The sequence below is a fragment of the Dyella kyungheensis genome, assembly GCF_016905005.1.
In the GTDB taxonomy this organism is placed as follows: domain Bacteria; phylum Pseudomonadota; class Gammaproteobacteria; order Xanthomonadales; family Rhodanobacteraceae; genus Dyella; species Dyella kyungheensis.
Map to the genome: position 1 here is coordinate 1 of NZ_JADIKC010000006.1, position 114,591 is coordinate 114,591.

The 114,591-nt window shown below is 65.6% G+C and carries 96 protein-coding genes and 1 riboswitch; of the genes, 52 read left to right on the top strand and 44 right to left on the bottom strand.

Features of this window, described 5'->3' with window-relative positions; genetic code table 11:
* Nucleotides 1–424 precede the first annotated feature (424 nt).
* Both ISP20_RS13565 and ISP20_RS13570 read right to left on the bottom strand, forming a co-directional pair.
* A complete protein-coding gene (locus tag ISP20_RS13565) occupies nucleotides 425–610 on the bottom strand; it encodes a hypothetical protein (protein WP_204636648.1) in 186 nt (61 codons plus the stop codon).
* 116 nt (nucleotides 611–726) lie between these two features.
* Nucleotides 727–924, bottom strand: coding sequence for a rubredoxin (locus ISP20_RS13570; RefSeq protein ID WP_102301013.1), 198 nt, complete (start codon nucleotides 922–924; stop codon nucleotides 727–729).
* A gap of 94 nt (nucleotides 925–1,018) precedes the next feature.
* On the opposite strand from ISP20_RS13570, the gene thiE reads away from it, so the two are divergent.
* Both thiE and hemL read left to right on the top strand, forming a co-directional pair.
* Nucleotides 1,019–1,642 (top strand): thiamine phosphate synthase, encoded by a 624-nt coding sequence (thiE, locus tag ISP20_RS13575; protein ID WP_204636649.1) that lies wholly within the window; start codon nucleotides 1,019–1,021, stop codon nucleotides 1,640–1,642.
* Between the two features lie 10 nt (nucleotides 1,643–1,652).
* Nucleotides 1,653–2,939 carry a glutamate-1-semialdehyde 2,1-aminomutase gene (gene hemL / locus ISP20_RS13580; RefSeq protein ID WP_204636650.1) on the top strand — a complete coding sequence of 429 codons (1,287 nt, stop codon included), beginning with the start codon at nucleotides 1,653–1,655 and terminating at the stop codon, nucleotides 2,937–2,939.
* 52 nt (nucleotides 2,940–2,991) lie between these two features.
* Here the strand turns inward: hemL and ISP20_RS13585 are convergent, their stop codons facing one another.
* The 8 genes from ISP20_RS13585 to ISP20_RS13620 form a co-directional block, all read right to left on the bottom strand.
* The gene (locus ISP20_RS13585) at nucleotides 2,992–4,227 is read right to left on the bottom strand and encodes an acetylornithine transaminase (RefSeq protein ID WP_204636651.1); all 1,236 of its coding nucleotides are present in this window, start codon (nucleotides 4,225–4,227) and stop codon (nucleotides 2,992–2,994) included.
* A gap of 892 nt (nucleotides 4,228–5,119) precedes the next feature.
* The gene (locus ISP20_RS13590) at nucleotides 5,120–6,460 is read right to left on the bottom strand and encodes a sigma-54 dependent transcriptional regulator (RefSeq protein ID WP_204636652.1); all 1,341 of its coding nucleotides are present in this window, start codon (nucleotides 6,458–6,460) and stop codon (nucleotides 5,120–5,122) included.
* 306 nt (nucleotides 6,461–6,766) lie between these two features.
* A complete protein-coding gene (locus ISP20_RS13595; protein ID WP_204636653.1) occupies nucleotides 6,767–7,186 on the bottom strand; it encodes a VOC family protein in 420 nt (139 codons plus the stop codon).
* Nucleotides 7,183–7,638 (bottom strand): HIT family protein, encoded by a 456-nt coding sequence (locus ISP20_RS13600; protein ID WP_204636654.1) that lies wholly within the window; start codon nucleotides 7,636–7,638, stop codon nucleotides 7,183–7,185. Before ISP20_RS13600 ends, ISP20_RS13595 begins: the two co-directional genes overlap by 4 nt.
* 5 nt (nucleotides 7,639–7,643) lie before the next feature.
* A complete protein-coding gene (locus tag ISP20_RS13605; RefSeq protein WP_204636655.1) occupies nucleotides 7,644–8,462 on the bottom strand; it encodes an SDR family oxidoreductase in 819 nt (272 codons plus the stop codon).
* Nucleotides 8,463–8,530: 68 nt separating this feature from the next.
* Nucleotides 8,531–9,133, bottom strand: a complete 603-nt coding sequence (locus ISP20_RS13610; RefSeq protein ID WP_204636656.1) for an LON peptidase substrate-binding domain-containing protein — start codon at nucleotides 9,131–9,133, stop codon at nucleotides 8,531–8,533.
* A gap of 117 nt (nucleotides 9,134–9,250) precedes the next feature.
* Nucleotides 9,251–10,606: a UDP-N-acetylmuramate:L-alanyl-gamma-D-glutamyl-meso-diaminopimelate ligase gene (gene mpl / locus ISP20_RS13615; protein ID WP_204636657.1), complete on the bottom strand. Its 1,356-nt coding sequence runs from the start codon at nucleotides 10,604–10,606 to the stop codon at nucleotides 9,251–9,253.
* Between the two features lie 79 nt (nucleotides 10,607–10,685).
* Entirely contained in the window at nucleotides 10,686–11,270 is a 585-nt protein-coding gene (locus tag ISP20_RS13620; protein ID WP_204636658.1) for an adenylate kinase, read from the bottom strand.
* 223 nt (nucleotides 11,271–11,493) lie between these two features.
* On the opposite strand from ISP20_RS13620, the gene ISP20_RS13625 reads away from it, so the two are divergent.
* Both ISP20_RS13625 and ISP20_RS13630 read left to right on the top strand, forming a co-directional pair.
* Complete coding sequence (locus ISP20_RS13625) at nucleotides 11,494–11,922, top strand: VOC family protein (protein ID WP_204636659.1); 429 nt, start codon at nucleotides 11,494–11,496, stop codon at nucleotides 11,920–11,922.
* Nucleotides 11,923–11,947: 25 nt separating this feature from the next.
* Nucleotides 11,948–13,228 carry a 6-phosphofructokinase gene (locus tag ISP20_RS13630; RefSeq protein ID WP_204636865.1) on the top strand — a complete coding sequence of 427 codons (1,281 nt, stop codon included), beginning with the start codon at nucleotides 11,948–11,950 and terminating at the stop codon, nucleotides 13,226–13,228.
* A 4-nt stretch (nucleotides 13,229–13,232) separates the two neighbouring features.
* On the opposite strand, the gene ISP20_RS13635 is transcribed toward ISP20_RS13630, so the two are convergent.
* Nucleotides 13,233–14,000, bottom strand: coding sequence for an alpha/beta hydrolase (locus ISP20_RS13635; RefSeq protein ID WP_239535878.1), 768 nt, complete (start codon nucleotides 13,998–14,000; stop codon nucleotides 13,233–13,235).
* Nucleotides 14,001–14,168: 168 nt separating this feature from the next.
* On the opposite strand from ISP20_RS13635, the gene ISP20_RS13640 reads away from it, so the two are divergent.
* The 5 genes from ISP20_RS13640 to ppa all read left to right on the top strand — a co-directional run bounded on the left by ISP20_RS13640 (nucleotide 14,169) and on the right by ppa (nucleotide 20,795).
* Nucleotides 14,169–14,573, top strand: a complete 405-nt coding sequence (locus ISP20_RS13640) for an RcnB family protein (RefSeq protein ID WP_204636660.1) — start codon at nucleotides 14,169–14,171, stop codon at nucleotides 14,571–14,573.
* Nucleotides 14,574–14,875: 302 nt separating this feature from the next.
* A complete protein-coding gene (locus ISP20_RS13645) occupies nucleotides 14,876–16,924 on the top strand; it encodes a sodium-translocating pyrophosphatase (protein WP_204636661.1) in 2,049 nt (682 codons plus the stop codon).
* A gap of 199 nt (nucleotides 16,925–17,123) precedes the next feature.
* Nucleotides 17,124–19,232 carry a prolyl oligopeptidase family serine peptidase gene (locus ISP20_RS13650; protein ID WP_204636662.1) on the top strand — a complete coding sequence of 703 codons (2,109 nt, stop codon included), beginning with the start codon at nucleotides 17,124–17,126 and terminating at the stop codon, nucleotides 19,230–19,232.
* Between the two features lie 59 nt (nucleotides 19,233–19,291).
* On the top strand, nucleotides 19,292–20,128 hold the full coding sequence (locus ISP20_RS13655) for a 2OG-Fe(II) oxygenase (RefSeq protein WP_204636663.1): 837 nt from the start codon (nucleotides 19,292–19,294) through the stop codon (nucleotides 20,126–20,128).
* A gap of 127 nt (nucleotides 20,129–20,255) precedes the next feature.
* On the top strand, nucleotides 20,256–20,795 hold the full coding sequence (ppa, locus tag ISP20_RS13660; RefSeq protein WP_204636664.1) for an inorganic diphosphatase: 540 nt from the start codon (nucleotides 20,256–20,258) through the stop codon (nucleotides 20,793–20,795).
* Between the two features lie 59 nt (nucleotides 20,796–20,854).
* On the opposite strand, the gene ISP20_RS13665 is transcribed toward ppa, so the two are convergent.
* The 4 genes from ISP20_RS13665 to ISP20_RS13680 form a co-directional block, all read right to left on the bottom strand.
* A complete protein-coding gene (locus ISP20_RS13665) occupies nucleotides 20,855–21,034 on the bottom strand; it encodes a hypothetical protein (RefSeq protein ID WP_204636665.1) in 180 nt (59 codons plus the stop codon).
* 62 nt (nucleotides 21,035–21,096) lie between these two features.
* Complete coding sequence (locus ISP20_RS13670) at nucleotides 21,097–21,690, bottom strand: ferritin-like domain-containing protein (RefSeq protein ID WP_204636666.1); 594 nt, start codon at nucleotides 21,688–21,690, stop codon at nucleotides 21,097–21,099.
* A 242-nt stretch (nucleotides 21,691–21,932) separates the two neighbouring features.
* The gene (gene thiC, locus ISP20_RS13675; protein WP_204636667.1) at nucleotides 21,933–23,810 is read right to left on the bottom strand and encodes a phosphomethylpyrimidine synthase ThiC; all 1,878 of its coding nucleotides are present in this window, start codon (nucleotides 23,808–23,810) and stop codon (nucleotides 21,933–21,935) included.
* Between the two features lie 138 nt (nucleotides 23,811–23,948).
* Nucleotides 23,949–24,044: riboswitch (TPP riboswitch) on the bottom strand.
* 69 nt (nucleotides 24,045–24,113) lie between these two features.
* The gene (locus ISP20_RS13680) at nucleotides 24,114–24,764 is read right to left on the bottom strand and encodes a TetR/AcrR family transcriptional regulator (protein ID WP_204636668.1); all 651 of its coding nucleotides are present in this window, start codon (nucleotides 24,762–24,764) and stop codon (nucleotides 24,114–24,116) included.
* 98 nt (nucleotides 24,765–24,862) lie between these two features.
* On the opposite strand from ISP20_RS13680, the gene ISP20_RS13685 reads away from it, so the two are divergent.
* The 3 genes from ISP20_RS13685 to ISP20_RS13695 all read left to right on the top strand — a co-directional run bounded on the left by ISP20_RS13685 (nucleotide 24,863) and on the right by ISP20_RS13695 (nucleotide 27,403).
* Nucleotides 24,863–25,198: a hypothetical protein gene (locus ISP20_RS13685; protein WP_204636669.1), complete on the top strand. Its 336-nt coding sequence runs from the start codon at nucleotides 24,863–24,865 to the stop codon at nucleotides 25,196–25,198.
* 180 nt (nucleotides 25,199–25,378) lie between these two features.
* Nucleotides 25,379–26,038 (top strand): protein-L-isoaspartate O-methyltransferase family protein, encoded by a 660-nt coding sequence (locus ISP20_RS13690; RefSeq protein WP_204636670.1) that lies wholly within the window; start codon nucleotides 25,379–25,381, stop codon nucleotides 26,036–26,038.
* A gap of 27 nt (nucleotides 26,039–26,065) precedes the next feature.
* Complete coding sequence (locus ISP20_RS13695) at nucleotides 26,066–27,403, top strand: TolC family outer membrane protein (protein ID WP_204636671.1); 1,338 nt, start codon at nucleotides 26,066–26,068, stop codon at nucleotides 27,401–27,403.
* Nucleotides 27,404–27,485: 82 nt separating this feature from the next.
* On the opposite strand, the gene waaA is transcribed toward ISP20_RS13695, so the two are convergent.
* On the bottom strand, nucleotides 27,486–28,751 hold the full coding sequence (gene waaA, locus ISP20_RS13700) for a lipid IV(A) 3-deoxy-D-manno-octulosonic acid transferase (RefSeq protein WP_204636672.1): 1,266 nt from the start codon (nucleotides 28,749–28,751) through the stop codon (nucleotides 27,486–27,488).
* Between the two features lie 103 nt (nucleotides 28,752–28,854).
* On the opposite strand from waaA, the gene lpxL reads away from it, so the two are divergent.
* Together lpxL and ISP20_RS13710 are read left to right on the top strand one after the other, a co-directional pair.
* Entirely contained in the window at nucleotides 28,855–29,781 is a 927-nt protein-coding gene (lpxL, locus tag ISP20_RS13705) for an LpxL/LpxP family Kdo(2)-lipid IV(A) lauroyl/palmitoleoyl acyltransferase (protein ID WP_425490830.1), read from the top strand.
* 94 nt (nucleotides 29,782–29,875) lie between these two features.
* The gene (locus tag ISP20_RS13710) at nucleotides 29,876–30,790 is read left to right on the top strand and encodes a VirK/YbjX family protein (RefSeq protein ID WP_204636674.1); all 915 of its coding nucleotides are present in this window, start codon (nucleotides 29,876–29,878) and stop codon (nucleotides 30,788–30,790) included.
* An 11-nt stretch (nucleotides 30,791–30,801) separates the two neighbouring features.
* Here ISP20_RS13710 and ISP20_RS13715 read toward each other — a convergent pair whose 3' ends face one another.
* From ISP20_RS13715 to ISP20_RS13740, 6 genes are all read right to left on the bottom strand, one after another.
* Nucleotides 30,802–31,581, bottom strand: coding sequence for a glycosyltransferase family 2 protein (locus ISP20_RS13715; RefSeq protein WP_204636675.1), 780 nt, complete (start codon nucleotides 31,579–31,581; stop codon nucleotides 30,802–30,804).
* Entirely contained in the window at nucleotides 31,578–32,846 is a 1,269-nt protein-coding gene (locus ISP20_RS13720) for an O-antigen ligase family protein (protein ID WP_204636676.1), read from the bottom strand. Before ISP20_RS13720 ends, ISP20_RS13715 begins: the two co-directional genes overlap by 4 nt.
* Before the next feature lie 465 nt (nucleotides 32,847–33,311).
* A complete protein-coding gene (locus tag ISP20_RS13725; RefSeq protein WP_204636677.1) occupies nucleotides 33,312–34,439 on the bottom strand; it encodes a glycosyltransferase in 1,128 nt (375 codons plus the stop codon).
* 97 nt (nucleotides 34,440–34,536) lie between these two features.
* A complete protein-coding gene (locus tag ISP20_RS13730) occupies nucleotides 34,537–34,743 on the bottom strand; it encodes a zinc-finger domain-containing protein (RefSeq protein WP_046970205.1) in 207 nt (68 codons plus the stop codon).
* A gap of 174 nt (nucleotides 34,744–34,917) precedes the next feature.
* The gene (locus ISP20_RS13735) at nucleotides 34,918–35,511 is read right to left on the bottom strand and encodes a YceI family protein (protein ID WP_204636678.1); all 594 of its coding nucleotides are present in this window, start codon (nucleotides 35,509–35,511) and stop codon (nucleotides 34,918–34,920) included.
* A gap of 52 nt (nucleotides 35,512–35,563) precedes the next feature.
* The gene (locus tag ISP20_RS13740; protein ID WP_204636679.1) at nucleotides 35,564–36,157 is read right to left on the bottom strand and encodes a malonic semialdehyde reductase; all 594 of its coding nucleotides are present in this window, start codon (nucleotides 36,155–36,157) and stop codon (nucleotides 35,564–35,566) included.
* A gap of 134 nt (nucleotides 36,158–36,291) precedes the next feature.
* Here ISP20_RS13740 and ISP20_RS13745 point away from each other — a divergent pair, with 134 nt between their 5' ends.
* Nucleotides 36,292–37,272, top strand: a complete 981-nt coding sequence (locus tag ISP20_RS13745) for a mitochondrial fission ELM1 family protein (RefSeq protein WP_204636680.1) — start codon at nucleotides 36,292–36,294, stop codon at nucleotides 37,270–37,272.
* Between the two features lie 6 nt (nucleotides 37,273–37,278).
* Here the strand turns inward: ISP20_RS13745 and glnE are convergent, their stop codons facing one another.
* The gene (gene glnE, locus ISP20_RS13750) at nucleotides 37,279–40,131 is read right to left on the bottom strand and encodes a bifunctional [glutamate--ammonia ligase]-adenylyl-L-tyrosine phosphorylase/[glutamate--ammonia-ligase] adenylyltransferase (protein WP_204636681.1); all 2,853 of its coding nucleotides are present in this window, start codon (nucleotides 40,129–40,131) and stop codon (nucleotides 37,279–37,281) included.
* A 272-nt stretch (nucleotides 40,132–40,403) separates the two neighbouring features.
* Here glnE and ISP20_RS13755 point away from each other — a divergent pair, with 272 nt between their 5' ends.
* Nucleotides 40,404–42,260, top strand: coding sequence for an LTA synthase family protein (locus ISP20_RS13755; protein WP_204636682.1), 1,857 nt, complete (start codon nucleotides 40,404–40,406; stop codon nucleotides 42,258–42,260).
* Between the two features lie 244 nt (nucleotides 42,261–42,504).
* Entirely contained in the window at nucleotides 42,505–42,783 is a 279-nt protein-coding gene (locus tag ISP20_RS13760; RefSeq protein ID WP_204636683.1) for a hypothetical protein, read from the top strand.
* Nucleotides 42,784–42,846: 63 nt separating this feature from the next.
* On the opposite strand, the gene ISP20_RS13765 is transcribed toward ISP20_RS13760, so the two are convergent.
* The 6 genes from ISP20_RS13765 to groES all read right to left on the bottom strand — a co-directional run bounded on the left by ISP20_RS13765 (nucleotide 42,847) and on the right by groES (nucleotide 50,172).
* Nucleotides 42,847–45,234 carry a TonB-dependent siderophore receptor gene (locus ISP20_RS13765; protein WP_239535882.1) on the bottom strand — a complete coding sequence of 796 codons (2,388 nt, stop codon included), beginning with the start codon at nucleotides 45,232–45,234 and terminating at the stop codon, nucleotides 42,847–42,849.
* A 106-nt stretch (nucleotides 45,235–45,340) separates the two neighbouring features.
* Nucleotides 45,341–46,333, bottom strand: a complete 993-nt coding sequence (locus ISP20_RS13770; RefSeq protein ID WP_204636684.1) for a FecR family protein — start codon at nucleotides 46,331–46,333, stop codon at nucleotides 45,341–45,343.
* Nucleotides 46,330–46,848, bottom strand: a complete 519-nt coding sequence (locus ISP20_RS13775; RefSeq protein ID WP_338031005.1) for an RNA polymerase sigma factor — start codon at nucleotides 46,846–46,848, stop codon at nucleotides 46,330–46,332. Before ISP20_RS13775 ends, ISP20_RS13770 begins: the two co-directional genes overlap by 4 nt.
* Nucleotides 46,849–46,883: 35 nt before the next feature.
* Nucleotides 46,884–47,885 carry a DUF535 family protein gene (locus ISP20_RS13780; RefSeq protein ID WP_204636685.1) on the bottom strand — a complete coding sequence of 334 codons (1,002 nt, stop codon included), beginning with the start codon at nucleotides 47,883–47,885 and terminating at the stop codon, nucleotides 46,884–46,886.
* Nucleotides 47,886–48,180: 295 nt separating this feature from the next.
* Nucleotides 48,181–49,824 (bottom strand): chaperonin GroEL, encoded by a 1,644-nt coding sequence (gene groL / locus ISP20_RS13785; protein ID WP_204636686.1) that lies wholly within the window; start codon nucleotides 49,822–49,824, stop codon nucleotides 48,181–48,183.
* Between the two features lie 54 nt (nucleotides 49,825–49,878).
* Entirely contained in the window at nucleotides 49,879–50,172 is a 294-nt protein-coding gene (groES, locus tag ISP20_RS13790) for a co-chaperone GroES (protein WP_199042823.1), read from the bottom strand.
* Between the two features lie 279 nt (nucleotides 50,173–50,451).
* Between groES and ISP20_RS13795 the strand changes: the two genes are divergently transcribed.
* From ISP20_RS13795 to ISP20_RS13815, 5 genes are all read left to right on the top strand, one after another.
* A complete protein-coding gene (locus ISP20_RS13795) occupies nucleotides 50,452–51,099 on the top strand; it encodes a class II aldolase/adducin family protein (protein WP_204636687.1) in 648 nt (215 codons plus the stop codon).
* Complete coding sequence (gene cutA, locus ISP20_RS13800) at nucleotides 51,099–51,416, top strand: divalent-cation tolerance protein CutA (RefSeq protein ID WP_204636688.1); 318 nt, start codon at nucleotides 51,099–51,101, stop codon at nucleotides 51,414–51,416. Before ISP20_RS13795 ends, cutA begins: the two co-directional genes overlap by 1 nt.
* Nucleotides 51,417–51,547: 131 nt before the next feature.
* Nucleotides 51,548–52,246, top strand: coding sequence for an HAD family hydrolase (locus ISP20_RS13805; RefSeq protein ID WP_204636689.1), 699 nt, complete (start codon nucleotides 51,548–51,550; stop codon nucleotides 52,244–52,246).
* A 56-nt stretch (nucleotides 52,247–52,302) separates the two neighbouring features.
* Nucleotides 52,303–53,577, top strand: coding sequence for a DUF5690 family protein (locus ISP20_RS13810; RefSeq protein WP_204636690.1), 1,275 nt, complete (start codon nucleotides 52,303–52,305; stop codon nucleotides 53,575–53,577).
* On the top strand, nucleotides 53,574–54,758 hold the full coding sequence (locus ISP20_RS13815) for a TIGR03364 family FAD-dependent oxidoreductase (protein WP_204636691.1): 1,185 nt from the start codon (nucleotides 53,574–53,576) through the stop codon (nucleotides 54,756–54,758). The genes ISP20_RS13810 and ISP20_RS13815 overlap by 4 nt, the downstream gene beginning before the upstream one ends.
* Nucleotides 54,759–54,761: 3 nt before the next feature.
* On the opposite strand, the gene phnF is transcribed toward ISP20_RS13815, so the two are convergent.
* Nucleotides 54,762–55,511 (bottom strand): phosphonate metabolism transcriptional regulator PhnF, encoded by a 750-nt coding sequence (phnF, locus tag ISP20_RS13820; protein WP_204636692.1) that lies wholly within the window; start codon nucleotides 55,509–55,511, stop codon nucleotides 54,762–54,764.
* An 80-nt stretch (nucleotides 55,512–55,591) separates the two neighbouring features.
* Between phnF and ISP20_RS13825 the strand changes: the two genes are divergently transcribed.
* From ISP20_RS13825 to ISP20_RS13835, 3 genes are all read left to right on the top strand, one after another.
* A complete protein-coding gene (locus ISP20_RS13825) occupies nucleotides 55,592–56,749 on the top strand; it encodes an alpha-D-ribose 1-methylphosphonate 5-triphosphate diphosphatase (RefSeq protein ID WP_204636693.1) in 1,158 nt (385 codons plus the stop codon).
* A 188-nt stretch (nucleotides 56,750–56,937) separates the two neighbouring features.
* Nucleotides 56,938–59,622, top strand: coding sequence for a TonB-dependent receptor (locus ISP20_RS13830; RefSeq protein WP_204636694.1), 2,685 nt, complete (start codon nucleotides 56,938–56,940; stop codon nucleotides 59,620–59,622).
* A gap of 73 nt (nucleotides 59,623–59,695) precedes the next feature.
* Entirely contained in the window at nucleotides 59,696–61,714 is a 2,019-nt protein-coding gene (locus ISP20_RS13835; protein WP_239535886.1) for a tetratricopeptide repeat-containing sulfotransferase family protein, read from the top strand.
* Here ISP20_RS13835 and ISP20_RS13840 read toward each other — a convergent pair whose 3' ends face one another.
* The 3 genes from ISP20_RS13840 to pdxR are packed head-to-tail and all read right to left on the bottom strand — an operon-like array spanning nucleotide 61,715 to nucleotide 64,632.
* Nucleotides 61,715–62,089 (bottom strand): cupin domain-containing protein, encoded by a 375-nt coding sequence (locus ISP20_RS13840; RefSeq protein ID WP_204636695.1) that lies wholly within the window; start codon nucleotides 62,087–62,089, stop codon nucleotides 61,715–61,717.
* 2 nt (nucleotides 62,090–62,091) lie between these two features.
* Nucleotides 62,092–63,123: a TlpA family protein disulfide reductase gene (locus ISP20_RS13845; RefSeq protein ID WP_239535888.1), complete on the bottom strand. Its 1,032-nt coding sequence runs from the start codon at nucleotides 63,121–63,123 to the stop codon at nucleotides 62,092–62,094.
* 60 nt (nucleotides 63,124–63,183) lie between these two features.
* On the bottom strand, nucleotides 63,184–64,632 hold the full coding sequence (gene pdxR / locus ISP20_RS13850; protein ID WP_204636696.1) for a MocR-like pyridoxine biosynthesis transcription factor PdxR: 1,449 nt from the start codon (nucleotides 64,630–64,632) through the stop codon (nucleotides 63,184–63,186).
* Nucleotides 64,633–64,741: 109 nt separating this feature from the next.
* Between pdxR and ISP20_RS13855 the strand changes: the two genes are divergently transcribed.
* From ISP20_RS13855 to ISP20_RS13915, 13 genes are all read left to right on the top strand, one after another.
* Nucleotides 64,742–65,440: a glutathione binding-like protein gene (locus ISP20_RS13855; RefSeq protein WP_204636697.1), complete on the top strand. Its 699-nt coding sequence runs from the start codon at nucleotides 64,742–64,744 to the stop codon at nucleotides 65,438–65,440.
* Nucleotides 65,441–65,644: 204 nt separating this feature from the next.
* A complete protein-coding gene (locus ISP20_RS13860; protein ID WP_204636698.1) occupies nucleotides 65,645–66,562 on the top strand; it encodes a DMT family transporter in 918 nt (305 codons plus the stop codon).
* Nucleotides 66,563–66,661: 99 nt separating this feature from the next.
* Complete coding sequence (locus ISP20_RS13865; RefSeq protein ID WP_204636699.1) at nucleotides 66,662–68,866, top strand: protein-disulfide reductase DsbD family protein; 2,205 nt, start codon at nucleotides 66,662–66,664, stop codon at nucleotides 68,864–68,866.
* On the top strand, nucleotides 68,863–69,405 hold the full coding sequence (locus tag ISP20_RS13870; RefSeq protein WP_204636700.1) for a TlpA disulfide reductase family protein: 543 nt from the start codon (nucleotides 68,863–68,865) through the stop codon (nucleotides 69,403–69,405). Before ISP20_RS13865 ends, ISP20_RS13870 begins: the two co-directional genes overlap by 4 nt.
* A gap of 150 nt (nucleotides 69,406–69,555) precedes the next feature.
* Nucleotides 69,556–70,014, top strand: a complete 459-nt coding sequence (gene aroQ, locus ISP20_RS13875) for a type II 3-dehydroquinate dehydratase (RefSeq protein ID WP_204636701.1) — start codon at nucleotides 69,556–69,558, stop codon at nucleotides 70,012–70,014.
* Between the two features lie 71 nt (nucleotides 70,015–70,085).
* A complete protein-coding gene (accB, locus tag ISP20_RS13880) occupies nucleotides 70,086–70,541 on the top strand; it encodes an acetyl-CoA carboxylase biotin carboxyl carrier protein (protein WP_204636702.1) in 456 nt (151 codons plus the stop codon).
* A gap of 16 nt (nucleotides 70,542–70,557) precedes the next feature.
* Entirely contained in the window at nucleotides 70,558–71,925 is a 1,368-nt protein-coding gene (gene accC, locus ISP20_RS13885; protein WP_204636871.1) for an acetyl-CoA carboxylase biotin carboxylase subunit, read from the top strand.
* A gap of 49 nt (nucleotides 71,926–71,974) precedes the next feature.
* Complete coding sequence (locus ISP20_RS13890; RefSeq protein ID WP_204636703.1) at nucleotides 71,975–72,331, top strand: DUF7716 domain-containing protein; 357 nt, start codon at nucleotides 71,975–71,977, stop codon at nucleotides 72,329–72,331.
* 206 nt (nucleotides 72,332–72,537) lie between these two features.
* On the top strand, nucleotides 72,538–73,446 hold the full coding sequence (gene prmA, locus ISP20_RS13895; protein WP_204636704.1) for a 50S ribosomal protein L11 methyltransferase: 909 nt from the start codon (nucleotides 72,538–72,540) through the stop codon (nucleotides 73,444–73,446).
* Nucleotides 73,447–73,575: 129 nt separating this feature from the next.
* Entirely contained in the window at nucleotides 73,576–74,361 is a 786-nt protein-coding gene (locus ISP20_RS13900; RefSeq protein ID WP_204636705.1) for a zinc-ribbon and DUF3426 domain-containing protein, read from the top strand.
* 293 nt (nucleotides 74,362–74,654) lie between these two features.
* Nucleotides 74,655–74,942, top strand: a complete 288-nt coding sequence (locus tag ISP20_RS13905; RefSeq protein ID WP_204636706.1) for a helix-turn-helix domain-containing protein — start codon at nucleotides 74,655–74,657, stop codon at nucleotides 74,940–74,942.
* A 105-nt stretch (nucleotides 74,943–75,047) separates the two neighbouring features.
* Nucleotides 75,048–76,658, top strand: coding sequence for a bifunctional phosphoribosylaminoimidazolecarboxamide formyltransferase/IMP cyclohydrolase (gene purH / locus ISP20_RS13910; protein WP_204636707.1), 1,611 nt, complete (start codon nucleotides 75,048–75,050; stop codon nucleotides 76,656–76,658).
* A gap of 214 nt (nucleotides 76,659–76,872) precedes the next feature.
* On the top strand, nucleotides 76,873–79,950 hold the full coding sequence (locus ISP20_RS13915; RefSeq protein ID WP_204636708.1) for an ESPR-type extended signal peptide-containing protein: 3,078 nt from the start codon (nucleotides 76,873–76,875) through the stop codon (nucleotides 79,948–79,950).
* A 69-nt stretch (nucleotides 79,951–80,019) separates the two neighbouring features.
* Here ISP20_RS13915 and ISP20_RS13920 read toward each other — a convergent pair whose 3' ends face one another.
* On the bottom strand, nucleotides 80,020–81,021 hold the full coding sequence (locus ISP20_RS13920) for a bile acid:sodium symporter family protein (RefSeq protein ID WP_204636709.1): 1,002 nt from the start codon (nucleotides 81,019–81,021) through the stop codon (nucleotides 80,020–80,022).
* 93 nt (nucleotides 81,022–81,114) lie between these two features.
* On the opposite strand from ISP20_RS13920, the gene ISP20_RS13925 reads away from it, so the two are divergent.
* A complete protein-coding gene (locus tag ISP20_RS13925) occupies nucleotides 81,115–82,011 on the top strand; it encodes a LysR family transcriptional regulator (RefSeq protein ID WP_204636710.1) in 897 nt (298 codons plus the stop codon).
* Nucleotides 82,012–82,103: 92 nt separating this feature from the next.
* Nucleotides 82,104–82,814, top strand: a complete 711-nt coding sequence (locus ISP20_RS13930) for a glutathione S-transferase (protein ID WP_204636711.1) — start codon at nucleotides 82,104–82,106, stop codon at nucleotides 82,812–82,814.
* A 161-nt stretch (nucleotides 82,815–82,975) separates the two neighbouring features.
* Here the strand turns inward: ISP20_RS13930 and ISP20_RS13935 are convergent, their stop codons facing one another.
* Nucleotides 82,976–83,407: an EamA family transporter gene (locus ISP20_RS13935; RefSeq protein ID WP_204636712.1), complete on the bottom strand. Its 432-nt coding sequence runs from the start codon at nucleotides 83,405–83,407 to the stop codon at nucleotides 82,976–82,978.
* Nucleotides 83,408–83,437: 30 nt separating this feature from the next.
* Nucleotides 83,438–83,974, bottom strand: coding sequence for a DUF2782 domain-containing protein (locus ISP20_RS13940; protein WP_204636713.1), 537 nt, complete (start codon nucleotides 83,972–83,974; stop codon nucleotides 83,438–83,440).
* 162 nt (nucleotides 83,975–84,136) lie between these two features.
* Here ISP20_RS13940 and polA point away from each other — a divergent pair, with 162 nt between their 5' ends.
* Together polA and ISP20_RS13950 are read left to right on the top strand one after the other, a co-directional pair.
* Nucleotides 84,137–86,920: a DNA polymerase I gene (polA, locus tag ISP20_RS13945; RefSeq protein WP_204636714.1), complete on the top strand. Its 2,784-nt coding sequence runs from the start codon at nucleotides 84,137–84,139 to the stop codon at nucleotides 86,918–86,920.
* A 410-nt stretch (nucleotides 86,921–87,330) separates the two neighbouring features.
* On the top strand, nucleotides 87,331–88,356 hold the full coding sequence (locus ISP20_RS13950; RefSeq protein ID WP_204636872.1) for a substrate-binding domain-containing protein: 1,026 nt from the start codon (nucleotides 87,331–87,333) through the stop codon (nucleotides 88,354–88,356).
* Nucleotides 88,357–88,441: 85 nt separating this feature from the next.
* On the opposite strand, the gene ISP20_RS13955 is transcribed toward ISP20_RS13950, so the two are convergent.
* The 5 genes from ISP20_RS13955 to ISP20_RS13975 form a co-directional block, all read right to left on the bottom strand.
* Entirely contained in the window at nucleotides 88,442–89,914 is a 1,473-nt protein-coding gene (locus tag ISP20_RS13955; protein ID WP_204636715.1) for an MFS transporter, read from the bottom strand.
* Nucleotides 89,911–92,073: an alpha-L-rhamnosidase-related protein gene (locus ISP20_RS13960; RefSeq protein WP_204636873.1), complete on the bottom strand. Its 2,163-nt coding sequence runs from the start codon at nucleotides 92,071–92,073 to the stop codon at nucleotides 89,911–89,913. The genes ISP20_RS13955 and ISP20_RS13960 overlap by 4 nt, the downstream gene beginning before the upstream one ends.
* A 53-nt stretch (nucleotides 92,074–92,126) precedes the next feature.
* Entirely contained in the window at nucleotides 92,127–94,460 is a 2,334-nt protein-coding gene (locus tag ISP20_RS13965; protein WP_204636716.1) for a glycoside hydrolase family 31 protein, read from the bottom strand.
* A complete protein-coding gene (locus tag ISP20_RS13970) occupies nucleotides 94,460–96,031 on the bottom strand; it encodes an alpha-amylase family glycosyl hydrolase (protein ID WP_204636717.1) in 1,572 nt (523 codons plus the stop codon). The genes ISP20_RS13965 and ISP20_RS13970 overlap by 1 nt, the downstream gene beginning before the upstream one ends.
* A gap of 177 nt (nucleotides 96,032–96,208) precedes the next feature.
* Nucleotides 96,209–99,154: a TonB-dependent receptor gene (locus tag ISP20_RS13975; RefSeq protein WP_204636718.1), complete on the bottom strand. Its 2,946-nt coding sequence runs from the start codon at nucleotides 99,152–99,154 to the stop codon at nucleotides 96,209–96,211.
* Nucleotides 99,155–99,654: 500 nt separating this feature from the next.
* Between ISP20_RS13975 and ISP20_RS13980 the strand changes: the two genes are divergently transcribed.
* The 8 genes from ISP20_RS13980 (at nucleotide 99,655) to ISP20_RS14015 (ending at nucleotide 109,757) form a co-directional block, all read left to right on the top strand.
* The gene (locus ISP20_RS13980) at nucleotides 99,655–101,271 is read left to right on the top strand and encodes an alpha-glucosidase family protein (RefSeq protein WP_204636719.1); all 1,617 of its coding nucleotides are present in this window, start codon (nucleotides 99,655–99,657) and stop codon (nucleotides 101,269–101,271) included.
* Between the two features lie 167 nt (nucleotides 101,272–101,438).
* Entirely contained in the window at nucleotides 101,439–101,657 is a 219-nt protein-coding gene (locus ISP20_RS13985) for a hypothetical protein (protein WP_204636720.1), read from the top strand.
* Between the two features lie 182 nt (nucleotides 101,658–101,839).
* Complete coding sequence (locus ISP20_RS13990; RefSeq protein WP_204636721.1) at nucleotides 101,840–103,012, top strand: FAD-dependent oxidoreductase; 1,173 nt, start codon at nucleotides 101,840–101,842, stop codon at nucleotides 103,010–103,012.
* Between the two features lie 118 nt (nucleotides 103,013–103,130).
* A complete protein-coding gene (locus ISP20_RS13995; protein WP_204636722.1) occupies nucleotides 103,131–105,086 on the top strand; it encodes a serine hydrolase domain-containing protein in 1,956 nt (651 codons plus the stop codon).
* Between the two features lie 58 nt (nucleotides 105,087–105,144).
* Nucleotides 105,145–107,340, top strand: coding sequence for a DNA helicase II (gene uvrD / locus ISP20_RS14000; protein ID WP_204636723.1), 2,196 nt, complete (start codon nucleotides 105,145–105,147; stop codon nucleotides 107,338–107,340).
* Between the two features lie 4 nt (nucleotides 107,341–107,344).
* A complete protein-coding gene (locus ISP20_RS14005; RefSeq protein WP_204636724.1) occupies nucleotides 107,345–107,914 on the top strand; it encodes an FUSC family protein in 570 nt (189 codons plus the stop codon).
* A 100-nt stretch (nucleotides 107,915–108,014) separates the two neighbouring features.
* A complete protein-coding gene (locus ISP20_RS14010; protein ID WP_204636725.1) occupies nucleotides 108,015–108,371 on the top strand; it encodes a hypothetical protein in 357 nt (118 codons plus the stop codon).
* 138 nt (nucleotides 108,372–108,509) lie between these two features.
* Nucleotides 108,510–109,757, top strand: a complete 1,248-nt coding sequence (locus ISP20_RS14015) for a J domain-containing protein (protein WP_204636726.1) — start codon at nucleotides 108,510–108,512, stop codon at nucleotides 109,755–109,757.
* Nucleotides 109,758–109,782: 25 nt separating this feature from the next.
* On the opposite strand, the gene ISP20_RS14020 is transcribed toward ISP20_RS14015, so the two are convergent.
* From ISP20_RS14020 to ISP20_RS14030, 3 genes are all read right to left on the bottom strand, one after another.
* On the bottom strand, nucleotides 109,783–111,039 hold the full coding sequence (locus tag ISP20_RS14020) for a heme biosynthesis HemY N-terminal domain-containing protein (protein WP_204636727.1): 1,257 nt from the start codon (nucleotides 111,037–111,039) through the stop codon (nucleotides 109,783–109,785).
* Entirely contained in the window at nucleotides 111,036–112,136 is a 1,101-nt protein-coding gene (locus ISP20_RS14025; protein WP_204636728.1) for a uroporphyrinogen-III C-methyltransferase, read from the bottom strand. Before ISP20_RS14025 ends, ISP20_RS14020 begins: the two co-directional genes overlap by 4 nt.
* A gap of 78 nt (nucleotides 112,137–112,214) precedes the next feature.
* The gene (locus tag ISP20_RS14030; RefSeq protein ID WP_204636729.1) at nucleotides 112,215–112,982 is read right to left on the bottom strand and encodes a uroporphyrinogen-III synthase; all 768 of its coding nucleotides are present in this window, start codon (nucleotides 112,980–112,982) and stop codon (nucleotides 112,215–112,217) included.
* Nucleotides 112,983–113,087: 105 nt separating this feature from the next.
* Between ISP20_RS14030 and ISP20_RS14035 the strand changes: the two genes are divergently transcribed.
* A complete protein-coding gene (locus ISP20_RS14035) occupies nucleotides 113,088–113,570 on the top strand; it encodes a YiiD C-terminal domain-containing protein (protein WP_204636730.1) in 483 nt (160 codons plus the stop codon).
* Nucleotides 113,571–113,621: 51 nt separating this feature from the next.
* A complete protein-coding gene (locus ISP20_RS14040) occupies nucleotides 113,622–114,038 on the top strand; it encodes a hypothetical protein (RefSeq protein ID WP_204636731.1) in 417 nt (138 codons plus the stop codon).
* Nucleotides 114,039–114,591: the final 553 nt, after the last annotated feature.

Consider the following 114,591-nt stretch of genomic DNA (forward strand, 5'->3'; position numbering starts at 1 on the left):
GACGCCCACACAAGTCACCTGCGCACACTGTCAAAGATCTCAATCACTTGCCGAACGTTGCCGTTTCAGCGCTGGAACATTTCGTCCCGAGTGAGCCGCTCATCTTACATCATCTTTCCGGTCCGTCAACACCTTCAGCGTGAATCTTTTTTGCTGTGGGTTTTCAGTGGAACCCCGTTGAAGAGCGTGTCGTCCGGGGAGGAGCGAAACTATAGCGTCCCTCCTCAGGGTTGGGAAGGGGTCTATACGAATTTTTTTCACTGCGATGACAGAGATCCCGTCGTGACGCCGGCATAGAGACCTTTCCGGCGCCTAAGAACCGCCCGTTACAGCGTTTGGACCGTTCCCATGCAAGAAGAGCCGGCCGCGTTGTGGCGCGGCCGGCTCTTTGCGTTCATCTGCTCTTGGTTCGCAGTCCCAGGCGTTATGTCCGGGCCCCTCCCGCCCGTGTCGGGGCGACGGGGCCGGTCGGGGCGTCCTGCCCGGTTCCGTGATCGTTGGCCGCCAGGTCATGCCGGCAGGGAACGCCGACGTGATAGGGGATGAGGGATTCGGGACTGAGCCTTTCCAGGATGTCCCACTCGTCTTCGAACGGAATGAACTGCTGCATGGCGCTGCTCCTGCCTGGGTTGCGCGTTTTCTCCGACGCGCAGGAGCATCTAAGCAAACGGCCCGGTCCGTACGATGACGGATTCGGGCCGTTTGAGGGCAAGGCGGAGCTGGAAATCAGTCGATTTCGATCATCTCGAAGTCTTCCTTGGTCGCGCCGCAGTCGGGGCACGTCCAGGTATCGGGAACGTCGGCCCAACGCGTACCGGGCTCGATACCTTCATCGGGCAGGCCCAGCGCCTCTTCATAGATGAAGCCGCAGACGACACACATCCATTTGCGCAGGGTGCCGGTTTCGTTGGTGCTCTGATTCATCGTCAATGGCTTGCTATGGAGAATAAGTGGGGCATTCTCGCAACTCCCCCGCCGATGCGAAAGCGTATGGCGCAGTTCTCCAGGACAAATTGGCATGCGTGAAAAACTCCAGGGCCGTGGCCTTTACGTGATTACCGATGGCCCCCGCCCCGACCTGATCCCGGTCGTGGCGCAGGCGCTGGCGGGCGGCGCCCGGCTGCTGCAATACCGCGACAAGACCCGCGACCACGAGCGCCGCCTCACCGAAGCCCGCGCGATACGCGCCCTGTGCGCCGCCCGGCAGGTGCCCCTGATCATCAACGATGACGTGGCACTGGCCCAGGCGGCAGGCGCCGCGGGCGTGCATCTGGGCGAGGAGGATGGTGATGTGGCCGCCGCCCGCGCCGTGCTGGGGCAGGACGCCATCATCGGCGTGTCCTGCTACGACTCGCTCGAGCGCGCCCGCCAGCTCGCCGCCGAGGGGACCGACTACATTGCCTTCGGCGCGTTCTTCCCCTCGCCCACCAAGCCACATGCACGGCGTGCGTCGTTCGAGCTGCTGCGACAGTCCGCCGCGCTGGGCATCCCGCGTGTGGCGATCGGGGGCATCACGCCAGACAATGGCGGATCGCTGATCGATGCCGGCGCCGACTATCTCGCCGTGATCTCGGCCGTCTTCGGCGATCGCGATGTCCGCGGTGCGGCTATGCGGTTCGCCCAACTTTTCACTTCGCCTTGAGACACCCACGATGACCACCAACCACGAACTCTTCCAGCGCGCGCAGCAGTTGATGCCCGGCGGCGTGAACTCGCCGGTGCGCGCCTTCAAGTCGGTGGGCGGCGAGCCGTTCTTCACGGCTCGCGCGGATGGCGCCTACCTGTGGGATGTCGAAGGCAAGCGCTATATCGACTACGTCGGTTCCTGGGGACCGATGATCGTGGGCCACAACCATCCGCATGTGCGCGAAGCGGTGGAGCGCGCGGTAAAGAACGGTCTCTCGTATGGCACGCCCTGCCCCGCCGAAGTCACCATGGCGGAAACCATCACGCGGCTGATCCCGTCGATCGACATGGTGCGCATGGTCAATTCCGGCACGGAGGCGACCATGTCGGCGATTCGTCTCGCGCGCGGCGCCACGGGCCGCAACCTGATCGTGAAGTTCGAGGGCTGCTATCACGGCCATGGCGATAGCTTCCTGGTGAAGGCTGGCTCCGGCGCACTCACGTTCGGTGTGCCGACTTCGCCGGGCGTGCCCAAGGCGAATGCCGACCTGACGCTCACGCTCGCCTATAACGACCTCGATGCCGCCGCTCGCTTGTTCGATGAGCACAGCCATGACATCGCCGGCCTGATCATTGAGCCGGTGGCCGGCAACATGAATTGCATTCCGCCGAAGGATGGCTATCTGCAGGGCTTGCGCGAGTTGTGCACGAAGCACGGCGCGCTGCTGATCTTCGACGAAGTGATGACCGGTTTCCGCGTGGCTCTCGGTGGCGCGCAGGCGTATTACGGCGTGACGCCGGATCTGACCACGTTCGGCAAGATCATCGGCGGCGGCATGCCGGTGGGTGCGTACGGCGGCCGTCGTGATCTGATGCAGCAGATCGCGCCGGCGGGGCCGATTTATCAGGCCGGTACGCTTTCCGGCAATCCGGTGGCCATGGCCGCCGGCCTGGCGATGCTGGAATTGATCCAGGCGCCGGGCTTCTACGATCAACTCGCCGCCCGCACGCGTTTGCTCACCGATGGCCTGCAGGCCGTGGCGGACGGTGAAGGCGTGGCCTTCAGCACGAATCGCGTGGGCGGCATGTTCGGCCTGTTCTTCACCCAGGAAAAAGTGGAGAGCTACGCCCAGGCGACGGCGGCGGACGCAGCCATGTTCAACCGCTTCTTCCACGGCATGCTGGAGCGCGGCGTCTACCTCGCACCGTCGGCGTTCGAGGCTGGCTTCGTTTCCAGTGCGCACAGCGAACAGGACCTTGCCGACACGCTGGAAGCCGCGCGCGGAGCGCTGCGCACCGCACAAACAGGCTGAGAGAGCCTCGACATGCGCTCCTGAAGGCAGGAGCGCATGTTTGGCGGGTCGGTTAGCCCTCGGCGAAACCGCGCAATGCGGCTTCGAGGCGTGAGAGGCCTTCGGCGAGGTCTTCGTCGCTGATGTTGAGGGCAGGCACGAAACGCAGCACGTCCGGACCGGCCTGCAGCACCAGCAGGCCGTGGGCAGCGGCGTGATCGAGGATGGTGCCCGCCTTGCCCTTGTTCGCCTCGTTCAGCACCGCGCCAAGCATCAGGCCGCGGCCGCGCACTTCATCGAACAGGGATAGCGACGCATTGATGCGCGCCAGGCCATCGCGCAAGGCCTGCGACTGGCGCGCCACGTTGGCCAGCAACTCCGGTGAGGACAGTTTGCGCAGCGCCACGCGCGCCACGGCGGCCGCCAGCGGATTGCCACCGAAAGTGGTGCCGTGCGCGCCGAACTGCATCACCTCGGCGACCTTCGGGCCGGCCAGCATGGCGCCGATGGGGAAGCCGCAGCCCAGGGCCTTGGCCAGGGTGACGATGTCCGGCTTGGCGCCGTCCTGCACATAGGCGAACAAGGTGCCGGTGCGGCCCATGCCGCTCTGGATTTCATCGAGCACCAGCAGCGCGTTGTATTGATCGCACAGTTCACGCACGCGCTGGACGAAACCGGGGGCGGCCGGCAGCACGCCGCCCTCGCCCTGGACGGGCTCGAGCATCACGGCGGCTACGTCGCCCTGGGCGAACGCTGCCTCCAGCGCGGGCACGTCGTTGAAATCGAGATAACGGAAGCCGCCGGGCAGCGGCTCGTAGCCTTCCTGGTACTTCGGCTGCGCGGTCGCCGTGACGGCGGCCAGCGTGCGGCCGTGGAAGGAGCCGCGGAAGGTGACGATGACGCGCTTATCGGCCGCGCGGCCCTGCGACGACGCCCACTTGCGCACCAGCTTGATCGCCGCTTCGTTCGCTTCGGTGCCGGAGTTGCACAGGAACACGCGTTCGGCAAAACCGGAGGCGGACACCAGTTCCTCGGCCAGGCGCAACGGCGGCTCGCTGTAGAACACGTTGCTGGTGTGCCACAGCTTGTGCGCCTGCGTGGTGAGCGCTTCGAGCAGATCCGGGTCCTGATGGCCGAGCGCATTCACCGCGATGCCTGCGCCGAAATCGACGTAGTCGCGGCCCTGCGTATCCCACACGCGCGCGCCCTTGCCGTGGTCCAGCACCACATCGCGCGGTCGATACACCGGCAACCAGTAGCGCTTGCCAAGATCGATCAGGGACTGGGCGGACGGGTCTTGCGCGTGCATGTGGTACTCCGGGCATCGTCGGCGACGGCACCATGCTCAAGAAGAATTCGGGGATGGGGATACGCCGCAAGCCGCGGCGTTCGCGCATCCTAAGACCTGCGAACCGGCTTTGCACGGCTCCGCGACGCCCAGGACCGGCGCAATCTCCTTGCGCTCCCATCGCTCGACGACGTGCGGGCCCCTGCACCAATCGAGTGTGACATTTCGCCTGTCCGCTGTTACGTCCCTGATACAGGTTGCCGAAACGGCGCAACCGCAGGTGTTAAGCGCCCCCCAGAGCACTGATTTCGGGTCCGGCCTGTAACGCGTTCAGCACGGTTGAAAATGGGCCCGTTCCCCGTAAAGCCGCGAAAACCCGCGTTTTCCAGCCATTGCAGGGGTTTGGCACGACGATTGCACTCTTTACCCCGTACAGGCGGGAAGGGGGATGGGCCAGCTGCGACGACAACGCGCCGAACACCGCGATACGGACTTTCGCGGCGACAGGATGGCGACGCTCCTGGGTGGCCTGGGGGCAATGTCGGCACGCAACTCGCAGCTGGCCATCGGAAACACCCTTCTCCGTTTCTCTCGCGTAGCGCGAGAGGACGCCTAAAGCATTCCGCCGCAAGGCGGTGATGAGGGCGGTAACCCGGCAACCCCTGTGGCCGGGGCACCAATGGAAGCCCCCGACCCGACCCCTGCGGGTCGGGGGCCTTCCTTTCTCGGGCAGGTTTCCACCATCCACATCTTCCCCACGGCCGAACTCGACCGGGGTGAGCGGCGGGTGCTTGCGTTCAAATGATTGGCTAGGCGCCCAACCGATCATGCAAGAGCGAGCATCCGCCGCTCATCCCGGCAAGTAGGCCAGCATGTTTTCGGGGAGCCCCCCCCTAGGGCGTTTGGACGTCCGCTATCGCAGCTCGTCGAGCGCGAGCTGGTGCTTCTTGCACAGGCGATAGATGGTCACGCGCGACACCTTAAGGCGACGCGCGCATTCACTCACGTTGAAACGGCTCTCGCGCAGGCAGGCGATCACGGCATCGCGCTCGGCCGCCACGCGGGTACTGCCCAGGCTCGATCGCGCCGCCTGCTTGGTGAGCACATCGGCCAGGTCGAGATCGTTGACGCTGATCAGCGCATCTTCCGCCACCACGGCAGCGCGCTGCACACGGTTGAGCAATTCGCGCACGTTGCCGGGCCAGCTGAAGTCGAGCATCGCACGTCGCGCACCGGCACTGAACGCGCGGGCACGGCTGGCATGCTGATCGCGGAACGCGTCGAGGAATTTCTGCGCCAGCAGCACCACGTCGTCTTCGCGTTCGCGCAACGGCGGCATGCGAAGGCGAAGCACGTTGAGTCGATAGTAGAGATCTTCGCGGAAGCGGCCCTGTTCCACCGCCTTTTCGAGATCCACGTGGGTGGCGGCCAGCACGCGCACATCCAGCTTGATCAGCTGGCTGCTGCCCACGCGCTCCAGTGTGCCTTCCTGCAGGAAGCGCAACAGGCTGGTCTGCGCGTCGAGCGGGAGATCGCCCACTTCATCGAGGAATACGGTGCCGCCCGCTGCCGTTTCGAAATGGCCGATGCGGCGCGCGTTGGCGCCGGTGAATGCGCCACGTTCGTGACCGAACAATTCAGACTGCACCAGGTTCGGTGGCAAGGCGCCGCAGTTGATCGCCGCGAACGGACGATCGGCGCGCGCAGACAAACTGTGCAGCGCACGCGCAGCCACTTCCTTGCCGGTACCGGTTTCGCCAGTGATCAACACGGGCAACTCGACCGGCGCGTACTTGCGCACGCTGGCCACGACCGCGCCAATGGCGGCACTGCGGCCGGTGACGCCGACGTCGCCCGGATCGGCCGCACGCGGCTGGTCGCCGCCGATGCGGGCGAGCGCTTCGACCAGACGATCCACATCCACCGGCGTGGCGAAGTATTCGATGCTTGCTTCGAGCACGCGATCGATCAGCGGCTCGTGCACCGACATGGCTGGCGGAATGAGCGCCACCCACGGCAACCAGGGATGATCGGCCATCAGCTGAGCCATGGCCTGGGCAGATGCAGTATCGCCGTGCCTAAGGTCGGCCAGCGCCACCACCGTATCGTTGTTACGCATGCCCACGCCGCCCTGAGTGCCGGCGTCGGCCACGCGGATAATCCATCCCGCCTCCGCCAACCCTGCCCGCTCATCGCTAGCCGGTTGACCAAACCAGACGACGCATCGCCTGGCTTCCTCCCTCAATACAGCCATGGTTCCCTCCCCCAACCCCAAGGGGTCACAGGTTTCGGCCGGTCATTGCCATGTCCTATGGCTACCCCCCGGTTACCACGCCCGTCGCGCCAAGCTAACCCGCGACCGCTACAAAAATGTGATATGGGTCACACAATATACAACTCTGCGTCTCACAGTCACCCTACAAATGGATCAGCGGCTTCGGACAGAAGCCGGAGGCACAAAGATGAGGTAGCACCAATGGCCTAGGGACCTTCGACCCAGGCCAGGACCCTGCCAACCGAACCCCGAGGCCACTATGCAAGCCAGGCGACAGCCTTGGGCCTACCAGACCCCGATGTTGGGCATCGATGCCCAGGGTTCCTGCGGCGGGAGATGGCCGTCCTGCAGTAATTCCACCGAGATCAGGTCCGGCGAGCGTACGAAAGCCATGTGTCCGTCGCGTGGCGGTCGGTTGATGGTGTAGCCCATCGCCTGCAGGTGCGCGCAGGTCTGGTAGATGTCGTCCACGCGGAACGCGAGGTGGCCGAAATTGCGGGCGCTGCCGTAATCCTCTGTGGAAGCCCAGTTGTAGGTCAGCTCGACTTCCGCGTCGGGCGAATCGGGCGCGGCAAGAAACACCAGGGTGAACTTGCCGGCGGCATTCTCCATGCGGCGCATTTCCTTCAGGCCCAGGCCTTCGCAGAAGAAACGCAGGCTCGCGTCGATGTCGCGAACGCGGATCATCGTGTGCAGGTATTTCATGAACTACTCCGTGGCGTGGGGACGCCGTGATCGTGGGGAAGAAAACGCTGGATGCGTTGCGCCAGGTCATGGAGCTCGGCGCGCGACGACGGCGGCGGCGCACCGTGCGTATAGACGCGCAACAGACCATCGGCCACACGACGTGGCTGCACATGCAGGTGAAAGTGCGGCACTTCCTGGCCGGCCGCCGCACCGTTGGATTGCCACAGGTTGAGGCCCGCCGGACGAAACGCCTCGCGCAGTGCGTTCGCCACGCGCACGCCCAGCTGCATCACGTCGCCGGCAAGCTCGGGGCCGATCGCGTAGATATCTTCCACGTGACGTTTCGGCACGACGAGTACATGACCGGGCACCGCCTGGCGAATATCGAGAAACGCCAGCGCATGCTCCGTTTGCGCCACCACGCTGGCGTCCAGACGGCCGGCGACGATCTCGCAGAACGGACAGGACACCGCGCTCAGTCCAGGAACAGATCGGGCAAGGGTCGTTGCGAGGCATCCATCGCGTACCAGGTGAAGTCGGTGACACCCGCCTCGTGCAACACGTCTTCATCGATCAGGAAGTTGCCGGCGAAGCCTTTCGCTTCACGCGTGAGCACGGCATGCGCAGCGTCGGCGACGATGGTCGGCTTGCGGCAACGATCCAGCGGTACACCGGGAATCATGTTGAGCGCATCGGTGGCGATGATGGTGCGCGGCCACAACGCGTTGACGGCGATGCCCTGGCTGCCCAGTTCGCCCGCCAGGCCGAGTGTCACGAAGCTCATGCCCATCTTGGCCAGCGTGTAACCGGTGTGCGGCGTCCACCATTTCGGATCGAGCGACGGCGGCGGCGCCAGCGTCAGGATGTGCGGATTCTCGGCCTTGAGAAGATGCGGCAGGCAGACCTGGGCGCACAGGAAACTGCCGCGCGCATTCACTTGCTGCATCAGGTCGAAGCGCTTCATCGGCGTGTCGGCGAGGCCGGCCAGCCAGATGGCGCTCGCGTTGTTGACCAGGATGTCGATGCCGCCGAAGCGCTCCACCGTGGCGGCCACGGCGGCCTTCACTTCATCTTCCTCGCGGATATCGCACTTGATCGGCAAGGCCTTGCCGCCGGCCGCTTCGATCTCCTGCGCCGCGCTGAAAATGGTGCCCGGCAGGCGCGGGTTCGGCACGCTGCTCTTGGCCGCAATGGCGATGTTGGCCCCGTCTTGCGCGGCACGCAGCGCAATGGCCAGGCCGATCCCGCGTGAAGCACCGGTGATGAAGAGGGTCTTGCCGGCCAGGCTGCTCATGGGGTCTCACCTCGATCTTGGAAGCGAGAGTGTAGAAGCGCGCCCCGCGGGCGAAAAGTGAAAGCGTTCTACGCGCGCTGGAAACGCGGAAGAATGTCGCGCAGCTCAGCGAGGCGTTGCACGGGATCGGTGAGCTCGAGCAGGCGCTGTTGTTCGTCCGTCTGCAACGGCAGCAATTCGGCCAAGCGGAAGCCAAGCCAGCTGGCGTCGTCGTACAGGTGACGCGGCGCATGCCGCCACTGCGGCGCCAGATTTTCGATCAGGCGTTCCAGAATCGATTGCAGCAGGGCCAGTTCCACCGGTACTTCGTGGGTGGGTTCGGTGGGCCACATCTCCACATCGCCGCGCACCAGGCCATCCGAACGAACGCGCGTGCGAGTGACGCGGAAACGCTCGCCCCCTTCGGCCAGGATGCCGAGCAGGCCGTCTTCGCGATTATGGAAATCGACGATGCGCGCCAGCGTGCCCACCGCGGCAGGCAGGGCCGGGGCACCGGCTTCCTGGCCTTGCAGGATCAGGCACACGCCGAAGGAGCTGCCCGTGCGTGCGCACTCGCGAACCATGTCCAGATAGCGCGGCTCGAAGATGCGCAGGGACAGCTGCCCGCCGGGATACAGCACGGTGCCGAGCGGGAACAGCGGCAAGTCGAGGGACGGGGTGTTGGCGGCCATGCGCTGAGTTTAGCTGCACACTGAAACGGTCGGAGCGCACTTTGTGCGCGACTGTTCCGCTCTGTCGATACGACTGTCGCGCACAAGTGCGCTCCCACAGGGAGAATTGAGGGAACGCTACGACTTGATGGCTTCGGCGAAGCGGCGCGGCGCGCCTTCGAAGCCGCCGTTGGACATGAAGACCACGTGGTCGCCGGCGCGCACTTCGCGGCGCAAGGCCTCGATCAAGGCGTCCACGGTCGGCACCGCGCTGCCCCGGCCGTTCAAGGCTGCCGTCACGCGACCGGCATCCCAGGCGAGTTCCGGGCGATGCAGGAAGACCACCGCGTCCGCGTCGGCCAGCGAAGGCGCCAGCGCCTCGGCGTGGGCGCCCAGGCGCATCGAATTGGAGCGCGGTTCCAGCGCGACCACGATGCGCGCCTTGCCGACCTTGGCCCGCAAGCCGGCCAGCGTGGTGGCGATGGCGGTCGGGTGATGGGCGAAATCGTCGTACACGCGCACGCCGTTCGCTTCGCCGACGATTTCCATGCGGCGCTTCACGCTCTGGAAACCGGCGAACGCAGGCAGCAGCGCACGTGGATCGGCACCTGCCGCGGTGGCCGCAGCGAGCGCTGCCAGCGCGTTCATGACGCTGTGGTTGCCGAGCAGCGGCCAGCGAATCTCGCCGATCAGTTCGCCGCCGCGGCGCACTGCGAAGGCGGAACCGTCGGCCTCGATCAGCTCGGCCTGCCAGTCGCCCTTCCCGATGCCGAAGGTCTCCACCGGCGTCCAGCAGCCCATCGCCAGCACTTCGGCGAGATGGTGATCGTGCGCGTTGACGATCAGGCGTCCATTGCCCGGCACGGTGCGCACGAGATGATGGAACTGGCGCTGGATCGCCGCGACGTCGGGGAAGATGTCCGCGTGGTCGTATTCGAGGTTGTTGAGGATCGCGATGCGCGGACGGTAGTGCACGAACTTCGAGCGTTTGTCGAAGAACGCGCTGTCGTATTCGTCGGCCTCGATCACGAACGGCTTGCCACCGCCCACGCGTGCCGACACGTCGAAATTGCCGGGCACGCCGCCGATCAGAAAGCCGGGCGACAAGCCGGCGCTTTCCAGCAGGTGCGCCAGCAGGCTGGTGGTGGTGGTCTTGCCGTGCGTGCCCGCCACGGCCAGCACTTCACGGCCCGGCAGCAAGGTCTCGCCCAGCCATTGCGGACCGGAGATGTAACGCAGCTGCGCGTCGAGCATGTATTCCACGGCCGGGTTGCCGCGCGTCATCGCGTTGCCTACCACGACCAGATCGGGCGCGGGCTTGAGATGGTCGGCCTGGTAGCCGTTCATCAGGCCGATGCCCAACGCTTCGAGCTGAGTGCTCATGGGCGGATAGACATTGGCGTCGGAACCCTCGACGGTGAAGCCGAGCTCGCGAGCCAAAGCGGCGACGCCGCCCATGAAGGTGCCGCAGATGCCGAGGATGTGCAGACGCATGGGTAACCTGTTCGATGTGACCGGACGGCACGATGCGCCGGCCCAAAAACATCGGGCCGCCTGACGGCGGCCCGGCGTGTCAGCCGTTGGCGGCGGCCGACTCGGTGGTCAGCGCACGCTTGACGCGAGCGGTGACTTCGTTGAGTTCACCCACGCCATCGACCACCTGCAGCTTGCCGCGGCGGGCGAAGAAGTCGGCGACCGGCGCCGTCTGCTCGGCGTAGACCTTGAGGCGATCGCGCACCACCGCCGGATCGTCGTCCTTGCGGTGCTCGGCGGCGAAACGGATCTCGCAGCGGCCGATGATCACTTCGTTGGGCACGTCGAGCTTCACCACGGCGTCCAGCGGCTGACCGATCTTGGCCAGCAGATGATCGAGCGCGTCGGCCTGGGCCAGGTTGCGCGGATAGCCGTCGAGAATGAAGCCACCCTTCACGTCGTCCTGCGAGAGACGCTCTTCCAGCATGGCCAGCAGGATATCGTCGGAGACGAGGTTGCCCGCATCCATCACCGCTTTCGCCTTCAGACCCGTCGGCGTGCCAGCCGCCACCGCCGCGCGAAGCATGTCGCCGGTCGAGATGTGCGGGACGCCGAGTTCCACCTTCAGACGCGCAGCCTGGGTGCCTTTGCCCGAACCGGGCGGACCGAGTAGGACGAGTCGCATAGTGCTCCAAGGCATCCGCGGACCACGCACGCTGCAGGGCCCGATGGATGCAAGAAAATTGGCGTTCAAGTTAACTTCTGCGGACGGTAACGTCAAACCGAGAAGGCGGCGCAAAAACGGCAAGTAGTTGTTGCGAAAAGAGTTAACTGTGACACGTTAGCGTCACAAGGACGCGGCTCGCGCGCCGGATTAAGCTTTTCAGCTCCATTCGGAGGAAAACGCCATGTCAGTCCCGCGGATCCACATCGTCACCCTGGGCGTCGGCGACCTGTCCCGTTCGCGTCGCTTCTACGAGGCCTGGGGCTGGAAGGCCTCCTCGGTCAGCAACGAGAACATCGTCTTTCTCAAGGGTGGCGCCGGGGTTCTCGCGCTGTACGGGCGCGACGCCCTGGCCGAGGATGCCCTGGCCGAAGACCTGCCTACCGGCTTCTCCGCCATCACGCTGGCCCGCAATGCCAGCTCGAAGGAAGAAGTCGACGCCTGGTTCGCCACCGCGCTCGCCGCCGGCGCCCGCGAACTGAAGACGCCGCAGGAAGCGTTCTGGGGCGGCTACTCCGGCTACCTGGCCGATCCGGACGGTCACCTGTGGGAATTGGCGTTCAATCCGTACTTCGTGTTTGATGACCACGGCAACCTCGCCCTCCCCGATTGAGAAGCCCATGATGTCGAAAAGCATGATGTCGAAGACCAGGACGTCCCAAGCCAAGCCTTCAGGCCGTTTGCTCTACGCCCAATCCGGTGGCGTCACCGCCGTCATCAACGCGACCGCTGCCGGCGTGATCGAGGCCGCGCGTGCCAAGGGCGTGCCGGTGTACGCGGCGCACAACGGCATCCTCGGCGCGCTGCGCGAAGAGCTGATCGATACCGGCAAGGAAACCAAGGCGGCCATCGCCGCGCTGCGCCACACGCCAGGCGGCGCGTTCGGCTCGTGCCGCTACAAGCTCAAGTCGCTGGATGCCAATCGCGCCGAATACGAGCGGCTGATCGATGTGTTCCGCGCGCACGACATCCGCTGGTTCCTCTACAACGGCGGCAACGATTCGGCCGATACGGCGCTGAAGATTTCGCAGCTCGGCAAGGCGATGAACTACGACATCCGCTGCATCGGCGTGCCCAAGACGGTGGACAACGACCTGGCCGTCACCGATTGCTGCCCCGGCTTCGGCTCGGTGGCGAAGTACACCGCCGTGTCGACGCTGGAAGCGAGCCTGGACGTCGCCTCGATGGCCGATACGTCGACCAAGGTGTTCATCCTCGAAGTGATGGGCCGCCACGCCGGCTGGATCGCCGCCGCCGCAGGCCTGGCCGGCGAAGGCGCCGATGCGCCGCCGCACATCATCCTGTTTCCCGAACGTCCCTTCGACGAAGCCGCCTTCCTGGCCAAGGTGAAAGCCACGGTGGAACGCGTCGGCTGGTGCACGGTGGTCGCCTCGGAAGGGCTGCTCAACGCCGAGGGCCAGTTCCTCGCCGAAGCCGGCACGCGCGATGCGTTCGGCCACAGCCAGCTGGGCGGCGTGGCTCCCGTGCTCGCGGCGCTGGTGAAGGAGAAGCTCGGCTACAAGTATCACTGGGCGCTGCCCGACTACCTGCAGCGCTCCGCCCGCCATCTCGCCTCGAAAACCGATGCCGAGCAGGCCTACGCGGTGGGCAAGGCCGCCGTCGATTTCGCGATGGCCGGCATGAACGCGGTGATGCCGGTGATCGTGCGTACCAGCGATGCACCGTACCGCTGGAAGATCGAAGCGGCGCCGCTGTCGAAAATCGCCAACCGCGAAAAGAAGATGCCGGCCAGTTTTCTCACCCGCGACGGCTTCGGCATCACGACGGCCGCCCGCCGCTATCTCGGCCCGCTGATCCAGGGCGAAGCGCCGCCGCCGTACGGCAAGAACGGCCTGCCGCAGTACGCCACGTTGAAGAACAGCATGGTCGCGCGCAAGCTCGAACCGTTCGCCCGCTGATCCGTCATTGAAGGAAACGCTCCAGGCTCACGCGATAGTCCGCGTGATCCTGGACGGTGTTGTGTCCTGCGTCGGCGATCACCTGAACCAGAGGCGTTTGCTTGAATGCCTTGAGCAACGCCAGCGTGCGTTCCGCCGGAATGATTTCGTCCTGTTCCGCCCGGATCACCAGCACGGGGCAGTGGATATCGTTGACGTAGCGCCATGATTCGAAGCGGTCCTGCATCAGCGCGTTCACGGGCAGCCAGGAAAAGTAGCCCGCCGCCACGCGTACCAGGCTATCGAACGGCGTGACTAGCACGAGGCGCTCCACCGGCCGGGTGGCCGCGAGTTGCGTCGCCACTCCGCTGCCCAGGCTGCGCCCCACTACCGCAATCGCGGCGTGGTCGCGCGCCACACGGTCGAACAGTGCCTGGGCATCGCCGACCAAGGCGCGTTCGCTGGGCTTGCCTTCACTGGCCCCGTAGCTGCGGTAGGGCAGCAGATAGATCGTTCGGTCCGGAAACCATTGCGACAGCGCCTGGCGGGAATCCTCGATGCGTTCGCCATTGCCGCCGAAGTAGAGCAAGGCCTTCGCACGCCCCGGGTTCACCACCCATCCGCGCAGGCGCACGCCGTCGTTGACCAGTTCGAAGTCGGGCGCCTGCTGCACGCGCCAGCTGGCTTCGGGGTGATAGATCTGCTGTCGCTGCCCCAGGTACATGGCAAGACAGATGCCGCCGTAGAGCAGCACCGCAAGCGCGGCAAACACAAACACCACTCGCAACACCATCGGCGGACTCCGGTGATTTATGTACGGGGATTCAGATCGATAAGCGCCGGCTGAAAGCTTGCACGACGCTTTCGAAAAAGCACGCTCATCGTTCAGACGTAGATTTTTACGATGAAGCTGCCCGATCGATCCAGCGCCCGTGGCGGTGGCGGGCATCCGGAGGATGCAATGAAGACCCTTTCCAGTGTGTTGGTGGCCTTGGCCTTGCTCGCCGGCAGCAGCGCTGTATCGGCCGATCCCTGGCACGACCACGATCGGGGACACGGCCGCGACGATCGCCACGACCGCGGCAACCATTATGACAACCGGGGTCGCCACGACCGCGATGGCTGGCACGACCGCGATCGCCATGGCGGCTGGGACCGCCGCTACTACAGCGACCGAGGTTATTACGGCCGCCCGCATCGTTGGGAACGCGGCTACCGCTATGACGGCCCGATGTACATCGTGAACGACTATCGCGGCTACCGCCTCGCCCCGCCGCCCTACGGCTACCGCTGGGTGCGCAACGACGGCAACTTCCTCCTGGTCTCCATCGGCGACAGCATGATCCTGGATCTGGTCATCCGTTGATCGGCAGCTAGCGAGGCGTCGCGCTTCCAGGCTGCCAGCCCAAGCTGAAACACGGACGGGCCGCTGCGGTGCACGCAGCGGCCCGTCTGCGTGGGTCCGCTCGAAACCCGAGCTTGATGCAGGCAGCCGAGCGACAGATCGCCGATTCACCGCCGGCAAACCTCAGCCCGTTGCGCCGCACAACACGCCTGTCGTCAACCTCTGTCTATACTCCGGGGGACCGCCCTTCTCAGGGCGGCCGCCGTATCGGGGGTGCCGATGGGTGGTCCCGGTGCATTGTTACCATTCCCGGGGAGGCTCCGATGCTGCAGCAGTATGGCTTGTGGATCGTGCTGGCATGTGCGGTTCTGGCGGTTCTTTATGGCGCAGTCTCTGTGCGCTGGATCTTGGCGCAGTCGCCTGGCAACGCACGCATGCAAGAGATCGCCGCCGCGATCCAGGAAGGTGCGAAGGCTTATCTCAATCGCCAGTACGCCACCATCGGCGCGGTTGGCCTCGTATTGTTCCTGGTGATCGGCTTTGCGTTGAACTGGGGAACCGGCATTGGTTTCGCGGTTGGCGCGATTCTCTCGGGCGCCACCGGCTACATCGGCATGAACGTCTCGGTGCGCGCCAACGTGCGCACTGCCGAGGCCGCACGCCGGGGCCTGGCCGCAGCGCTCAACGTGGCGTTCCGCGGTGGTGCCATCACCGGCATGCTGGTGGTGGGACTGGCCCTGCTGGGCGTCACCGGCTACTACGTGGCCTTGGGCCACATGGGCTACGAGACCATGCAGGCGCTGCATGCGCTGGTAGGCCTGGCGTTCGGCTCCTCGCTCATTTCGATCTTCGCGCGCCTGGGCGGCGGCATCTTCACCAAGGGCGCGGATGTGGGCGCCGACCTGGTGGGCAAGGTGGAGGCGGGCATTCCCGAAGATGATCCGCGCAACCCGGCCGTGATCGCCGACAACGTGGGCGACAACGTGGGCGACTGCGCCGGCATGGCCGCCGACCTGTTCGAAACCTACGCGGTGACGCTGATTGCCACCATGCTGCTGGGCGGCGTGATGGCCGAACAGACCGGCAGCAACGGCGTGCTGTATCCGCTGGTGCTCGGTGGCGCATCGATCGTGGCATCGGTGATCGGCACCTTCTTCGTGAAGGCACGCAGCGCCAAGATCATGAACGCGCTCTACACCGGCGTGGCCGTGTCGGCCGTGCTGGCCGCCATCGCGTTCTGGCCCATCACCAGCCAGCTGATGGGCGAGTCGGCCTACGGCGTGGGCCGTCTGTACGGTTGCGCGCTGATCGGCCTGGTGTTGACGGGCGCCATGGTGGTGATCACCGAGTACTACACGGCCACCGAATACAAGCCCGTGCAACACATCGCGCAATCGTCCACCACGGGTCACGCGACCAACATCATCGCGGGCCTCGGCGTGTCGATGAAATCCACCGCACTGCCGGTGCTGGCCGTGTGCGCGGCGATCTGGGGCGCGTACCAGATGGCCGGGCTCTACGGCATCGCCATCGCGGCGACGGCCATGCTCAGCATGACCGGCATGATCGTGGCATTGGACGCCTACGGTCCGATCACCGACAACGCGGGCGGCATCGCCGAGATGGCCGAGCTTCCGCCGGAAGTGCGTGGTGTGACCGATCCGCTGGATGCGGTAGGCAACACCACCAAGGCCGTCACCAAGGGTTATGCGATCGGCTCGGCCGGCCTGGCCGCACTGGTGCTGTTCGCCGACTACACGCACAACCTCAACCAGCATCTGAACCTCACCGACTTCCGCTTCGACCTCTCCAACCCGTACGTGATCATCGGCCTGCTGATCGGCGGCCTGATCCCGTATCTGTTCGCCGCCATGGCGATGGAAGCGGTGGGTCGCTCGGCCGGCGCGGTGGTGGAGGAAGTGCGCCGCCAGTTCCGCGAGATCAAGGGCATCATGGAAGGCACCACGCGTCCGGACTACTCGCGCGCGGTGGACATGCTCACCCGCTCGGCGATCAAGGAAATGCTGGTGCCTTCGCTGCTGCCGGTGCTGGTACCGGTGGTCGTGGTGTTCGGCTTCAAGTGGCTGGGCGGCGCGGAAGCCGGCGCGCAGGCACTGGGCGGCGTGCTGATCGGCACCATCGTCACCGGCTTGTTCGTGGCCATTTCCATGACCACCGGCGGCGGTGCATGGGACAACGCCAAGAAGTACATCGAAGACGACCATTTCGGCGGCAAAGGCTCGGACGCGCACAAGGCCGCCGTCACCGGCGACACCGTGGGCGATCCGTACAAGGACACTGCGGGTCCCGCGGTGAATCCGCTGATCAAGATCATCAACATCGTGGCTCTTTTATTGATCCCCCTGCTGTAACCGTGCGGCACGCCGCTCGCTCGCCTCAACGGTGATCGAGCGAACCCGCCCGGCACATTCGCCCCTCTCCCCACCGGGGAGAGGGTTCGGGTCAGGGGCCACGCCCGCCTCAGTCCATCGCTCGACACTCCATTCGAGACACGCGCAAACACCCTCTCCTCAGATCACCAGAGGGTTTCGTTCTACAAGGAAGGTACCCATGACAACCAAGACATCACTCTGGCTGACACTCGCACTGAGCCTCACACTAAGCGGCATGACACACGCAGCCAACACCATCACCCCCACCGCCAAGGATCCCAACCTCTGGCTGGAAACCATCGACGGCCCCAAGCAGCTTGACTGGGTCAAGCAGCAGAACGCCGAAACGGTGAAGACCTACGCCGACAACGCCGAGTTCAAGCAACTCGATGCGCGACTGCTGGAAGTGCTCGACTCCAACGCGCGCATCCCGATGGTCAGCAAGATCGGCGACCACTTCTACAACTTCTGGCGCGACAAGGAACACCCCAAGGGCCTGTGGCGCCGCACCACGCTGGATGAGTACCGCAAAGACACGCCCACGTGGGAAACGGTGATCGACCTTGATGCGCTGTCCGCATCGGAAAAGGAAAACTGGGTCTGGCACGGCGCCGATTGCCTGAAGCCGGCGTACCAGCGCTGCCTGGTGGCGCTGTCGCGTGGTGGCGCCGATGCCAGCGTGATGCGCGAATTCGACCTCACCAGCAAGCAGTTCGTGAAAGACGGCTTCGATTTGCCGGAAGCCAAGAGCGTGATGAACTGGAAGGACACCGATCACGTCTATGTCGCCACCGACTTCGGCCCCGGCTCGATGACCAAGTCGAGCTATCCGCGCATCGTCAAGGAATGGAAGCGCGGCACACCGCTGACAAGCGCGACCGTGGTGTATGAAGCCAAGGACGACGACATGTCGGTCTCCGCGGTGCGTGACAACACGCCGGGCTTCGAGCGCGATTTCGTGTTCCTGCAGATCGCCTTCTACGACAGCCAGACCTTCGTGCGCGGCAAGGACGGCAAGCTCACCAAGATCGACGTGCCCGACGATGCCAACGTCGATGCGCATCGCGAATGGCTGCTGATCGAACCCCGCAGTGACTGGAACGTGGGTGGCAAGACTTATAAATCGGGCTCGCTGCTCGCCGCGAAGTTCGACGATTACATGGCGGGCAAGCGCGAGATCACCGTGCTGTTCACGCCTTCCGACACCACCGCGCTGGATGCGTATTCGTGGACGCGCCACCACCTGATCCTCAACGTGATGGACAACGTGGTGAACCGGCTCGAGGTGCTCACGCCGGGACCCGGCGAGTGGACGCGCGCCCCGCTGGGCGGTGCGCCTGCGCTCTCCACCATCGCCGCCGGCGGCGTGGATGACGACAGCAGCGACGCCTACTTCCTCACCGTCACCGGCTTCCTGCAGCCCACCACGTTGTACTACGGCGTGTTGAACCAGGGCGAAGGGCAAGCGATCAAGCACAGCCCCAGCTTCTTCGACGCTTCGAAGTTCGATGTGAGCCAGCACTTCGCCACCTCCAAGGACGGCACCCGCGTGCCCTACTTCGAGATCGCGCCGAAGAACCTCAAGGCCGACGGCAGCAACCCCACCCTGCAATACGGCTACGGCGGCTTCGAGGTCTCCCTGCAGCCCGCCTATAGCGGCAGCGTGGGACGCGCGTGGCTGGAGAAGGGCGGCGTCTATGTGATCGCGAACATCCGCGGCGGCGGCGAATACGGACCGCGCTGGCACAAGGCTGCGCTCAAGGCAGATCGCCTGCGTGCCTACGAGGACTTCGCCGCGGTGTCGCAGGACCTGATCGCCCGCAAGATCACGTCACCCCAACACCTGGGCGCGATGGGCGGCAGCAATGGCGGCCTGTTGATGGGCAACATGCTCACGCTCTATCCGCAGTTCTATGGCGCCATCGTCAGCCAGGTGGCCTTGCTCGACATGCAGCGCTACACCCATCTGTCGGCCGGCGCGTCGTGGATGGCCGAATACGGCGATCCGGACAAGCCGCAGGAATGGGCCTGGATCAAGACGTTTTCGCCGTACTACAACGCCAGGGCGGGCCAGAAATATCCGCCCGTGCTGTTCACCACCTCGACCCGCGACGACCGCGTGGGTCCGGTGCACGCCCGCAAGATGACCGCCAAGCTCGAGTCGCTCGGTTACAACACCAGCTTCTACGAGAACATCGAAGGTGGCCACGGCGCGGCGGCGGACAACAAGCAGGCGGCCTTCATGAGCGCGCTGGGATACACGTACCTGTGGGATCACGTGAAGTAAGCGGCCCGCTTGCGTAACATGGTGCGCCGGCCTGAGCCGGCGCACCTTTTTTCAATCGCATGAACCAGCACACGATTCGTCCCGAACTGCGCGAATGGATTGTTTCCACCAGCCGCTCCGGCTGCAGCCTCAGCGACCTGCTGAAGATGCTGAAGGACGCCGGCTACGGCGGTGAACAGAGCCGCCAGATCGTCGCGCGCGTATTGAATCTGCCGCTTGCCACGGTCATGGCTGCTTCCAAGGCCAAGGTCGTGGGATTGCGCACGCGCCATCCCCAGGCGCCCGTGGAGACCGTCGACGGCCATCCGGTGCGCGTCGCGGTGAGCACCGACCTGCCGGTGGTGCGCGTGCTGGAGAACCTGCTCACCCTGCAGGAATGCGACGACCTGGTCGCCGAAGCGACACCGCGCCTCGCGCGTTCGCTCACCGTGGATGTCGACGGCCGCCACCAGACCGACGAGCGCCGCACCAGCCAGGGCATGTTCTTCACCATCGGCGAAACGCCGCTGGTGCAACGCATCGAACAGCGCATCGCGAATCTGCTCGCCATTCCCGTCAATCATGGTGAGGGCCTGCAGATCCTGCACTACCAGGCGGGCCAGGAGTACGAGCCGCACTTCGACTGGTTCAATCCCGATCAACCCGGCTATTCGGCGGTCACGGCACGCGGTGGGCAGCGCATCGCCAGCGTGGTGATGTATCTCAATACACCCGAGGAAGGCGGCGGCACGGCCTTCCCGCGCATCGGCCTCACCGTCACCGCCATGCGCGGTTCGGCCGTCTATTTCGCCTACGACAGCGGCGACGAGTCCTCGCTGCACGCGGGCCTGCCCGTGCTCAAGGGCGAAAAATGGATCGCCACCAAGTGGTTACGCGAGCGTCCGTACCAGGCTTGAAAGCGCTTTGCTGGCCAGTCTCAGGCTGAACTGCAACCGGGCGCAGCACCGCCTCATGCTGCGATGCACCCATCTTTTGCCGTATCCTTTCAGGCCTTTGCATTTGACTAGCCTCAAGGACACGCTCATGGGTCTGCACCTCGTACCCGCCGGCCGCAAGGTTCCGGACGAAATCAACGTCATCATCGAAATCCCCAAGGATGCCGAGCCCGTCAAGTACGAGGTGGACAAGGCAAGCGGCGCGATCTTCGTGGACCGCATCCTGTCCACGCCGATGCGCTATCCCTGCAACTACGGCTACGTGCCGGGCACGCTGGGCGGCGACGGCGATCCGCTGGACGCGCTGGTGATCCTGCCGCTGCCGCTGGTGCCGGGCTCGGTGATCCGCTGCCATCCGGTCGGCATGCTGAAGATGACCGACGAAGCCGGCAGCGACGAGAAGCTGGTGGTGGTGCCGGTCGACAAGATCTTCGCCGGCTACGCGCACATCAAGGACATCAAGGCGGTGTCCGGCCACTGGCTGGAGCGCATCGGCCACTTCTTCGAGCACTACAAGGATCTGGAGAAGGGCAAGTGGGTGAAGATCGAAGGATGGGTCGGCGCCGACGAGGCCAAGGCCGAGATCGACGCCGGCATCAAGCGCTACCAGGCTGACCAGAAGGCCTGATCGCTGTTCGCAAGAGCCAAGACGCCGCCCTCCGAGGCGGCGTTTTTTTTGCGCGGCTCTCAGCCGTGCGACGCGCCAAGGTCGACGATCTGCGCGGACTGTCCGGTCATCCCGGCGGCATCGGTGCCATGCACCCACCAGCCCATCACGGCGCTGGCCAGCAACACGCCCAAGGCGAGCGTGGCGAGCACGGTACTGAGAATCACATGTCCCTGGCGGGCGTTGTCCGTTGTCGGCATGGCGCGTCTCCTGGTGGCGATATGGGTTTCCAACGCGCAAGCGCCGCCGCGGGATGACGTGATCAATGCTTGGTGGCGCGCCCGCGCTCCGGTCGGGCCTTGGCGGGCTCGCCCTTCTTGCCCAGGTTGTCCAGCAGTGTCGCAAGATCCTCCGCATGCTCTTCTTCCATCGCGAGGATTTCTTCCATCATCCGGCGCGTGGTGGAGTCGGACGCGCCGATGAAGTTGATGATCTCGCGATAGCTGTCGATAGCGATGCGTTCGGCGACGAGGTCTTCCTTGATCATGTCGACCAGATCGTCGCCTTCCACGTAGTCGGCATGACTGCGCGAGGCCAGGCCTTCGGGCGAGAAATTCGGCGTGCCATCGAGCTGGGTGATGCGCTCGGCGATGCGGTCGGCGTGAACCTGTTCCTCGGTGGCGTGCTCGAGGAACTCGGCGGCCACGCTCTTGGCGTGGATGCCCTTGGCCATGTAGTAGTGATACTTGTAGCGCAGCACGCAGACGATCTCGGTGGCGAGCGCTTCATTGAGCAGCTTGATCACCGTCTCGCGATCCGCGCTGTAACCGGCGGTGATCGCGCCCTTGTCGATGTGTTCACGCGCGCGCTTGCGGATGTTTTCGATATCGGTGACGAAAGGCTTGGACGATGCCATTGGCTGCGCTCCCTAGGGCTGGCTGGGCAATGCCTTGCACCGTAGGTCTGCGTGCGCGAAACGCAGGTGAAAAAAGCGCTGCGAGTCGATATCGATCCAGCGCACGAAACCACTGTGGGAGCGCACTTGTGCGCGACCGCGGCGGATCAGCGTTCCGCTCCGTCGGTTTGTCGCGCACAAGTGCGCTCCCACAAGGGGATCGCAAGCGTCCCGTTGGCGGATGCCACCGGGACGCTTAGGCATCAAGCCTTGTGATAAACCTCGGAACCCTGCTGGCGGAACTCGGCCGACTTCTCCGCCATGCCTTCCTGCAGCGCGGATTCTTCCCCGGTGCCGTGCTCGGCGGCGTAATCGCGCACGTCCTGGGTGATCTTCATCGAGCAGAATTTCGGACCGCACATCGAGCAGAAGTGGGCGCTCTTGTGCGCGTCCTTCGGCATCGTCTCGTCGTGGAATTCCTTGGCCTTTTCCGGATCGAGGCCGAGGTTGAACTGATCTTCCCAACGGAACTCGAAGCGCGCCTTCGACAGCGCGTTGTCGCGCACCTGAGCACCGGGATGGCCCTTGGCAAGATCCGCTGCATGGGCGGCAATCTTGTACGCGATGATGCCGTCGCGCACATCCTGCTTGTTCGGCAGGCCGAGGTGTTCCTTCGGCGTGACATAGCAGAGCATGGCGGTGCCGAACCAGCCGATCATCGCCGCGCCGATCGCGCTGGTGATGTGGTCGTAGCCGGGCGCGATGTCGGTGGTCAGTGGCCCCAGCGTGTAGAACGGCGCCTCGTGGCACTTCTCCAGCTGGCGCTCCATGTTCTCCTTGATGAGCTGCATGGGCACGTGGCCGGGGCCTTCGATCATCACCTGCACGTCGTGCTTCCAGGCGATCTGGGTCAGCTCGCCGAGCGTATCGAGCTCACCGAACTGCGCGGCGTCGTTGGCGTCGGCAATGCAGCCCGGACGCAGGCCGTCGCCGAGACTGAAGGACACGTCGTACGCCTTCATGATCTCGCAGATGTCTTCGAAGTGCGTGTAGAGGAAGTTTTCCTTGTGATGCGCCAGGCACCACTTGGCCATGATCGAACCGCCGCGCGAGACGATGCCGGTGACGCGCTTGGCGGTCAGCGGCACGAAGCGCAACAGCACGCCGGCATGGATGGTGAAGTAGTCCACGCCCTGCTCCGCCTGCTCGATCAGCGTGTCGCGGAAGATTTCCCAGGTGAGGTCCTCGGCCACGCCGTTGACCTTCTCCAGCGCCTGGTAGATCGGCACCGTGCCGATCGGCACCGGCGAATTGCGGATGATCCACTCGCGCGTTTCATGGATGTGCTTGCCGGTCGACAGGTCCATCACCGTGTCGCCGCCCCAGCGGATCGACCACACCAGCTTCTCCACTTCTTCGGCGATGCCGGAAGACACGGCGGAGTTGCCGATGTTCGCGTTGATCTTGGTGAGGAAGTTGCGGCCGATGATCATCGGCTCCGCTTCCGGGTGGTTGATGTTCGCCGGGATGATGGCGCGGCCGCGGGCTACTTCGTCGCGCACGAATTCCGGCGTGATCAGCTTGGGCAGCGCGGCACCGAACGACTCGCCCGGATGCTGGGTGCGCAGCGCGCTGCCCTGCAGCGCTTCGATGCGCTGGTTTTCGCGGATCGCGATGTATTCCATTTCCGGCGTCACGATGCCCTGGCGCGCGTAGTGCATCTGGGTGACGTTGGCGCCGGCCTTGGCACGGTGCGGGGCGCGCGTGGCGGTGAAGCGGAAGGCATCGAGCTTGGGATCGGCGGCGCGCTGGCGGCCAAAGGCGGAGCTGAGGCCGGTCAACTGCTCGGTGTCGCCGCGCTCGGCGATCCAGCCCGCGCGCAACGCCGGCAGGCCGGTGGCCAGGTCCACCTTGTAGTCGGGGTCGGTGTACGGGCCCGAGGTGTCGTAGACGGTGATCGGCGGATTCTCTTCGCCACCGAACAGCGTCGGCGTCTGCGCCTGGCAGATTTCGCGCAGCGGCACCTGGATGTCCGGGCGGCTGCCCTGCACATGGATCTTGCGCGAGCCCGGAATCGGACGCGTCACGGCTTCGGAGAGTTCCTGCGCGGCGCGCGCGAGATCGTTGGGGAGGGCATTCATCGGCTTCTGTCCGTCCGGGGTTACAGCGGTCCCCGAGGGGACTGGGCTTTTGTGAGAAGTCCGCACAGAGGGTGCGCGGGTCTTTGCGAAAACAATCGCATATCAACAAAAGCGGACGGCGCCGGACGCAATGCCCTTACGGCATGCGGCGAAGCTCCCTACAGCGGTACTAGCCGCATCAGGTTCGAAGGGACTCTCTCAGCCGACTTGTTGCCGGCACCCCCGCCTCAAGCCGCTATTTGAGCACGAAGCGCGGGAGGCCGCGAGTGCGACGGCCTCCGGGAAGCCCGGAACGGGCGTCAATCAGCGCGGCAGATACGCGCGCAGGAACATGTCCACGCCGTCGCGGGCGGTCTGCTCCAGCTCCGCGGCGTAGGACTGGGCGCACTCTTCGCAGCCGAACATGCGGCGCAAGAGCATCTCGCCCTTGATCAGCGAGATGAACTGGCCAGCGGCGCGGGAGACGTTGGCGATGTCCAGCTTGTGGTCGTCAACCGCCTGTTGCAGCAGGCGTTTCATCAGGCCATTGGTGCGATCGGGACCTTCTTCCCAGAGCAGCTTGCCGTAGCGGGGATTGCCCTGGCGGCAGTCGCTGAGGATGGCGCGGAAGGTGCCCACGTTCTGCACGTCGCAGTCGAGCCGCACATGGTGGAGGGCAATGCGCTCCAGGATGCCGCGGATGTCCTCGGCCGGATCGTAGTGGTAGGTGTCTTCGGGGATCAGGTCCTGGATGCGCGCGCGAATGACCTCGCGGAACAGGTTGTCCTTGTCGCCGAAATGGCTGTAGACGGTGAGCTTGGATACGCCAGCCTCTGCCGCCACCGCATCCATGCTGGTTCCGGCAAAGGCATTGCGGATGAACAGGCCTTTGGCGGCCTCCAGGATCGCCGCGCGCTTTTCCATATCCTTGGGACGGCCGGGCCCCTGAGGCTTGGTCTGCGGGATCGTGCTCATGGCTATACCTTCACAAATGGCTTCACAAATGGATAACGCCCGTTTAGTATACGCGGCGGTTTAGTTATTTTCCATGGCCAAGATACACGGCTTCCCCTATGACCACCACTATCGCAGAACTTTCGCTCAGCCCGGCGTATCGACTCGCCCAGCGGGCGCTCGCCTCCTGGCTCGAGCAGGGCCGCGCAGGCGCCCGCCGGGCGGCGTTCGTCGCCCGCGCCGCCCTATCGGGCCTGGACGCGACGGAACGTAGCCGCATCGCCCGCTGGCTGGCCTGGCTGGAGGTGGCCGCGCAGAGCCGCGGTAGCATGTCGCCGGAGCTGCTTGTCCAGCGCCTTGACGCCACCTTGCATCAGGCCATGCAAGATGCACTCACGCGACTTCCCGGTCAGCCGGTTGTTGCACGCACGGGGAACCATAGGCGCAGTGCCTGAGCATTTTGCAGCGAAGTGTCCGCGGACACCGCGCTGCGCATGACTTCCGTCAACCAAGCGCGATGACTTCCGGCACTTCGTGCCGTTGGTACGAACCCGCAGGCTTTGCACATTGTCGGAAGAAGGCTAAGCGCTTATCCTTTTTAGCCTTTTTCCCGATTCGCATTAGGACCAAGCAAGATGGCGATGAACTTCGAACAGGCGCGACTGAACATGGTGGAAAACCAGGTGCGCCCCTGGGAGGTGCTGGATGCCCGCGTGCTCGACGTGCTGGGCAGCGTGCGCCGCGAGGACTTCGTTGCCCCGGAGCATCGCAAGCTGGCGTTTGCCGACCTGTGCCTGCCACTGGGTCATGGCGAAGTGATGATGAAGCCGGTGGTCGAGGGCCGCGTGCTGCAGGCACTGGAACTCACCCCGACCGACCAGGTGCTGGAAATCGGCACGGGTTCGGGTTTCCTCACCGCCTGCCTGGCCAAGCTGTCGGCACACGTCACCAGCCTGGACATCCACGCTGATTTCGTCGCCGCCGCGGGCGAGCGACTGGCTGGCGCGGGCATCGACAACGTGACGCTGGAAGTCGGCGAAGCGGTGAATGGCTGGCAGCCGAAGGGCTTGTTCGACGCACTGGTTGTCACCGGCGCGGTGTACCAGGTTCCGCAGCGCCTGCTGGGCTGGCTCAAGCCTGGCGGCCGCCTGCTGGTGGTGCGCGGCGAATCGCCGGTGCAGCACGTGCTCCTGCTCACCCACGAGGGCAATGGCCGCTATCGCGAAGAGTCGCTGTTCGAAACCGACCTGCCGTATCTGAAGCACGCCGAGCCGCCGCGCCGCTTCGTTTTCTGACCTATTTCCCCATACATGAGGCAACCCATGCGCTTGAAGCTTCTGACCCTTGCCCTGGCCCTGTCGGCGTTCCCGCTGGCCGGTCACAGCGAGGACTTGCTGGATGCATACCGAGAAGCCCGCGCCAACGACCCGGTGCTGTCGCAGGCGGAAGCTACCCGCCTGGCCACCGGTGAAGGCGTCGCCCAGGCGCGTGCGTTGATGCTGCCTCAGATCAATGGCAGCTATGGCCTGCAACAGCAGTCGACGGGCAGCAATATCGCCAACACCACGGTCAACAATCCGGATCTCGGCCATACGCGCACGCGCTCGTTGTCGGCCACGTTGAACCAGACCGTGCTGGATCTGAGTCAGTGGGCCAATCTGGCCGCTGCACGCTCGGCCGCCCGTTCGCAGGATGCGACCTATGACGCCGCCGCGCAGAACCTCTACGTGCGCGTCACCACGGCGTATTTCGGCGTGCTGACCAGCCAGGACGCGCTGATATTCGCCAAGGCCAGCGAGGACTCCTTCAAGCAGGCCTACGATCAGGCGGACCAGCGCTTCAAGGTGGGCCTGTCCGCCGTGACCGACGTGTACCAGGCCAAGTCCGAGTACGAACTGGCCAAGGCACAGACCGTCGCCGCGCAGAACACGCTCAACGACGCCAAGGAAGCCCTCACGCAGATCACCGGCAAGCCGGTGGGCGATCTGAAGAAGCTGCGCGAAGACCTGCCGCTGACGCCGCCCAACCCGGCCGACCCGGATGCCTGGGTACAGGCCGCGCTGCAGTCCAACGCCAGCATCCACGCCAGCCAGTACAACGTGCAGGCCGCCGAGCACGACATCGACGCCGCCCGCGCCGGCCACCTGCCGACGATCAACGCCTCGGTCACCCGCGGCAAGAGCACGAGCTGGTTCGAACAGGCCAGTGCAGCGCAAATTCGCGGCAACGGCCAGTACGGCACCACGGTGGGCTTGTCGGTCAACGTGCCGATCTTCTCCGGTGGCGCCACGCAGTCCCGCGTGCGCCAGTCGATCTATCAGCGCGATGAAGCCCAGGATTCGCTGGAATCGACGCGCCGCCAGGTGGTTCGCGACACGCTGAACTTCTACCGCTCGGTCGCCGCCGGCATCAGCCAGGTGGAAGCGAACAAGGCCTCGGTAGATTCCGGCCAGAAGGCGCTCGAAGCGACCCGAGCCGGCTTCGACGTGGGTACGCAGACCATGTTGAACGTGCTCAACGCGATTCAGACGCTGACCCAGGCCGAGAGCAGCTACTCGCAATCGCGCCACCAGCTGGTGCTCGATCAGCTGCAGCTGAAGCAGTCGGCGGGCTCGATCGACGTGAAGGACGTTGAAATGGTCAACTCGATGCTGCAGTAACACGCATCGCATACGCCAGAAACGACAAGGCCGGGCATGTCCCGGCCTTGTTGCATTCGGCGCCCCTGTAGCGTTTGGACGGCTATTCCTGCAGCAGGTCGTCGATCATGCCCATCACGCGCTTCACCGCGCCGCGTTCGCTGTCGAACACGATGCGCGCCGCATCGCCCATGCGCCGGCGCTGCGGCAGATCGCGCAACAACTGGAGCACGATGGGGCCGAGCTCCTCAGCACTGTGCACGCGCGAGGCGCCGCCTTCGCGGATCAGGGTGAGCGTGATTTCCTCGAAGTTGAAGGTGTGCGGCCCCACCAGCACGGGCGTGGAGAGCGCCGCCGGTTCCAGCACGTTGTGGCCGCCGATCGGCACCAGGCTGCCGCCCACGAAGGCAAGATCGGAGGCCGCATAGAACGGCATCAACTCGCCCATCGCATCGATCACGAACACCTGATGAGCCGCCGACGGCACCCGGTCGGCACTGCGCGAGCCCACCGTGAAACCCAGGCTTCGCGCTGAATTTTCCACCAGCTTGAAGCGTTCGGGGTGGCGCGGCGCGATCAGCAGCAAGGCATCGGGCCAGCGCGTGAGCACTTCGAGGTGGGCCTCGAGCACGGGCAATTCCTCGCCCTCGTGCGTGCTGCCGGCGATCCACACGGGACGCAGGCGCCCCCATTGCTGGCGCAGCTCTTCACCCTTGCGTTCGGCATCGTAGGGCACCGGCATGTCGAACTTCATGTTGCCGGCGACCACGATCTTGTCGGGATCGGCGCCCAGCGCGCGGTAGCGCGATGCATCGGTCAGCGATTGGGCGGCGATCTGGTAGACGCAGCGCATCGCCTGCGCCACCAGGTTGCCCAGCGGCTTGTAGCCGCGCAACGAGCGCTCGGAAAGGCGGGCGTTGACGATCATCAGCGGAATGCTGCGGCGCCGGCAGGCACGGTAGAGATTCGGCCAGATCTCGGTTTCCACGATGATGGCCAGGCGGGGGCGTACCCGCTTGAGGAAGCGCGACACCGAGAACGGCAGATCGTACGGCAGGTAGACGTGGAAGACGCTGTCGCCGAACAGCTGGCGCACCCGCTCCGAACCCGTCGGCGTCACCGTGGTCACCACCAGCGGGGCGTTCGGATAGTCGGCCTGCAAGGCCTTGATCAGCGGCTCGGCGGCATTGACCTCGCCCACCGATACGGCGTGCACCCAAAGACTGCCGGTGACGCCCGAGGCTTCGAAGAAACCGAACCGCTCGCGCCAGCGCTTGTGGTAATCGCCATAGCGCACGCCACGCGCCATCAGCCGCAGCACGATCAGCGGCGTCACCAGGTACATGGCCAGGGTGTAGAGATAGCGCAACGGGAAACCCTAGGGATTCGGCGCGTCAGTATATCGGCTCGGACACGCAGGCCCCTGCTCTTGCGGCTCGCCTCGTTTTGGCCAGTTCCCTACAATGCGAACGATGCCCGGCATGCCCCGTCCCACCTTCTCCCGCTCCCTGCTCGCTCCCACGCACTGGCCCGCCTGGCTGGGTGCCGGGGTGATCTGGCTGGTCGCCCACCTGCCGCGCAAAGGCCTGATGGCGTTCGGGCGCGGACTGGGCTGGCTGATCCAGCGCGTGCCGTCGCCGCGTCGGCATGTGGCCGAAGTGAATATCGCGCTGTGCTTTCCCGAGCTGTCCAAGCAGGAGCAGGCCAAGCTGGTCGATGCGCACCTGCGCGACATCGGCCTGATGATGGCGGAGTTCGCCCTCGGCTGGATGGGCAGCGAACGCGCCATCGCGAACGTGCCCGTCAGCATCGAAGGTCTCGAGCATCTGGAAGCGGCACGCGCGCAGGGCAAGGGCGTGCTGCTGGTGGGCGGCCACTTCTCGCACCTGGAGTTGTGCGCGCGGCTGGTCTCCCAGCGCATCCGCATTTCCGGCATGTATCGACGCATGGATTCGGCGGTGTTCGAATTCGCCGTGTTGCGCGCGCGCCTGGATTACGCCGAGGCGATGTTCGAGAAGGACGATATCCGCGGCACCGTCAAACACCTGCGCAACGGCGGCACGCTCTGGTATGCGCCCGACCAGGACATGCGCAGCAAGGACAATGTGTTCGTGCCGTTCTTCGGCGTGCCGGCGGCCACCATCACGGCAACGCATCATCTTGCGAGGATGTCCGGAGCACTGGTGATTCCCTTCTACCATCGCCGCCTTCCTGGCGATGCGGGCTATGCGCTGAAGCTCGGCGCGCCGCTCGATTCATTTCCCAGCAAGGATGTGCTGGACGATACGGCCCGCGTCAATGTGTCCATCGAGGACATGGTGCGCGCTGCGCCGGAGCAGTATCTGTGGGTGCACAAGCGTTTTAAGACACGTCCTACAGGCAGCGCGTCGGTCTACTGATAGCTTGCATAAAGCCGTCGTATTGCCTGACAGATAGATGACAGTCTGGGCAGGTAAAACAGCGCTCGCATCCTCCCCCACTTATCCGCCCACAATGACATTCCGGCTGTTTCTGCGCTCGCTGCGCCAACGCCGCGACTGGCGTGGCTCGTCCTCAAAGCGTCTCGCCGCCGCACTGAAGTACATCGCCCGTAGCATCCGCATGGCGCGACGACAGTCCGCGTGGCTGAGCGAGCTGTACGGTTCGCCGCGACTGGTGTCGATCCTGGCGCAGGATCCGCGCTTGCATGAGCGTTGGCATCATCACTACATCAATCGGCGCGTGGGCCGCGCCGAGCGCATGGCCATCGTGAGCGCGCACTACCGCTTCGTGTTCCAGCATTTGCCGGCGGCGATGGTCGATGCGATTTATCTGGACGGCCGCCATGTGCTGGGCGCACTGCCCTTGAAGGACGGCAGCGAACTGCAGCTGGAACTGCGCCGGCCGACGGGTCGCAGCCGCGAAGGCGAACTGGCGCTATGCCTCGCCAACACGCACGGCCAGGTGTTGTCGTCCACCATCTTCAGCATTGCCGACGAAGGACTTACCCTGCTGATCGGCTGCCTGCAGGGCGCCGCGCCCGAGTTGGGACGCGAAGCCGTGCGCGAACTGACCAAGCAGTGCTACGGCCTGCGACCGAAGAACCTGCTGCATTCGCTGCTGCTCGCCTTCGGCTCGTTCACGGGCGCCACGCGCATCCGCGGCGTCAGCAATCTGGCGCATCCGTTTGCCGGCGAGGCCGACAAGATCAAGGCCGACTACGACAGCTTCTGGGAAGAATGCCAGGGCGTGCTGCAGCCGGACGGTTTCTTCGCGCTGCCGGTCCACGAGCCCGAGCGCAGCGAATCGCAGGTCGAGAGCAAGCATCGTTCCGCCTTCCGCCGACGCGAGCTGCTGCGGCGCGAAGCTTGTGCTCGTCTGCTGGCGATGTTGCGCGAACACGCGCTGCCGCTGTCGCAGGCCGCCTGATTGCCGGGCGACTAGTGCCGCTCCGCGCGTGACTCGCGTGCCGCCCGTTCGCGCGCTTCGTGCAACTTGGCGTATTTGAGAAACGCGTAGAACGCACCGGTCACGCTGGCGATGAAACCGGCCCAGCCGTTGAGAAAGTAGCGCTTGCCGATGTACTGGCGCAGAAAGAACACCGGGGGATAGAGCACCATGCGCAGGCCGGTAAAGCGCTGCCGCGTGCGCAGCTTGTAGGCCACCATGCCGGTGGTATAGCGATTGATCTTCTCGACGCGCGTGGCAATGTCGCCGTCGCCATCGTTGACGAAATCCGCACGCCATAGCGTTTTCACCGGGCCGCGCACTTCCACGGCCGAGTGGACCTCGACATCGTTCATGCCGCCGCGACGGCGGTCGAACAGGCGCAGATGGCCGTTGCGCCAGCTCCAACGGTGTTGCACCGTCCAGAACATGCGTTCGCGGCGCGGCAGGCGAAAGCCGGCGTGCGCCGGCTGCTCCAGCGCCTGCTCGATTTCTTCGCGGGTGCCGGGCGAGAGGATTTCGTCGGCGTCGAGGTTGAGGATCCAGTCGTGGCTGGCCATGTCGTAGGCGCGCTGCTTCTGCGGACCGTAGTCGTCGAAGGGGTGCACCGCGATGCGCGCGCCATGCCTGCGCGCGATCTCCACGGTATCGTCGGTGGAACCCGAATCGAGCACTACGATTTCCTCGGCCCAGTCGACCTGGCTGAGGCAGGCATCGAGCGTGTCCGCGTTGTTGAAGGTGATCACTACGACCGACAGCGGCTCGCGCGTCATGCGGCTTCTCCCTGCGAGGGGTACACGTAGAGCGCCGCACACCACAGGCCCAGCAACCAGGCGAACAGCAAACCCCACCAGGCCGAATAGAAGGCCAGATGCGTGTTGAGGGGAAACAGCATCACGCCCAGCGCAAGCGTAGCCGGGAAAGCGCGCTCGCGCGCGCCAGCGCTCACGCGACGCCATGCCCCCAGCGCCAGCACGATGGCGGCCAGCCAGCACAGCAAGCCCAACAGACCGGTTTCGGTCAGCACTTCCAGCACCCATTGATGGGCGTGGCAAGCGCCCTCGCCCACGCCGCAGGCCTCGTCCGACACCACGAAGTGATCGTTGGGCGGAGCAAAACGCGGATAGGCGTAGCGGTAGGCGCGCACGCCGACGCCATTGAGCGGATGCGCTTCGAACATCGTCACGCTGGTACGCCAGATATCCAGCCGTCCGGTCAGGGCGGTATCCAGCGACTGTTGCGGACCGCTCAATGCATGCAGCGTGCGATCCATGCGCAGCTGAAAACGCTCGGAGGTTTTCCAGGCAAGGCCACCCGCCAGCAACAGCGCCACGCCCAGCCCGCCCGCCACGGCGGCGAAACGCAGCGGCGACCGGGCGATGCGCCAGGCGAAGGCGAGCGCCACCAGCGCATAGCAAAGCCACGACGCGCGCGAGCCGGACATCAGCACCGGGCCCAACAGGAACACGAACGCCAGCAGCACCCCCTTGGTGCCCCAGCGACGTTGCGCTGCCCACAACGCGAACGGCGACAGCACGGCAAGACTGGGCCCCAGCTTCGCATTGGTCGCGCCGAAGATGCCCGTGATGCGCTCCGGCTCGGCGTGCCCCGCCAGGCTCCAGCCGGTGAGGATCTGGGCCCACGCATCCAGCGCCCAGAACGCCAGCACCACTGCCATAGCCAGGTACAACGCCTGCAGCTTGTCCTCCCTGCGGATGGCAAAGCAGGCATAGAGACCCAAAGGCACGTAGCGCAGCAGCGACGCTACCGTGCCCCAGCTCTTGCCGGGGGCCATCGAGTCGACCGAGGAGATCAGCGCCGCGCCCGTATAAGCCGCCAGCAGCCAAAGCAGCAGGCGAGCGCCCGGGTGCTCGCGCAGCGCTGAGGGATGACGCATGAACAGCAGCACGGTGCCGATCAGGCACAGCAACGTTCCCAGCTCGGCGCTGCGTCCGAACGGCAACAGCCCGATCACCAGCCAGAACGGCAGCAGTGGGGAACGCAGGGCGGCCTTAAGGGATGCAGCGATAGGGCTCATGCGTCGATCAGCAAGGAGGATGCGCGCATTGTAGTGAGCCGCCGCGATGGGCGGGGTGCTTGAGGTCTGCGCAAAAGCTCGCCCAAGAACCCATTCCCCGTCGCCGTCATTCCGGCGCAGGCCGGAATCCAGTGGCGATCATGTGCGGTTCTCGCGACAAGTAACACCGCTCTTGGCGTCTGCGCGAAAACTTGGCACAGGGTCTCCTGGATTCCGGCCTGCGCCGGAATGACGGTGAGGGAGTCTGGATACCGATGCGAGACTTCGAACCCGCTGGCGTCAGGCGGTGATCAGCTCATCGTACAAGGCCAGGGTGGCCTGCTGCATGTCGCGGTTCTCGCGACAAGTAACACCGCTCTTGGCGTCTGCGCGAAAACTTGGCACAGGGTCTCCTGGATTCCGGCCTGCGCCGGAATGACGGTGAGGGAGTCTGGATACCGATGCGAGACTTCGAACCCGCCGGCGTCAGGCGGTGATCAGCTCGTCGTACAAGGCCAGGGTGGCCTGCTGCATGTCGGTGAGGCGATAGTTCTGCAGCATGGGAATGGGCGGCGCCACGCGCAGCAGCTCGGCCGCACGTTCCACCAGACGCTCCCGATCGGCTGGCGGCACGCGGCCGGCCGGATAGAGCTCGGCCAGCAGTTCGCCCACGCCGCCGTGGGCATAACCCAGCACCGGGCGGCACAGCGACAGCGCTTCGATCACCGTGCGGCCGAACGATTCGGGCTTGTTCGACAACTGCAGCACCAGCGAGGAGATGGCGTAGATGTCGCGCACATCGGAGCGCGGCGGCGTCATCACCACCTGCTGCTCCAGCCCGCGCGTGCGGACCAGATGGCGCAGCTCTTCAAGGTAGGCTTCGCGACCGGGTTCGATCACGCCCAGCAGCAGCAGGCGAACGTCGATGCCGCGACGCTTCAGTTCGGCCACCAGTTCGATGGCGTCGTGATGGCCCTTCAGGCGCGTGCCGCGCCCGGGCAGGGTCAGCAGCGGGGCGCCGGCCAGGGCCGGGAACTCGGCGAAGAATGCCTTCTGCCAGTTGTCGTCCGGGCGATGGCCGTAGGGAAACGCATCCGGGTCGATGCCGCGCGGAATCACCCTCACGCGCCCCGGTTCCAGCCACGAGTAATGGCTGAGCATGAAATCGCGCAGCGTCTGCGAGACCGCAATCACGCGCTCGCCGCGCAGCAGGATGGCGCTGTAGCGGCCGGGCGAATTGAGCCCGTGCACGGTGGTCACGAAATGCGGGGCCGGCTTCATGCCCTTGATGGCCCACCAGCCCAGCCAGGCCGGCAGGCGCGAACGGGCATGCACGATGTCGGGCTTCAGCTCGCGCAGCAGTTTGCGCAGCGCACCCACCTTCATGAAGGTGCCGAGCGACTTGCGGCCGATATCCAGCGTGATGTGGCGGCTACCCTCGGCTTCCAGCTGGGACACCATGCGGCCACCGGCCGAAATCACCACGGACTGGTGGCCGGCTTGAACCAAGGCACGGGCAATCTCCAGCGCAGACCGCTCCGCCCCGCCCGATTGCAGGGCGGGGATCAGCTGAACCACGGTCAGAGACCGCGCTGGTGTGGCGACTGCTGACATGATTTGTTCGAAAGGTGCCTTCATTCCTAGAGGCAAGCAGCAATCGTGCCGAAACCAGCGCGCAAGATAGTTTCAGCTGTAACTTTCGAGGCTCGAATCAGTCACGGAGCACGTAATGCGCGCCGCAATAAGGACATGTGGACTCGCCACCGTCCTCGACGATCGGCAAATAGACCTTCGGATGGGAGTTCCACAGCGCCATGCCGGGCATCGGACAGGACAGCGGAAGGTCCGAGCGCGTCACTTCGTAACGATTTTCGGCATTCGCGGGGATCAGCGGGGCAGCCGCAGGGGAACGCGACATGAGGTCAAACTCCATCAGTACACCGGACCGCAGATGGTAGCAGGCCGACCCGATATCGCGATGCCGCTGGCGCGAAACCCGGGCTTCGAGAACACCGTCGTGGGCCGACGCCGACAGCCAAAGAAAAAGGCCCGCACCGTGAGGCGCGGGCCCTCCTCATGCCCAGCGTTGGGCTTACTTCGCGCCGTCGGCCTTCGGTACCGAGGCCTCGGTGGTGATGCGCACCTTGATCTCGTCGCTCACGTTCGGCACGTAAGCGCCCATGCCGAAGTCGGAACGCTTCAGCGTGGCGGTGGCGTCGAAGCCCACCGTCGGCGTCTTGGTCATCGGATGGTCGCCGCTCTTGTTGAGCGTGGCATCCAGCGTCACCGGCTTGGTCACGCCGTGCACGGTGAGGTCACCCGTGACCTTGTACTTGTTGCCGCCAGCAGCCTGCACCTTGGTGCTCTTGAAGGTGACGGTCGGGTACTTGTCGGCGTCGAAGAAGTCCGGCTTCTTCAGGTGCTCGTCGAGCGCGCTCACGTGCGTGTCGAGGTCGGCCAGCGGCAGGGTGACGTTGACGGACGACTTGGAGGCGTCCTTCTCGTCGAACACCAGGGTGCCTTCGCCCAGGCCGAGGTTGGCGGTGGGGTTGGAGAAGCCGAAGTGGTTCCAGCTGAACAGGACCATGGTGTGACCGGGGTCCAGCTTGTACGTCACCGGGGCGGCCTGGGCGGTCACGGCGGCGCTGACGAGGCCGGCAAGAAGGAGGTAACGAAGTGCACGCATGGGTTGAATCTCCATTGGGTTGGGGGTGGTCGGACCGAAGCCGATGAAGGCCTCAGGCGATCCGGCAAGCTTCTTCGAACGAGAGGCGCGGGCTGCGCGGGAACAGGTCGCGGCTGGCGTCGCCATAGCCGAGGTTGACCAGGAAGTTGGATTTCACCGTGGTGCCCGCGAAGAACGCGTTGTCCACGCCGGCATTGTCGAAGCCGGACATCGGACCGCAATCCAGACCCACGGTACGGGCGGCCAGCATCAGGTAGGCGCCCTGCAGCGAGCTGTTGCGGAAGGCGGTGGTGTCGATCAGCGGCTGATTGCCGACGAACCAGCTGCGTGCATCGGCGTGCGGAAACAGTTGCGGCAGCTTGTCGTAGAACGCGTGGTCGGTGCCCACGATGGCGGTGACCGGCGCGGCGAGCGTCTTGGCGCGGTTGTTGTCCGAGAGGAACGGCGCCAGCGTTTCCTTGGCTTCCTTGGACTTCACGAACACCACGCGCATCGGCGAGGAGTTGGCGCTGGTCGGGCCGAACTTGGCGAGCTCGTAAATCGCATGAAGCTGCTCATCGGTCACTTCTTTCGGCAGCCACGCGTTGTACGTACGTGCCGTGCGAAACAATTGGTCGACGGCGGCCTCGGAAAGCATCTCGCTCATGGGTATCCTGTGGGCATGGCGCGCCAACAGCGGCGCAACGACCTCAAGTGTAAGGGTGGTCGCAGTCAAACAGGACCCAGGCTAATGGAACGAACTGTACCGTCCGGGGAAACAATGCGGCGGGCATCGCACCTATGTTGAAGCCGCGCGGCGACTGCTGGGTGATCACCGACGGCGCCCCCGGCAACCAGCGCCAGGCCCTGGCGCTGGCCGAATTGCTGGGCATGCCGGTGCGCCACCTGCAGCTCGAACCCCGGGCGCCCTGGTGCTGGCTGGCCCCTCGTTTCACGCTGGGCGCGCGGCTGGCCCTGGACCTCACCCAACGCCGGCAGTTCGCCGCACCCTGGCCCGCCGTGGCCATCGGCTGCGGCCGATCTGCCGCGCTCTACACGCGCCTGCTTCGCCGGTTGAGCCGAGGCGCGTGCTACACGGTGCAGATTCTCGACCCACGGGTGAATCCTGCCCACTGGGACACCGTGATCGCGCCACAGCACGACCTGCTGACCGGCCGCAACGTGATCCGCCCGCTGGGCTCGCTCAACCCCGTCGACGAGGCGTGGCTGCAGGATGGCCGTGAGGCCGACCCCGCCTTCGCCGCCCTGCCGCGCCCGCGCGTGGGCGTGCTGCTGGGTGGTCCGCGCAAGGGCGTCACCTTCAACGAAAATTACATCGACCAGTTAATCAGCGGCCTGCACGCAAAGCGCCGCCAGGAAGGCGGCAGCCTGCTGGTGATGGCTTCGCGACGCACGCCACCGGCCCTGGTGGAGCGCATGCGGCAAGGCCTGGGCGACGTACCCGGACTGGTGTGGGCCGGCCACGACGATGGCGGCAATCCCTATCCCGGCGTGCTGGGCTGGGCGGATCGACTGGTGGTCACACCCGATTCGGTCAACATGCTGTCCGAAGCCTGCGCCGTGGGTTGCCCCGTGCATTCCTTCGTGGTGGGTTCGCTGCCCGACAAGCTCGCACGTTTTCACGCTGCGCTTCGTGCGGCCGGATTGCTGCATCCGCTGGACGCCAGCGATACGCCGCCGGTGCCGCCGTTGCGCGTCACGGACACCATCGCCGCCACCTTGCGCGACCTGATCGTACTGCGGCAGAACGAAACGCACTGACCCGCGTCAGAACAGCAAGCCCAGCTCCGCCGTCACGTCCTGTACCTGCCCACTGAGGCGATCAAGTTCGCCATCGCGCGGCGCAATGCGCGAGCGCAGGTCGAGCGTGCAGGCGAGCGCGCGATGCAACAACTCGGCGTGCGCTTCGGCGAATACGCCGGCCTGCCTGCCATCGAGCAGACCGGCGTTGCGGCAGGCTTCGATCAAGCCGGCGTTGGCGGTGATGTTGAGCAGCGCGGGACGTTCGGCCGCATGCGCCAGCACCAGGCCCTGCAACGCGAATTCGATGTCCAGCAAACCGCCGCGACCCTGCTTGAGATCGAACAGCTGCGCATCGGAGCGGTCGCGTTCCGCCCGCCAGCGCTGGCGCATGCTGCTGACCTCCTGCAAGACCGAGGCGCGCTCGCGCGGCACCGCCAGCACCTCGCGGCGCACCGCCGCGAGATCCGCATGGAGCGCCGCATCGCCAGCGATCGGACGGGCGCGCAGCAGGGCCTGATGTTCCCAGGTCCAGGCGCGGCTCTTCTGGTAGGCCTCGAATGCATCGAGGCTGCTTACCAGCAGGCCCTTCGAACCGTCGGGCCGCAGACGCGTATCCACTTCGTACAGGCGTCCGGCGCGCGTGAGCACGGTGAGCCAGTTCATCACGCGCTGGGCCAGGCGCTGATACCAGCGCGAACCTTCGAGCGGGCGCGCGCCATCGCTCATCGCATGCGCGCGCTTGCCGTCGTAGACGAACACCAGATCGAGATCGGAGGCGAAACCCAATTCCTCGCCGCCGAGACTGCCGTAACCCAATACGGCGAAGCCGGTACCGGCACCCGGCAGGCGGCCGTGCTGCGCCGCGAGTTCGCGTTCGGCCAGCGCCATCACCGCCAGCACGATGGATTCGGCCAGCACCGCCAGGCGACGCGCCGTGGCCACGGCATCGGCGCGTCCGTCGCTGAAAGCCAGGCCCAGGCGAAACGCCACGCTCGCCTTGAATTCGTTGAGGCGTTCCAGTTCGGCTTCCGCCTCGCGTTCATCCAGTGTGGCCAGCACGCGGGTGATTTCCGCGCTGATGTCCGCACGCTTGAGCGGCAATTGATCGATGCGCGGATCGAGCACGTCGTCGAGCAGCAGCGGCTGCGCAATCACGCGTTCGGCAAGGAACGCGCTTTCGGCGAACAGCCGCGCCAGGCGCAAGCGCGCGGCGGGCTGCTCTTCCAGCAGGGCGAGATAGGACGATCGCCGCGCCACGGCCTGCACCAACCGGCACAGGCGCAGCAGACAGCCCACCGGGGCGACGCTGTTGCGTGCCACCGCGAGCAACTGCGGCATCAGGCGGTCGAGCTGTTCGCGCGAACGCTGCGACATCGCGCGTACCGAGGCAGCCTGCGAGAGTTTCTGCAGCGTTTCGGCGGCTTCGGCGCCGGGCGTGAAGCCGGAGGATTCCATCACGCCGGCATCCAGCGATTCGGCGCAGGCGCGTTGCCACAAGGCCACATCGGCCACCGGCGCCGTCGCGGTGCGGCCGCCCTGCGGCATCAACACTTCGGCGAACTCCTCGCTGACCTTGGCGCGATGGCCGGCGAGCTGTTCTTCCAGTTCTTCCCACGACCCGTGGCCGAGGCCGAGCGCGATGCGTTCGCGGCTCAGCGCATCGTCGGGAATGTCGTGCGTCTGCGCATCGCGCAGCATCTGCACGCGATTCTCCACCCGGCGCAGGAACACGTACGCTTCGCGCAATTCGCGGGCACGCGCGGCGCTGATGTGGCCACGCGCTTCGCAGGCCGTGAGCGCCGGCAACAGGCCGCGCACGCGCAAGGACGGTTCGCGGCCGCCGCGGATCAACTGCATCAGCTGCACCACGAATTCGATCTCGCGAATGCCGCCGGGGCCGAGCTTGAGATTGTCGGCGAGATCCTTGCGCGCCACTTCGGCGTCGATCAGCGATTTCATCTCGCGCAGGCCGGCGAACGCGGTGTAGTCGAGATATTTCCGATACACGAAGGGCCGCAGCAGATCCTGCAGCTGTTTGCCCTCGTGGCGGTCCCCGGCCACCGGACGCGCCTTGATCCACGCGTAGCGCTCCCAGTCGCGGCCTTCGCTCTGGTAGTACTGCTCCATCGCCGAGAACGGCAACGCCAGGCGGCCGGCGTTGCCGAACGGACGCAGGCGCAGGTCGACGCGCGCACAGATGCCGTCCACGGTCGGCTCGTTGAGCAGGCGCACCAGCTGGCGCGCGAGGCGCACGAAGTATTCGCTGTTGTCGAGCGTGCGCGCACCGTCGCTCTGCCCGCTGTGCGGATAGGCGAGCACCAGGTCGATGTCCGAGGAGAAATTCAGCTCGCTGCCGCCGAGCTTGCCGAAGCCCACCACCACCATCCGCTGCAACTCGCCATCGTGGCTGCGGCTGTGGCCGTAACGCTCGGCCAGCACCCGTTCGGACCACTTCAGCGACGACTCCAGCAACACCTCGTAGAGCACGCTGGTGGCCGAGAGCGTTTCGGGCAGTTCGTCCAGCCCGTTCACATCGCGGAAGACCAGGCGCAGCGCCTCGGCGTGACGGAAGCGTCGCAATTGGGTAAGGCAGGTCGGCTCGTCGTCGGACAGCTTGATCGCCTCGATGCGTGCGCTGGCGTCGCTGCCCGAGCGCAAACGCTCAAGACCTTGCGGCGCAAGCAGCTGCGGCTGGCGAAACCAGGTGTCGAAGGCGAAATCGCTGGCCAGCAGGGTGCGCCGGATGCGTTCGGAGACGCCGGCATCGTCATGCAGGGGCACGCCCTGCTGGCGGCAACGCGCGATCAGCTCGCGGTAGCGGTCGTCGATCAGCGCGCGCAGCGCCGGGGATTCGGTGGGCCTGTTGATGACGGTCATCTAAGCATTCTGCCGCAGTGTCGCGTGCGTTGTTGCGCCTGCGCACGTCAAATCCTTCGCAGTATGACCGGCCCATGACCGGATACCGCACTCTTTACCGCTTGCGTGCACGCCGATGACACGCGAGGCGTTGCCATACAGGCGATCCACGCCCATTCCCCAACGATTGGTTCAGATCCAGGACATTACATTTCCGTTTCCGAGCCATGACAGCCAGCCCCCAGGGTGCCATGACCACCTCAGCGACTCCACCCGCGCGACCCGCGCGCTCCATGCCCCTCCGGCTTGCGCTGGTGTTCGTATTGGGCATCGTATTCACGCTGTTGACCGGGATGGTCGACGGCGGCGTGGGCGTGGGTCCGATGCAGGCGCTCAGCCAGCCTCTGTTCCTGATTGCCAACGCCCTGCCCGGCTTGATGCTGGCGTCGCTGCTGCTGGTGCTGAGCCGCCGGGCGTTCCTCTCGTTCGGGCTCGCCTTTCTGCTGCAGACGGTGGTCTATGCCATCAACGCGCTGAAGGTAAGCAACCTCAACACGCCGCTGATGCCCGCCGATTTCCGCATGCTGGGCCAGCTGCGTCGCGGCGGCCTGAAATTGCTGGGCAGCTACCTGCCCGCCAGTCCGTGGCCCTATCTCGCGTTGCTGGCCGCCGTCGCGATCATCGTGGTCGCCTGGCGCATCGAACCGCCGATGTTCGCCCGGCGTACCCGCGGCAAGCGGCTGGTGACCGGCGTGGCCCTGCTGGCCTTGATCGGCACGCTGTTCGCAGGCATGCCCGGCTGGATGAAGCTCTACGGCGGCCATCACCTGTGGCTGGAACCCTGGTCCGCCACCGCCACGGCCGAGCATTCGGGCCTGGTCAGTTCGCTGATGATGTTTCATCTGCACCAGGGCCACGCCCGCAAGAAGCCGGACCCGGCGGCGGCACAGCAACTGATCTCGCGCGCCGACGTGGCGCTGCGCGAATACCTGCACGGACCGGTGCGCAACAACGGTGAAGCGCCCGATATCGTGGTGGTGCAAAGCGAGTCGTTCTTCGATCCGTCGATCATGAAGGGCTACGAACACAGCGACCTCACGCCGAACCTGCACCGGCTCGCCGCACAAGGCCAAAGCGGGCCGCTGCACGTGCCGACCTATGGCGGCGGCACCATCCGCACGGAGTTCGAAGTGCTGACGGGCCTCTCGCTGCGCTATTTCGACGACATGCAGTTTCCGTATCTGCAGATGAACCACAAGGTGGTGCCGAGCATGGTGCGCGCGCTGCGCTCGCACGGTTACGAAACCATCGCGCTGCATGGCAACGATCCGGGTTTCTGGAATCGCAACACGGCGTTCCAGGCGATCGGCTTCGACCGTTTCGTCTCGCGCAAATCGTTTCCCGCGAATGCCGCGATGGACGGGCAATACATGGCCGACAGCGCGATGACCGATGAGATCATGGCGCAGCTGAAGAATGCCGGCCCGCCGCAGTTCCTGTTTGCCATCAGCATCGAGGCACACGGTCCTTACGACGTGCCGCCGGCGCATACGGCCGAGCGCGACGCGATTCCCGTACCGCAGGGCGTGACGGGCCAGAACAAGCTCGAGCTGCAGAATTACCTTTACCACATGCGTCATGCGGACCAGGAACTGGGCCGGCTGGCCGGGCTGCTCGCCCATCGCGAGCGACCAACCCTGCTGCTGTTCTACGGCGATCACCTGCCTGCGCTGACCGACACCTACAACACCACCGGCTTCGTCGACGGCAAGGACATGCTCAGTCAGGCCGGCACCTGGCTGCTGGTGGACCCGCGCAACCCTGCATCGCCAAAGCACGAAGCGCTGGCCTCATGGATGCTGCCGGGCCGACTGCTGGAGCAGGCCGGCGTGCGCGACGACGCCTACTTCGCCCTCACCCAGGTGATCGCTCCGCAACTCGCCTCGCTGACGCGTGCGCCGGGCGCGCCACCCGAAGCGCAAGACAATTCCGAGCACCAGGAAGACGATGACATGGCGAACGTTGCCTTGTTGCGCATGAAGGGCAAGCTCGATGCCCTGCTGCCCAAGGTGGAACTGCAAACCGCCGGCTTCGTGGAAGACGCGCCGCTGGTACCGAGCGGCGTCGAGCCGGTGGGCACCCATCAATAACGGGATCCTAACGCAGCGATTGGAATGGACGTCCAAACGAAATTGAGCTCGGACGCCGTTTCGCGCGTTTTTCAAGCACTGCGAAAACGATTTCGCGCATGCTTCATAACGTGGATTCATCGATCTGTCTGCGCGCTAAAGGGAGCCCGCCCGGTTCAGGTTTGGTATGGCGATGTGCCTCTAGCGTGGATTCCAGCCACGAAGCAACGCCTTCGCTGGCATCCCCACACTGGAGGTTTACCTGATGCGCAAGACCATGCTCGCCGCTCTCCTCGTCACCGCCGCTTCCGTCCTGACCGTTCCGGCGTTTGCGCAGGACGCCGCCGCGGCGACCAAGACCGAAGCCAGTGCGACCACCACGGGCGCGACGGCGAAGGACGCGGCCAAGGCTACCGATCAGGCCGCCAGCAAGACCGGCGAAACCGCGCACAAGGCGGCCAAGCACAGCACGCACAAGGCCAAGGCCGCCGCCACGGACGCCAGCAAGACCGACGCAGCGGTGCCGGCTGCCACCCAGCAGTAACTCGCTGCGCACCACGTAAAACGAACCCCGGGAGGCGACTCCCGGGGTTTTTCGCAGGCGCGGTCAGAAGTCGTAGGTGCCGGACAACATCACGCTGCGGCGCGTGCGCAGCGGCACGAAGGTTTCGTTGAAGTCGGCCGAGTAAAGGTCACGTCCGAAGAGATTCTTCACGCCCAGCGTCATGCGCCAGCGGTCGGTGCGATAGGACACGTTGGCATCGACTTCCGCCTGGCCCGGTGATGGGTAATAGGTCGAGTAGTCGGCGCTCTGTCCCAGCGATCGGCTACGCGCCTGCACGCCGCCGGCAATGCCCCAGCCCTGCAGGCAGGCGCCCTGGAACCAGTAGCTGGCCCACAGGTTGAAGCGCTGGCGCGGCGCACCGGTGGGCTGCGTGCCATCGTGGTTGGTGATCTGTGCGTTGGTGTAGCTGCTGCTGATATCGAAGCCCGGCGCCACGCGACCGGCGAATTCGATCTCCACGCCACGGTTGGTTTGTCCCGGCCCGAAGCTGGCGAAGTTGGGCATCGCTTCGAGGAACAGGTAACTGTGATCGAGCATGATGCGATACAGCGACACGGTCAGCCATGCCTGCTCGTGGAACAGGTTGAACTTGGCGCCCGTCTCCAGCTGGCGCGACAGTGCCGGCACCAGCGGTCGACCGTTCTGGCCCAGATACGAGAGCGGCTGGAAGCCGTTGCTGGTGAAGCCATAGAACGCCACGTCGGGCGTCAGCTTGTAGACGACGCCGGCATTGGGCACCCATTTGGTGCGCTTGGGCGTCCACGGATTGCCCTGCGCGTCGGTGGTCGACACTTCGTAGGCGGACCGGCGCAAGCCCAGCAGCATGTCCCAGCGTTCGCCCAGCGCCAGCTGATCCTGCAGGAACAAGCCGTTGTCCACCGACCACGGCGTGCCCGACAGCGGGACGTTATCTTCCGGCTGCACCACCTCGGAGACGCGTGGCAATGCGGCGTCGCTGAAAAGGTTGTAGACGCCGCTGTTGTACGAATGCCAGAAGTCGTCGGTGTGGCCCACGCGCGAACGCGAGTAGTCCATGCCGAGCGTTACCGTGTGGGTCACCGGACCGGTGCCGAACACACGGATGAAATCGTTCTGCAGCGAGTAGTACGTATCGCTGTACCGATAGGCCTGCGCGTAGGGCGAGACATCGCCAAGCAGCGTCGGGTTGGTCAGCGTCCAGCTCTGCAGGTCGTTCTCTTGTTCCACGTACTGGCCGCGGCTGCGCCAGGTCCAGGCGTTGCCCAGCTGCTGGTCGAGCAGGTAGTAGAGGCGGTTGGTCTGGTAGTTGGCGTAGTCGTATTCGTTGCCGGTGAGCAGCCCGAAGGGCGTGGCCGTGGACATCGTGTCGCCGAGCAGCACCGCGTGATCGGGCATCGGCAGGCGATTGAGGATGCGCTGCGCGCCCACCACCAGCTGCGTGCTCGGACTGCTCCAGCCGATCGACGGTGCCAGGTAGCCGCTGCGACGGTTGCGATAGCCTTGCGGCGTACGATCGGCGTAGTCGCCCGACATCACCAGTCGATAGGTCAGGCCGGACACATGGCCCAAAGGTCCGGCCATGTCCAGCCCGGCCTGCACCATGCCCTGCTGTCCCAGCGTGTAGCTGACTTCGTGTACCGGCTCGCTTTGCGGTTGCTTGGTGGTGACGTTGACCAGGCCGCCGAAGCTGTTGCCGGTCGAGTCGCCCAGGATGGACTGCGGCCCCTTGATCACTTCCACGCGTTCCAGGCCGATCAATGGCGGGAAATCGCCGGAGCCCGCGTTGCTGTTCGGCATGCCGTCGATCAGGCCGTTGCCGGTGTAGAAGCCGCGGATCTGGAACAGCGGCAGGCCGTCCGAGCCTTCCACGAAGGCCACGCCCGCCACGTTGCGCACGGCGTCTTCCACGGTCAACGATTGCTGCGAATCCATCAGCTCGCGCGTCACCACGCTCACCGATTGCGGCACGTCGATCAGGTCCGCGTCGTTGCGCGAGCCCACGCTGGTGAGCGACGCCTTGAAGCCGATATCGCGCGCGGCCAACGCGTTGGCCTCGACCGCCGTCAGCTGCCTGGCTTCCGGGCGTGGCTTGGAGGATCCGGCTTGGCCCGGCGGCTGGGGCAAGGTCACCACCACGGTGCCCTGGTCGGTGAATTCGTAGACCAGCCCGGTGCCTTCCAGCAATTTCGACAACGCGGCCGGCGCGCTCAGGTTGCCGATCGCACCGAGCGAGCGGAAGCGCGCGATGGTGCAGCCCGCCGTCAGCACTTGCACGTTGGCCTGCTTGCCAAAGGCGATCAAGGCGGTGGCGAGCGGCTGGGCGGGAATCGAGAAGTCGATGCGCGAGGTTTCCTGCATGGCCGACGCAGCCGCCATGCCCATGCCCGGCATGCTCAGCCAAACCGACATCGACAGGCTGCCCGACAGCAGCAGCTTCGCACGCTTCCTCATAGCCCCCGCTTCATGCCAAGCGAAACCACGAGTTTGACATGCGATGCGGCGATTGTGTGCTCACTTCACCGGCATGAATGCTTTCTTTCGGAGGGCTGTCCGGCGCTCAATGCTGTGCGGGTTTGCGCCGCGCGTCGGACAGCACGGTCTGTCCACCGCTGTCGTTCACTTGCAGGGGCAGCACCTGCGGCAGTGCGTGCAGCCAGTCGTCGATGGCGTCGGTCTTGACCGTGCCGGTAAACGTTAGCGCTTTCAGATCGGCGTCGGCGATTTGCAGCGGCTGCGCGCGATAGCGGTTGATATTGGCCACCACCACTGATAGCGGCTCGTTGTCGAATTCCAGCCGCGCCTGACGCCACGCCGCGGCGCTGGCCGGATCGCTGGAGATCAGATTCATGGCTGCACGCGCAGGGTCGTAAACCACCGACTGCCCCGCCACCGCCTCGACGCTGTTGTGCGCGCCGCCGCTGGCGTCGGCCACCCGCACCCGCCCCTCGGCCATGGCGACGGTGACGTACTTGCCCGTGCGGCGGACGTTGAACGCGGTGCCGATGTCCTCGATGGTCACGTCGCCCGCGCGCACTTCGAACGGTCGGCCGGCATCGTGCACGACTTCGAAATAAGCCTCTCCCTCGGTGAGCTCCACCAGGCGGCGTCCGTGGCTGAAGCGGGTGCTCAACTGCGTGGCACCGCCCAGTGTCACGCGGGTGCCGTCTTCCAGCGAGATGCTGCGTTGCGCGGCGACGGCACTGGCATAGGTCTGCGAGCTGGCGGCGCCTTGCATGGCGTACCAGCCCACATAGCCGCCGACGGCCAGCAGCAGCGCGGCGGCGGCAGCGGCCGACACCCACCAGCGGCGTGGCGCCGGCGTCACGGGGGCAAATTCCGCCAGCAGTCGTTCGCGCGAGACTTCGCCGAGCAGTTGCAGGCGCGAGGCCAGCTCGGTCACGCGCTCGAAGGCAACGAGGTGCCCGGCGTCTTCGTCGGTCCAGGCAAGCCACTGCTCGGTGGTCCGTTCCGTCGCAGCGGGGTCGCGCAGTCGCACCCACCAGTCGGCGGCGACACGCAGGGCTTGGTCTTGGGATGTATTGGCCATCATGGCATCTCCGGTTCGTCCACCCGCGCCCGGCAATGCGCCAGGGCGTGGGCGACGTGATAGCGCACCATGCGCTCGCTGATTTTCATGGCCCGCGCGATCGCACTGATCTCGCGGCCATCGATGACGTGCATGACGAACGCGTGCGCGGTCTTGGCCGGCAGTTCGCGCAACGCCTTGTATAGTTCCTGCAATTGCCCGGTAGCCTGCACATGGCGCTCGGGGATCGGGGCCAGGTGCAAGTCCTCGTCGGGCGCAAGCAGCGGATGGTCGGCGCGCACCTGGCGCGCGCGCAGCCGGTCCACGGCCAGGTTCGAGGCGATGCGGAACAGGTACGCGCGCAACGAATCCACTTGCTCGGGCCTCTCCATGGTCACGAGTCGCACATACGCCTCCTGCGCGACTTCCTGGGCGTCCGAGATCGAATGAAGACGGCACTGCAGAAACGCCACGAGCGCTCGGTTGTGGTCGCGAAACAGGTCCGCGATGCGCATCGCGAACGCCGGATCGAGATTCACGGCCGCGTCGGCGGACGTGTTGGCTGGTTTGTGCACTAGGCGGCCCTGGTTACGTCGGGAGGCGTCGGCAGGGATTCCATGCTTGCCGTGGCTTCCATCGCATCGCGCCACCACGGTACCGGGCGCAATGCGTTGTTCAATAGCTTCACCGCTTCCCAGCGCAGCTCCGCTCGGCGCCTGAACAAAGCGCGCCGCTTGCTTTCCCATTCTGCCTCCGTGCGGTGATGCAAGGTGGCCGGCATCAGGAACCAGCCGCCCACCTCGGGCGTGCCGCCCTGCTCCAGCCAGTAGCCATCGTAGTCGGAGAACATCTGCGTGCGGCCCTGGAGCGGATGCGCGCCGTTGCCTACCGCAAGGAGCCGGCGCAGGCCGCACTGGCCCGCGAATGCATAGGCCAGCACCAGCATCAGCTGCTTGGGGCGCATGCCGTGCATGTTGCGCGTCAGTTCGCGCACGGATTCGCGGGCGCGGATACCGGTCGGACCCTGGATGCAGCCAATGGCCAGCGTGTCGTTGTCGATCAGGGTCATGATCAGACGATAGAGCGTGTGGTCCTGCGCATCGGTCAATTCGAGGGTGAGCTCGCCCTCGCAGCTCATCGGTGCGGGCGGGCGCAGGTGCAGCCGCACCTCGCTGCCGTCCTTCAGCTGCAACGAACCGAGCGTGGCGCGACCGCGCACATACACCGCCTCGAACAGATCCGCCGACCAGCGCTCCAGCAACAACCGATAGTGCGCCTGCAGTGCCAGCACGCGATCGATGCGATGCCATTGCCGGTTCACGAAGCGGTGCAGATGGCGTTCCTGCAACCGCGGGTCGCGCCGTACCAAGCCCCGCAATAGCGGGTGCGACGCCAGGAAGACGAGGAACCAGCCGTGCATCAGCGGCATGGAGGCCGCGCGCAGCAGGTATTTGGCCGCTGCCAGCGCGCGCTGGGCGGGAGATCCGTTCCAGTCGGTGCGCTGACGCAACGAGCGCCACCACATCGACCAAGCAGGGTGGCCATCCTTGGCCGCAGGCTCCTTGGGTCCAATCACCCGTGGCTCGGGTAGCCCCGCCCACTGAAGTTCGCGCTCCAGGGAGCGTTGCGCCGCGTAAGCGCAGCCGCTAGCAGCGAACACCAGGTCGGCGTCCAGGGGTTCCTCCCCAGGCTGAAGATTCCGTTCGTTCAAGGCTCCCCGACCCACATGGTGACTGTGACAGGAGCTAAGACGGCCGGGCCCAGCAAAACGGAAATGGCTGGCGCCACTTTTTTGAAATTTTTTTCCATCCAAAAGAAAAACCCCGCACAAGGCGGGGTTTTCTTTTGTTGCGATGCCTGGAGGCGGGGACTTAGAAGTCCATGCCACCCATGCCGCCCATGCCGCCCGGCGCACCGTGCGAATGGCCTTCTTCCTTCTTCGGCACTTCGGTCACGGCCGCTTCGGTCGTGATGATCGAGCCAGCCACCGAGGCGGCGAACTGCAGGGCCGAACGGGTGACCTTGGTCGGGTCCAGGATGCCGAACGCGATCATGTCGCCGAACTCGCCGTTGGCCGCGTTGTAACCGAAGTTGCCGTTGCCTTCCTTCACCTTGTTCAGGACGACGGACGGCTCGTCACCAGCGTTGGAGACGATGGCGCGCAGCGGGGCTTCCAGCGCACGACGGGTGATGGCGATGCCCAGGTCCTGGTCGGTGTTGTTGCCCTTCAGGCCTTCCAGCGCCTTCAGCGAACGGATCAGCGCGACGCCGCCGCCCGGGACCACGCCTTCTTCGACGGCTGCGCGCGTAGCGTGCAGGGCGTCTTCGACGCGGGCCTTCTTTTCCTTCATCTCGACTTCGGTAGCCGCGCCAACCTTGATGACGGCCACGCCGCCAGCCAGCTTGGCCACGCGCTCCTGCAGCTTCTCGCGGTCGTAGTCCGAAGAGGTCTCTTCGATCTGCGCCTTGATCTGGCCGATGCGCGACTGGATGCGCTCAGCTTCGCCGGCGCCGTCGATGATGGTGGTGTTTTCCTTGGTGATCACCACGCGCTTGGCGCGGCCCAGGTCGGTGATGGTGGCCTTCTCGAGGGCCAGACCCACTTCCTCGGAGATCACCACGCCATTGGTGAGGATGGCGATGTCTTCCAGGATGGCCTTGCGACGGTCGCCGAAGCCCGGCGCCTTCACGGCGGCAACCTTGACGATGCCACGGATGGTGTTGACCACGAGGGTGGCGAGGGCTTCGCCTTCCACTTCCTCGGCCACGATCAGCAGCGGCTTGCCAGCCTTGGCAACGGCTTCCAGCACCGGCAGCAGCTCACGGACGTTGGAGACCTTCTTGTCGTGGATCAGGATGAACGGGTCGTCCAGTTCAACCTGCTGCGACTGCTGGTTGTTGATGAAGTACGGCGACAGGTAGCCGCGATCGAACTGCATGCCTTCGACGACGTCGAGCTCGTTCTCGAGACCCGAGCCTTCCTCGACCGTGATCACGCCTTCCTTGCCGACCTTCTTCATCGCGGTGGCGATGATGTCGCCGATGTTGGCGTCGGAGTTGGCGGAGATCGTGCCGACCTGGGCAATCGCCTTGTCGTCGGCGGTCGGGTTGGAGAGCTTCTTCAGCTCGGCCACGGCGGCGTTGACGGCCTGGTCGATACCGCGCTTGAGATCCATCGGGTTCATGCCGGCAGCGACGGCCTTGAGGCCTTCCTGGATGAACGCCTGGGCCAGCACGGTGGCGGTGGTGGTGCCGTCGCCGGCGACGTCGGAGGTCTTGGAAGCGGCTTCCTTGACGATCTGCGCGCCGATGTTCTCGTACTTGTCGGCCAGTTCGATTTCCTTGGCGACGGAGACGCCGTCCTTGGTCACGGTCGGTGCGCCGAAGCTCTTCTCGATCACCACGTTGCGGCCCTTCGGACCCAGGGTGACCTTCACGGCGTTGGCCAGGGTGTTCACACCCTTGAGCATGCGTGCGCGGACGTCTTCGCCGAAGCGGACTTCTTTAGCTGCCATTTTGTAGTTCCTTCAAATGCGTTGAGTAGGTGGGAAGAGGTGCGGGAGAGGCGCTTAGCCTTCGATCACCGCAACGATGTCGTCTTCCTTGAGGAAGACCAGCTCTTCGCCGTCAATCTTGATTTCCTGGCCGGCGTACTTGCCGAACAGCACGGTGTCGCCTTCGTTGACGGACATCGGGCGGACCTTGCCGTCTTCCAGGATGCGGCCGGTGCCGGCAGCGATGACCTTGCCGCGGGTCGGCTTCTCGGTGGCGCTGTCGGGAATGACGATACCGCCAGCGGAGACGCGCTCTTCTTCGAGGCGCTTGACGATGACGCGATCGTGCAGCGGACGCAGTTTGCTCATGGTTGGGCTCCAGCTTCGTTTGGATGGTTGAACAAGATTCGGGACCCCGGAGCGGCGCCTGGGTGGCGCTTGCTAGCACTCCCCGGAGGTGAGTGCCAATTCTAACGACGCAAATTGCCCCCTGCAAAGCAAGAGGCGCCCGTCCGATGGCTGAGTCTTCCAATGGGGGAACCGCGGAGGCCTTTCAAGGCACGGCGGGACGAAAAGTCCTCTTTCCGTGCTATCGACAGAGCCGCCATGACGGCCGACCATGCCGGCCTGCCCCCACGAGGACCACCTGTGAGTGATGAGCTGACACTACGTCGGGAACTGGTGGCCCAGGGAGCCAAGCTGGCCGTTTCCGGCCTCAGCCAGGGCACCTCCGGCAACCTAAGTGCCCGCTGCGGTGAGGGTTTCCTGATCACGCCCAGCGGCACGCCCTATGAGGACATCGCCCCCGAAGGCGTGGTGGTGGTGGATCGCGACGGGCACTGGCCGGCCGGTCAACGACCCTCCAGCGAGTGGCGCTTCCACCGGGATATCTACCTGGCCCGGCCCGACGCCCAGGCCATCGTCCACGTGCACCCGCCCTACGCCACCGCACTGGCCATGTGCCGCCAGGACATTCCACCCGCGCATTACATGATCGCGGTGGGCGGCGGGGATTCGGTCCGCTGCGCCGCGTACCACACCTATGGCACGCAGGCGCTGTCCGATGCCGTCGTGACGGCGCTGGAGGATCGGCTGGCCTGCCTGATGGCCAATCACGGCATGATCGCGCTGGGCAGCTCGCTGGCCCAGGCGATGTGGCGGGCCGTGGAAGTGGAGAACCTCGCGCGGCAGTACGCGCTGGCCCGACAGGTGGGCACGCCGGTGCTGCTCACCGACGACGAAGTAACCGCCGTGCTGGAAAAATTCGCCCACTACGGACTGATGTCGAGGTCGTGATGTCCGATACCGTGCTGCTTTGCTACTGCACCTGCCCCGATGTCGCCAGCGCGCAGAAGCTGGCCGAGGCCCTGGTGGGCGAACGGCTGGCGGCCTGCGTGAACCGCATTCCCGCCATCGCCTCCACCTATCGCTGGCAGGACAAGGTGGTCACCGACCACGAGGAACTGCTGCTGATCAAGACCACGGTCGCTCAGTTCGCCGCGCTCAAGGAGCGTCTGCTCAGCCTGCATCCCTATGAATTGCCGGAACTGATCGCGGTACCGGTGACCGAGGGTCATGGCCCTTACCTTGACTGGGTGCGTAACCCAGGCTGATGTTCCGCGCCGCGCGTGACGCGAGTCCCGTTGCGCCGCATTGACTAGACAGTCGGCAGCCACTGTCGATGCCAGCGTCATGGGCGCGCCATCGCCGCTCGCCAGCATGCGTCTCCATCACGGGAGGCGACATGACGTTCGAACTGGCGGTTTTCGATATGGCCGGCACCACGGTCTACGATCCGGACCTGGTGGCGCAGGCGCTGCAGGACGCGCTGACGCAGGCTGGCTGCCATGCCTCGCTGGCGGATCTGCGAGCCCTGATGGGTTACACCAAGCCGGCCGCCATCCGCAGCATGCTGGTGGCGCACGACCTGTCGGCGGACGACTCGCAGGTGGCACTCGTGCATGCGGATTTCGTGCAGCGCATGCTCGATTGCTATCGGACGCACGACGCCGTGCGACCGATGGCCGGCGCGGGAGAGGTGTTCGCCTGGTTGCGGCAGCGGGGCGTCCGGATCGGGCTCAACACGGCGTTCTCGCAGGACATCGCCGAATGCCTGATCGAACGCTTCGGCTGGCGCCAGCGCGGCCTGATCGATGCCGCGATCTCGGCGGATCGCGTCGCCCAGGGTCGTCCTGCGCCTGACATGATCCGCGCATTGATGGCGGCTTGCGGCGTGGGCGACGCCACGCGTGTCATCAAGATCGGCGATACCGAAGTGGATATCCGCGAAGGTCGCGCGGCCGGATGCGGCCTGGTGGTGGCGGTGACGACGGGCGCCTATCACCGCGACGAGCTGCTGGTTCACCACCCCGACGCGGTGCTCGACAGGCTCGATGAGCTGCCCGCATTGCTCGCTCGTATCGGCCGGCCGAACCCCGCGTGACGCACGCCACGCGCTCGCCTCCTCCGCGCGGAACGTGGTCGCCCTGGTCTTCCTCGATGCTGCCGCTGGTCGCCGGCTTTGCGGCGTTCTGCACGTACTCGTGCATGTATGCCTTCCGCAAACCGTTCAGCGCAGGCAGCTACGAGGGCATGAGCTGGCTGGGCGTCGACTACAAGATCTGGCTGGTGAGCGCCCAGGTGATGGGCTACGCACTCAGCAAGGTGTGGGGCATTCGACTGGTGCCCGAGTGGCAGACTTCGCGCCGCGCCGTGTCGATTCTCGCATTGGTCGGCCTGTCGTGGCTCGCGCTATTGGGCTTTGCGCTGGCGCCGCCCGTACCGGGCATCGTGTTCCTGTTTCTCAACGGCCTGCCGCTGGGCATGGTATGGGGCCTGGTGTTCGGCTACATCGAGGGCCGGCAGGCGACGGAACTGATGGGCGCCATCCTCGCCTCCAGCTTCATTTTCGCTTCTGGCGTGGTCAAAGGCGTGGGCAAGGCGATGTTGCTGGCGGGTGTGAGCGAGCACTGGATGCCGTTTCTCACCGGCCTGGCGTTCATCCCGCCGTTGCTGCTGTCGCTGCATGTGCTTACGCGCCTGCCGCCGCCCAGCGCCGAGGACGTCGCCGCGCGCGCGCCGCGTGGACGCATGGATCGCGAGGCACGGCATGCCTTCGTGCGCCGCTTTCTGCCGGGATTGCTGCTGATCGTGCCGCTCTATGTGCTGCTCACCGTGCTGCGCGATTTCCGCGAGAACTTCGACACCGAGATCTTCCGCGACCTGGGCTATGGCCGCAGCGCCATCGTGTTCGGTGAAGTGGATACGCCGATCGGCATTGGCGTGTTGATGCTCACCGCGTCGCTGACGCTGGTACGGGACAACATGCGGGCCTTCATGCTCAACCACGTGTTGATCGGCGGCGGCTTGTGTTGCGCGGGCATCAGCACGCTGCTGTTCGCGCACGGCGAGCTGCCGCCGCTGTTGTGGATGACCCTGGTGGGCTTTGGTCTTTATCTCGGCTACATCCCGCTCAACGGCATGTTCTTCGAGCGGCTGATGGCCACCTTTCGCATCAGTGGCACGGCCTCGTTCGTGATGTATATCGCCGACGCCTCCGGTTACATGGGCAGCGTGACGGTGTTGCTGGTCCGCCAGTTGCTCGCCTTGCAGCTCAACTGGACCCAGTTCTTCGAACGCGCGGTGCTGGCAAGCAGTGCGCTGGGACTCGTGCTTACCGCGCTGGCGGCGCGCTGGTTCTGGCGGCATGGCCAACAGAGCGGGCATGCAGCGGCATCGTTGTCACCTCTTGAGATGGAAAGCAGCCGTTTATGAGCAAGTCGGAAACACGCACCGCGATCGTGATCGGTGCAGGCATCGTCGGGTTGTCCATGGCGCGGGCCCTGGCGGAAGCCGGCTACCGCGTCACCGTGTTCGATCGCCATGAGCGCGCGGTGGGCGCCTCGGTGCGCAACTTCGGCACGATCTGGCCGATCGGCGTGCCGAACGGACCGCTGTATGCGCGCGCCTTGCGTTCGCGTGAGATCTGGCGCGAATTCTGCGAGACCACCGACACCTGGCAGGCGCCGAGCGGCAGCCTGATCGCCGCGTTCCACGAGGACGAGTGGGCGGTGATGAACGAGTACGTGGCGATGAACGAAGGTCTGCGTCCCTGCCGCATGCTCACCGCTGCGCAGGTACGCGAGCAAGCGCCAGGCGTCGTGGCCGCGGACTTGCGTGGCGCACTGCTGAGCACCGATGAGATGGTGGTCGATCCGCGCGAAGCCATCCGCAAAATGCCTGCGTGGCTGGCGGAGCGTTACGGCGTCGAGTTCCACTGGCGACAGGCGATTACCCGTATCGAGCATCCTTACGTGTGGAGCGGTCATCGACGCTACACCGCCGACGTGATCTATGTCGCCAGCGGCACGGATTTCGAAACCCTGTATCCGGAATTGTTCGAACGTCTCGCCATCACCAAGTGCAAGCTGCAGATGCTGCGGCTGGAAGCCCAGCCGGTGCCGTTCAAGCTGGGCCCGGTCGTGTGCGGCGGCCTCACCATGGCGCACTACAGCGGCTTCCATGCCACGCCCAGCATTGACCGCCTGCGCGAGCGCCTCAGCGATCAGTACGCCGACTTGCTGGCGCTCGGTATCCACGTCATGGCGGCGCAGAACGGGCTGGGCGAGATCACCGTGGGCGACTCGCACGAATACGGGCATACGTACGAACCGTTCGACGAAAGCGCCATCAACCAGAAGATCGTCGACTATCTGCGCAGCGTGCTGGTTCTGCCGAGCTGGCAGGTGAAGCAGAGCTGGAACGGCAGCTACGCCAAGCTCACCGACGGGCAGCGCAGCGAGCTGGTGGTCGAGGCGGAGCCGGGCGTCACCATCGTCAACGGCGTGGGCGGCGGCGGTCTGGGTATGACGCTGTCGTTCGGCCTGGCCGAGGAAGTGGTCAGCGGGCGCTTGCGCGCCGAGCAGGTTGGACCCGCACCGGCCGAGGCGCGCTGATCTTCAGCGCTCGGCGGTGGACATCACCAGCTGCACGCGTTCCGCCGCGAAACAGGTCAGCCCGTATTGCACGGGCTGGTTCTTGTCGTCGACGTTGAGCGATTCCACCACCAGTACCGGCAGCTCGGGCGATTGTTCCAGCACACGTGCGGTGGACGTTCCAGCCAGGCGCGCGGTCACGCGCGTGTAGCTGCGGAAATAATCGGCAATGCCGAACTCCGCCAGCGTGAGGCTGACCGAGCCGGTGCGCTGGAATACGTCGCCCAGCTTTGGAAAACGTGCTGCCGGGAACCATGCCTGACCATGATCGAGCACGCGGCCTTCCGCATGCGCCGAGGACTCGATCCACCACGCGCGTTCGCCGCGCGCCAGGGCCAGCGACTCGGCCACGCGCTGCGGCGGCATCACCAGCGCCGTGCCCAACACCTTGTTGCCCGAGCTGACGTTGAGGTTGTGCATGTTGCGGCTGAAGCTGGTGCGCCGGCCGATCGGATAGTCGTAGCACTCCTCGCGCACGCGCAGGCCGCGATTCGGGTCCGCAAGAATGGCGCCGCGCTGCTCGAGCGAATCGAGTGCCCGGCGAACCGTGTGCCGGTTCACGTTGAGGCGCCGCGCCAGTTCCAGCGCCGAGGGAAGCTTGGCGCCACCGCGAAGTTCGCCGTTGCGGATCTGTTGCAGCACCTGCTGTTCGATCTGGCGCCAAACGGGCACATCGCACGACCGATCGAGCGGCTCGAAGAGGTTTGCCATCATTCCTGCATGTTCCCGACACAGACTGCATGGGTGGCGATTGAGACCAGACGGGAAGTATGGACGGCCCAGTTTTCGCAGACATGACATCGCGGCAAGGCCGCCCATGGCGCATTGCACGCGCACGCCTGGTGCTGCCAGACCGGGTGTTCGTCGGTGGCGCGGTGATTGAAGGCAAACGCATCAAACAGATCCGGGCCGGCGAGGAGTGCCCGCCGGACGCCATCGATTTCCAGGGCGACTTCCTGTTGCCCGGCCTGATCGAACTGCATACCGACAACCTCGAGAAGCACTTGCTGCCACGCGCCGGCGCGGCGTGGCCCGCCCTGCCGGCCATGCTGGCGCACGATGCCCAATTGGTGGCCGCCGGCATCACCACCGTATTGGACGCGATGTCGTTGGGCGATCTGGAGGAGGACGGCGGCCGCATCGACACGCTGCACCGCGCACTTGCCGCGCTCGATGAAACGCGCAGTCACCACCTGCTGCGTTGCGAGCACTACCTTCACCTGCGCTGCGAACTGAGCTGGCCTGGCCTGCTTGAACTCGCCGCGCCGCTGGTGGAGCGCAAGGATTTGCGATTGCTGTCGTTGATGGATCACACGCCCGGCCAGCGTCAGTATCACGACGTGCGCCAATACCGCACGTACTACAGCCGCAGCGGCATCACCTGGAGCGACGAGGAATTCACCGCCGTTCTCGAACAGCGCCGCCAGCAGCAGAGCCTCCACCGCAACCTGCAGCTGGCCGGCGTGATGATGCTGGCACGCCGCCACGGCGTACTGGTCGCCAGCCACGACGACACCGACATGGCACACGTCGAGGAAGCCGTGCTGATCGGTGCGCGAATCAGCGAGTTTCCCACGACATTGACGGCGGCACGGGCCGCCCGCGACCACGGCCTCACCGTGGTCGCGGGCGCCAGCAACCTGGTGCGTGGCGGCTCGCATGCCGGCAATGTCGCCGCCATGACGCTGGCGCGGGCGGGATGTCTGGACGTCCTTTCGTCCGACTACATGCCAACCAGCCTGCTTCCCGGGGCCTTCATCCTGCACCAGCAGGCGGGATGGGCCTTGCCCGACGCCATCGCCACGGTCACCACGACGCCCGCGGCCGCGCTGGCTTTCGATGACCGGGGCCGTCTCGCCGAAGGCTTGCGTGCCGACCTGCTGCGCGTACGCATGCACAGGGACGAGCCGGTGGTGCACTCGGCGTGGGTGGCCGGCAGGCAGCGGCTGTGACGGTCGTCACGCTTCGAGCGGCGCAAGGAAGCCGCGGCCGATAGCCGTCCATTCGAAAGCATAGACAGCAGCCGTTCGTTGCCTAGTCCGAGTCACGGGCATTTCATCGCCTCTCCCTAGCCTGCCGGCCCGAGCAGCCATAAGCCTGCCGACGCTGATCGGCGACATCAAACCTCGGGGAGTGCGTCTTGAAGATCAATGCCATCACTTGCGCGGTGCTTGCCGCGCTTGCGGTTACTCGCGTGTCCTATGCCGACGATGCGGCGCCGGCAGGACCTGCGCCGGCGGCGCAGAATTCTTCGGTGTCCACGCTGGGCGCCATCACGGTCACCGCGCAGCATGCCAACGAAGACATGCAGGACGTGCCGATCACCATGCAGGCGTTCACCGGAACGACGCTGCAGCAGCTCAACGTCAGCACGTTCGACGACATCATCAAGTACCTGCCCAATGTCACCTTCGCCGAGAACGGCCCGGGCCAGGGCAACATCTACATGCGTGGACTGACCACCGGCTTCCTCGGCAATCAGTCGAGCGCATCGATCGCGCCCTTCCCGAACGTGGCGGTGTATCTCGACGACCAGTCGATGCAATTCCCCGCGCGCAACCTCGACATCTACATGGTCGACATGGAACGCGTCGAAGTGCTGGAAGGTCCGCAGGGCACGCTGTTCGGCGGCGGCGCGCAGGCGGGTGCGGTGCGTTACATCACCAACAAGCCCAACCTCACCAAGGTCAGCGGCAACGTGGAGGCCAGCACGGGCGTCACCGCCGGTGGCGGTCCGAACAACTCGGCCAGCGCGGTGTTGAACCTGCCGATCATCCCCGGCACCTTCGCGCTGCGCGGCGTGATCTACAACGACCACCGCGGCGGCTACATCGACAACGTGCCGAGCACGTTCACGCGCAACAACAGCGACGGCGGCAACTTCTACGCCAACATCAAGCCCACCGGTGGCCTGTGCCCGAACGGCCTGCCCAGCAGCACCGGCTATTGCACCGTGCCGGGCAGCCCGGTCGCCAACAACAACGCGGTGGCCAGGAAGGATTGGAACCCGGTCGATTATCAGGGCGGGCGCGTGTCCGGCCTCTACAAGATCAACGACGACTGGGACGTGCTGATCGCGCAGAGCTACCAGGAGATGGATGCGGAAGGCCAGTCCTCGACCTATCCGATCAGTTCGGATGGCCAGCAGCTGCAACCCCTGCAGACCAGCGTGTTCGTACCGGCGTGGGACAAGGACCGCTACTCCAACACGGCATGGACGGTGAACGGCAAGATCGGCGATCTCTCCGTCGTCTATACCGGTGGCTACACCGACCGCCACATCAGCGAACAGCAGGATTACACCAACTACGCGCGCGCCGTGGGCGGCTGGTACTACAGCTGCACCGGCGGCACGGGTCTTGGCGCTGGCACTACGCCGCGTTGCTACTCGCCGATCGGCTACTGGAACGACCAGGTCAAGAGCACGCACCAGAGCCACGAGCTGCGCTTCAGCACGCCGGAAGACGGCCGCCTGCGCGCCATCGGCGGCCTGTACTTCGAGGACTTCAAGATCCTCGACGACATGAACTTCAACTACAAGACGATCCCGTCGTGCACGCCGGTCAATCTTTCCAACGCGCTTGCCGGCGGTGCGCCGTGCGTGGCGAACGTGGTGCCGTATCCCGGCACGGCGCAGATGGATCCGGGCCAGCGCAGCGACAGCACCGCGTTCGGCGAAGACGAGCAGCGCGGTTACCGCCAGGTGGCGGCGTTCGGTTCGCTGTCGTACGACATCATTCCCGAAGTGCTTACCGCCACGGCCGGCACGCGTTACTACCACTACTCCGAATACCAGCGTGGCTCGCAGTACGGTACCGGTTCCAACTGCGTGAACGTGCCCAATGGGCAGTGCACGGGCGGCGACGCCACCAACATGACGGCGGAAGGTCTCAACGGTTCGTATCACGGCTTCAAGAGCCGCGCGAACCTGGTGTGGCATATCTCGCCCGATGCGATGGTCTACTACACCTTCTCGCAGGGCTTCCGTCCCGGCGCCTACAACCGCACCACCAAGGGCGTCGCTGTCGGCCCGGACGGCGCGCAGTACAAGAAGCCGCTCAGCTACGCGCCCGACTCGCTGACCAACAACGAGATCGGCTTCAAGACGGAATTCTTCGACAACCACCTGCTGCTCAATGGCTCGCTGTACCACATGCAGTGGAACAACGTGCAGATGCAGTTCTTCAATCCACTGGTGCTGGGCAACACCACGTTCGGCGTCAACGGTCCCAACTACAAGGTCGACGGCGCCGAGCTGCAGTTCGACGCCCGCATTACCGACGGCTTCTCGCTGATGGGTTCGGGTTCGTTCAACCGCTCCAAGCAGACCACGTCGCCGTGCCTGGTGGGCAATATTCCCAATACACCGGCCTACGGCGCGTGCATCACCGAGGTGATCATCGCCGGCCAGGGCCTGCAGCCGTTCGCCAACCCGTTCGGCCAAGAGGGCAGCGAACCGGCCTTTTCGCCGCGCTCGCAGTTCAACCTGCGCGCCCGCTACGACTGGTCCTTCAACGGCGGCTACAAGGCGTTCGTCATGGCGGGCGCCAGCCATATGGGCTCGATGTACAACCAGCCGGCGACCTACCCCAGCGGCGAAGGTGTGATCTACCCGACCACGGTGGACCTGCGCTACCTGCAGGAAGGCTATACCACCTACGACGCCTCGCTGGGCATCGCCAAGGACGCCTGGGACTTGTCGCTCTACGGCAGCAACCTGAGCAACAGCCACGCCAGCGTGTTCACCTCGTCGGCGCAGTTCATCAAGTCGGAAGTGCCGCTGCGCCCACGCGTGGTCGGCGTCAAGTTCGGCTACAAGTTCTGACATCTGCCCGTCGCGAATGCGTCGTTAGCATGGGGTGGGCGCAAGCCCACCCCACTCTTTTCGCAGGCCCGGCATGAATGCAGCGCTCACCGATCCGATCACGATGTCCGTCGAACAGCAGGTAGCGCAGCTGCGCCAGCTGCAGAAAGGGGGACAGCATCCGCAAGCCTTGCAGCTGGCCCTGGGCTTGGCGCGCGAGCTGCCGGAAAACCGCGACGTGATGTATCTGCTCGCCCGCAGCCAACGCCACCTGGGACAGGTCGACGACGCCCTGCAGACCCTGCTCGTGCTCGAGCAACACCATCCCGCCTTCAGTCGGCTGCACGAAGAGCGCGGCCACTGCCATGTCGTACGACGCGATGCGACGCAGGCGATCGATGCCCTGCTGCGCGCGGTCAATATCAACCCTGCCCTGCCCTCGAGCTGGAATCTGCTCGAGGGCCTCTACCGCATGACCGGTGACCATGCGAATGCGCAGCTGGCCGCCGATCATGTGGCGACGCTCAAGCACCTCGCTCCCGAAGTGGTGCACGCCACCAGCCTGTTTTCCGATGGTGAGCTGGTACAGGCCGAGCTGGCCATTCGCGGCCATTTGCAGCGCGTAGGCGACGATGTCGAAGGTATGCGCTTGCTCGCACGTGTTGCCGTGGCGCGCGATGTGCTGGACGACGCGGACCTCCTGCTGGAAGCCGTACTGCATCTTGCGCCCGATCACCACGCCGCACGCTTCGATTACGCCAAGGTGCTGTTCGAGCGGCATCGGTACAAGGAGGCTTGCGCGCAGATGGAGCAGCTTCTTGCCATCGACCCGGACCACCTCGACTACCGCGCGCTGCATGCCAGTGCCAACGTCGGCCTGGGCGAACACGATCGCGCCATCGGGCTGTATCGCGAACTCCTGCAAATCGTGCCCGAGGCGGCAGACCTGCATCTGTCGCTCGCCCACTCGCTGAAGACCCAGGGACGCCAGGCCGAAGCCATCGACGCCTACCGCGCCGCCATCGCCGCGCGGCCCGACTTCGGGGACGCCTACTGGAGCATGGCGAACCTCAAGACCTACCGTTTCACCGACGGTGAAATCGACGGCATGCTCGCGCAGGTAGCAATGCCGTCGACATCGCTGGTGGACGGTTATCACCTGAACTTTGCGCTCGGCAAGGCATTCGAAGACCGCGGCGATTTCGCCGCCTCCTGGCAGCACTACGCTACCGGCAACGCGCTCAAGCGATCGGAAAGCCGCTACCGGCCCGAGATCATCGAAACCAATACGTGCCGGCAGATCGAGGTGTGCACGCGCGAGTTCTTCGCCGAACGCAGCGGTGCGGGGGACCTCAGCGCCGATCCCATCTTCATCGTGGGCCTGCCGCGCTCGGGCTCCACGCTGCTGGAGCAAATCCTCGCCTCGCATCCGCTGGTGGACGGCACGCAGGAACTGGCGGATATCCCGCGCATCGTGCTGGAGCTGCAAGGCCGCGAGCCCGACCTCGACGATCCGCGCTATCCGGGCATCCTGGCGCAGATGCCGATGGAGCAGTTTCGCAGTATCGGCGAGGCTTACCTGCGCGATACGCGTAGCTATCGCGGCGCGGCGCCGTATTTCATCGACAAGATGCCCAACAACTTCCGGCACCTTGGCCTGACCCACCTGATGTTTCCCAATGCGAAGATCATCGATGCGCGGCGCGAGCCGATGGCCTGCTGCTTCAGCAACCTCAAGCAGCTGTTCGCCACGGGCCAGGAGTTTACTTACAGCATCGAGGACATCGCGCGCTATTACCGCACCTACCTCGATGTGATGGAACACTGGGACCGCGTGCTGCCCGGCCGCGTGCTGCGCGTTCATCACGAAGACGTGGTGGACGATCTGGAAGGCAACGTGCGGCGCATCCTGGATTTCTGTGGCCTGCCGTTCGATCCCGCATGCCTGGCGTTCCATGAAACGCGGCGCAGCGTGCGCACGGCAAGCTCGGAGCAGGTGCGCCAGCCGATCTTCCGCGACGGCATCGATCAGTGGACGCATTACGCGCCGTATCTGGCACCGCTGCGGGAGCAGCTTGGCGACGCGCTCGAACGCTACCGCGCGATTCGCTGACTATTTGTGCGATGCGCGCGGCTTGCCGACGAACACCACCAGGATGGTGGCAGGCACCGTGTTGCTGGCATTGGCGCTGACCAGGTGCCGCGCCCCCGCAGGCTCGAACCAGTTTTCGCCCGCCGCGTAAACGCGTAGCGCCTGCCCTTCCACCTGGCTGCGCACCTCGCCGTTCAAGACATACACATAAGCATCGCGGTCATGCGAGTGGGGCTTGGATGCTTCGCCCGGGGCGTAGCTAACTTGCAACGCTTCCAGTGCCCGGCCGGGTGCCTGCGTCAGCGCTGCCGTCAGCAGGGTATCGTCCTGCGTCGCCTTGGCGGGTCCGACGGCAGCGAGCATTAACAGTGCGGTGAGAAGAAGAGTCGTCCGCATGATCAGCGCCTCGTGACCGCGGCCGATGGCGGCAGCGCGGCATCCACCTCTTCCGTACGGCGAATCACTTTGCCCTGTGCATCCAGCACGATCAGCGTGGGCACATGCATCACGCGGAAGCGGCGGAACAGGGCGCCTGAGTCGTCCAACGCCAGCGGCATGTCGATGTGGTGTTCGCGCTGGTAGTCGGCGAGTTCGTCATGGCTGGCCCACAGACCCGAAGCGATGCCGAGCCAGCGTGCATGGCTGTCGCGGGCCAGCACGTCGGCGCGCTCACGAGCGCTTCGGCAACTCTGTGCGATGGCGGGCCGGCTCTTGGCCAGATACGACTCGCACCAGGGCGACAGGAATAGCAGCACCGTCGGTCGTGCCGCTTCGAACGCCGGCAGGAATTTTCCATCGAGCGTATGCAGGTCGAAGGCGGGCACGCGATCGCCGACGTCGTAATGCGGCTCGTCCTTGGGCGCGATGGCCGATGCGACGTTGGCAGTCGATGGACGGCGTGCCTGCGCCAGCGCCGCATCGAGCTTTTCATCGGCCATGTGGCCCACGTAGGCAATGCGTCCGTCGCGACCGATCACCACGTGCTGCGGCGTCACGCGCAGGCGGAAGGCTTCGCCCAGCGAACCATCGTCGAACACGATCGGCATGCCGAGTCCCAGCTGCTTCTGCACTTTGCGCACTTCCTCGACGCTGTCATCGAAACCGACGTCGATGGCGATCACCGCCATGTCCGGCCCGGCCTGTTCGTAGGTGCGTTCGAAATGCGGCATCTGCTCGCGGCAGGGCACGCACCAGGTGGCCCAGAACTTCAGATAGACGGCTTTCTTGCCGTAGAGCGCGCCCAGGTCGATGGTCTGGCCGTCGATGGTCTTCACCACCATGCGGGGGGCCGGCTGGCCGACCAGGCTGCGGCCGGCCGCTTCCGCGCGCGATTGGCCGGACTCGGAGGCATGCGTCGAGGCGCAGGCCAGGAACAGGCAAAGCAGGATCAGATAGCGCATGGCGACAAGCCCCAGGAATGACGGGGCCATGTTCCGCCGGTCGCTGGACCTTAAACAGATCCAGTTTTCGCGGAAATGAGAGAACCAGTGCTAACCCGGACGATGCGCCTCAAGCAGCTGAGCCAGCACACGCGCAGCCTCGTCCATACGCGTCGCCGGCATGCCGCCTAGGCCGAACACCAGGCCGTTCGGCCGCGCGTCGCCGATGGCGTAATCGCCCAGCGCTTCGATACGCATGTTCACCGCCTGGGCATCCTTGACCAGTTGGCTCGCCGGCACCGGCCAGCGCAGTTGCACGGCGATGTGCAGTCCGGCGTCCGAGGCCAATGGTTGCAGAGCGTCGCCGGCGTGCTGCGATAGCGCTTCAAGCAACGCCTCGCGACGCTCCGCATAGATGCGCCGCATCTTGCGCACATGCCGCGCCAGATGGCCTTCGTTGATGAACAGCGCCAGCGTGTCCTGCGCCAGCACGTCGCTGTGCCGGTCGCCGAGCTGGCGCACGCAGGCCAGCGCCGGCATTGCCCAGGCGGGCGCCACCAGGTAGCCCAGGCGCAGCGAGGGAAACAGGCTCTTGGAAAACGTGCCGATGTAGAACACCGAGCCGTCGCGATCCAAGGTCTGCAGGGCATCGAGGGGGCGCCCGCCATAGCGGAATTCGCCGTCGTAATCGTCTTCGACGATCACCGCCTGGTTGCGTCGCGCGAAATCCAGCAAGGCTGCGCGGCGCGCGGGCGACATCGCCATGCCGGACGGGAACTGGTGCGACGGCGTTACATAAATCACGCGTGCGTTGGGTGGAATCTGCTCGACCACCAGGCCTTCGTCGTCGACCGGCACGGGCACGATCAGTGCGCCGGCGGCTTCGAAGGTCTGGCGCAGCGGCGGATAACCGGGATCCTCCACCGCCACCACGGTATGCCCCGGCGTGACGAGAATGCGCGCCAGCAGATCGAACGCCTGCTGCGCACCGCCAACCACCATGATGTCCGCGGCACTGCAGGTAACGGCGCGAGTGAACGAGACATGCCCGGCAATCGCCTCGCGCAAGGCCTCACGCCCGGTGGCCGCGTCATAGAACGAAGGCGTACGCGACAGCGAGCGCAGCGCGCGAGCGGACAATTTTCGCCACGCCTCGAACGGAAAGCGCGAGGCATCGGGCAGGCCCACGCGCAGGTCATAGCGCGCGGGCGGCAAGGCGTTCATCGGCGCGGGAAAGATCGCGTCGCGCCATTGCGGTTGCAGGCGCCTTTCTTCGCCCGTGGTCGAACGCGACGGGCTGGCTTGCGTGGGTCCCGCGTGGGCGACCACATAACCCGCCCCCTGGCGCGAGACGATATAGCCTTCGCTGAGCAGGCGGTCGTAGGCCGCCACGATGGTGTTGCGCGACAGGCCCAGCGAGGTGGCGAGCGAACGCGTGGACGGCAGCGGCTGGCCCGTGCGAAGGCGGCCGTCCAGAATCGCCGACCGCAACTGCCCGTGCAGCGCCTGCAGGCGGCCGCGTACGGGAATATCCAGCGGGAAGGCCAGCGGTTGTTCCATGAGTGCGTCCGGTTAGGTCGACTGGTACTAAAGATTTCCTTTGTTCTGGATCTTTTTCAAGACCAGTGAACCCCCGACACTGCAACCATCCACTCACCGGAGCCTTGCCATGATCGAGCTGTACTTCGCCGCCACGCCCAACGGCCTGAAGCTGAAGCTGTTCCTGGAAGAGGCGGGGCTGCCCTACTTCATCACCCCGGTGAGCCTGAGCAAGGGCGAGCAGTTCAAACCCGAGTTCCTGGCCATTTCCCCCAACAACAAGATCCCGGCCATCGTGGACCACGCGCCGGCCGGCGGCGGCGCGCCGGTGACGGTGTTCGAGTCAGGGGCGATCCTGCTCTATCTCGCGGAGAAGATCGGCCAGTTCCTTCCCAGGGACACGGCCGGCCGGGTGGAGGTGTTGGAGTGGCTGTTCTGGCAGGTGGCGGGGCTGGGACCGATGGCCGGCCAAGCCGGGCATTTCAAGGTCTATGCGCCCGAACCGGTGCCCTACGCGATCGACCGCTATACGCGCGAAGTGGCGCGGCTGTATGGCGTGCTCGATCGCCGGCTGGCCGGGCGCGAGTTCATCGCGGGGGCGTTCTCGCTTGCCGATATCGCCTGCTATCCGTGGATCGTGCCGCACGAGGCGCACGGCCAGAATCTGGCGGATTTTCCGAACCTGGAGCGCTGGTTCATCGCCGTCTCGCAGCGGCCGGCCACGGTGCGTACCTATGAGGGCGTTGAGAACGCGTACACCCCGAAGCAGCCGCTGTCCGATGAAGAACGCCGCGTGCTGTTTGGTCAGGGCGCGGCTCCGAAGGGCTGAAGACTGCTGACAGGTTCTGACGCAATGGGCGGCTAGACTTCCAAATTGACAGCCACTTCTCACCCCCGTCATTCCGGCGCAGGCCGGAATCCAGGAGCGATGAGCAGGGCTTTCGCAGCAGGATCGGGTGTGCGCACTCGCGACAACCAGACCTAATCGCTACTGGATTCCGGCCTGCGCTGGAATGACGGGCAAAGAGCAGCCATGAAAACCTCCGACGTCACCGCACTGATCTTGCTGGGAGCCCTCTGGGGCGCCTCGTTCCTGTTCATGCGCATGGGCGCGAACGAGTTCGGCGGCATGGCACTGGCCGGCATGCGGGCCATCGGCGCGGCCATTTGCTCGATTCCGCTGCTGACACGCACGCGGCTGACCGAGATGCGTACGCACTGGCGCGACATCGCCATCGTCGGCATCGCCAATTCAGCGCTGCCGTTCGTGCTGTTTTCGTTCGCGGCGCAGAGCCTGCCGGCCGGCGTTTCGGCAATCTCCGATGCCATTGCACCGCTGCTGGTCGCGCTGTCGGGCTGGATGCTGCTGGGCGAGAAGCTGAACCCCATGCAGGCCAGCGGCCTGGTGATCGGCTTTACCGGCGTGGTGTGGCTGGTGGCCGGCACGGTCGGTTTCGGTGGCGGCACGCATGCCATGGGCTGGGCGATGGCCGCCTGCCTGGGCGCCAATGTCTGCTACACCTTTGGCGCGCACTACAGCCATCGCCGCCTGCGCAGCGGCGTCACGCCGCTCAGTGTGGCCACCGGCAGCCAGCTCGCCGCCGCCGTGTTGCTGCTGCCTTTTACCGTCTGGATGTGGCCCACCCGCACCCCGGGATGGTCGGCCTGGCTGGCCGTGCTGGGCCTGGCGGCCCTCTGCACGTCGCTGGCCTATGTCCTGTTCTACGGCTTGATGGCCCGCGTCGGGGCCTCGCGCAGCATGGTGGTGATGTTCCTGATCCCGGTGTTCGGGGTGGTCTGGGGGCTGGTGTTCCTGCATGAACCAGTGACCCTGGCGATGGCGGGCGGATGCATCGTGATCCTGCTCGGCGTGGCACTCACCACCGGACTGGTGCGCCTGCGCCGTAACCGCGGGCCGGTGCCGAACGAAGTAGCTGTAGAACACCCTTGAGTTCCGGCGGGCTGTCCCCGGCCCGCCGAGATTCCCAAGCTGAGCCATAATCCCGCTTCACCCGCGCCACGGCACGGGTCTCTCCATGCTGGAGCTGCAATGCGTCTGATCCACCCTGGCCGATTGGCCGCCCGCTTTCTCAGCCTGCTCTGCCTGTTGTGGCTCGCGCTGCCCGCGTTGGCGCAGGACGATCTGGACGGCCTGTTGCCGGTCACCGAGGCCTATAAGCTCAGCGCCGATGCCTCCACGCCGGGCGTGGTGAAGCTGCACTGGACCATCGCGCCGGACTACTACCTATACCGCGGTCGCATGAAGTTCAAGGCGGCGGACGGGGCCACGCTGGGCGAGGCGCAGCTCCCCGACGGCGAGAAGCACCACGATGAATACCTGGGCGACGTCGAGACCTATCACCATGGCGTCGACGCCACCGTGCCTTACACCGTCGCGGCCGGCACGACCGAGCTCAAGCTCAGCGTGCAATACCAGGGCTGCCACGAGGTGGACCCCAAGATCTGCTATCCGCCGCATACCGAGCAGTTGACGTTGCCGGTGCCGGCGGGTGCGGGTGCCGCCGCCGGTGGCGATGCCATGGGCGCGGCACTGGGCAAACTCGGCGCGTCCAAGAGCGGCGACAGCGCCGCCCTGCCGGCCGAACAGGCCTTCCACCTGGAAGCGCTGGCCAAGGACCGCCAGCACCTGCTGCTGCGCTGGACGATGCCCAAGGGCTATTACCTTTACCGCGACCAGACCGCGCTCAAGCTGAAAGATGCCAACGGCCTCAGCCTGGCCAAGCCCGAGTGGCCGGCCGGGGTGGAGCACCAGGACGCGCACTTCGGCAAGACCACGGTGTATTTCGACCAGATCGACGTGCCAGTGGCCATCGAGGGCGATACCGCTGCGCTCAAGACGGTGAATCTCGAAGCCAGCTTCCAGGGTTGCCAGGACGGCGGCCTGTGCTATCCGCTGATGACCCGCGCGCTCACCATCGACCTTGGCGCTGCCACACCCACCAGCGGTGTCGAGGCACAGCCCGCGCCGGAGATGCCGCCGGCCGGCCTGGCCACGGGTGCGCTGCAGGTGAGCCTGCTCTCGGCCTTGCTGCTCGCCCTGGGTGGCGGCCTGGTGCTCAACCTGATGCCGTGCGTGCTGCCGGTGTTGTCGATCAAGGCGGTAGGCCTGCTGGAAAGCGGCGAGAGCCACGGCAAGGCGCGTTCGCACGCACTGTTCTATACGGCCGGCGTGCTGAGCACGTTCGCGCTGATCGGCATCGCCATCGTCGCGCTGCGCTCGGCCGGCCATGCGCTGGGCTGGGGCGCGCAATTGCAGCAACCGCTGGTGGTTGGCGTGCTCGCCTGTGTGATGGTGGCGGTGGGCCTGTCGATGTCGGGCGTGGTGCAGTTCGGCACCTCGCTGGGCAACGTGGGCTCGGGCCTGGCCTCGCGCTCGGGCCATGCGGGCGACTTCTTTACCGGCGTGCTCGCGGTGGCGGTAGCCAGCCCCTGCACGGCGCCGTTCATGGGCAGCGCGCTGGCCTATGCCTTCGCCGCGCCGATGATCAATGCGCTGCTGGTGTTCCTGATGCTGGGCATCGGCCTGGCGCTGCCGTTCCTGGCGATCGGTTTCATCCCCGCGCTGGCGCGCCTGCTGCCCCGCCCTGGCGCCTGGATGGAAACGCTGAAGCAGGTGCTGGCGTTCCCGATGTATCTCACCGCCGTGTGGCTGATCTGGGTGCTGGCGCATCAGCGCGGTGCCGATGCGGTGGGCCTGGTGCTGGTGGCGGTGGTGCTGATGTCCGCCACGCTGTGGTGGTTCGAGCGCAGCCGTTCGCGCGGCGCGTTCAGCCGCGTGGCCGTGGTCGTCCTGCTCGCACTCACTGTGGTGCCGCTGTTCTACCTCTCGAAGGTGCAGGCCCCGACGCAGGTCGCGCAGACCGCGGACGGCGTGGTGGCCTATTCGCCGGAGAAACTTGCCGAACTTCGCAAGGCCGGCACGCCGGTGTTCGTCGATATGACCGCCGACTGGTGCGTCACCTGCAAGGCCAATGAGCACGCCGTGCTGGACACCGACGCCTTCCGCGAACTGCTCAAGAAAACCGGCGCCGTCTATATGAAGGGCGACTGGACCGACGTGAACCCGACCATCGCCGCCTTCCTTCAGCAGTACCACTCGCCGGGCGTGCCGCTGTACGTGGTGTTTCCCAAGGATGGTGGCGAAGGTCGCATGCTGCCGACGGTGCTCACCTCTTCCCTGGTGGAAGATGCGCTGACCAAGGCCGCGGGCACCCCGGTGGCTGCCAACCCATGATGACCCGTAGCAACTGGATCATCCTTGGCGCGGCGGTCGTGGTGGCCGCGGCGGGCGGCTGGCTGCAGCACGCTAGCCAGCGGGCCCACGCACCGAACGGCGCGCAGGTGGCGCAAACCGGCGACGCCGCGCCCGATCTCACCCTGCCCGACCTCGACGGCAAACCGCATCACCTCTCCGACTACCGCGGCCGGCGCGTACTGATCAACTTCTGGGCGAGCTGGTGCGGGCCCTGCCTGAAAGAAATGCCGATGCTGGTGCAGGCTCAGGCCAACGTCGGCGAAAAGGGGCCGATCATCCTTGGCGTCGCCATGGATGATCCGGCGCCGGTGCGCGCCTATCTGGCAGCACACCCAGTGAACTACCCGATCCTGATCGGCAGCCTGGACAACCCCAGCATCTCGCTTAGCCTGGGGAACGTCGGCGAAGTACTGCCATTTAGCGTGTTACTGGATGAGAACGGCCGCGTGCTGTTCAGCCGGCGCGGCGTGCTGGACGCCGACGACCTGAAGGCCTGGGCCGCCCCAGCCGCGCCCTGATGCGGTTTGCGCCGCCATACGTCGCCGCACGGTTTAACATTAACTTCTCCTTCAAACATCGCCGAACTGCGCCGAACTGGACAACATCGGCCGGGACGCGCACACTCCGCGCCGGACGTCGGCTACCACCGGCGCGTTCAAGGTAAGGGCGTGGCGAAGATCCTGGTCCTGCACGGACCCAATCTCAATCTGCTGGGCGTACGCGAGCCGGAGGTTTATGGCCGCGAGACCCTGGCCGATATCGACGCCCTGCTGGCGCAGCGCGCCCAGGCCGCCGGACATGGCCTGGAGGCGCTCCAGACGAATGCCGAGCACGCCCTGATCGACCGCATCCACCAGGCCCGCCTGGACGGCACGGCGATCATCCTGATCAACCCGGGCGCCTTCACCCATACCAGCATCGCCCTGCGCGACGCGCTGGCGGGCGTGGCGATCCCCTTCATCGAGTTGCACCTGTCGAACGTGCACGCCCGCGAGGCGTTCCGTCGGCACTCGTATCTGTCGGACATCGCCGTGGGCGTGATCTGCGGCTTCGGCGCCGACAGCTACCGGCTGGCATTGGATGCCGCCCTGCATCGGCTGGACCGCGCTGGCGCGTCCGCCTCCTGAAGCCAAGGGCCTGTTGCCCTCCCTATTCCCATATCGGCTGCCACCGCGGCCTCAACGAAAAGGTTTGAACCATGGACCTGCGCAAGATCAAGAAGCTCATTGACCTGCTTGAGGAATCCAACCTCGCGGAACTTGAGATCAAGGAAGGCGAAGAAGTCGTCCGCCTGTCGCGCGTGCCGAAGGGCACCGTGACCACCGCACCGGTGATGCAGGCCGCCCCGGTGGCTGTCGCGCCCGCCCCCGTGGCCGCCGCGCCGGTGGAAGCCGCCCCGGCCGAAGCCGCGCTGCCCGCCGGCCATGTGGTGAAGGCGCCGATGGTCGGCACCTTCTACGCCTCCTCCAGCCCGGGCGCCGCCGCGTTCGTGAAGGTCGGCCAGCAGGTCAAGGCCGGCGAAACGCTGGGCATCATCGAAGCGATGAAGATGTTCAACCAGATCGAGGCCGACGTGGCCGGCACCGTGAAGGCCATCCTGCTCGAGAACGGCCAGCCGGTGGAATTCGACCAGCCGATGTTCGTGATCGGCTAAGGCCGTCCTTATGCCGATGCTAGAAAAAGTCGTCATTGCCAACCGTGGTGAGATCGCGCTGCGCGTGCTGCGCGCCTGCCACAGCCTGGGCATCAAAACCGTGGCGGTGCACTCCACCGCCGACCGCAACCTCAAGCACGTCGGCCTGGCCGACGAGTCGATCTGCATCGGCCCCGCGCCGTCGGTCGACAGCTACCTCAATATCCCGCGCATCATCGCTGCGGCGGAGATCACCGACGCCCAGGCGATTCATCCGGGTTACGGCTTCCTCTCCGAGCGCGCCGACTTCGCCGAACAGGTGGAACAGTCGGGCTTCATCTTCATCGGCCCCACCGCCGATGTGATTCGCCTGATGGGCGACAAGGTGGAAGCGATCCGCGCCATGAAGGCCGCCGGCGTGCCGTGCGTGCCGGGTTCGGGCGGCCCGCTCGGCGACAACGTGGAAGAGAACATCCGCATTGCGCGTGAGATCGGCTATCCGGTGATCATCAAGGCCGCCGGTGGCGGCGGTGGCCGCGGCATGCGCGTGGTGCGCACCGAAGCGCACCTGGGCAACGCCATCACCATGACCAAGCAGGAAGCGAAGGCCGCTTTCGGCAACGATCAGGTGTACATGGAGAAGTTCCTGGAGAATCCGCGCCACGTGGAAATCCAGGTGCTCGCCGACGGCCAGGGCAACGCCATCCATCTTGGCGAACGCGACTGCTCGATGCAGCGCCGCCACCAGAAGGTGGTGGAAGAAGCGCCCGCGCCGGGCATCACGCCGGAACTGCGCGAGCAGATCGGCAAGGTGTGCGTGGATGCGTGCATCCGCATCGGTTATCGCGGCGCCGGCACCTTCGAATTCCTGTTCGAAGACGGCCGCTTCTACTTCATCGAGATGAACACCCGTATCCAGGTGGAGCATCCGGTGACCGAACTGATCACCGGCATCGACCTGGTGCGCGAGCAGCTGCTGATTGCCGGCGGCGAGAAGCTCTCGATCAAGCAGTCGGACATCAAGATCCACGGCCATGCGATCGAGTGCCGCGTCAATGCCGAAGATCCCGATTCCTTCCTGCCTTCGCCGGGCACGGTGAAGCGTTTCGAGGCGCCGGGTGGCCCGGGCGTGCGCGTGGACACGCACCTGTACGACGGCTATCGCATTCCGCCGAACTACGACTCGATGATCGGCAAGATCATCGTGCACGGCCCGGACCGCGAAACCGCCATCGCGCGCATGCGCCTGGCGCTGGCCGAGACGGTGATCGAAGGGGTGAAGTGCAACATCCCGCTGCAGCAGCGCATCATGGCCGACGCCGGTTTCCAGCAGGGTGGACAGAACATCCACTACCTGGAAAAGCGCATGGCCGAACAGAAGGAAAAGGCCGCCCTCGGCGGCTGATTTGTGCACCGGCGAGCCGTTCTCGCGGCTCGCCGGTTGCTTCGACACCATGTCCGAACTGATCACACTGCGCGAAGCGATCGACGCCATCACCGAGGCGTTCGACGAAGGCGACGGCTGGGACCGCTACCGCTGGGTCTATATCCGCGGCGCGATCACCGAACCTTCATGCAGGCTCTATCTCTCGCACCTCGGCGATGAAGACGATGCGCTGATCGCCGACCACGGCGAAGCGCTGCCCGAATTCGCTGCGCAACACGAGCTTCGTCATTTTCTCGAAGCCGCGGATTTCGCCGAGGTGCTGTTCGTGCAGCGACGGCGCGATCCGTCGTCCACGCTGATCGAGCTGGCCCGCGCGCTCGATCACTACCGCAAGCACGACAGCTTCCTGGGCATGGCCCCGTAAAACCCCAGTCGGCCACTGCAGGAGCGCACCCTGTGCGCGACCGCGGAGCCATGCTGTACCTCTGGACGCGATTCTCGACCGCCACACAAGCGCTCGCGACGCGCCGAACTTCAAGGCGACAGCCGACCGCCGTCGCGCACAGGGTGCGCTCCCACAGGTGAGGCACCTTCGGCGACAATGCACGCCTGATATCGCAGGAACGCCCCATGCCCTGGCTTGAACTCTCGCTCACCATCCGCGCCGAACAGCAGCCTCGCGTCGAGGAGGCGCTCGACGATCTGGGCGCGCTGTCCGTCACGCTGCAGGATGCCGATGCGGAAACGCCCGACGAGCAGGCCATCTTCGAGCCCGGCGTGGGCGAACTGCCGCTGTGGCCCACCATCACGCTCAACGCGCTGTTTGAGGCCGATTGCGACCGGCGCGGCCTGGGCGAAGCGCTGGGCGACCTGCTGCCCTGGCTGGAGCCCGACCAGCTGCAGTTCCGCGACGTCGCCGACGAGGACTGGGAACGCGCGTGGATGGACCAGTTCAAGCCGATGCCGTTCGGCCAGCGGCTGTGGATCTATCCGTGGAACATCGAACCGCCGGCCGACCAGGACATCGTGGTGGTGCGACTCGATCCCGGCCTGGCCTTCGGCAGCGGCACGCATCCCACCACCGCGCTGTGCCTGGCCTGGCTGGACAGCCTGGATCTGCACGGCAAGCGCGTGATCGACTTCGGCTGCGGCTCGGGCATCCTCGCCATCGCCGCGCTCAAGCTCGGCGCCGCCAGCGCGGTGGGCGTGGACAACGATCCGCAGGCGCTGATCGCCTCGGCGGACAACGCCGAACGCAACGCCGTGGCCGATCGCCTCAGCGTCTATCTGCCCGAGGACGTAAAGGCCGACCCGGCCGACGTCTTCATCGCCAACATCCTCGCCGGCCCGCTGGGCGAACTGGCGCCCACCTTCGCTGCGGCCGCCAAGCCCGGCGCGCCGTTCGCCATCTCCGGCATCCTGCAGGGCCAGCAAGACGAACTGCTCGCGCGCTATGCGGAATGGTTCGACGAATTGCGCGTGGATACGCAGGAAGACTGGGTGCGCATCAGCGGCAAGCGCCGCGCAGGGACGCACTAGCGCGGCGAGCGCAAGAGCGGCCGCTGCGGCCGTCGCCGCTGAGCGACAGTTCACGATAACGGCCTCCGTGCGGGTGATTTGTCCCGCGCGGTGCACTAGGCTTGCGGCAATCCGATCGCCACGGCCCGCATGTACGCCCAATGTCCCGAATGCCTCACCGTATTTTCCATCAACGTGGAAGTGTTGGTGCGCGCGGGTGGCAAGGCCATATGCGGCCACTGCGACAACGCCTTTGATACCCTGTACAGCCTCCATGAGCATCTGCCGGCGGAGCCGTTCGACCGGCTGCCCATCCACCAGCAGGGCCTGGCGCCGCGGATAGACCTGGCGATCTACCGCCCGCCTGCCGAGCCCCCGGCGGTGGCCGAAGCGCCGGCCCCGCCCGATGTGCTCGACGAATTCGCCAACCTGGTGGTTGCGCCGCGTTTTGCGCGCAAGGCGGAAAAGAAACGCCGCTGGCCCTGGATCACCGCCTGCACGGTGCTGCTGCTGGCGCTGGGCGCACAGCTGGCCTGGGCCGAGCGGGACGCGATGATCGGCGACGACACCGTGGGCCCGTTGCTGCGCGACGCCTGCAACGCGCTGGGCTGCCAGTTGCCGCTGGTGCAGGACATCAAGCGCCTGAGCCTGGTGGCCCGCGATGTGCAAGCGCATCCTTCGGTCCCCGGCGCCCTGCTGATCACCGCCAACCTGCGCAACGACGCACCGTTCGCGCAACCCTATCCGGTGGTGTCGATCACGCTCTCCGATGCCAACGGCAAGAAGCTCGCCATGCGGCGCCTGCGCCCCACCGAATACCTTGGCGATGGGGCCACGTTGCGCAAGGGCATTCCATCCGACGGCAGCGCAGCGCTGATGCTCGAGGTGGAAGACCCCAGCGGCAAGGCGGTGGCGTTCGAGTTCGATTTCGAATAGCCGTCCATTTGACGGATCGTCAAAGCATGATGGCGAACATCATCAATGCGCTCGACCATTTGCCATAGGCACAGGTCGTGCCACCAATGCAAGTGAATGTCCATAGGACATTTTGGTTGCGTGCTGTAAACGCCATCCTGCCGAACGGGTACTTAAAATTCTCGGCACGCGAGGGTACACTCGCTCCTTCGTCCTATGCTGCACCCGGCGTTCCATGCGAGCCGCCGCCCGCGGTATTTGCCATAAACATTTGCAGCGGCCCACGTAGCCGCTGCGTTAGAACGTGAGGGGAAATGCCCGTGAACGCCGTACGACTGCCTGCCAGCGAGTCTCCGAAAGAGACGTCGTCGCAGAGCGCTTTGAGCGAATGCGTCAGCCGTACCGTACGCCGCTATCTCGCCGATATTGGCGACACGGCATGCGATGAAGGCCTGCACGCGCTCGTCATCCGCGAAGTCGAAGGCCCCCTGCTGCGTGAAGTGCTGGCCTGGCATGACGGCAACCAGAGCCGCGCCGCCGCCGCACTCGGCATCAACCGCGCCACGCTGCGCAAGAAGCTCGCCGCGCACGGCCTGCTTTAAAAGCAGTGAATAGGGAGTAGTAAATAGTAAAGGGTGAAGAGCAGGGTCGTCTGCTTTTCACCCTTTACTATTTACCATTCGCTATTCACGCTTTCGGAAGCCGCCATGCCCGCCTCTGCCGTATCCCCCATTCGCCGTGCGCTGCTCAGCGTATCGGACAAGACCGGACTGATCGCGCTAGCCCAGCGCCTGCACCAGGTCGGCGTGGAACTGCTTTCCACCGGCGGCAGCGCCAAGGCACTGCGTGACGCGGGCATTCCGGTGAAGGACGTGAGCGAACTCACCGGCTTCCCCGAGATCATGGATGGCCGCGTCAAGACGCTGCACCCCAAGGTGCATGGCGGCCTGCTCGGTCGCCGCGGCACCGATGCTGCCGTGATGAGCGAACTGGAGATCGCGCCGATCGACCTGCTGGTGCTCAATCTGTATCCGTTCGAGCAGACCGTGGCACGCGCCGATTGCACGCTGGAAGAAGCGATCGAGAACATCGACATCGGCGGTCCGGCGATGCTGCGTTCCGCGGCCAAGAACTGGAACGACGTGGGCGTGCTCACCTCACCCGACCAGTACGACGAGGCGCTGGCGGAAATCGAAACGCATGGGGGCCTCACGCGCGCCACGCGCTTCAAGCTCGCGGTCGCCGCATTCAATCGCGTGTCCAACTACGACGGCGCGATCAGCGATTACCTCTCCGCGCTCAAGCTCAACGACGAGTACGACGCCATTGCCGGCCATGACGCGTTCCCCGCGCAGGCCAACGGTCGCTTCGTCAAGATGATGGACCTGCGCTACGGCGAGAACCCGCACCAGCAGGCGGCGTTCTACCGGGATCTGTATCCGGCGCCGGGCACGCTGGCCACGTTCCGCCAGCTGCAGGGCAAGGAACTGTCGTTCAACAACATCGCCGACTCCGACGCCGCGTGGGAATGCGTACGTAGTTTCACCAAGCCGGCCTGCGTAATCGTCAAGCACGCCAACCCGTGCGGCGTGGCGGTGAGCCTCGATGGCATCGGCCGCGCCTACGACCTGGCCTACCAGACCGACCCCACCTCGGCGTTCGGCGGCATCATCGCGTTCAACCGCGTGGTGGATGCGGCCACGGCCAAGGCCATCGTGGATCGCCAGTTCGTGGAAGTGGTGCTCGCGCCCGGCTACGAAGACGCAGCGCTCAAAGCCTTCGCCAAGAAGACCAATGTGCGCGTGCTGGAAATCCCGCCGCCGGCCGACGGCGACCTGAGCAAGGCACATCCGGGCAACGATTCGCGCCGCGTGGGTTCGGGCCTGCTGATCCAGACCGCCGACCGCGCCATGGTCAAGGCCGAGGACCTGAAGATCGTCACCAAGCGTGCCCCCACGCCCACCGAGATCGACGATCTGATCTTCGCCTGGAAGGTGGCCAAGTACGTCAAGAGCAACGCCATCGTCTACGCCAAGGATCGCCAGACCATCGGCGTGGGCGCAGGCCAGATGAGCCGCGTGTACAGCGCCAAGATCGCGGGCATCAAGGCTGCCGACGAGAAGCTGGAAGTACGCGGTTCAGTGATGGCATCCGATGCGTTCTTCCCGTTCCGCGATGGCATCGATGCGGCCGCTGCCGCCGGCATCCAGGCGGTGATCCAGCCGGGTGGTTCGATGCGCGATGCGGAAGTGATTGCCGCAGCGGACGAGCACGGCATGGCGATGGTGTTCACGGGCATCCGCCATTTCAGGCACTGATCCCCAACCTTAGCGATACGAGAAAAGGCGCCCCTGGGCGCCTTTTTTCTTGGCGGACTCTCACTTGAGACAAATCTGAGATCGCCAGAGATCAGACAGTTCTTATGTTTCGCGCAGACCCTCGAGCGGACCATGTGCTTCGTGGACGGCAAGGACGTCCGGCAAGCCAAACGGAAACGGCCATCACTTTCCTCTTCCGCTTAAGGGTCTTGTCATGAACGCCATCTATCGCATTGTCTGGAACGCTGTCACTGGCCGCTGGGTCGTCGCCTCGGAACTGGCCAAGGGCCGCAAGAAGGGCGGCAGCAAGCGCGCCGCCGTGGGTGCCGTGCTAGCGGCCGGTCTGCTGGGCTCGCTGGCCATGAGCCATGCCGCCTTCGCTGCAAATGGCGGCTCGCTCAATCTGTGTGCGGAAGACAATACCGGCGCCGCCCTGGGCACTTCCGGCACACCTACCGCCCTCGGCTCCTGCAGTGCGAACACGTACGACTGGGGACTGTTCAGCGACTCCGCCCCGAACGGCGGCACCGGCGGCACCAACCAGACATCCCTCACCGGCAACAAGGACGGCACGATGTCGTTCTACGCGGCGAACGGCCTGAAGATGCTGTCCACGCTGAACATGAGCGGCCAGAAGATCACCAACCTGGCCGACGGCACCGCCGCCAGCGACGCGGTCAACTTCGGTCAGCTGCAGACGGTCGCCACCCAGGCCACCAACATCAATCGTTACTTCAAATCGGGTGGCTTGAACAATGGCACCGACGATGCCGTGAACAACGGTGCCTTGGCCATCGGCGCCAACAGCAAGTCTGCACAGGGGACGGATATTGCGATTGGTCCGGGCGCAGTGGCCACCGGTATCTCAAATCCAGGCAACGGCTCCATGGCGATTGGCTACGCCGCACAGGCGACTGCCGGCGCCAGCATGGCCGTCGGACTGGGTTCCGTGGCGACAGGTTCCAGCAGCATGGCCGTGGGTCGGTATGCACAGACGACGGGTTCTTACAGCACCACGCTTGGTGGTCGTAGCCTCGCGCAGGCCGCCAATTCCGTCGCGCTGGGCACACGCTCGCTGGCTGATCGCGCCAATACGGTGTCGGTGGGGGCAGCCTCGTCGTTTACCGATGCGTCGGGCACTGCGCAGGTGGCCAGCACGCGCCAGATCGTGAACATGGGTGCTGGCACGCAAAGCAATGACGCGGTCAACGTGTCCCAGCTGACCCCGGTCGTTGCTGCTCTGGGCGGCGGCGCGGCCATCGACGCCACCTCCGGTGCCGTCACCGGCCCCAGCTATGCACTGACCAACGCCAACAGCATCAATGGCACCTCGGGTGCCGCCACCGATGTGGGCAGCGCATTCGGCAAAGTCGACGCTGCGCTAGGCACGCTAAACACGGCGGTGACGCAGAACACCACCAACATCGCCGGCAACACCGCGTCGATCAGCAACCTCGACAGCCGTGTCACCACCAACGAAGGCAACATCAGCACGATCAACACCAACGTCAGCAACATCGATGCTCGCGTCACCCAGAACACCAACAGCATCTCCTCGCTGGACGGCCGCGTGACGAACGTGGAAGGCAGCATCAGCAACTTCACCAACCAGATCAATAACGGTTCGGTGGGCATGGTGCAGCAGGTCTCGGCCGGTGCCGATCTGACCGTGGGCAAGGATACCGATGGTGCGGCGGTGGACTTTGCCGACAAGAGCGGCAACGCCCGTACGCTGAAGAGCGTGAAGGCCGGCGTGAGCGACAACGACGCCGTCAACATGTCGCAGCTCAACGCGACCAATGCGACCGTGACGCAGAACACCACGGATATCTCCTCGCTGGACAAGCGCGTCACCACCAACGAAGGCGACATCGGCACGATCAACACCAACGTCAGCAACATCGACGCCCGCGTCACCCAGAACACCAGCAGCGTCTCCTCGCTGGACGGCCGCGTGACGAACGTGGAAGGCAGCGTCAGCAACATCACCAACCAGATCAGCAATGGTGAGCTGGGCCTGGTGAAGCAGGACGCCAGCAGCAAGACCGTCTCGGTCGCCAAGGACACCGGCGGCGCCGTGGTGGACATCTCGGGCACCGACGGCGAGCGCAAGCTCAAGGGCGTGGCTGAGGGCGACGTGAGTGCATCCAGCAAGGATGCCGTCAACGGCAGCCAGCTGTTCGCCACCAACCAGCAGGTTGCGCAGAACACCGCCGCCATTGCCGGCAACACCGCTTCCATCGCCGGCCTGAGCCAGTCGATCAACAACATCACCACCGGCGGCAACGGCGTGAAGTTCTTCCACGCCAACTCGGCGGCGGCCGATTCGGTGGCCTCGGGCCAGGAGTCGGTGGCCATGGGCGGCGGCGCCCAGGCGACGGCGAAGCAGTCGGTTGCACTGGGTTCGGGTTCGGTGGCTGACCGCGACAACTCGGTGTCGGTGGGTTCGCAGGGCAACAAGCGCCAGATCACCCACGTCAAGGCCGGCACGGCCGATACCGATGCGGTGAACGTGGCGCAGCTGAAGGCCGCCGGCGTGATCAACGGCGACGGCTCGGCCAATGCCGCCGTGACCTACGATCGCAACGCCGACGGCTCGGCCGCCCATGGCAGCATCACGCTGGGCAATGGTCAGGCCGCCAGCGGCACGACCATCCACAACGTGGCGGCCGGCGTGGGCGAGATGGATGCGGTGAACGTGGGGCAGCTCAATGCGGTCGTATCCCAGGCCACCAGCACGTCGAACGCGATCGCGTCCAACGACGCCGGTGCGCCGGCGGCCAAGGCGACCGGCGCGCACTCGGCGGCGATCGGCGGCGGCTCGGTGGCTGATCGCGACAACACCGTGTCGGTGGGTTCGCAGGGCAACGAGCGCCAGATCACCAACGTCAAGGCGGGTACCGCCGATACGGATGCGGTGAACGTCGCCCAGATGAACCAGGCAAGCAGCTCGGCTACCAGCAGCGCCAACAGCTACACGGACCAGCAGGTGGGCAACGTCGCCAAACAGGTGGCCGGCATGCAGCAGCAGATGGACGACCAGTTCCGCAACGTCAACAAGCGCATCAGCGGCAACAACGCCATGAGCACCTCCATGATGACGATGGCGGCCAGCCTTGGCGGCATCGAGACGCAGAACCGCTTCGGCGCCGGCACGGGCTTCTCCAACGGCGCCAAGGCGATTTCCGTCGGCTACCAGCGCGCCATCAGCAAGCGCGCCAACATCACCGTCGGCGCCTCGGTCACCGGGGGCGACAGCTCGGTCGGCGTGGGCGTAGGCATGGGCTGGTAAGCAGGAAACCACGCAGTTAAAAGAAAAGGGCGTCCGGCAAGGACGCCCTTCTTGGCCGGCACCGACGTTTCAGCTTTCGGTGGCGACACCGATCTTGCGGTTGCGCCCTTCCACCCTCTGGGCATACTTCTTCGCCAACACCGCACACGTCATCAGCTGGATCTGGTGAAACAGCATGATCGGCAGCACGATGGCGCCCAACGGATGGCCGGCGAACAGCACCTTGGCCATCGGCACACCGCTGGCGAGGCTCTTCTTGGAACCGCAGAACACGATGGTGATTTCATCCTCGCGCTTGAAGCCCAGCGCACGCGCACCGTAGCGGGTAACGATGAGCGCAATGGCGAGTAGTACGGCGTTGACGATCAGCAGGCCGCCGAGCACCGGCAGTGGGATCTGCTTCCACAGGCCCTGCAGCACCGCCGCACTGAAGGCCGTGTAGACCACCAGCAGGATCGAGCCCTGGTCGACGAAGGACAACAGCGAGCGGTTGCGTTCCACCCAGCGGCCGATCCAGCGCTGCGCGACCTGGCCGGCCACGAACGGCACCAGCAGTTGCAGCACGATGGCGCCGATGGCATCCCAGTTCATGCCGCCCTGCCCGTGCGATTCCAGCATCACGCCCACCAGCAGCGGCGTGATGAAGATGCCGAGCATGCTGGAGGCGGAGGCCGAACAAATGGCCGCCGGCACATTGCCGCGCGCCATCGAGGTGAAGGCGATGGACGACTGCACGGTCGAGGGCAGCGTGCACAGGAACAGCACGCCCAGGTAGAGCGAAGGCGTCACCAGCGGCGACAGCACGGGACGCAGCAACAACCCCAGCAGCGGAAACAGGACGAAGGTGCTGGCCAACACGGTGAGGTGCAGGCGCCAGTGGGTCATGCCGGCCACGACCGCCTCGCGGGAGAGCTTGGCGCCGTGCAGGAAGAACAGCAGCGCGATGGCCATGTCCGTCAGCACGTTGAACACGCTCGCCGTGGTGCCGCGGCATGGCAGCAGGCTGGCGAGCGTCACGGTGACGATCAGGGCGCAGGTAAAGCGGTCGGGCAGGAAGCGACGCAGGAACATGGCCGTGGGCGCGAAAGGAGGGCTGCGCCTATTGGACTGCCAGTCCATTGATTAATCAAATCGTTTTATCTGATCTACTGATACAGTATTGGTATGAATATCAGCCTGCGCCAGCTCCGCGCCTTCCTTGCCGTGGCCCGCCAGCAGCATTTCCGGCGGGCGGCGGAGAGCCTGCACCTGAGCCAGCCGGCGGTGAGCCGCTATATCGCGGACCTGGAAGCCGAGCTGGGCATCCGGCTGTTCGACCGCACCACCCGCGAAGTGCTGCCCACCGACGCGGGCCGTTATCTGGAAAGCGCCATCGGGCGCGTGCTGGACGAACTGGAAGGCGTGCTTTCGCACGTGCATTCGGAGAGCGAACGCAAGCGCGGCAAGGTGCACATCGCCTCGGTGCCGACGCTGTCCGCGGGTTTGATGCCGCGCTGCATCGCCGACTGTGCCACGCGCTATCCCGAACTCACCATCCAGCTGCATGACCAGGCGCAGACCATGGTGCTGGACAGCGTGCGCGGCGGCGAAGTGGATTTCGGCGTGGCCATCGATCCGCCGCTCACCGGCGAATTCGACAGCGAGCGCTTGCTGCGCGATCCGTTCGTGCTGGTGTGCCGGCCCGATCATCCGCTAGCGAAACTCGATCGGGTGCCCTGGCGCAAGCTGCAGGGGCTGCCGCTGATCCTGCTCGACTATTCCTCCGGCAGCCGCCGCCTGATCGATCATGCACTGGCCAGCCGCGGCATCGAGGCCAACGTCGTGCAGCAGACCGGGCACACGTTCACCACCTATCGCATGGTCGAAGCCGGACTCGGCATCAGCGTGAGCCCCGCATTGGCACCACCGCCTCCCACGCTGGTGACGCGACCGCTGACGCCGCAGGAAAGTCGCGAGGTGGTGTTGATCAAGCGCAGGCAGCGCTCGCTGTCGCCGCTGGCGGCGCTGGTGTGGGAGCGGTTGCGGGAACTCACCCGCGCACAGGGTGCGCTCCCACAGTGATGGCAACGGAATGGAGCGGGTGGCGACGCCGCGCTCACATCCTGTTGAACGTCCGCCACCTAGCCTCGCAGCTTTCTCCACGGGCTTCGCTCATGCGCTACGAGCTCTACTACTGGACCGGCATCCAGGGACGCGGTGAATTCGTTCGGCTCGCCCTGGAAGACGCGGGCGCCGCTTACAGCGACGTCGCCCGCCGCAAAGGCGACCAGGCCATCATGCCGTTCCTGCACGGCAAGCATGCGGGCGCATTGCCGTTCGCGCCGCCCTTCCTGCGCGCGGGCCGGCAGGTAATCGCGCAGGCGGCCAATATCCTGGCCTTCCTGGGTCCGCGCCACGGATTGGTGCCCGCCTCCGAGCCCGCGCAGCGCTATGCCATGCAACTGCAGCAGACCGTCACCGACATCGTGGCCGAAGTGCACGATACCCATCACCCGATTTCCGGCGACCTGTACTACGAACAGCAACGCAGCGAAGCGCGCAAACGTTCCAATGCATTCTGCGAGGCGCGCATCCCGAAGTACCTGGGCTATTTCGAGCAGGTGCTCGATCGCGGCGATGGGCGCCATGCGATTGGTCGGCGACACTCGTATGTGGACTTGTCGCTGTTCCAGCTGATGTCGGGACTGGACTATGCGTTTCCCAAGGTGATGAAATCGCAGCGGCGCCGCACGACGAAGCTGCGCGCACTCCAGCAACGTGTCGCCGAACGGCCGAACATCGCCGCTTACCTGGCCTCCGAACGTCGCATTCCGTTCAACGAGGACGGCATTTTCCGCCACTACCCGGAACTCGACGAACGCTAGGGATGCTCTGATCTATTCCGCATGGGCGTCACCGGTTCTGTCCGCCCGCAGATGGGTGTTGTGGCGATGAAGGCAGGCTGGCGGCCTGTCGAGTCGGCACGCCTCACACCCTGCGGACTCTCGGGAGTCATGCCGCCCATGCGGAATAGATCAGAGCATCCCTAGAACACCGCGATGATGATCGCGCCAAGCACGATGAGCCCGCCGCCGATCGCCAGCGACCAGCTCAGTTGCTCGCCCAGCAGCAACACGCCCAGCACGATGGCGATGGCCACGCTCAATTTGTCGATCGGCGCGACACGGCTCACCGGTCCCAGTTGCAGGGCGCGGTAGTAGCAAAGCCACGACAGTCCCGTGGCGATGCCCGACAGCACGAGGAACACCCAGCTGCTCGCGGGCAGCCCGGTAGGGCGTGCCCATTCGTTGCGAAGACTGAGAATGCCGGCCGTGACCAGCAGGATCACGATGGTCCGAATGAAGGTGGCGAGGTTGGAGTTGATGCCCGCCACGCCCAGCTTGCCAAACAGCGCCGTGAGCGCGGCGAAGAACGCCGAGCCCAGCGCGAACAGCAGCCAGCTCTCGCGCAGGTTCATGCTCGCCTCGCCAACCGTGCCGTCACGCGCTTACTGGCCGCCGTCGTCCTGGTCCTGGGCCGGCTTGCTGTTGCCCCATGACATGATCTTGTACATCACCGGCTTCACCGGCTCGCCCGCCTGGTTGGACCAGGCACCCTTCTGGTCGACCATATAGGTCTGCGGGATGCCGCCCTTGGGCGTCACCACCACCATGTAGACCTGGCCGCTGCGGCTGTATTCCTGGATGGTCTGGTCACCCTGGGTGACCACCTTCACCTGCGGCGGCGCGTTGCCGTTCGCGTCGCGCGGCTGGGCGTCGGTGGTCGCCGGCGTGGTGGTGGTGGCCGGCGCGCTCATGGACGCTTCGGTATCCGCCGAGACGTTGCCCGAGGCCGACGTCTTGCCGGCGGCGGACTTGGACGGCTGGACCAGCTTGGGGGCCGGCGCCTGCGGCGCGGCCTTGACGCCCGGATCGTTCATGCCCGGCGGCGGCGGGGCCGGCGGGAACTGGCTGGGGGACGACTGGGCAAGCGCATTCGATGCGATGGCCACACCAAGAACGGCAAGCAAAGCGACGGGTTTCATGATGACGGCCTCCTGTGGGATGCGGAGCATATCAGCGCGGAACCGCACGGCTTGTGAAGCGCCGGTGGCCCGGGCCGGCTGTCGCGCAACGGCGATGTGCCGACGGCGCGGAGCCTGAACGCAGAGGGGTCGGTTCCGGTGCACGCGTGCGACAATCGCGGCATGGCCAAGCTCATTCTCATCGACGGTTCCTCCTACCTCTACCGCGCCTTCCACGCGCTCCCACCGCTGACCAATTCGCACGGCGAGCCCACCGGCGCGCTGTTCGGCGTGGTGAACATGCTGCGCGCCACGCTCAAGGCCAGGCCCGAGTACGTGGCCTTCGTCAGCGACGCGCCGGGGCCTACCTTCCGCAACGAGCTCTACGATCAGTACAAGGCCAATCGCCCACCCATGCCGGACGACCTGCGGGCCCAGGTGGAACCCATGCTCGCGATCGTCGGCGCGCTCGGTTTTCCGATCCTGCGCGTGGGCGGCGTGGAAGCGGACGACGTGATCGGCACGCTCACCGAGCAGGCGCATGCGCAAGGCATCGAGGTGGAGATTTCCACCGGCGACAAGGATCTTGCGCAGCTGGTGCGCCCGGGCGTGACGCTGGTCAATACGATGACCAACACCACCACCGACGACGCCGGCGTGATGGACAAGTTCGGCGTCCATCCGGCGCAGATCGTGGACTTCCTCTCGCTCACCGGCGACAGCATCGACAACGTGCCGGGTGTGCCCAAGTGCGGCCCCAAGACCGCCGCGAAATGGCTGGCCGAATACGGCACGCTGGACAACCTGATCGCCAACGCGGACAAGATCGGCGGCAAGATCGGCGAGAGTCTGCGCGCCGCGCTGCCGCAGCTGCCGCTGTCGCGTGAGCTGGTGCAGATTAAGCTCGACGTGCCGCTCGACGCGACCGTCGATCAGTTGCAGCTGCGCGATCGCCATGTCGACCAGTTGCGCGAGTTGTACACCCGCTACGACTTCAAGGCGGCGTTGAAGGACCTCGACGCCGATACCGGCGGAGCCACTGTGGGAGCGCACCCTGTGCGCGACACGGGCGGAGCGACCTCAGGCAATCTTGCAGAAACGGCCAGTCGCCCACAGGCTGCGCTCCCCCAGGAAGATCGTCCCGGCCAGGACCTCGCCATGGCCGGCCAGTACGAACTGGTCACCACCCAGGCGCAGTTCGAAGACTGGCTGGCGAAGATCGCCACGGCGCCGCTCGTATCGTTCGATACCGAAACCACCTCCATCGATTCGATGCAGGCCGATATCGTGGGCTTGAGCCTGTCGGTGGAACCGGGTCACGCCTGCTATGTGCCGCTGGCGCACGACTATCCCGGCGCGCCCGCGCAGCTCTCGCGCGAGCAGGTGCTGGCCACGCTCAAGCCGTTCTTCGAGGATGCAAGCCGTCCGAAGATGGGCCAGCACGCGAAGTACGACATCAACATCCTGTCGAACTACGGCATCCACTTGCGCGGCCTCCAGCACGACTCGATGCTGGAGTCGTACGTGTGGAATGCCACCGCCACGCGCCACGACATGGATTCGCTGGCCAGGAAATACCTGGGCGTGGAAACCATCAAGTATGAGCAGGTCGCCGGCAAGGGCGCCAAGCAGATTCCGTTCTCGCAGGTGGACCTGGACACCGCCTGCCGCTACGCCGCCGAAGATGCCGACATCACGCTGCGCCTGCACCACGCGCTGTGGCCCAAGCTGGAGAGCGAGCCGTCGCTGCGCTCGGTGTACCAGAACATCGAGGTTCCGTTGATTCCGGTGCTGGCATCGATGGAACAGTGCGGCGTGCTGATCGACGTCAACGAACTGCGCATGCAGAGCCAGCAGCTCGGCAAGCGCATGCTGGAACTGCAGCAGGAAGCGTGGAAAGGCGCGGGCCGCCAGTTCAATCTCGACTCGCCCAAGCAGCTGCAGGCCATCCTGTTCGATGAGCTGGGCCTGTCCGCCAAGCTGAAGACGCCCACCGGCCAGCCGTCCACCAACGAGGAAGCGCTGGAAGCGATCGCGGACGATCACGCGCTGCCGCGCCTGATCCTCGATTACCGCGGCCTGGCCAAACTGCGTTCCACCTATACGGACAAGCTGGCGGAGATGGTCAATCCGCGTACGGGACGCGTGCATACCAGCTATCACCAGGGTTCGGTGGCAACGGGGCGCGTGTCCTCGTCCGACCCCAACCTGCAGAACATCCCCATCCGCACCGAGGAAGGCCGCCGCATCCGCCAGGCGTTCGTGGCGCCGGAGGGTTGGGTGGTGCTGGCGGCGGACTATTCACAGATCGAGCTGCGCATCATGGCGCATCTCTCGGGCGACGAAGGCCTGGTCAAGGCGTTCAAGGAAGGCGGCGACGTGCACCGCGCCACCGCCGCCGAAGTGTTCGGGCTCAAGCCGGAAGAAGTGAGCGCCAACCAGCGCCGCGCCGCCAAGGCGATCAACTTCGGCCTGATGTACGGCATGAGCGCGTTCGGCCTGGCGCGCCAGCTGGGCGTGGATCGTGGCGAAGCCAGCGATTACATGGCGCGTTACTTCGCCCGCTATCCGGGCGTGCACGCGTTCATGGAATCCACGCGCCAGCAGGCGCATCGCGATGGCTACGTGGAGACGCTGTTCGGCCGCCGGCTCTATCTGGAGAACCTGCAGTCGCGCAACCAGGCCCTGCGCGCAGGCGCCGAGCGAGCAGCGGTGAACGCGCCGATGCAGGGCACCGCGGCGGACATCATCAAGCGCGCCATGCTCGCCGTGCACGACTGGCTGCAGCCGCGCGACGACGCCCATATGCTCATGCAGGTGCACGACGAACTGGTGTTCGAGGTGCGCCAGGATGTGATCGACGACGTGCGCGCGGGCGTGGTGGAGCGCATGTCGGGGGCTGCGGAGCTGTCCGTGCCGCTGCTGGTGGAAGCGGGGGTGGGGAAGAATTGGGATGAGGCGCACTGAGGTCCCGCAACGCACGCGGCTCCTGTGGGAGCGCACTTGTGCGCGACGGCGCGGCGCTGGGCACTGAGGCGGCATCTGAGCCAGTCACGGCGGCCCGCGAAAACGTTGGATTTTCGTCAAATGAACGCCTGCTAACCCAATTTGGCGCCCGCTGTGCAACTTTCCCCTGCTGGCGCGTTCTTAGTTACCGGATGCACGCAACGGCGTCCGCGGGCTCGCCACCTCCCTGGACGAGCCCAAACGGTAAGCGAACCTCTCCCCTGGGTTTCGCTGCCACCCCGGCCCCGAGGATTCCCCCCTAATCCTCGGGGCTTTTTCATGCCCGTCTCCGGTACAGGCGAATGAAAGGACAGCGAGCACACAAGCCGCTAGGATCTGCGCACTGACTCGAGAATCACCGCGGCGTGCAGATCAAGGGAAAAGTCACCTCGTTCGATATTGCCCACCTGGCCGGGGTCTCCCAGTCCACGGTGTCGCGCGCGTTGCGCGGCAGTCCGCTGGTCAACGAGGAGACCCGCCGGCGCATCCAGGCGGCGGTCGAGGAACTGAACTACAAGGTCGACAAGAACGCCTCGGGCCTGCGCGCCAAGCACACCGGCACGCTGGCGCTGCTGTTGTTCGAAGATCCCACCGCCGACGAATCGCACATCAATCCGTTCTTTCTTTCGATGCTCGGCTCGATCACGCGCGCCTGCGCCCAGCGCGGCTACGACCTGCTGATCTCGTTTCAGCAGTTTTCCCGCGACTGGCACGCCGACTACGCGGACAGCAAGAAAGCCGACGGCATCATCCTGCTCGGCTACGGCGACTACCTGGCCACGCGCGACAAGCTGCAGAAGCTGGTGGACCAGGGCACGCGCTGCGTGCGCTGGGGCGCCGTGCTGCCGGACCAGCCGGATGTCTCGGTGGGTTGCGACAACGTCAGCGGCGGACGCGACGTCACCGCGCACCTGCTGGCGCAAGGCTGCCAGCGGATCGCCTTCCTCGGCGATGCCTCCAGTCACTATCCCGAATTCTTCGACCGCTACCGCGGCTATACGCGCGCGCTCAGCGACGCTGGGCTCGATGCCGAATCGTTGCTGCAGGTGAACGCCGAAAGCACCGAGCGCTCCGGTTATGAGGCCCTGGAAACACTGCTGGCGCGCGGCGTGGCGTTCGATGGCGTGTTTGCCGCCAGCGATCTCATTGCCATCGGCGCCATGCGCGCGCTCGCCGACCACGGCCTGAAGGTGCCCGAAGACGTGGCGCTGGCGGGTTTCGACGATATTCCGATGGCCAGCTTCGTCAATCCGCCGCTCACCACGGTGTTGCAGGACACCAAGCTGGCCGGCGAGATCCTGGTGGACAACCTGCTCTCGCTGATCCGCGGGCAGCCTGCGGAAAGCGGGATGCTGCCGGCGAAGCTGATCGTGCGGAAATCCAGCCTCAAGCGCTGACCTTCCTATCCTGTGCGCGACGACCCAGCGAAGAGCAGACCCTCGGCTCCGCGGTCGCGCACAGGGTGCGCTCCCACAGGTGTGCCTACGATTGGGCGGTGGACGGCTCTGACACGCGCAGCGTGCACAGCCCCGCAACCACCAGGCTCGCGCCGCCCATCGCCAGTGCCCAGATGGCCTGGCCGTGGAAGAACAGCCGCAGCAGCAGGCCCAGCACGCTGGCCGCCATCAGCTGGGGGATCACGATGAAGAAATTGAAGATGCCCATATAGACGCCCATCTTCGTCGCCGGCAGGTTGTCCGACAGCAGCGCATACGGCAGCGACAGGACGGACGCCCAGGCGAAACCCACGCCCACCATCGACAGCAGCAGCCACTGCGGATCGCGGATCAGCAGGAACGACAACAGGCCTGCGCCACCCAGCCAGCAGTTCACGAGATGGCTGATGCGCAGGCCCCAGCGGCGCACCATCCAGGGAATCGCCGCAGCGGCCACGGCGGCGAAGCCGTTGTAGGCGGCAAACAGCACGCCGACCCAGTTGGCGCCTTCGTTATAGACGGCCGAATGCGTGTCGGTGGTGCCGTAGTGCACCGAGGTCACCGCGGCGGTGGTGTAGATCCACAGCGCGAACAGTGCGAACCACGAGAAGAACTGCACCACGGCGAGCCGGCGCATGGTCTCCGGCATGCCGTAGAGATCGCCCATCACCTGTCGCAGCATGCCGCTGCTGCGCGTGAAGGAGAGCCAGGAGAACAACGTGCCGAACAGCACCAGGCCGCCGGCGAGCAGATAGAGCTCTTTTTCCAGCGCGTAATGGCGAATCGCCACGAACAACACCAGCCCCGCGGCGATCAGCGCCACGCCGAAACGCCACGCATGCGTGGCATGCACGGCCTGGGTTTCCACTGGACTATCGGAGAACGCTTCCAACTCGCCCGGCGGGTACTCGCGCGACGTCAGCACCGTCCACAGCACCGAGCCCAGCAACACCACGCCGCCGAGATAGAACGCGTATTTCACCGTGTCGGGAATGGCACCCTCGCCCGCCACGTTGCTCACGCCGAGCTTGGCCAGCAGCCACGGCAGCAGGGAGGCCACCACCGAACCGACGCCGATGAAGAAGCTCTGCATCGCGTAGCCCACCGGCCGCTGCCGCGGCGGCAGCTGGTCGCCGACGAAGGCGCGGAACGGCTCCATCGAGATGTTGATCGAGGCGTCCATGATCCACAGCAGGCCCGCCGCCACCCACAGCACCGGCGAATTGGGCATGCACAGCAAGGCCAGCGTGGTGAGCACCGCGCCGATCAGGAAGTACGGACGACGGCGTCCCAGCCGGGTCCAGGTGCGATCCGACAGGTAGCCGATCACCGGCTGCACCAGCAGTCCCGAGAACGGCGCCGCGATCCACAGCGCCGGGATGTCGCCCACGTCCGCACCCAGGGTCTGGAAAATGCGGCTGACGTTCGCGTTCTGCAGGGCAAAGCCGAACTGGATGCCCAGAAAACCGAAGCACATGTTCCAGATCTGCCAGAACGACAGCTCGGGCTTGCGCGTCATGGCGCGCGGGTGACCGGCGACGGCGACAGCAGCATGGCCTCGACCTTGGCATCGTTCACCGGGCCGCTCGCGCCGCCCTGCTCGCCGGTGTAATGCGCGTTGTGGCGCAGGTCACTCATGTTGAACCCCTGGTCCAGGCGGAAACGGCAGGTCGCTCCTGCCGTTGCCGTGAACGTGGCCGTGGCGGAGCGCTGCGTGCCCACACTATGCGGCATCACCACCACCACGCGCTGTGGCGCCGCACCATCGCACGACACATCGAGCAGTTTCACCGCGGCCGTGACGCCGGTCTGGATCGGGCCATGGTCATTCACGTAGTCGAACGACACGCTCATCGCGCCGCTGCGGGTCGCCTTCCATTCCCACGGACCGGCACCGGCGAGACGCGCTTCGTCGCCCTTGCAGGTGGCCGCGCTGGGCAGCGATTCGAGGCCGCCCTCGCCCACGCGGGTGAGCTGGAAGCATTGGCGCGTCGCGCCCTTGGGCACGCTGAGGCTGCCGTCGATCGGCCCCACGCGATGGCCGTCCAGATACAGCACGCCCTTGCCCTGGAAATCAACCTGCCAGCCCTTGGCCGAGGCGGTGACGACGGGAGCGTCCGGCATCGCGGGACCGAACAATGGTGCATCGGTATGCAAGGGTTTGGCGCCGGAGTGGATCGCCTTCAATTGCACGGTGGTCTCGTTGCCCGTGTGCTGCTGCGATTGCGCCACCAGCAGATCGCCATCGAGCTTGGCCGGGCGCAGCAGGGTCACGCGCTGGCCGGCGAGGTCGAGCGTGATGCTCGGCTTGTCGCCGAACAGCGGCGCCACCCACGAAGCCGGCAGCTTGGGATCGATGCGACCCGCATCGCCCACGCCGAACACGCCGTTGATGACCATGTCCAGGTAGCCCGCCACCGACCACAGCTGGCGCGGCGAATTCACCACCGGGCCGCTGAGCTTGCCTTCGTCGACATGCACGGCCTGCGAGACCAGCTCGTAGTTCTCCATGTTGGACGAGGCCAGCGCGGCGCCACGCAGGATCGAATTCATTTCCAGCGCGATGCGCGGCGCATCGTTCACCACCCGCGCCGCCCGCAGCGAATAGGCGCTCACGAAGGGCCAGATCGCGCGGTTGTGATAGACCGGCTGGTCCTTGCGCTCGGGCCAGATCACGGGGCTGCCGGAGGGCCATGCCGGATAGTTGGCCAGCGCCTGCTTGGCCCGCCCGGTGTCGGCCACGCCGGTGGTCACGGCAAGCGCGATGCCGAGCAGGTCGTAGCTGTCGATCGGCATCGCCTCGGGGCCGATATAGCTCATGTACATGCCGCGATCGGCGCGCCAGAAGTGCGCGTTGATCGCCTGCTTCAACGCATCGGCCTGCGTGCGATAGTCCGTCGCGGCCGCAGCGTGCCGCTGCTCGGCGAGTTGCGCTGCCAGTTGCAGCGCCTGGTAATGCAGCACGTTGGTGGACAGCGCGAACGACTCGCCGATGAAGCGCACGTCCTTTTCCGTCCACGCGGGATAGGTCTGCTCGCGCCAGTCGAGGAACGAGGTCTCGCCGCGATACAGGCCCAGCCGGCTATCGAACACGTAGAGCCGATCCTGCGCCAGCGTGTCCTGCACCGCGCGCCAGGTGTCGTCGGCGAAGGCCTTGTCGTCCAGCAGTGACTTGGCGCCGAGGAACCACACCACGCGGTCGGTGCTGATCGGCCAGCTGCCGCCGGAGCCGGTGTCCTGCATCACGTACATGCCTTGCGGCACCGATGGCTCGCGCGCGTCGGAAAGCTTGAAGCGCAGCGAGTTGCGCGCACGCTCCGGATCGAGGCGCCACAGCGACAGGTCGATGGAATACGACGTGTCGCGTGTCCACACGTAGGGCCATTTGTCGCCGGTGGCGAAGCACACGCAGGGAATTTCCTTGCCGTGATCGTAGGCGCCGTCCTTGATGGCTGTCACTGAGTCGTGACTGAGATCATCCTGCGCCATGGCGAACAAGCCGTCGAACAGGGGGCTGGCCGTGTGCACGCTCAGCTTCTGCGCCGCAATCGTTCGATCACCCGCAGGCGCATGCAGCACGAAGCTGCCATCGGCCTGCGCGTTCATGCTGGCGGTCTTGCCGTTCCAGTTCACTTCGCCCTTGGCGGTGATCGCCTGCGCCTGCACCGCGCCTGCCATCAACCACGCGGCGCAAGCCAGCGCGATGCGCGTGCGGTGCGTCGACACGCCCCTCACGGCTGCACCGCCTGTGTACCCAGCTGGATGTTCTTCGCCTTGCCTGCCTCGATCTTCACGTACGTCACCTCGCCAAACCGGTCATGAGCTTGCGTCCATCCCTCGCCCTGCGCGGCGCGCAGCGTCTCGATGCTGGCCACCCTGGCCAACGGCTTGCCGTCGACGGAGACCGCAACAGACGAGGGGACGTGGATCGCCAGCACATAATCCTTCAGCGCCGGACGAAATGCACCGGTCGCCGCGCCCGTCTTGAAATTCACCACGCCCTGTTCGCGCTGCACGGACAGCGTCTGCAGGAAGTACGTGCCTTGCTCGTAGGCATAGGTTTCGCCATCGTCCTCATAGACGTCGAAATGCGATGCCGCATCGGCGGGGAACACCTGCACGTCCAGCGACGTCACCGGCTGCTGTCCCACATAGTCCATCACCGGCTGCTGCGGAATGATCGCGCCTTCGCGGACGAACAGCGGGATATCGCTCCAGTTCGTGGCATCCACGTTGAGCGTGATCTCGCGGTCACCCTCGTACGCGTTGCCGTCGAACCAGTTGATCCAGCGGCCATGCGGCAGCTGCAGGCGTTTCACCGTCTGGCCCTGCTCCACCACCGGCGACACCAGCAGGTAGTCGCCGAACATCCACGCATCGATGCGATCGCGCTGCGCCGGATCCTGCGGATAGACAAACTGCAGCGGACGCACCACGCCTACGCCATCGGCATGCGCGTGGTACTCGTAGCTGTAGATGTATGGGATCAGCGAGTAGCGCAGACGGATCGCTTCGGCCGCGACCTTCTCCGCGATCGGTCCGTAGACCCACGGTTGCCGCTTCTGGCCGAAGTCGGCATGCACGCGGAACACCGGCGTGAACGCGCCGAACTGGATCCAGCGCGCGTAGTTCTCGGGCACCGGCATCGGCGCCTTGAAGCCGCCGCCGTCCATGCCCCAATGCATTGCACCCACGTCGAACGCGGCGAGCATGCGCTGGCGCTGCGCCGCCATGCTGGCGAAGCCGCTCTGGATGTCGCCGGACCACACGCCGTAGGCGTAGCGCTGCGAACCGAGGTAGAAGTTGCGGTTGATCGACCAGACGCGCTTGTCGCTGATGCTGCGCTGGCCGTCGTACAGGGTGCGCTGCATGTTGAGGAATTGCGTGTCGACGCCGCTGTCGTCCGCCTCGTCGTTCCACCAGCCCACGATGCCGGTTTCGAAGGAATGCTTCAGCGCATCGTTGAAGAACCACGCGCGCACTTCCGGCTTGTCGAAATCCACGTCGCGCACCGGCTTGTGCGAGAAATAATCGGGCGCTTCCTTCGACTGCGCCAGCCAGTAGCCGCGCGCGGTGGCTTCGCGTCCTTCCACGGTGTCGACGTGGATGCGCGGCTTCATGATGCCGGTCATGTGCATGCCGCGCTGGTCCATCTGCTGCTTGAGCTTGCCGTCGGGACCGTCGGGAAATTTGTCGGTGTTCCAGCGGAATTCGCCCATGTCCTCGCCCCACGCCTTCCAGTCGAAGTCGAAGGTGAAGTTGTCGATGGGGATGTGCTTGGCGCGGTAGGTATCCACCAGGCTCAGCGCTTCCTTCTGGTCGATGCCCCACTGGCTGTTGGTGAAACCCATCGCCCACTTCGGAAACATCGGGGCGGCGCCGCTGATCTGGCGCAGCTGGGCGAACAGCGCATCGGGCGCCCCCACCAGCAGGTAGATGGTGTGCACGGCCTGCTTGTCGGCGCGAATGCCGATGTCGGTGGCCGAGAGATCGAAGCGGGCCGGTTCCGCATCGGCGAGCACGCCGTAACCGGCGGTGCTCCACACCAACGGCGCGCCGGTGTGGCCCTGGGCGCCTGCCGTGGCAATCTGCTTGCCCTGCCGCAGCAGATGGCCGGCTTCGGCGTCGAACGCATTCAGCCCGCCGATGCCGTACTGCGGATCGCCTTTGGCGTGACGCAGCGTCCAGCGTCCGTCCATGGCGTGGGAGAGATCCGCGCTGAGCAGCAGGTGCCCAGCGGGATCCTCCATGCGCAATTCATTGCGATGCGGATTCCAGTGCAGCACGAGCTGGGCGGATCGCAGGATCTGCTCATCGCCCTGCGTCTCGCGCGTCACCTCGACCGGATCGAAGCTGGCCTGCGCATCGATGACCGGCGTGGCCGGCTCGCGCGTGCCGTCCACACGCAACTGCACGACGCCGGGGGTCAGCAGGCGAAGCTCCAGCTTGCCCCCGGGTAGCGTGAGTTCCATGCGGTCGGCACTGGCGTCGTTGCGCACGGCCATGGCCACCGGTGTGGCGGCCATGGCGGACAGCAGCGCCAGCGCGAGCAGCCGCGCCCGCATCAGTGCAGCACCACGGTGCTATAGGCGGGGAGCTGGAGCTTGCCGTGTTCCAGCGCGGCGTGCGGCTTGGTGGTCAGTTGCATGGTGGCGTCCTTGGGGAGGAGATCCCCCTTAGGTTTCCACACTGCGCTCTTGCCGGAAAGGTTGTGCACCACCAAAAGTTTCTGCTTGCCGTCGTTGCGCCAGTAGGCGACCACGCTGGGCAGGCCGGTGGCCACCATGCTCAGGTCGCCATCCCGCAGCGCGCTGTTCTGCGCGCGCCAGCCGATCAGGGTGCGGTAGGTGTTGTAGAGCGAGCCGGGATCGTCCTGCTCCGCCTGCACCGAAACCGCCTGACCCTGGTGCGCGCTCGATGGCTTCCAGCGCGACTCGCCGGGGCCCGCTTCGCGCTGCCAGCGCATCGGCTCGCGCAGGTTTTCATCGGGCTTCTTGCCCTCCATGCCCAGCTCTTCGCCGTAATAGATGTACGGGCGACCCGGCAGCGTCAGCAGCATCGCAGCGGCCATGCGCATGTGATCGACGTTGCCATCCAGCCGGCTCATCACGCGTTCCTGGTCGTGATTGGACAGGAAGGTGGAGTCGATGTGCGGCGTGTCGCCCGCTGCCTTGTACGCCTCGTTGGTAGCCTTGAGCAGGTCGCCCAGTTGGCCCGCACGCTCGCTCTTGGCGCTGACGATCAGCTGCTCGGCCAGCGGGAAGTCGAAGATCGAACCCAGCGGCTTCAGGTAAGGCGCGAGTTCTTTCGGCGAGGTGGCGCTGACTTCGCCCACCAGGGTCACGTTCGGATGCGTCTTGGCGAGCGCATCGTGGTATTCGGTCCACCAGGCGACATTCTTCTCCAGCGCCTTTTCGCTGTGCACGTCTGACTTGAAGTCGACGTAGATGTGCTTGGCGGCATCGAGGCGGAAACCGTCCACGCCCTTGCCCAGCCAGTACTGGCCGACCTTGATCATTTCGGCGCGCACGGCCGGATTGTCGTAGTTGAGATCAGGCATATGGCCACCGAACACGCCGATGTACCAGCCATCGTTGCCGGCGTGCCAGATCGGCGTATCGGTGGCGCTGATGGCCGCGAGATCCGGTTGTTTGGACGTCCAGGAATACCAGTTTCGATGCGCGCCACCGGCGTTCTGCGCATCCACGAACCACGGGTGTTCCTTGCCGGTGTGGTTGATCACCATGTCCATGGTCACCGCGATGCCGCGCTTGTGCGCTTCGGCCACCAGGTGTTCGAGATCGGCGGTGCTGCCGTACTGCGGGTTGATGCCGTAGTAATCGGTGATGTCGTAGCCGTGATAGCTGGGCGAGCTGTTGATCGGCATCAGCCAGATGCCGCTGATGCCCAGCGATTTGAGGTAATCGAGCTTGGCGGTGACACCGTTGAGATCGCCGATGCCGTCGCCGTTGGTGTCGTACCAGGCGCGCACGAAGATTTCGTAGTAGACGCCCGATGGCTGGGTGTTCGCGACGGGAGCCGGCGGCGCGTCGGCCGCGCGGGCGTGCATCGACGCTGTGCCGAGCGTGAGGGAGAGAGCGAGCGCAAGAGAACTGAACAGGCGATTCCGGGACATGCTGTGCTCCATTCGAAGGCGGCAGGCCATCGACGGAACGGTACACCGGAACGCAGACATCGCATCGGACCGGAAACCGCTACGCCGGGCCTCGCGGTGTGTTTGCCGTGCCGATGATTCGGCATGGCCCCAAAAAGCATCGCGCCGGCCTCTTTCGAGACCGGCGCGATTCATGACTTACAGCTTGAACTCGACGCCGAGGTAGCTGGTGCGTCCGAAGTACTGGATCGTACCGGTCTGCTGCGGGTTGCCGCCGAAGTAGGTACGGGTCGGCTGGTTGGTCAGGTTGAGCATCTGGTACACCACCTTGAACTGCTGGGTGATGTCGTACGAGGCCTGGAAGTCGTACACCGTTTCGGCGGCAAAGGTCACCAGCTGATTGCTGACGGCCATCTGCGTATCGGACAGGAACGACGAACGGTAGTTGCCCGAGACACGAGCCGAGAACGGACCGTAGTCGTAGAACACCGCCGCACTGGCCACGCGACGCGACAGGCCCGGCAGGCCGACGTAGGTGGTCGGGCCACCGAGGTTGGTCGGGTTGTGCACCGTGCTCGAGGTCAGCGCGAAGTTCGCCTGCACGCCCAGGCCAGCCCAGATGCCGGGCAGGAAGTGCGTCTTCGAACCGGACAGTTCCAGACCGCGAACCAGGCCGCCCTTGGCGTTATAGGCCGTCTGGTAATCACCGTTGAGGTACTGCGTGCCGGTGTCCGGGTTGATCGGCACCGGAATGCCCGCGGCGGCAAAGTCGTAGTTGTTGTACGTGACGTCCTGCACGAACGACTTCACGTCCTTGAAGAACACGCCGGCGGTAAGCAGGCCGGTGGAGTCGTCGAAGTAGTGTTCGTAGTCGAGGTCGTACTGAGTGGCGCGCAGCGGATCGAGCAGCGGGCTGGTGCCGCCCCACACGTTGTACTGCGCGCCGGGGCCCGGACCGTTCGACACCCACGAACCGGAACCGGCCAACATCTTGTCGATCGGCGGACGCGACAGCACCTTGGCCGCCGAGAAACGCATCATGTCGTCGTCGGTCAGGTGATAGATCAGGTTCAGCGACGGCAGGTAATCGGTATAGGTCTTGCCGACGGTGAGCGGCGCGTAGTCGGAACTGGTGTAGCCGTTGCCGTCGGTGATCGGGATGCCCGCACCGTTGCCCACCTGCTGCAGGCCCGAGCTGTACTGCGACTGGTGCGACACGCGGATGCCCACGTTGCCGCTCAGCTCGTGACCGAACACGTTCTGCGCATCGATATCCGCCATCAGGAAGATATCGCGCGTCTTCTCGTCCACCTGGCCACTCTGGATGTAGGTCCAGCTGTTGGCGTTGATGTCCTTGACCGGCGTCGCATTGATGCCGTGCGCGGCAAGAATGGCCGGACCGTTCAGAGTGAGGAAGCACGGGAAGCCGGAGAACTTGCCCTTCCAGCAGGTCACCTTGGCGGCGCTGGACGGAATGCTCAGCGGCAGCTCGCCGGGCACCGGCGAGGTGTTCCACTCCGAGCCATACACGAACGCTTCGCGATCGGCGTTATACGTGTGGTTGTTCATGTAGACGCCCGCTTCCAGCGCGGACAGCCACGAACTGTTGGGCATGTCGTACTTCACGCTGGTGCGGAAGGCCTTCATCTTGTCGTGATAGATGTACGGATAGACACCGTAACGCGACAGACCCATGTCGTTGACATTGGTGTACAGGCTGGGATCGCCGAACTGCGCGCTGCCTACCTGCTGGCCCTTCAGCTGGAAGTTCATCGACTGCGCCATCAGCTGCGGGTTGGCGGTGCCCAGGCCCGAGTACGGATCGGCGGTGGTGTCGACGTTGATCTCGTTGCTGGTGGCGCGCGACATCGAGACGTCGGCGTCCACATGCCAGTTGCCGTGATCCCACTTCAGGTTCAGGCCACCGGAGAACACGCTGGTGGTGGTGGAGTAGTTGTCGGCCGTGGTCTCGTTGGAGAACTGGTTGCCGTACGGATTGCCCGTGCGCGGATCGACGCCCGCGGTCGGGTTGCTGGCCACCGAACCGCCGATCAGCGTACCCAGCGAACTCCACACCGGATTGGTGATCTGCGTGTTGTTGCCGTAGAAGTTCTGCGAACGGAAGCCGTAACCGAACGACTCGTTCTTGAACTTCGAGTAGAAACCGTCGCCGGTGATCTTCAACTCGTCGGTGGGCTTCCACACGATGGTGGCGATCTCGCCGGTGCGGCGCTCTTCGCCACCGTTCTGCTGCAGCTGGATGCCTTCCGGCAGATAGCCCGTCGGCGCGCCCGGCTGCGAGTTGATCGAATACTTCGAACCGTCGGAGGCTTCGCCGACGAACTGCTCGGCCACGTGCGGCTGGTACATCTGCGCCACGCCCAGGCCAACGCCCAGCGTGTTGTCGATGAATTTGCCCTGGTAGGCCGCGCTCAGGCGGTAGCCCAACGCGTTGGCGCCGCTCACGTCGTGCGCCTGGCCGTCGTAGCTGCCGCGCGCGTCGATGTTGAGGTTCTGGTCCTTCGGCGCCAGCAGCGGATCGGCCGTCTGCAGCGCAATAGTGCCGCCCACGCCGCCGGTGATCAGCGAAGCCTGCGAGGACTTGTACACCGTGGCCATGTTGATCAGCTCCGACGGGTACTGGTCGAAGTTGATGTAGTTGCTGCCGCTGGTGGACGGCTGCTCGCGACCGTCGAGCGTGGTCTGGATGAAGTTGCCCGAGAGGCCACGGATATTGATCTGCGAGGCCTGGCCGGCAATGCGCTCGGCGGACACGCCCGGCAGGCGGGTCAGTGCGTCGGCGATGGACTGGTCGGGCAGGCCGCCGATGTCGGCCGAGGTGATGACGTTGGTGATCGTGTCCGAGTAGCGCTGGTAGTCGATCGACTTTTCCATGCTCTGGTTGTAGCCCGTCACCGTGATGGTGGAGAGGCTCTTGGCCAGCTGCTGGTCCTGCGTCTGCTTGGCCTGATCGTCTTTCTTGGCGTTCGGGTCAGTCTGCTGGGCAGAGCTGTCCTGCGCACCAGGGGCGGCGGCCGTGCCGGTCGCGTTCGCGCCCGCATCCGCCGGCATTGCATGAATACCTGCCGTCAAACAAAGGCCGGACGCCAGCGCCAGGGCCAGCACATTACGTTTCAGTTCCACCGTCTTCCCCTCCCACGGGTTTGCACTTCATCTTTGGTTTTGTAGTTGCCGCAGCCGCCCCCACAGGCGCTGCGGGCTACGCGCCAGTGCAAGCCGAGAAATCTTCGGAGGGCCCCGTCGCGTGGCGGCCATGGTAGGGCTGCAAAAAATGCCGAACAGGCCTATGCATACGTATTCATGACCCGGTTTTTTTGTGCACCTTTGACAAAATTCTAATGGGTGCGCGTCTCACCGCCTGCCTTGACATGGACCGGTCCCAGCCTCGTGTTTCGTTCGGAAAATCGATGGTGGCGCGGGTTTCCGTGCATCGATGCCCCTCCGGCAGCGTAACTTTCGCAGCGGCTCCTGCGCCCTGCTGCGTCGCAATATCGCGATTTTTTGAATACGTATGCAGTCGAAGCGTCCGCTTCGCACTCTGCCTTTAAGCTGCCCCCCGCGCTTCGCTTCAGGCCCGGTTGTCTGTCAGCGAAGCGAGCATTGGGCGGGAACGGGGTACGCGAATGAGTGATGCACGTTGGTGGCGCGGAGCCGTCACCTATCAGATCTATCCACGCAGCTTCATGGACACCAACGGCGATGGCGTGGGTGACCTGCCCGGCATCGTCGACAAGCTCGACTATGTCGCGAGCCTTGGCGTGGACGCGATCTGGATCTCGCCGTTCTTCCGCTCGCCCATGGCCGACTTCGGCTACGACATCGCGGACTACCGCGAAGTCGATCCACTGTTCGGCAGCAACGAGGATTTCGATCGCCTGCTGGCCAAGGCGCACACGCTCGGCCTGAAGGTGATGATCGACCAGGTGCTCAGCCATACCTCGATGGAGCACGCCTGGTTCAAGGAAAGCCGCGAGAGCCGCGACAATCCCAGGGCCGACTGGTACGTTTGGGCCGACGCGAAGGCCGACGGCACGCCGCCCAACAACTGGCTCTCGCTGTTCGGCGGTTGCGCCTGGCAATGGGAACCGCGCCGCGGCCAGTACTACCTGCACAACTTCCTGACCTCGCAGCCCGATCTCAATTACCACAACCCCGACGTGCGCCGCGCGGTGCTCGACGAGGTGAAGTACTGGCTGGACAAGGGCGTCAACGGCCTGCGCCTGGATGCGATCAACTTCTGCTTCCACGACCGCGAACTGCGCGACAACCCGCCCAAGCCCGAGGAAAAACGCGTGGGCCGCGGCTTCAGCCCGGACAATCCGTACGCGTTCCAGTATCACTACTACAACAACACGCAGCCGGAGAACCTCGCGTTCCTCGAAGAACTGCGCGCGTTGATGGACCAGTACGAAGACGTGGCCGCCATCGGCGAGATCTCCTCCGAAGACTCGCTCGCCACCACCGCCGAATACACCAGCGGCAACCGCCTGCACATGGGCTACAGCTTCGAGCTGCTCACCGACGATTTCAGCGCCGGCTACATCCGCCGCACCGTGGAGGATCTCGAGGCGCAGATGCTGGAAGGCTGGCCGTGCTGGGCCATTTCCAATCACGACGTGTCGCGCGTGCTCAGCCGCTGGGGCAACGGCCATGCCTCGCCGAAGCTGGCGAACCTGCTGAGCGCGATGGTCTGCTCGCTGCGCGGCTCGGTGTGCGTGTACCAGGGCGAGGAACTGGGCCTCACCGAAGCCGATGTGCCGTTCGAATCGCTGCAGGATCCGTATGGCATCACCTTCTGGCCCACCTTCAAGGGCCGCGACGGCTGCCGCACGCCGATGCCCTGGAACGGCGGCATCAACGCCGGCTTCAGCGTGGGCGATCCGTGGCTGCCGGTGCCCGCCGAACATCGCGCCTTGGCGGTGACCCTGCAGGACGCCACGCCCGATTCCACCCTCAACGGCTTCCGCCGGTTCATGGCGTGGCGCAAGACCCAGCCGGCACTGCGTTGGGGCGACATCCAGTTCATCGACACGCCGGAACCGGTGCTGGCATTCACCCGCATGCACGGCGAAGACACGTTGCTGGTCGCATTCAACCTGTCCAAGGCACCGGTGGAGCTGCCCTTGGCCCGGCCGGGCAAACTCACTCCCATCAACGGTCATGGGCTGAGTCAGGGCGCGGTTACCCCCGATGGCCTCAGCCTGCCCGGCCACGGCGCGCTGTTCGCCCGCATCGACTGAACACCCGGTTACTCCCTCGACGGCGGATACACCGCCTTACGCCGCCGTCGACTTTTCTCTTTCCCTCTGCTCCTATGGTGGCGCGTCAACGACTTGGCACGTTTTCACAACGGCGTGACGCGCTCTGGCGATTCTTCAGCCCGTTCACCTTTTCCAAGGAGCTTTCCATGCGTGCAGTGCTGATCATCCTCGGCGTTCTACTCTTAGCCGGCGGCATCTATGTCCTGGCGGGCCATGGCAGTTACCAGACCACCGACACCCTCGTGCAGATCGGCTCGGCCAAGGTCAGCGCCACGCATGACAAGGCGCTGCCGCAGTGGGTGGGCATTGCCGGCATTGTGGTGGGTGCGTTGCTGGCGATTGGAGGGTTCCTCAAGAAGGGCTGACCCCCTAGCTCGTCATTCCGGCGCAGGCCGGAATCCAGTTGCGATGCATTGGGCTTTCGCAAGCGCCACCAAAAGGCGTTATCGCTCTCGCGAAGACCGCAACTTGCCGCTACTGGATTCCGGCCTGCGCCGGAATGACGAGCGTGTAGGATGTGGCGTCTCCACATTCCCGAGAGCGCTTGATGGAACGACGCCAATTCCTGCGCCAGGCCAGCGCCACGCTGGCGGTGGCTTCGACCGCGGGACTGGCCGCCTGTACTGCCCCGGCCGTGAAACCGGACCCGGCTTCAACGACCGGTTCGACATCGCTGGCGCCGATCCGCGCCAGCACCGACCGCATCACCGGTGTCTACGTCTGCACGCGTCCATTCCGAGCGGCAGGCCCGCGCATCGAGCTGGAAAAGTTCGGCAAGAAAACCGTCGTGCACAACTACGGCCATGGCGGCAGCGGCTGGTCGCTGTCGTGGGGCTCGGGCACGCTGGCCTTGCAGATGGTGCAGGCCACGGGCGCACGCGAACTGGGCGTGATCGGCTGCGGCGCGATCGGGCTCACCACCGCCCTGCTCGCACAGCAGGCCGGCCTGTCCACCCGCATCTACGCCAAGGCACTGCCGCCGGATGTGTTCTCCATGCGCGCCTCCGGTTTGTGGACGCCCGACTCGCGCATCTGCGACGCCGCGCACGCACCTGCGTTGGCGGATCGATGGGAAATGATGACGCGTCTTTCCTACGCGCGTTACCAAAGCCTGCTCGGCCTGCCGGGCCAGCCGGTCGAATGGATCGACGGCTATTCGTTGGCCGATGCGCCATTCGGCAAATTCCACGGTGACGTGCCCGATGAGCCGGCGTACGGCGACTTCGCCAACCGCGTGCGCGACCTCACGCCGCGTTCGGTGGAATTGTCGCCGGGCAATCATCCGTTCCCGGAACCGTACGTGCGCCGCTACACCACGCTGATGTTCAACCTCAGCAGCTACGCCCATTTCCTGATGAACGAATACCTCGCTGCGGGCGGCAAGATCGAGCTGCGCGAATTCACCCATGCCGATGAGTTGCAACAGCTGCCCGAACAGACCCTGGTCAATGCGACCGGTTACGGTGCCCGCGCGCTGTTCAACGACGACTCGGTGATTCCTGTGCGCGGCCAAACTGCCCGGTTGATTCCGCAGCCCGAGGTCAGATACGGCCTGCGTACGCAAAACCTCAGCGTGGTACCGCGCAGCGACGGCATCATGGTGCAGGTGATCGGCGATACGGGCAATTTCAACAACCCCGACCTCACGCCGCAGCGCGACGTCTCCGAGGCCGCCGTACGCGAACTGGCGAGCGTCGTCGCGCAGATGAAACACGGCTGAGCACACACTCGCAGCTGAAAACTGCCTGACGCGACTTGACGCCGCGCCCATGCCACCCCGCCGGCAGCAGTGCATACTTGCGCTTCGTCCCCGCTGCGCCCGCTTCAAGGAGTCCTGCATGCTCGCCATCGCGTCCACCGTGATGAGGCGGTTTTCCCGGCGCAGACATGCGGTGGCCCTTGCCCTGATGCTGTTGCCGGCGGCCCTGTGGGCACAGGCACCGATCCAGATCACGCCCTTGCCGGAGGCCAGGCACGCCACCGTGACGCCATTGGGCGCGTCGGATCTCGACGCGCGCGACCTGCAGCCCTGGCTCGATGCGCAGATGAGCGGCGTGATGCAGCAAGGCGCGGCGACCGGTGCCGTGGTCGTGGTGGTGAAGGACGGCGAGCTGATTTACGCCAAGGGCTACGGCTACGCCGACGCCGAGGCGAAGAAGCCGGTCGATCCCGCCACCACCATGTTCCGCGCCGCCTCCGTCTCCAAGCTGTTCACCTGGACGGCGGTGATGCAACTGGTCGAGAAGCACAAGCTCGATCTGGATGCGGATATCAACCGCTATCTCGACTTCATCGTGCCGGCGCGCGAGGGCAAGCCGGTCACCATGCGCGATCTGATGACGCACAGCGCCGGCTTCGAGGAAGTGCGCAAGGACCGCTACTCGGTCAATCCCGCATCGCTGATGCGCTACGACGTCTGGTTGAAGCAGTGGGTGCCAAAGCGCATCTATCCGGTCGGCGAAGTCCCTGCGTATTCGACCTATGGCACGGCATTGGCCGGCTATATCGTGCAGCGCGTATCCGGGCAACCGTTCGACGACTACATGGAACGGCACATCCTGGAGCCGCTGGAGATGAAGCACGCGAGCTTCCGCGAGCCGCTGCCCGCATCGCTGCAGCCGGACATGGCGCTCAACTACGGCAAGCCGGGTGCGGCACCGCGCCCATTCGACCTGCGCACCGCCGTGCCCGCGGGCGCGCTCTCGGTCAGCGGCGAGGACATGGCGCGCTTCATGGTCGCGCACCTGCAGTTCGGCCGCTCGGGCAATGCGCAGTTGCTCGAACAGGCGACCGTGCAACAGATGCAGAGCTACCAGCGTGCGGCGATCCCCGGCCTGCCGGGCATGGCGCTGGGCTTCGTGCATCTGGATCGCGGCGACCAGGTCATCCTTGGCCACGGCGGCGATCTGGATGGGTTCCACAACTTGCTCGCGCTGTTTCCGGATCATCACACCGGCATCTTCATCGCCACGGTCGGTGGCCGTGGCGGCGCGTTGCTGAGGCCGGTGGTGGATCGTTTTTCCGACCGCTATTTCCCGCCGCTGCCGCAGCTGAAACTGCCCACGCTGGGCACGGACAAGCAGCATGCCGCGCAAGTGGCGGGCCGCTACTCGTCCAGCGTTACGTCGCGAAGCAACGTGCTCGCGCTGCGCGATCTGTTCCAGCAATCCACCATCAGCGTGGCGGCCGACGGCTCGCTGCTCGCGCCCATGTTCGGCACCGCGCACTGGCGTGAGGTGAAGCCCTACCTGTGGGTGGACGATGCCACCGGCCGTCGCCTCGGCGCCGTCATGCGCGATGGCAAGGTAAGCATGCTGTCCATCAATGCCGTGTCGCCCGTGCAGGTATTCCTGCCTGCCACCGGCTGGCCACCCCAGCGCGTGATGGAAGTACTGACGGCGATCCTCGCCGTGTTCGCGCTGATCGCCCTGTCATGGCCGATCGCGGCGCTGCTGAGCCGTCGCCAGGTGTCGACCATCACCGACCGGGATCTGCGCTGGTACCGGCTGAGCCGGCTCACGGCCATCGCCTACCTGCTGTTCGCGGGTGGATGGGCCTTGATGCTGCCGCGCCTGGGCTCCTCGGCGCTGGACACGCGCCTGCGCCTGCTGCAGCTGATCGGTGTGCTGGCCGTACTGGGAACGCTGGCGGTAGCCGTGGAAACCTGGCGCGCCTGGCGTCATCAGGGCAGCGGATGGCGCCGGATAAGCGGTGCGGTCCTGCTGCTGGCCTGCTTTGCCGCCATCGGCTTCATCGTGCACTGGCACCTGCTGAGCCCGGGTCTCAACTACTGAGGCCCGTCGATTCCATGCTGACGGGACCCGCGTTGCCCTGCCCGGTACAATAGGCAAGATGGATGTCTCCCACCTGATCGACAAGCTCAACGACGCGCAGCGCGAAGCCGTTTGCGCGCCTCCTGGCAACTACCTCGTGCTCGCCGGCGCCGGTTCCGGCAAGACGCGCGTGCTCACCCACCGCATCGGCTGGCTGACCCAGGTCGAAGGCATCTCGCCATGGGCGATCCTGGCCGTCACCTTCACCAACAAGGCGGCCGGCGAAATGCGCGCGCGCCTGGACCAGCTGATTCCCGGCGGCACGCAAGGCCTCACCGTGGGTACCTTCCACGGCATCGCGCATCGGCTGCTGCGCCGTCATTGGCGCGAGGCGGGCCTGCCGGAAGGTTTCCAGATCCTCGACGCCGACGACCAGCAACGCATCGTCAAGCGCGTGGTCACGGGGCTCGGGCTGGATGAAGCGCGCTTTCCGCCGCGCCAGGCCACCTGGCAGATCAACCAATGGAAGGACGAAGGCAAACGCGCCGACACCATCGAGCATCGCGATCATCCGATGACGCGCACGCTGGTGCAGATCTACCAGGCCTATGAAGACGCCTGCCGCCGCGCCGGGCTGGTCGACTTCGCCGAGCTGCTGCTGCGTGCGCACGAATTGTGGCTGCACAACCCGGCCATTCTCGAACACTACCGCGACCGCTGGCGCTACCTGCTGATCGACGAATTCCAGGACACCAACACGCTGCAGTATGCGTGGATCCGCGTGCTCGCCGGGCAGACCGGGCAGGTCTTCGTGGTGGGCGACGACGACCAGGCGATCTACGGCTGGCGCGGCGCGAAAGTGGAGAACGTGCAGCAGTTCCTGCGCGATTTCCCCGGCTCCAAGACCATCAAGCTGGAACAGAACTACCGCTCCACCTCCACCATCCTCAAGGCCGCCAACAGCGTGATCGCCCGCAACGGCGGCCGCCTCGGCAAGCAGCTGTGGACGGACGGCGGCGAAGGCGAGCGCATTGCGCTGTACTCGGCCTATAACGAGCAGGACGAAGCGCGCTTCGTGATCGAGCGCATCCGCGAATACGTCGCCGAGCATGGCCAGGCGCGCGACTGCGCGATCCTCTATCGCTCCAATGCACAGTCGCGCAACTTCGAAGAGCAGCTGATGCAGCGGGACATCCGCTTCCGCGTCTACGGCGGCCAGCGCTTCTTCGATCGCGCGGAAGTGAAGGACGCCCTCGCCTATCTGCGCTTGTCTTCCAACCGCCAGGACGATGCCGCGTTCGAGCGCGCGGTGAACACGCCGCCGCGCGGCATCGGCGATCGCACGCTGGACGTGCTGCGCCGCCGTGCGCGCACCGAACGCAGCTCGATGTGGGAAGCCTCGCTCAGCGAACTCAGCAGCGGCAGCGAACTGGCAGGCCGCGCGAAGAACGCGGTGAAGGCCTTCCTCTCGATGATCGAGGACATGGCGCGTGCGTTTGCCGGCGCCGGTGCGGGCGACGCGCTCGCCCTGGCCGAACAGATCGACCACGCCATCACCCACACCGGCCTGCGCGACTTCTACGAGAAGGACAGCCGCGGCAACGCCGAATCGCGGGTGGAAAACCTGGACGAACTGGTCAACGTGGCCAGCCGTTTCGAGCTGACTCCGGATGACGAAGAAGCGGGCCTCAGCGAGCTGGCGGCCTTCCTCTCGCACGCCGCGCTGGAAGCGGGCGAAGGCCAGGGCGAAGCGTGGGACGACTGCGTGCAGCTGATGACGCTGCACTCGGCCAAGGGCCTGGAATTCCCGGTGGTGTTCCTGGTCGGCATGGAAGAAGGCCTGTTTCCCAGCCAGCGTTCGGTGGAAGACGAAGGCCGTCTCGAAGAAGAACGCCGCCTCGCCTATGTGGGCATCACGCGTGCACGCGAGCGGCTGTTCATCACCTACGCCGAATCGCGCCGCATGCACGGCGTGGAAATGCTCGCGCGCCCATCGCGCTTCCTGGCGGAAATTCCGCCTGAACTGATCGACGAAGTCCGGCCGCGCGTGCAGGTGAGCCGTCCACTTTACGGCGCGCGCCCCAACAGCGGTTCGCGCTCGCTGGAAGAAAGCATGCCGCTGACGCTCGGCCAGCTGGTGAGCCATCCCAGCTTCGGCGAAGGCATCGTGGTGAGCGCGGAAGGCAGCGGCGCGCATATGCGCATCCAGGTCAATTTCGCCAGCAGCGGCAGCAAGTGGCTGGTCTATGCGTATGCCAACCTGACCCCCTTGTAGCCCCATGAGCGACCAGCCCTCCCTGCGCGAAAACCTGCGGCGCCTGGTCGACGTCCAGCAAGGGATGGCCTTCGTCTATCGGCATCTGCCGTGGACGCATCGCCTGGTGCAGGGCCTGTGGTTCGCGCTGCAGGCGCTGCTGGCCGCAAGCGTTGCCTATGGGCTCGGCCTGCTGCTGCATACCCAGCAGGCCTTCTGGGCCGCCATCACCGCCATCGCGGTGACCCAGCAGACCTACCTGGATACCCGCTCGTCCTCGCGCGACCAGCTGATCGGCGCGCTGGTGGGCGGCGTCGCAGGTTTCGGCACCACGCTGTTGCTGGGCGAGCAATACAGCGCGTACGCCGTGGCAATCGTGGTCGCCATCACCGGCTGCTGGCTGTTGGGCGTGGGCAGCGCGGGACGGCTGAGCGGCACCACCACCACCATCATCATGCTGGTGCCGCATACGGGATCGTTCTGGCTGATTGCGCTCACGCGCGTGGGCGAAGTGGCGCTGGGCATCGTCTGCTCGCTGGCGGTGGTGATGCTGGCCGAACGCGTGCAGCGTCGATGGGTGCACCCGGGCGATTGAGTCGCCTTATGATCTGGCCGATGAACGCAGGAAGGTTCGATGGGAACCGCCGGCCCGCGCGGGCGCTCCCTCTTTCAAGGCATTCGACCCAGGCCCCGCCATGACGCCCGAGATCTCCGAGAGCAGCTCCGAACGCCAGCGCGCGCGCCTGGACCACGACATCTGCGTGCACATCTTCACCGCCTCGGCCGCGATGGTCGGCGTATGCCTCACCGTGATCGGCATCCTTCGCGTGGTGATTTCACTGCGCAAGGAAGACCTGCTCGGCGACGACCTGCTGGCCGTCAACTCCATGCTCTACCTGTCCTCGTGCCTGCTCTCGTACTGGGCACTGCGCACGCGCAGCCGGGGCCGCAACCATCGGCTGGAACGGATCGCCGACGCGATCTTCCTGGTAGCGCTGGTGTTCACCGCGATCAACGCCGGCTTCATCACCTGGGCAATCTCGGCCAGTTAGCCGACGTGACAGGCCATGGCCGGCGCGCCATGATCTTGCCCGCCGTCAGGGGGAATGACGGAGAAGCCATAGCGACCTTGCAGGGCCATGGGGTCCCGCGACGTGGCACCCGACTTTCGGCCGGACATTCCAACGCCTATGCAGACACCGTGGTTCCTGGATCACCTCGGCCTCACCACCTCGGCCGACGCCGCTGAGATCAAACGCGCTTACGCTGCGCGTCTGAAGCAGGTCGATCAGTCGACTGACATCGACGGGTTCATGCGCCTGCGCGAGGCGTACGCCGCCGCCACCGCATGGTGTCGCGCTGCCAACGACGGCACAGCCGCGGGGCCTGCGACGATCCCGGTCGCGCCGCCATCGACCCAGCTGCCGCCCTTTTCGACGGCAGCTGTCGCGACCGAAGTTCCGCTGCCCGATCCGCATGCACCGGTGAACGTGGCGACTCGCGCCTTGCAGCAGTTGGAGCAACGGCTGATCGATGGCGAGCCACCCAGTCTGGTGTTCAGCGAACAATTGATCGGCCTGCAAGGCGAACACCTGCAGGTCACCGCCATCTTCGAAGCCATGCTGATCGACGGGCTTGCCGCGATGCGCCTGCCGCAACGGCTCGCGCTGTTCGGCGCTGCTTGCGACCAGCTCGGTTGGAACGATGTCGTCCATGTGCAGCAAATGGGCGCGCGCGGAGGTTGGGTTCGTGCGGTGCAGGAAGAAGAGATTGCATGGAAGCGCACGGCCGCAACCACCGGCTGCCACGATCTGTTCGATCGCCTTGGCGGCGCGCCGAAGCTCGACCGCACCGACCTTGCGCCCTCGCATTTCACGCGTGACGCCACCCTGCGCTGGCCGGACATGCAGCAGTTGCTGAAGAGCTATCCGCACTACCTCGCGCTGCGCGTCGAGCGCTCGGCGCTGACGGCCTGGGAACAGGCATTCGCGGCACTACCGCCGCGAGACAAGGCGATGGCGGAGTCGTTCTCCAACCTGCCTTCGCCTGCAGCGTATCGACAGGCGGCTCCGCCACGTACGCGCACAAACCATGGCGGCAGGGTGGGCGCTGTGGTCGGCATCATCGGGTTGTTCAACCTGTTAAGCCATGCGTTCAACAGTGAGTCGCACCCACCGATCCCCCCTGCATCGGTGCCTGCGGTCACCGCGCCACTGGTGTCTCGCCCTTCCTTCACGTTGCCCGAGCACATCGCCATCACCCCAGGCAATTGCGAGCGCATCGAGCATGCCGTGCACGAGCCGGATTGGAGGCCACCGCTGGATCCAGCCCAGTTGCATCGTCTGCGTGATGCCACCTTGTCCTGCCTGCGGGGCGGCAGGTGGCCTCATTGGCGCATGGCCGATCCCCAACTGGCGCAGTTGGGGATCCAGACCTGAAAACCTCAGGTAGCTTGCCGTGCGCTTATTCGGGCAAGCGCGGCACACCATGCTCGCTGCGTTCTTCCACCGCGATGGGACGCGTATCCAGGCGCGTCGAGCGTGCGCTCTGCGGCAGCGGATCGACGGCCTCGCCGCGCGCCAGTGCCAGCGCGTTGCGGTAACAACGCTGGGCCAGGGCGGCATCGTCCTGCCCGGCGTGCACGTCGCCGAGCGCTTCCCATGCGCCGCTGCTGGGCACCAGCGCCAGCGAACGTTCCAGGTACTGCGTGGCCTTGCCCCACAAACCCTGGCGCGCGCACATGCGGCCCAGCGTGAGCAGTAGCGCGGCATCGTTGGGATGTGCATCGAGCCACGATTCGGCGCGACGCAGGCGCGCTTCGATATCGTCGCCGCCCAGCGAAGCATAGGTTTCGATCAGCAGCGGCGACCATTCGCGACGCAGCGCCGATTCCACTTCGTCCATCGCCGGCAGCACCATGCCGAAGGCGGCGGCCTGACGCGCGTACGCATCGATGGCGGCCGGTACGCGCCGCTGCGTCTTGGGCAGCTGCGACCACAGGGTATTGAGTGCGGCGGCATCCGGCGCACCGCGCAGCGAGGCGGCCAGCACCTGCCCTTCGAGCGCGCCAAAGGCCTTGGTGCCCAGCGCCCCGCTCTTCTGCAGCGGTTCGAGCGCCTGCCGTGCGCGACGCGTATCGCCGCTGGCGAGTGCGGCCAGGGCGAGTTCGCGCCAGCCGCCCGGCGTGAGGTTGCCGGCGTCCGCATCGGCGGCGAGCAGATTCACCGCTTCGAGCGGCCGTCCTTCGCGCCGCAGCACGCGGGCACGCAGCACACGCGCCGCACGAGGCGCTACCTGGGCCGCCTCGTCGAGCGTGGCCAGTGCGCGGTTGTTTTCGCCGCGACGCGAGGCGGCCTCAGCGGCGGCAAGCAAGGACGGACCCCGCAGCACATCGAGGCGCGACGCGCGATGCAGATCGCGTTCGGCATCGACGTGGCGACCTTCCATCAGCGCCAGCAGGCCTTCGCTCATTTTCTTGCGACTGAGCCGGCGATGGCGGCGCGTGAACGCACCGAACGGCCAGCGCACGGCAAACCACACCGCGCCGAGCACTGCCCAGGCAAGCAGCAGCAAGACGACGGCGGCGACCACCGTGGTCTCGGCCTGCCAGCCACGCAACTGCACCAGCACATAGCCGGGATCCTCGGCCACCCAATGCCAGCCGAACGCAGCCAGTGCCGCCACGATCACTAGCAACAGCAACCAACGCCACAACTTCATGGCTTGGCTCCGGCCGAGCTGGTGGCCGCGGGCTTGAGCGCATGCACGGCGCGCAAGTTGCGCAGCTCACTGAGCGCCGCACCCAGCTGTACCGCCGCGCCGGGCGGCTGTGCGATCAGCGTGGCCAGTTGCGTGCGTGCCTGTTGCACCGATGCGGCGTTGCCGTCGAACTGCGCCACGATGCCGGCGTCGGCACGCTTGAGCGCGGCGATGTAGGCGTCGCGATCGGATGCCAGCAGCGCCGCCTGCGCCTGGGCCAGGTCGATCGAAGCCAGCTCGCGCGCAAAGCGCGCATCCGCCACGGACAACGGCGCGCCGTTCGTGCGCTGCACTTTCACCACATCGTTGAGCGCACTCATGACGCGCGACCAGCCACCGGTCGAGGCGCTGGAAGCGGCGCTATCCAATGGCTTGAGCGGAAGCTCCAGGGTCGATGCGCGCAGGTTGCTCAGGGTGGTCAATGCGGTATCGAGATTGACCGTCTGCGTCTTGCTCAGCGCTTCGCGTTCCGCGCCGATGCTCTGGCGAAGGCCGGAAAAGGCGCCGTCGTTCACCGCGGCGAGGGTCTGATCGGCGAGTGCGTAGGCAGCCAGCGCGCCCTGCGCATCGTGGAACAGGTCGTAGCGTTCCTTGGCCATGCGCAGCAGCGATTCGGTTTCGTCCAGCAACATGGCGTCATGCCCGGACAGCGTTTTTTCCGAGAGCTTGGCCACGGCATCTTCGAGATTGCGGGTGCGTTCGGCCTGGCTCAGCAATTCCTCGCGCAGGGAACGGTTCACCTGATCGGCGTCGCCCAGGCGCTGGCGCAACAGATTGCGTTCGCTGTCGCTGGCGCCAAAGGCGCTTTCCAGCGTGTCGACGCGTTGCTTGAGCCCGCTGAGCGCGGCGTTGCCGGCGGCATTGCCGCGCTCCTGTTGCCACTGGCGCCAGCCCACGTAGCCGGCGCCGCCGATGGCCACCAGCGAGAGCAGCAGCGCCACGGCCAGGGTGCCGCTGCCGCGTCGTGCCGGTGGCGTGGCACGCGGAGCGCGCGAAGGAGTCTCGGAACGCGCGCCCGCAGGCGCGCCGCTATCAAGGAAGGAGTCGTCTTGGCTCATGCGCGACATGCTAACAGCCCACGCCGGGGGACTCGCATCAAGCGGGCGTGAAGGCGCGGCTTGTCCGTAGGAAAACGGCTAAGGGCGCGCCGCAGCCGCGAGTAGATTTTCAGACAGCGCCGATGCCGCCACCCGTACGCGTTTGAAACCGGCGCCCTGCGCGGCTTCGGCGAGCCGCTCGCTGCTGACCACGGCCACGGCCGCGCAGAGCCGTGCGAATGCATCGGCCGGCAACCCCTGCCTGAGATTGTCGAGCGCCTCCGCACTGGAGAGCAGCACGCGCGCCTCTGCCGGCAGTTGCCGGATCTGCTCGAGCTGGCGGCGCTGCCAACGCGGCGTGCCGCGGCGATAGACATGCACTTCGCGAAGCTGCGCGCCGCGTGCGACGAGCTCGCTGCGCAGCACGCCGCGACCGCCCGGGGCACCGACCAGGGCGACGCGGCGTCCGCCCAGTTCGCTGAGCGCGGCTTGATCCAGCAGCCCTTCGCTGTCCTGCCGCTGCACCGGGGCGACCGCCTGAAGACCGTGACGCGCCAGCGCCCGCGCCGTGCCCTGGCCCACCGCGAACACCGTGGCCTGCGTTCGCAAGGATGCGAGCTGTGCGGCAAAGCGCACCGCGGCGGGGCTGGTGAAGATCAGCAACTCGTCGCCCAGCGCCGCGCGCAACGAGGCGGCGGTGTCCGGCCCTTCGCTGGCGCGCAACGACAGTCCCGGCAACAGCAGCGGCACCCCGCCCAGCCTGCGCACGCGCCGGGCCAGCGGCGAGCCCGTGCCGGCGGGACGGGTGATGACCACGGTGCGTCCGTCCAGCGCAGGCACGGCAGAGGTCGGGGATCGCGCGGTCATGGACTCTCCGGAGGCATGTCCGCGAGTGTAGCGGCCGCCGCCCTATCGGTCCTGTCCGGCCAGGGTGCGTAAACTACGCCTTCCCCCTCGGCTACCCCCGCGACGATGAGCAACACCGAACGACACACCCACGCACGCAAGCTGGTCGCTTTCATGCGCGACGAAATCCCGCTGGCGCACACCATGGACCTGAGCCTGCAGGCCTGCGACGAGCAGCACCTTGCCCTGGCCGCTCCGCTTGGCCCCAACATCAACGACAAGGGCTGCGCCTTCGGCGGCAGCCTGGTCAGCGTGATGACGCTCAACGGCTGGGGCCTGGTCGAACTGGAGCTGCGCCTGCGCGGCCTGGCCTGCGACGTGTTCGTGGGCGAATCCACCGTGCGCTACCTGGAGCCGGTGTGGGAAGACTTCACCAGCGAAGCCCGGCTGGCGGCGAGTGCGGACTGGGTCACCTTTTTCGACACTCTGGCCGCCCGCGGCCGCGCCCGCATCGAAGTGATGTGCAGCGTGCCTGGCACGGGCGTCAAGCCGGCGGCCACGCTGGAGGCCCGTTTCGTAGCCAAAATGCGCTCCCCCGACGCCGTATGAAATGCGCTACCGCTTGGGCACAATGCAGGCCTCGCCCCAGGGGATAACCACATGCGCCGCGTCCTGATCCCGCTCGTCATGGTGTCCATGCTTGCGCTCGGTGGTTGTGCCACCGACAAACGCAAGGATGACCTCACCACCACGCTCAACGCCTACGCCAGCGAAGTGCGCTGGGGCGATTTCAACGGCGCTCTGAACTTCATCGATCCCAAGGAACGCGAGGCTCACCCGATCCCCGCGTTGGAGATGGCGCGCTACCAGCAATACAAGGTAAGCGAGTACGACGAGGGCAACGGACCCACGCCCAACGGCGAGTTCGAAGTGAAGCAGGTGGTAAAGATCAACCTGGTCAACGTGCACACCCAGCAGGAGCGCACGGTGACCGATCACCAGACCTGGCGCTACAACCAGGAGAGCAAGCACTGGTATCTGGAATCGGGACTGCCGGATATCAGCGGCAACCCGTAATTGCTGGACGCTGCTCGAGAAGTTCTTTTTCTCCGCAAGCGCGGAGAGCGTACTTTGCGCCGCCTTCCCCACCGCTGCCCCTCGCGCTTGTCTGTGGGAGCGCACCCTGTGCGCGACCGCCACGCTGAGATGTACCGCTCCGTAGGTTTGTCGCGCACAGGGTGCGCTCCCACAGTAGATCTAAGGCTCTGGCTTCAGCTCTTGGCTCTTGGCTCCTGGGGTCCCCGTATGACGCGGCGGGTGGGTGGAGGAAAGCCCGCAGGGTGGCCCGCATGGATGCGGGCCAGTTTTTCGCCAGGGCAGGATGCCCTGTCGAAAAACCCCGCAACCCACCCGCGCACCTGGAGGGCCGCAGGCCCGGAAGGCGCGTCATCCGGGGGGCCCTTCTCTTTGGTTACTTTCTCTTGGGCAAGCAAGAGAAAGTAACCCGGGCCGCGGCAGCGGCACGGAAGCCCGCGGCAGGCGAGCAAGCTGGCGTCAACCCGACCACCAAACACCGAATGCTCTGGATGACCAGCCATTCGGCTGTTGAAAAGCGTTTCCTGCCTTCGCA

What these genes read in the sequence shown, in the direction of transcription:
- ISP20_RS13565 (WP_204636648.1), bottom strand. Translation starts at nt 610, where the DNA reads ATGCAGCAGTTCATTCCGTTCGAAGACGAGTGGGACATCCTGGAAAGG.
- ISP20_RS13570 (WP_102301013.1), bottom strand. Translation starts at nt 924, where the DNA reads ATGAATCAGAGCACCAACGAAACCGGCACCCTGCGCAAATGGATGTGT.
- thiE (WP_204636649.1), top strand. Translation starts at nt 1,019, where the DNA reads ATGCGTGAAAAACTCCAGGGCCGTGGCCTTTACGTGATTACCGATGGC.
- hemL (WP_204636650.1), top strand. Translation starts at nt 1,653, where the DNA reads ATGACCACCAACCACGAACTCTTCCAGCGCGCGCAGCAGTTGATGCCC.
- ISP20_RS13585 (WP_204636651.1), bottom strand. Translation starts at nt 4,227, where the DNA reads ATGCACGCGCAAGACCCGTCCGCCCAGTCCCTGATCGATCTTGGCAAG.
- ISP20_RS13590 (WP_204636652.1), bottom strand. Translation starts at nt 6,460, where the DNA reads ATGGCTGTATTGAGGGAGGAAGCCAGGCGATGCGTCGTCTGGTTTGGT.
- ISP20_RS13595 (WP_204636653.1), bottom strand. Translation starts at nt 7,186, where the DNA reads ATGAAATACCTGCACACGATGATCCGCGTTCGCGACATCGACGCGAGC.
- ISP20_RS13605 (WP_204636655.1), bottom strand. Translation starts at nt 8,462, where the DNA reads ATGAGCAGCCTGGCCGGCAAGACCCTCTTCATCACCGGTGCTTCACGC.
- ISP20_RS13610 (WP_204636656.1), bottom strand. Translation starts at nt 9,133, where the DNA reads ATGGCCGCCAACACCCCGTCCCTCGACTTGCCGCTGTTCCCGCTCGGC.
- mpl (WP_204636657.1), bottom strand. Translation starts at nt 10,606, where the DNA reads ATGCGTCTGCACATCCTCGGCATCTGCGGCACCTTCATGGGCGGCGTC.
- ISP20_RS13620 (WP_204636658.1), bottom strand. Translation starts at nt 11,270, where the DNA reads ATGCGACTCGTCCTACTCGGTCCGCCCGGTTCGGGCAAAGGCACCCAG.
- ISP20_RS13625 (WP_204636659.1), top strand. Translation starts at nt 11,494, where the DNA reads ATGTCAGTCCCGCGGATCCACATCGTCACCCTGGGCGTCGGCGACCTG.
- ISP20_RS13630 (WP_204636865.1), top strand. Translation starts at nt 11,948, where the DNA reads ATGTCGAAGACCAGGACGTCCCAAGCCAAGCCTTCAGGCCGTTTGCTC.
- ISP20_RS13635 (WP_239535878.1), bottom strand. Translation starts at nt 14,000, where the DNA reads ATGGTGTTGCGAGTGGTGTTTGTGTTTGCCGCGCTTGCGGTGCTGCTC.
- ISP20_RS13640 (WP_204636660.1), top strand. Translation starts at nt 14,169, where the DNA reads ATGAAGACCCTTTCCAGTGTGTTGGTGGCCTTGGCCTTGCTCGCCGGC.
- ISP20_RS13645 (WP_204636661.1), top strand. Translation starts at nt 14,876, where the DNA reads ATGCTGCAGCAGTATGGCTTGTGGATCGTGCTGGCATGTGCGGTTCTG.
- ISP20_RS13650 (WP_204636662.1), top strand. Translation starts at nt 17,124, where the DNA reads ATGACAACCAAGACATCACTCTGGCTGACACTCGCACTGAGCCTCACA.
- ISP20_RS13655 (WP_204636663.1), top strand. Translation starts at nt 19,292, where the DNA reads ATGAACCAGCACACGATTCGTCCCGAACTGCGCGAATGGATTGTTTCC.
- ppa (WP_204636664.1), top strand. Translation starts at nt 20,256, where the DNA reads ATGGGTCTGCACCTCGTACCCGCCGGCCGCAAGGTTCCGGACGAAATC.
- ISP20_RS13665 (WP_204636665.1), bottom strand. Translation starts at nt 21,034, where the DNA reads ATGCCGACAACGGACAACGCCCGCCAGGGACATGTGATTCTCAGTACC.
- ISP20_RS13670 (WP_204636666.1), bottom strand. Translation starts at nt 21,690, where the DNA reads ATGGCATCGTCCAAGCCTTTCGTCACCGATATCGAAAACATCCGCAAG.
- thiC (WP_204636667.1), bottom strand. Translation starts at nt 23,810, where the DNA reads ATGAATGCCCTCCCCAACGATCTCGCGCGCGCCGCGCAGGAACTCTCC.
- ISP20_RS13680 (WP_204636668.1), bottom strand. Translation starts at nt 24,764, where the DNA reads ATGAGCACGATCCCGCAGACCAAGCCTCAGGGGCCCGGCCGTCCCAAG.
- ISP20_RS13685 (WP_204636669.1), top strand. Translation starts at nt 24,863, where the DNA reads ATGACCACCACTATCGCAGAACTTTCGCTCAGCCCGGCGTATCGACTC.
- ISP20_RS13690 (WP_204636670.1), top strand. Translation starts at nt 25,379, where the DNA reads ATGGCGATGAACTTCGAACAGGCGCGACTGAACATGGTGGAAAACCAG.
- ISP20_RS13695 (WP_204636671.1), top strand. Translation starts at nt 26,066, where the DNA reads ATGCGCTTGAAGCTTCTGACCCTTGCCCTGGCCCTGTCGGCGTTCCCG.
- lpxL (WP_425490830.1), top strand. Translation starts at nt 28,855, where the DNA reads ATGCCCGGCATGCCCCGTCCCACCTTCTCCCGCTCCCTGCTCGCTCCC.
- ISP20_RS13710 (WP_204636674.1), top strand. Translation starts at nt 29,876, where the DNA reads ATGACATTCCGGCTGTTTCTGCGCTCGCTGCGCCAACGCCGCGACTGG.
- ISP20_RS13715 (WP_204636675.1), bottom strand. Translation starts at nt 31,581, where the DNA reads ATGACGCGCGAGCCGCTGTCGGTCGTAGTGATCACCTTCAACAACGCG.
- ISP20_RS13720 (WP_204636676.1), bottom strand. Translation starts at nt 32,846, where the DNA reads ATGAGCCCTATCGCTGCATCCCTTAAGGCCGCCCTGCGTTCCCCACTG.
- ISP20_RS13725 (WP_204636677.1), bottom strand. Translation starts at nt 34,439, where the DNA reads ATGTCAGCAGTCGCCACACCAGCGCGGTCTCTGACCGTGGTTCAGCTG.
- ISP20_RS13730 (WP_046970205.1), bottom strand. Translation starts at nt 34,743, where the DNA reads ATGTCGCGTTCCCCTGCGGCTGCCCCGCTGATCCCCGCGAATGCCGAA.
- ISP20_RS13735 (WP_204636678.1), bottom strand. Translation starts at nt 35,511, where the DNA reads ATGCGTGCACTTCGTTACCTCCTTCTTGCCGGCCTCGTCAGCGCCGCC.
- ISP20_RS13740 (WP_204636679.1), bottom strand. Translation starts at nt 36,157, where the DNA reads ATGAGCGAGATGCTTTCCGAGGCCGCCGTCGACCAATTGTTTCGCACG.
- ISP20_RS13745 (WP_204636680.1), top strand. Translation starts at nt 36,292, where the DNA reads ATGTTGAAGCCGCGCGGCGACTGCTGGGTGATCACCGACGGCGCCCCC.
- glnE (WP_204636681.1), bottom strand. Translation starts at nt 40,131, where the DNA reads ATGACCGTCATCAACAGGCCCACCGAATCCCCGGCGCTGCGCGCGCTG.
- ISP20_RS13755 (WP_204636682.1), top strand. Translation starts at nt 40,404, where the DNA reads ATGCCCCTCCGGCTTGCGCTGGTGTTCGTATTGGGCATCGTATTCACG.
- ISP20_RS13760 (WP_204636683.1), top strand. Translation starts at nt 42,505, where the DNA reads ATGCGCAAGACCATGCTCGCCGCTCTCCTCGTCACCGCCGCTTCCGTC.
- ISP20_RS13765 (WP_239535882.1), bottom strand. Translation starts at nt 45,234, where the DNA reads ATGAGGAAGCGTGCGAAGCTGCTGCTGTCGGGCAGCCTGTCGATGTCG.
- ISP20_RS13770 (WP_204636684.1), bottom strand. Translation starts at nt 46,333, where the DNA reads ATGATGGCCAATACATCCCAAGACCAAGCCCTGCGTGTCGCCGCCGAC.
- groL (WP_204636686.1), bottom strand. Translation starts at nt 49,824, where the DNA reads ATGGCAGCTAAAGAAGTCCGCTTCGGCGAAGACGTCCGCGCACGCATG.
- groES (WP_199042823.1), bottom strand. Translation starts at nt 50,172, where the DNA reads ATGAGCAAACTGCGTCCGCTGCACGATCGCGTCATCGTCAAGCGCCTC.
- cutA (WP_204636688.1), top strand. Translation starts at nt 51,099, where the DNA reads ATGTCCGATACCGTGCTGCTTTGCTACTGCACCTGCCCCGATGTCGCC.
- ISP20_RS13805 (WP_204636689.1), top strand. Translation starts at nt 51,548, where the DNA reads ATGACGTTCGAACTGGCGGTTTTCGATATGGCCGGCACCACGGTCTAC.
- ISP20_RS13810 (WP_204636690.1), top strand. Translation starts at nt 52,303, where the DNA reads ATGCTGCCGCTGGTCGCCGGCTTTGCGGCGTTCTGCACGTACTCGTGC.
- ISP20_RS13815 (WP_204636691.1), top strand. Translation starts at nt 53,574, where the DNA reads ATGAGCAAGTCGGAAACACGCACCGCGATCGTGATCGGTGCAGGCATC.
- phnF (WP_204636692.1), bottom strand. Translation starts at nt 55,511, where the DNA reads ATGATGGCAAACCTCTTCGAGCCGCTCGATCGGTCGTGCGATGTGCCC.
- ISP20_RS13825 (WP_204636693.1), top strand. Translation starts at nt 55,592, where the DNA reads ATGACATCGCGGCAAGGCCGCCCATGGCGCATTGCACGCGCACGCCTG.
- ISP20_RS13835 (WP_239535886.1), top strand. Translation starts at nt 59,696, where the DNA reads ATGAATGCAGCGCTCACCGATCCGATCACGATGTCCGTCGAACAGCAG.
- ISP20_RS13840 (WP_204636695.1), bottom strand. Translation starts at nt 62,089, where the DNA reads ATGCGGACGACTCTTCTTCTCACCGCACTGTTAATGCTCGCTGCCGTC.
- ISP20_RS13845 (WP_239535888.1), bottom strand. Translation starts at nt 63,123, where the DNA reads ATGGCCCCGTCATTCCTGGGGCTTGTCGCCATGCGCTATCTGATCCTG.
- pdxR (WP_204636696.1), bottom strand. Translation starts at nt 64,632, where the DNA reads ATGGAACAACCGCTGGCCTTCCCGCTGGATATTCCCGTACGCGGCCGC.
- ISP20_RS13855 (WP_204636697.1), top strand. Translation starts at nt 64,742, where the DNA reads ATGATCGAGCTGTACTTCGCCGCCACGCCCAACGGCCTGAAGCTGAAG.
- ISP20_RS13860 (WP_204636698.1), top strand. Translation starts at nt 65,645, where the DNA reads ATGAAAACCTCCGACGTCACCGCACTGATCTTGCTGGGAGCCCTCTGG.
- ISP20_RS13865 (WP_204636699.1), top strand. Translation starts at nt 66,662, where the DNA reads ATGCGTCTGATCCACCCTGGCCGATTGGCCGCCCGCTTTCTCAGCCTG.
- ISP20_RS13870 (WP_204636700.1), top strand. Translation starts at nt 68,863, where the DNA reads ATGATGACCCGTAGCAACTGGATCATCCTTGGCGCGGCGGTCGTGGTG.
- accB (WP_204636702.1), top strand. Translation starts at nt 70,086, where the DNA reads ATGGACCTGCGCAAGATCAAGAAGCTCATTGACCTGCTTGAGGAATCC.
- accC (WP_204636871.1), top strand. Translation starts at nt 70,558, where the DNA reads ATGCTAGAAAAAGTCGTCATTGCCAACCGTGGTGAGATCGCGCTGCGC.
- ISP20_RS13890 (WP_204636703.1), top strand. Translation starts at nt 71,975, where the DNA reads ATGTCCGAACTGATCACACTGCGCGAAGCGATCGACGCCATCACCGAG.
- prmA (WP_204636704.1), top strand. Translation starts at nt 72,538, where the DNA reads ATGCCCTGGCTTGAACTCTCGCTCACCATCCGCGCCGAACAGCAGCCT.
- ISP20_RS13900 (WP_204636705.1), top strand. Translation starts at nt 73,576, where the DNA reads ATGTACGCCCAATGTCCCGAATGCCTCACCGTATTTTCCATCAACGTG.
- ISP20_RS13905 (WP_204636706.1), top strand. Translation starts at nt 74,655, where the DNA reads ATGCCCGTGAACGCCGTACGACTGCCTGCCAGCGAGTCTCCGAAAGAG.
- purH (WP_204636707.1), top strand. Translation starts at nt 75,048, where the DNA reads ATGCCCGCCTCTGCCGTATCCCCCATTCGCCGTGCGCTGCTCAGCGTA.
- ISP20_RS13915 (WP_204636708.1), top strand. Translation starts at nt 76,873, where the DNA reads ATGAACGCCATCTATCGCATTGTCTGGAACGCTGTCACTGGCCGCTGG.
- ISP20_RS13920 (WP_204636709.1), bottom strand. Translation starts at nt 81,021, where the DNA reads ATGTTCCTGCGTCGCTTCCTGCCCGACCGCTTTACCTGCGCCCTGATC.
- ISP20_RS13925 (WP_204636710.1), top strand. Translation starts at nt 81,115, where the DNA reads ATGAATATCAGCCTGCGCCAGCTCCGCGCCTTCCTTGCCGTGGCCCGC.
- ISP20_RS13930 (WP_204636711.1), top strand. Translation starts at nt 82,104, where the DNA reads ATGCGCTACGAGCTCTACTACTGGACCGGCATCCAGGGACGCGGTGAA.
- ISP20_RS13935 (WP_204636712.1), bottom strand. Translation starts at nt 83,407, where the DNA reads ATGAACCTGCGCGAGAGCTGGCTGCTGTTCGCGCTGGGCTCGGCGTTC.
- ISP20_RS13940 (WP_204636713.1), bottom strand. Translation starts at nt 83,974, where the DNA reads ATGAAACCCGTCGCTTTGCTTGCCGTTCTTGGTGTGGCCATCGCATCG.
- polA (WP_204636714.1), top strand. Translation starts at nt 84,137, where the DNA reads ATGGCCAAGCTCATTCTCATCGACGGTTCCTCCTACCTCTACCGCGCC.
- ISP20_RS13955 (WP_204636715.1), bottom strand. Translation starts at nt 89,914, where the DNA reads ATGACGCGCAAGCCCGAGCTGTCGTTCTGGCAGATCTGGAACATGTGC.
- ISP20_RS13960 (WP_204636873.1), bottom strand. Translation starts at nt 92,073, where the DNA reads ATGGCAGGCGCGGTGCAGGCGCAGGCGATCACCGCCAAGGGCGAAGTG.
- ISP20_RS13965 (WP_204636716.1), bottom strand. Translation starts at nt 94,460, where the DNA reads ATGCGGGCGCGGCTGCTCGCGCTGGCGCTGCTGTCCGCCATGGCCGCC.
- ISP20_RS13970 (WP_204636717.1), bottom strand. Translation starts at nt 96,031, where the DNA reads ATGTCCCGGAATCGCCTGTTCAGTTCTCTTGCGCTCGCTCTCTCCCTC.
- ISP20_RS13980 (WP_204636719.1), top strand. Translation starts at nt 99,655, where the DNA reads ATGAGTGATGCACGTTGGTGGCGCGGAGCCGTCACCTATCAGATCTAT.
- ISP20_RS13985 (WP_204636720.1), top strand. Translation starts at nt 101,439, where the DNA reads ATGCGTGCAGTGCTGATCATCCTCGGCGTTCTACTCTTAGCCGGCGGC.
- ISP20_RS13990 (WP_204636721.1), top strand. Translation starts at nt 101,840, where the DNA reads ATGGAACGACGCCAATTCCTGCGCCAGGCCAGCGCCACGCTGGCGGTG.
- ISP20_RS13995 (WP_204636722.1), top strand. Translation starts at nt 103,131, where the DNA reads ATGCTCGCCATCGCGTCCACCGTGATGAGGCGGTTTTCCCGGCGCAGA.
- uvrD (WP_204636723.1), top strand. Translation starts at nt 105,145, where the DNA reads ATGGATGTCTCCCACCTGATCGACAAGCTCAACGACGCGCAGCGCGAA.
- ISP20_RS14005 (WP_204636724.1), top strand. Translation starts at nt 107,345, where the DNA reads ATGAGCGACCAGCCCTCCCTGCGCGAAAACCTGCGGCGCCTGGTCGAC.
- ISP20_RS14010 (WP_204636725.1), top strand. Translation starts at nt 108,015, where the DNA reads ATGACGCCCGAGATCTCCGAGAGCAGCTCCGAACGCCAGCGCGCGCGC.
- ISP20_RS14015 (WP_204636726.1), top strand. Translation starts at nt 108,510, where the DNA reads ATGCAGACACCGTGGTTCCTGGATCACCTCGGCCTCACCACCTCGGCC.
- ISP20_RS14020 (WP_204636727.1), bottom strand. Translation starts at nt 111,039, where the DNA reads ATGAAGTTGTGGCGTTGGTTGCTGTTGCTAGTGATCGTGGCGGCACTG.
- ISP20_RS14025 (WP_204636728.1), bottom strand. Translation starts at nt 112,136, where the DNA reads ATGAGCCAAGACGACTCCTTCCTTGATAGCGGCGCGCCTGCGGGCGCG.
- ISP20_RS14030 (WP_204636729.1), bottom strand. Translation starts at nt 112,982, where the DNA reads ATGACCGCGCGATCCCCGACCTCTGCCGTGCCTGCGCTGGACGGACGC.
- ISP20_RS14035 (WP_204636730.1), top strand. Translation starts at nt 113,088, where the DNA reads ATGAGCAACACCGAACGACACACCCACGCACGCAAGCTGGTCGCTTTC.
- ISP20_RS14040 (WP_204636731.1), top strand. Translation starts at nt 113,622, where the DNA reads ATGCGCCGCGTCCTGATCCCGCTCGTCATGGTGTCCATGCTTGCGCTC.